This window comes from Telmatospirillum sp. J64-1, assembly GCF_006980715.1.
GTDB lineage: Bacteria > Pseudomonadota > Alphaproteobacteria > Rhodospirillales > Magnetospirillaceae > Oleiliquidispirillum > Oleiliquidispirillum nitrogeniifigens.
The window spans coordinates 57,278-158,702 of sequence record NZ_SBHN01000011.1; the positions used below are offsets into that span (position 1 = coordinate 57,278).

Below are 101,425 nucleotides of genomic sequence, written 5' to 3' on the forward strand. Positions count from 1 at the left end.
TGGCTTTCCGTCATGCCCCGGGACGGGTCGCGCGGCGGCGCCAGGGCCGTGGCGGCACGGCCTTTTATGATGGTTGCCAGGCGTCCGATCATCGCGCGCTACCCAAGGCCGGCGACTTGATGACGATCACGTCGCCTGCGGGAACGGGTTGCACAGGCGCCGGAACGGGAGCCGGGGCGGAATAGGCCGGCGGCTGCGGAGAATAGACCGGCGTGGGTTGCGGTACGGGCGCCGCCGGACGTGCAGGGGCGGCCACCGCGACGGGCGGTGCGGCCGGGGCCGGACGCGGAGCCGGAGCAGGTTTGGCGACGGCCTGGGCCGCCGGTTGGGTCTGCCGGGGCTGCTGCGGCGCCGGAGCCGTGGCGCGGGCCTGACGGGTTTCGGGCGCCTGGGCGGCGGGCGCGGGCTTGGGCGTGACCGGCTTCGGCGCCGCCAGGGACAGCGGCGCGGGCACGGGCTTTGGCGGCGGCACCGGCTTGTCGGATTCGTTGCGCGCCATCATGGCTTCCGGGATCTTTTCCGGACGCATCGGCAGGTCGGCGACGGCGGCCAACATATGGGTCGGCCCCAGGGGCTTCAGTCCCAGATGACGCTGGCTCAGTTCGCGCAGGCGCGCGGGATCGTTCAGGAAAGCCCATTCCGCGCGCAGCACGTGGATGGATTCCTGATGGGCGCGAATGTCGCGGTTCAGGCGGGCGAGATGGTCTTCCTGTTCCTGCACTTCATATTTCAGCATGAACAGGCCGACGCCCAGGACGACGGCAATGACCGCCCAAAGGAGAGTGATGCCACGGATCATCGGCGAACATCCTCTTCCTGACGGGGGGGAGCTTCGGTACGGATGGCGGCGCGCAGCTTGGCCGAGCGGGCGCGGGGATTGGCCCGGGCTTCGTCCTTGCCGGCGGTGACGGCCTTGCGGCCCAGCAATTCGAAGGTGGCGGCGGGGCCGGTCGCGGCGGCGACCGGCAGGTGGCGCGACGGACGGGCGCCGCTGCCGCTGCGGTCCTTCAGGAAGGCCTTGACCTCGCGGTCCTCCAGCGAATGGAAGGTGACGACGGCCAGACGGCCCTGGGGCTTCAGCGCCAGTTCGGCACCGGCCAAGCCCCGGCGCAATTCGCCCAATTCGTCATTCACATAGATGCGCAAGGCCTGGAAGGTGCGCGTGGCGGGGTCGATGCCGTCGCCCGAACGCGGCACCACCGAGCGCACGACCTCGGCCAGTTGGGCGGTGCGGGTGAAGGGTTCGGCCTTGCGCGCGGCGACGATGGCCCGCGCGATGCGGCGCGACAGGCGTTCCTCGCCATAGCGATAGATGATGTCGGCGAGGTCGCCTTCGTCCATGGCGTTGACCACGTCGGCGGCGCTTTCGCCGGACTGCTCCATGCGCATGTCCAAGGGACCGTCGCGCAGGAAGGAGAAGCCGCGTTCGGCCTCGTCGATCTGCATGGAGGACACGCCGATATCCAGGGCCACGCCGTCCAGCCCATCCAATCCCATGGATGCGGTGATGGCGGCGAGGTCGCCGTAGCGGCCTTCGATCACGGTCAGCCGGCCGGGGAATTCCTGTTCCATCTGCCGCCCGCGGGCAATGGCGTCGGGGTCGCGGTCCACGGCCACCACCTTGCAATCGGCGGCTTCCAGGATGGCACGGGTATAGCCGCCGGCGCCGAAGGTGCCGTCCAGGTAGACGCCACCGGAACGCGGGGAGAGCGCGTCCAGGACTTCGCGCAGGAGAACCGGGATATGGGGGGCGGGATTGGCGGCCATGGCTTATTGCCCTCCGGCGGGTGTACGGGGGCGCAGCGGCAAGGTGGGGCGTTTTTCCATGGCGCGGCGGCGGGCTTCCTCTTGGGAGGCCTTGAAAGCTTCCGGTTCCCAGACCTGGAAAGTGCGGCCCTTGCCGACGAAGGCGGCGGCGTCGGACAGGCCGGCATGTTCGATCAGGTCTTCGGGCAGGACGATACGTCCGCCGTCATCCCAGGCCAGTTGCCGGGCGTCGGCGAAGATCAGCGAGGTCAGGTCGTCCTGTTCGGCGGAGAAGACGTCGAACTGCTCGGTGCTTTCGGAGAGGCGTTCCATGAAATCCATGCCGCAGCCTTCGATGGCGGCGGTGGTGAAGGAGCGGTAGGCGATGATCCCGGCAAAGGCCTGATCGGACAAGGCGGCGCGAAAGGGAGCGGGCACGGAGACCCTCCCTTTCTTGTCGATCTTGTTCACGACTGTGCCCATGAAGAGCGGCATGCCGATCCGCCTAGTTGTTTCCGGCTATATCCCAATCCCTCTTAGCGCTAGAGCCGCCCCGCCCCCGGTCTGGTTCTAAGTGGGTTTTCATGGGATAGCATGGGCTAGTATGGGCGTCAATGGAATCAGCCTCCAAAACTATTGGATTAAGCTTTTCTATCTACGAATCCTGTTCTTCGCCCTAAAAAGGATTAAGGACGGTTTGTATGTTTTTGATTTTAAAAGAAAAATTTGCGTCAAGTTTTGACGTGAATTCGGCGTCCGTTCCAGCCGCGGTCATAGCCGCTGACACCGTATTGTCACGGATCGAAAGCCATAGGGCCCGGCGCGGGAATTCAAGGGAATGCGAGGAAGAGAGGCGTCAGAGGACCTGTAAGCCGGGTTCTGTTCCCAAGCCGAAAGACTTAGGAGATGACCATTCATCTGGGGCGCCCGTTGCCGGACGCCTCGGCGCAACCGACCCGGACGACGGCGCGAAAACCTCGCCTGGCCACGTCATCCCATGGTTTCCCATGACGGAGGACTGGCCCGGCCGTCCCTATTTGGTCTTGCTCCCGGTGGGGTTTACCATGCCGCCCCTGTTGCCAGGCGCGCGGTGCGCTCTTACCGCACCCTTTCACCCTTGCCCGTCGGCTTGCCGGGCCGAAGCCTGGAAGCGGGCGGGCGGTTTGCTTTCTGTGGCACTTTCCCTAGGGTCGCCCCCGCCGGACGTTATCCGGCACCGTGTTTCCGTGGAGCCCGGACTTTCCTCCCCTCCGGGACACCGGAAAGGGCGGTCATCCAGTCCTCTGACGCGGCGCTGAACATAGTGGGAAACAGGCCCAGGTCAAGCCTGCTATTGCCCGGCGGCAAAAGACGAACGGCAAGGAAAGACAAATAAGCAGTAAAATGATTATTTCTTCCGGCTGGGGCGGGGCAGGACGAAAGCCCGCCTTCCGGCCCCGCTTACATCAGCCTGGCTATGACCTTGAGCCTGTGCGCCGTCCCGGGATCGAGAAGGCCGTCGAGACGGCTGGGATAGAAGCGGCGCTGGAAGGCGAGCAGGGCCAGATGGCTCGCTTCGTCCCATTCCCCGGTCACCGGGCAATCATAGCCGATCCGCGCCAGCAGGGCCTGGGCCTGTTCCGGAGTCAGCGTGCTGCGGCCCTGTTCATCGCTCCACAGGCCGATCCCGTGGCGGGCCAGGCGCGGCCAGTCGAACAATTCGCCCGGGTCTTCCTTGCGCGCGGGCGCCACGTCGGAATGCCCCACCACGTTATGGGATGGGATGGGATGGCGCGCCAGGATGCCCTGGGCCAGTTCGATCAGCGCCGCCATCTGGGCCTCGGGGAAGGGGCGGTAGCCCCATTCATGGCCGGGATTGACCAACTCGATGCCGATGGAGCGGCTGTTGATGTCGCGCTGTCCTCGCCAGCAGGAGAGCCCGGCATGCCAGGCGCGGTATTCCTCGGGCACCAGCCGGACCACCCGACCGTCTTCGTGGATCATGTAATGGGCGCTGACCTTGGCCTGGGGGTCGCACATGCGTTCCAGCGCCATCTGGGCGGTCTGCATGCCGGTGTAGTGGAGCACCAGCATGTCGACCGCCTGACCCGGGGGGCGAGGTTCGTGATTGGGCGAAGGCGTTTCGATCATGTCGGCTGTCCCATGCGTTTCTGCGCCCGCTGGATCTCGCGGAGCTGGATGATCGTCACACCGAGGATGGTCAGGCCGCCGCCCACGGCCTTATGCCAGGTGAAGGGCTCGCCCAGCAACAGGACCCCCGAGATGATGCCGATGACCGGGGCCAGCAGCGTGAAGGGCACCACCTGGTTCACCGTGTATTTGGCCAGCAGGTAGTACCACAGCGTATAGGAAATCAGGGACGCCCCGACCACCGTATAGAGGATGGCGCCCCAGCCCGCCCAGCCGGCATTCAGCAGCGGGGTGACCGGGTCGCCCTCGACCAGCACCGACAGCAGCAGGACCTGGGGCGCGGCGAACAGGGCCATCCATCCGTTCAAGGTCAGGGGATTGATCTCGCCCACGCGCTTGATGACCACGTTGGACAGCGCCCAGGCCATGCCCGCGCCAATGATTAGCATCAGCGGCAGCAAAGCGGGCTGCTGCGGTTCCCCGGCCAGGAAGGCGACGCCGATGAAGGCCATGGACATGCCCAGCATGCGCCGCCAGCCCAGCTTGTCGCGGAAGAACAGCCAGGCCATCAGCGAACTGAAGGGAAGCTGCAACTGGATGGCGATGGCCGCCGTGGCGGCATCGACTCCCTTCATGCCGATGAACAGCACGCCGAAATGCAGCACGCCGAGCGTGAAGGACAGCAGCAGGATGGCCGGAAGCTGGCTGCGGCGCGGGCGCAGGAAAGGCACCGTCACCGCCGCGACGAGGGCGAAACGCACGCCCACCAGCAAAAGGGGCGGAATTTCTTCCACCCCTACCTTCACGGCGACGAAATTCAGGCCCCAGATGAGGACGGTGATACAGGCCGCCCCCAGGTCCAGCGGACTCATGATCCGGCTAACTCCTCGCGCAGCATCTCCAGCTCCAGCCAGCGTTCTTCCGCCGCCGCGAGTTCCTCATGCGCCTTCGTCATGCGCTCGGTGGCCTGGGCGAAGCGGTCGGGCTTGCGCTCGTACAAGGCGGGATCGGCAAGTTCCGCTTCCAGCTTGGCGATCTCGTCCTGCAGGGCCTTGATGCGGTCCGGCAGCTGGTCCAGCTCCCGCTGGTCCTTGTAGCTAAGCTTGGTCTGCGCCTTGGGCTTGACGGCGGGCTTGGGCGCGGCCTTGGCCGTCTCCTTGGGCTTGGAGAACGCCGCTTCCGGCGCGTCGGGGCGCTGGATCAGGTAATCGGAATAGCCGCCCGGATATTCCTGGATGTCGCCATTGCCCTCGACCGCGATGACGCTGGTCACCAGCCGGTCGAGGAAATCGCGGTCATGGCTGACCACCAGAAGGGTGCCGTCATATTCGGCCAGCATCTCTTCCAGCAGGTCCAGCGTGTCCATGTCCAGGTCGTTGGTCGGTTCGTCCAGGATCAGCAGGTTGGACGGCTTGGCCAAAAGCTTGGCCAGCAGCAGGCGGTTGCGCTCGCCCCCCGACAGCGCCTTGACCGGCGATTTGGCCTGGCGGTCGTCGAACAGGAAGTCGCGCATGTAGGAGACCACATGCTTGGGCTCGCCGCGCACGAAGACCTGGTCGCCGCGTCCGTCGGTCAGGGTGTCCCAAACGCTGGCCTCGGGGTCGAGCTGGGCGCGGCGCTGGTCGAAATAGGCGGGCTGGAGATTGGTGCCCAGCCGCACATTGCCCGAATCCGGCGGGATGTCACCGGTCAGGATGCGCAGCAGCGTGGTCTTGCCGGCGCCGTTGGGGCCGATGAAGCCGATGCGGTCGCCGCGCATGATGCGGGTGGAGAAGCCCTTGGCGACGATCTTGCTGCCCGCCGCGCTGTCGAAGCTCTTGTGGATGTTCTCGGCCTCGATGACCAGGGCGCCGGATTTCTCGCCCGATTCGACGCCCATATTGACCGAACGCGGCCCGGTCACCAGCTTGGCCCGGACCTGGCGCAGTTCCATCAGCTTGCGTAGGCGGCCCATGTTGCGCTTGCGCCGGGCGGTGACGCCGCGATGCAGCCAGTGGGTTTCGGCCTCGAGCTTCTTGTCCATACGGGCCAGTTCGGCTTCCTCGGCGGCGATCACTTCCTCGGACCAGCGCTCGAAATCGCTGAAGCCCTGCTCGTGACGGCGCACCACGCCCCGGTCCAGCCAGAGCGTCTGGCGCGAGACGGCATTCAGGAAGGCGCGGTCGTGGCTGATGACCACCAGGGCGCCCTTGAAGGCCAGCAATTCCTGCTCCAGCCACAGGATGGTGGGCAGGTCCATGTGGTTGGTCGGTTCGTCCAGCAGCAGCACATCGGGTTCGGAAACCAGCGTGCGGGCCAGGGCGGCGCGGCGGCCTTCGCCCCCGGACAGGGCGGAGGGATCGCGCCTGCCGTCGATCTTCAGATGTTCCAGCGCCGCATCGACGCGCCAAGTCTCGTGCTCGTGGCCCGGCGGCAGGCCCGAGGCGACGTAATCGGCGACGGTGGCGCCGTCGAGCACAGGGTCCTGGTGCAGATAGGCGACACGGGCGCCGGGCTGGACGAAGACCTCGCCGCTATCGGCCTCGATCAGTCCGGCCATCACCTTCAGCAAGGTGGACTTGCCCGAGCCGTTGCGGCCGACAAGGCAGGTCTTGTCGCCGCGTCCCACCTGGGCGGTGACGCCGCGGAACAGCGGCTCGCCGCCGAAGGTGATGCGCAAATCGCGCAAGGAAAGAAGGGGAGGCGGTGCCATCAGCCGATCCCCCGCTGGCGGGCGATGCTGTCATAGGCGGCGTTGATGGCGGCCATCTTGCGGGTGGCGACCTCGATGAATTCTTCAGGCATTCCTTGGGCGATCAGACTGTCAGGATGGTTTTCGCGGGTCAGTCGGCGCCACGCCGCCTTGATCTCGTCATTCGACGCCTGGGGCGAAAGCCCGAGAACCGTATAGGGATCGGGTTCGCCGGTATGGGCGGCGCGGACGCGGGCGTAATCGTGGTCCTCCAGACCGAAGATCCTGCCAACACGGTGCAGGAAGTCAAGCTGCGCGGGACGGGGCGGGCCGTCGGCCTTGGCGATTTCGAACAGCGCGTCCAGCAATTCCTCCAGAATGGCCGGATTGTCGCGGAACAGCATGGCCACCTGGCGGGCATAGATTTCATAGCCCGACGGGTCCTTCTTCGCCATGTCGAACAGCAGGCCGACATTGCGCATCTGTCCGGGCGGGATCCGGAAGATGCGCTTGAAGGTGTCGATCTCGGCCCGCGTGACCACGCCGTCGGCCTTGGCCATCTTGGCCGAGAGGGCGACGACGGCGGTGGTGAAGGCGGTCTGGCGCGCCGTCTCCTTCGCCTGGCCCAGCTTGTTGGTCAGGGCCTGGAGAAAGGGCGGCAACTCGCCATCGGCCCCGCGCTTCTTGTCGTAGACATGACCGGCGGTGGCGCCTAGCAGCGCGCCGATCGGCCCGCCCACCAGCAACCCGCCAAATCCGCCGACAACCTTACCCCAGATACTCATGGCCACCTCCGATTCCTGACCTTGCGTACAATGTAGGACCGAAAGGGTTCAAGCGAGTGTGGAAGTTAGGAATTGGCGAGCAGCTGTTGCCACAGATTGTCCAGCGAGGCGAGAAGATGGTCGGCGACGAGGCTGGCATTGTTGGGAACATGGCGGTTCAGTCTGGGGCGGCGCAGGTCGAGAAGGCCGAATTCCGCGCCCGGCATCTCGTTATGGAAATGGGACCGCAGCAGGTGGACGCCTGTTCCGGCGATATGCGGGCTCAATTCCGGCGTGGCGATATTCCAGAGCGCGACGACGTTGAGGACGCCCTTTTCGAGGAAGGCCAGTTCCGGCTCCAGCCTGACCGTGATGTCCCCGCGCGTGACACTTCCTTTCGGCGGCTCGACAAGCTCCAGCTTCCGCTTGCCAACCCAATGGGCCAGGGCGCGGATGCCGGCCAGGTTATGCTCCACTTCGGCGGGATTGCTGCAATTCTCGCGGACCTGCCGTTCCGCCTCCTCGACCGTAACCTCGCGGGTGGCGATGGACGGTGTCAGGCGGCGAAGTTCCCGGTAGAAGTTGTAGCCTCCCGGATGCAGGTATTGCTCCAGCTCCTGCACCTGTTCGTTCAGGGGAAGGCTGCTGATCTTGAGGAATCGGGTAAGGCCGAGCTTCGGCAAGGTTCACCTTATGCATGCTATCGCGATGGAACAGGCGTCAAGCACCGAAGAAGCGCAAGAGGCAGGCCATCCAGCGGCACCAGGACTGCGCCCGTATGTCCCGCGCCAAGCTCAGGTAATAGTCGATCTCTATGTTATCGTACTGACGCCGCAAAGGTCCTTCAGACGGCGTCATGGCGGTGCAAGTCCAGGACCAGCCTCTGTACCGGGGCCGGTACGCCCCAGCGGCTGTCATGCTGTGTCTCCACCTGCCGGAAGCCGGCTGCATCATAGAGGTGGCGCGCCGCCAGCAAGCCGTCAATGGTCCACAGGAAGAGGCTCTCATAGCCGACTTGGCGGGCGAAGCTTAAGGATTCGCCAAGCAGCTTGCGGCCCAGCCCCGCGCCCTGAGCCGACGGATCGACCATGAACCAGCGCAATTGTCCTCTGTTTTCGCCGGCATCGGCAAGAGCGATGCAGCCGATGGTTTCTTCCTGTCGGGCGGCTACCCAAAACCCATCCCGTTGGGGCCTGAAGGCGACCAGGAAGGCGGATAATTCCGTGGCGACTTCGGCCTCGAAGCTCAGTCCGAACCCCCATGCTTTGGCATAGTAGGTGCCAAGCATCCCGGTTATGGCGCCAATGTCGCCCGGCTGATATCCGCGGATCGTTGCTTCTTTCATGACTTTTCCTTCCAATGAAGGCTCTTTACTTGCGTGATTATCTGTCCTGTCATGACCATTGAAAATGCAGAATGGCGCAGGGGTAAAATGCAAATTCGCAGGAATAAGCCGGGATTGGGGGATTGGGACGATCTTCGGTTCTTCCTGGCCGTTGCCAGGGCCGGGCGCTACACCCATGCCGCAGTCCATATGAAGACCGACGCCACGACGATTGGCCGGCGGGTGCAGGGGTTGGAGCAGCGCCTTGGCGTCAAACTGTTCGACCGGATCGCCGGTGGCATGCGCCTGACGCCGGCCGGGCAGGATCTGCTGGTCCAAGCAGAACAGATGGAACAGGTGGCGCTGTCCATTGAGCGCCAATTGGCGGGGAGTGACCAGGAAATGTCCGGACGGGTGCGCGTTGCCGCCCCCGGCGGGTTGTCGGCCTTCTGGTTGACCCGCCATCTGGTCGCTTTCCAGGCTCAGTATCCGGCTATCCAGATCGAGACCCTGATCGGTACCACCCCGCCCAACCTGGCAGCGCGCGAGGCCGATATATCGGTCCAGGTGATCCGTCCGCAGGATCCGCGGGCGGTGGCGCGCAAGGCGGGCCTGTTACGCTGTGATCTGTTCGCGGCAGAAAGCTATGTCACCTCATGCGGATTGCCAGCAAGCCTGAACGAATTGCCGCAGCATCGTGTCGTCGATCATGTGGGATATCTCGGCCAACGCGATTTCGCCCCTTGGCAGCAAATCGTGGCGCGCCTCCCGCAGGTATCCTTCGTTTCCAATTCCTCGCGCACTTTTCTTGAAGCCATCCGTAGCGGCGCAGGTATGGGCCTTTTGCCCCGCTACTATCAGCGCTTCTATCCCGATCTGGTGCGGGTGCCGGTGGATGTGCCTTGTGTCGTGACTATCTGGCTGGTGTCGCATCGCGAGACGAACGGCAATGCACGTATCCAGGCGCTGTTGCGTTATCTTTGGGCTCGATTCGAGGAGGACCGGCAGGAATGGTTTTCATGAGCGAGCGTAAGATGGCGACGGAAGAGGACCTGATGGCCTTCCTGGCCGAACTGGGAATCGAAACCACCACCACCAACCATCCCCCGGCCTTCACGGTGGAACAGGGCAATGCGGTCTGGGGCGACATCCCGGGCGTGCATTGCAAGAACCTGTTCCTGAAGGACGCCAAGGGCAAGCTGTGGCTGGTGGTCGCGCCGGGCGAGCGCCGCATCGACCTGAAAGCCCTGCCCAAGCAGATCGGTTCGGCCCGGCTGTCCTTCGGTTCGGCGGATCTGCTGCGCGAGGTGCTGGGGGTGGAGCCGGGATCGGTCACGCCCTTCGCCTTGATCAACGACAGGGAAGGCCGCGTCAGCGTCGTGCTCGACGGCTGGATGATGCGCCAGGACCTGCTGAACTACCACCCCTTGCGCAACGACGCGACCACCACCATCGCGGCCGAGGATTTCCGCAAATTCCTGCGCGCCACCGGCCATGTCCCGGAAATCGTCGAGTTGTAAGGCGAATTATTTACTCTCCCGCTCGGTTAACCCTATTTCGTGTCAGGTTGAACGCAGGCCGCGCGATCATTATGGTCCGCCTCCGTGTTGGAAGGTCCGCCCGGCAGGTGCGGTCCATAGCCCTACTTGAAAAGTGGGATTTACCGGAGGGTTCGATGCGTTTTCTGCCTTATATCTTCGTCGTCGCGATGGTCGTGCCCCTCGGCATCTGGGTCGTCATCAACAATTTCGTGGTCAAGGGGACTTCGACCAGCTTCGGCGCCTTCGACTGGTATATGATCGGCCCGGGCGCCGTTTTCATGGTGGTGGCCCTGAGCCTGCTGGCCCGTTGGATGGACAAGATGATCCAGCGCACCGGCGGCGGGAAATAACTCGGACGAGTCTTTCTCCGGCAAGGGCTTGTGGATACGGCGGGGCTTCGGCTAAAGTCCCGCCGCTTTCGTTGGAGGGGTATCGATGACCGACCGGATTCTCATTATCGATTTCGGGTCCCAGGTGACCCAGCTCATCGCGCGCCGTGTGCGCGAAAGCGGCGTCTATTCCGAAATCCATCCCTTCAACAAGGTGACGGCGGAAAGCCTGGAAGCCTATGACCCCAAGGCCATCATCCTGTCGGGCGGCCCGGCCTCGGTGACCGGCGAGGATACGCCGCGCGCGCCGATGAAGGTGTTCGAGATGGGTGTGCCGGTGCTGGGCATCTGCTACGGCCAGCAGACCATGGTGGCGCAGCTTGGCGGCAAGGTGGAGCAGGGCGACCATCGCGAATTCGGCCGCGCCTGGGTCGATGTGGAGGACGATTGCGAACTCTTCCACGGCGTCTGGGAAAAGGGCGGGCGCGAGCAGGTGTGGATGAGCCACGGCGACCGCGTGATCTCGCTGCCCGAGGGCTTCCGTGTCGTCGGCAAGTCCGAAGGCGCGCCCTTCGCCGCCATCGCCAATGACGAGAAGCGTTTCTATGCCGTGCAGTTCCACCCCGAAGTGGTGCACACTCCGCACGGCGCCCAGCTTATTTCCAATTTCACCCATCGCGTCGCCGGCTGCGCGGGCGACTGGACCATGGCCGCCTTCCGCGGCCAGGCCATCGACGCCGTGCGCAAGCAGGTGGGCTCGGGCCGGGTGATCTGCGGCCTGTCGGGCGGGGTGGATTCCTCGGTCGTCGCCGCACTTCTGCATGAAGCCATCGGCGACCAGCTGACCTGCGTCTTCGTCGATACCGGCCTGCTGCGTGCGGGCGAGGCAGAGCAGGTGGTCCGCGTCTTCCGCGACCGCTTCAACATCAACCTCGTCCACAAGGATGCCTCGGACCTGTTCCTGGGCAAGCTGGCCGGCAAGACCGACCCCGAGGAAAAGCGCAAGATCATCGGCGCCACCTTCATCGACGTCTTCGACGAAGAAGCCAAGCGCGTCGGCGGCGCCGATTTCCTGGCCCAGGGCACGCTCTATCCCGACGTGATCGAATCGGTCAGCTTCATCGGCGGCCCCTCGGTGACGATCAAGAGCCACCACAATGTCGGCGGCCTACCTGAACGCATGAACATGAAGCTGGTCGAGCCCCTGCGCGAACTCTTCAAGGACGAAGTCCGCGAACTGGGCCGCGAACTGGGCCTGCCCGAGGAAATGGTCGGCCGCCATCCCTTCCCCGGACCGGGCCTGGCGATCCGCATCCCCGGCCAGGAAATCACCCGCGAACGCCTGGAAATCCTGAAGAAGGCCGATACGATCTATCTCGAGGAAATCCGCAATGCCGGCCTCTACGACAGCATCTGGCAGGCCTTCTGCGTGCTGCTGCCGGTCCGCACCGTCGGCGTGATGGGCGATTCCCGCTCCTACGACTACGCCTGCGCCCTGCGCGCCGTGACCTCGACCGACGGCATGACGGCGGATTTCTACCCCTTCGACATGTCCTTCCTGTCGCGCGTCAGCAACCGCATCATCAACGAGGTCAAGGGCATCAACCGCGTCACCTACGACATCACCAGCAAGCCGCCGGGCACGATCGAGTGGGAGTGATTTTTCAAGTGTTTGCTTGAGTTCTAGAGGCCCCTTCGGGGGCCTTTTTGCTGTCCGGGGCGATCCGTACCATCCTTGGTTTTGCGTGACTTTGTGAGCGGTTGCTTCCGTCGGCGGGGGCGAGGGAGCGCCTTAACCGCAGGAGTTCACAGGCAGGCCGTTGCGCGACATGAACACCTTGGTGCCAATTTGGTAAAGCGCCATAAACGGGCTGTACAACTTAATTAAAAGCCTCGTGCGCCGCACTCAGCTGTAACGGCATGGCTAATCTTTGTTCTGAAACGAGACAATGGATACTCTCCTCCTCATCAACCCATGCGTAAACCCCCAGCACCCATAGAAGGCGCTCGACGTGCTGGCTAAGTCGCACAAGGAACGCCATGTTTAGGCCATCAGCTTCGTTTTCGTGAATGGCCGCAAGGTCAGAGCCGAACAGTTCTATCCACTTATCCAAGCCCCTTGATTGGAGGCGTGCAGGCAAATCCTTGCCATTGAATGCTTCGCCATCAGGGAGCCCAGTCCTGTGGCCGAGCCAATCAGCAGCGTGCGTGAGTATGGTGGATACGCACTCGGACGCTCGACGCGTTACATTGGTGATGTCTCCAGTACGCCTACTGCTCTCAAGCTCTTTGGAGACCTCTAGTTCAGCGAACTCCAGAGCCTCGATGACGAGATCTGCATAGAAACCACCAAGGTGCGGTGCGACGAATGCGCTCTCTCGCGCGCTAAACCACCCACAGGGAGCGGTGGCGACAAGTGGATGAAGTTGCGCCGTAAGGGGGTCAGGCCTGAAGGTCGCGATAGCGTTCCTAGACAGAAGCGTCCAATACGCGACAGTTGCCAGCATCTTTACGAGGACATTGAGCGCTCCGGCTCTGGTTTCAGCGTCATCTGCGAACCATGAGTGTGCGAGTGAGGCGCTGATGACGATGTGCGTTTTCTGGACACCTTCACGCACTACGTTCACCGGCTTAGCTACACCAATGCCATAGCCAAGCGCGTCCGTCGTGGCGGAGGGGAGGTTTGCATCACCCCTGTCTAGCTCCATCAGCGCTTTTTTGTAGTCGGCTGCGATTGTTAAACCATCCAAGTCGTGCAGCGGCAGATGCCGTGCTAGCTCCCCGACGACGGATTGCACCACACTGCTGACCTCTTTGACGTGCTCATCATCGCCATAGTCAGCAAGATGCAGCGAGTAGGAAAAGTTCTTCCAGTCAAGAGCGCATGTCGCTGACTGCGAAACTGAAGGAGTTCGGCTGGAGCCACCCAATTCCGCACTTTTTACCGCGTCCTCGACCGCAGCTTGGATTGTGGCAGCCGGGCCGGTGCCAATCAGCCTCGTAAGCGTATCATCCTCAAGCGGGCGCGAACTGATGAAAAAGACCCGACATGCGGCAGCTGCATGCTCATTAAAGAGCTTAACATTGATGGCTTCGCAGCCGTCTCTTGTGCCTACAAGAACGAGGTTGCTGGAGATTGGCATCGCGACGGCGCGAACACTTTCCCCGTTAGTAAACAAGAGGGGCACTAAGCGTTCGCTTTCTTCGGTCGCGAGCACGACCGCATCAGGGAGGATGAGGTCGCAACCACTTTCAATGGCCCAACTGAAACCAGAGAGAGTTGCTATCCATCCGTTAGCCTCCGGCGATGTCGCGAGGATGCGGTTATGGGCGTTTCGAACCGTCTTAGCCAATCCTTCAAGAAGCATTGGGAAGAGCGGAGATAGAGTTGTTACCGCGTTGCGGATTAACTCATCCCTGTTCTCACGCGTGAGCACCGACAGCACTCTTTCCGTGAACGGAGGCGGTGCACCAGTTGGTGCAAATTCCAATGCTGCCTCGCGAATGACCTCCGCAACAGTCTGCGACAGCTCAGCATTATGGAGGCCAAACGCGTTTGCTAGTCGGGACGTGTCGGAGAATAATGTCTGGATTTCATCGGTGAGCTCCGTGAGGGCTTCGAGCATCACGCGACGAATGTGGTCCGTCCGCATTGCAAGGTGCACGACACACCGGGCAGCCACTCCAGGAGAAACAACTTCCCCAGGTTGCCTTGCCCGCATATCGTTTACCACTGCACTGAGATCACCTTCGAGTGCGGTGATTTCATCATCTAAAGTTGGCAGGCCATCAAGCGACTTCTCAGAGTAAAACCAGTCTCCGACGCCTACGTCTCGGATACCTACCAACTTCGGAGGGGTGTGGGGGCGATGAAGCCAAGTGCGCTCGGCTTTCTCCGCGGGGTCGTGCAGGAACCCGCGTTGTAACAAGCGCGGAACGTAGTGCTGCCGCTTGCCTGCCATGTGCCTCTCTCTTACTCAACCACAACCCCACTTTACAGACTAGCAGCTAACGCAAAGAACACGGTGAAAAACTGGTAGGTATGCGCAACTGGAGCAGCCGATGCAGCCTCGGTGACACCCGTAAGGCTGTGCGGTATGTCGCCTACTATCGGGTCTCCACGGACAGGCAAGGCCGCTCTGGTCCTGGCCTATATGTTTAGGCCCTGCATTGATGGTCCATGCTTATCCATGGACGTGAACCAATGCGCCTTGCGCTGAACGGCGAGGACGGCACTGTGCCGTGGTGATCGAAGCATAATCGCGCCCCTGTCGGAGCCGCTCAAGCGACGGCGGGGCGCTTCTTCTAGGATTTCAGGATGACGTTCCAGAGGGTGTGGAACGGCCTGTCGGCCAGGTGGAAAGCGCTTGTTCGGCCACAGCCTCCAGCTTTTCGCGGGTAAATCCGGCCTTGGCCTGCACCGCCATGCCGTGAGCGACGGCCATCACGAATGCCGCCAGGGCATCTGGTTTGGCCGACTGTGGCAAGTCGCCCTCCGTCTTTGCCCGTTCGAAGCGTTCGCGAAGCTGCGCCTCGCCAGCCGCGCGGAGATCGATCAATGCTTGCCGCACAGTTTCGGCTTCGTCCGATCCCGCCAGGGCGCCGTTGATATTGAGGCACCCTCTGTGATCGGGATATCGGATGTTGAGGTCGGCTGTACTGTACAGGATGTGGGCCGCAACCTCCCGCGCTGTCGGGAGCTGAAGCGCCACTGGAATGAAACTCACTCACCCGCACATGGTATTTTTAATGGTATAGAACTATTGGTAATATTCATCCAATTGAAAAATAATGATTTTTATTGGTTGTTTGTAATAGAGTGGAGTGATTCTGGCCTGTCCAAACGCCGCCGATTTTACGCTAGAGTTCGGCACACCATACTGAAATGTAGAAGTTTTTCGGCGGTGCCTATTGCTGGGCATAGTTTGCGTGTACCGTCACGGGAAATAGGGCTCGTGATGGTATTTTCTTGGCTTAAGCCTTTGTGAAAGCGCATGTTTCTTCGGCGCGGACCTCCCAAAGCCGCATGACGGCGCTTTTCCGGAGGTGACACGGCAATGCCGACGGACATCGTCATTCGCAATTAAGGCCCTGAAACCAGAAGGCGGAATATTCAAGATCGCGGATTGCGGCGGCATGTATGTCCGCATCATGCCGTCAGGAGCCATATCTTTCCGGCTGGACGACCGGCTGAACGGGTGACGCGAGACGGTCTATCTCGGTAAGGCAGCGGGATCAAGGCCGGTCATGGAAGCTGCTCATTGCGACGTTGTCGTCAGCAAACATGCCGGATGTCAGCAGGGCCTTCGTACAACAGGTATACCAACCTGATACGATGCAAGCCTCGTCGGACGCTAGAATCCTCTCTCATGTAGCAGCGCGGTCAGCGCGTCGTCCGACCAATCTGCTATCTCAAGCAGCGCCTGATAAGGGTTGCTTCCCTTGAGGTCGAGTGTCGCCGCGAATGCGGGTTCTGTTTTCATGCCGTCGTTTCGACGCTGCATAACGGCCGCGCGGAAGGAATTCCCGCCAATAGTCAGGAGCCTATGCTCCACCTGAAAATGCCTCCAGCCGTGCTGCTCGGACACGGGCAGAGCTTGGCCGAATAATTCGAAAGTCCAACCGGCTGCGGCAAACGAGGCAATGACCGGATTTTCTCTGCCGATCCATTGCCGGACACAAAATTCATCGTATTCGGCGTAGGCTTCCCAAACAGTCTGGGTGAACGCATGCGGGTCAGGCGCATGACAAAGGACGTCTATGTCGCTCGTGGGCAGGTCGAGACCCAAGGGCGGTGTACCCGCGACATGGGGATCGAACGGGGCCAAGATTTCTAGAACATTCGTGCGTTTCAGCGCTTCTGTATAATGAGGCTTGAGCATTCATTCATTTAATCAAGATAGGACTTTTTCTTAAAACACCCTTTAGACTGCTCGCACAACACAGTAAGGCAAGCGGCTCCCGCCAGCGTGCAAGATCGTACATCGGCGAGACGGCATCGTTAACCTTGAATTGACTGAATATGAGCCGAAGCATGTCGTTCAGGGCGGGACAGCGACGCCGGAAAACAAACATTTGCAGGGTCTTCGAGGACCGAGAGAAATGCTTGCGCAGAATCAATGTTCTTTGGTGTGGATTCGCGATAATGCGGTGAGAAAACCGCGAGAAGGTTGAACGATTGTGGCTGTTCCTGGAAACAAGGACGAGTTGCTGGCGGCGATAAACACGAACTTCGACAAGCTGATGGAAGACCTCCGTGCGGTTCCTCGGGCGATTGTCGATGAATGCACTATGGAGGGCCACGCCAAGGGCAAGATGATGAGCGTTGCGAACCTCGCCGCTTACCTGACCGGGTGGAATGAACTGGTGCTAAAGTGGCTTCATCACGATGCGACGGGAGAGGCGATCGACTTCCCCGAAACCGGTTTCAAGTGGAACGAACTCGGCCGCCTCGCCCAGAAATTCTATAGCGATTACGAGGCCGTTCCTTATCCGCAGCTTCTTGACCGGCTGGAAACGGCCAAAGCCAAAATTGTTTCCGAGATTGAGGATCGCGACAACGACGCTCTCTATGGACGACCCTGGTATGAGGGAAAATGGACGTTGGGCCGAATGATCCAGCTCAACACGTCTTCGCCATACGCTAACGCGCGCGGGCGTCTGCGAAAATGGATGAGGGCAAGGAGCATGTAGCCCGGTTCGTCGTTCGTGAAAGCTGGCTGACCGCTTCCTACCCCTGGTGGTCGCATCGCTCGGGGCGGCTCTCAATCCCCTTTCAGGCGTTCGTAACATACTTTGATACCTGAAAGCGGACCTTGCAGGTGCTGCTGCCAGTCTTCATAGCTGCTGCAGAAAGCAGACATCGAATTGCCGCTTTAATCGGGATTTCGGCGACATATAGCAAAGCAGGAATAGACTGCGTGAAAAATTGGGGGCGCATCAACTCGACCAGCGTTCGCAAGGTGCTGTCGTGCGCCGCGGAATTCGCTCTCGCTTAGGACCGTATTATCGCCGGAGGCTCCTTCGGCGGGCTAGGCCGACCCGGACTATCTTGCGACTCCCCCAACGGCTTTGTTCCTTACCTTAAAGATGATGATCTGGTCCTGTGGGAAACGAACGCTCTCGTTCGCTATCTCGTCGGACAATACGGATGCCGGCCTTTCACAGCGGCCGAGGCTGTGGCAGGGGCGTCCTTGTCCTGCGCTGGTTCCTTCCATGATCTATTCTGTTCAAAGGCCTCTTCGGGGCCTTCTGTATACCTGCGGCATGGAGGGGCAAACCCCACATATTGCTTTCCGCGGAAAACCCCGTACTCTTTGGGTGAAATGAGTGGAGGAAGGCAGATGGCCCGGAATATCCTTGTCGCGCTCGATCTTTCGCCATCCAGCCTGAATGTCCTGATCCAGGCCGGTCATATGATGGCGGGCGGGGAGGGGCGCCTGCATGCCGTTCATGCCCTGGCCGGGGATAGCGGCCACGAAGCCGCCCTGACGCAGCTTCTGCAGTTCAAGGGCCTGCTGCCCGGGGAATTGCAGGACAGGGTGGACATGGATGTCGTGACCGGCGGCGCGGCGGCGATTCTCGGCAAGGCTGCCGAACTTGCGGCCGATCTGCTGGTGGTCGGCCCGGCCTCGCGGCGGAGCTGGTTCGATCAGGTGACCAAGGGCAGCACGACCGTCCAGCTGATGCGGGCCGCGAAGGTGCCGATCCTGGTCGTGCGGAAAAGCGAGGCCGCGCATTACGCCATGGCCCTGGCGCCGGTCGATGTGGAAGCCGAGTTCCGGGACAATGTGCGGATGGCACGCGATGTCCTCGAGGACGTTCCGCTGGCCCTGCTGGCCGTCCTGGCCGACAGCACGCGCATGCAGATGATCGCCGCCGAGGCGCGGCCCGAGGCGGTGAAGAAGTTCGACGAGGATTCCCTGGCTCGGGCGCAAGGCGTCCTGGAACTCATCGCCGAGGAAGTCGCCACGCCGGACTGGCGGCCGAGCTGCTATGTCACCATCGGCGATCCGGTCGAGGCCGTGCAGAGCTGGCGCATGACCCTGGGGGCCGATGTCCTGGTCCTGCGCCCGAGCGGCAAGAGCCTGATCGAACGCCTGCTGTTCGGCAGCGTCAGCGAAGCCCTGGTCCAGGATGATGCGGAATGCGACGTTCTGGTCCTGCCGCCCCCGCAGGACTAGGGAAGGCCGTCACCGCGCCACCTGCGCAATCCATCGCCGCAAATCCTGCCCGCCCATGGCGCCGCTATGGCGGGCGATCTCGCGCCCGGTCTTGAACAGGATCAGGGTCGGGATGCTGCGGATGTGATAGCGGGTGGAGAGTTCGGGTTCGGCATCCGTGTTGATTTTGGCGAGGCGCAGGCGGGGCTGCATCTCGCGGGCGGCGGCCTCGAAGACCGGCGCCATGGCCTTGCAGGGGCCGCACCAGGGCGCCCAGAAATCCACCAGCAGGGGCAGTTCGGAGCGGATATGCCTGTCGAAGCGGGCGGTATCCAGCACGAGCGGCCGTCCGGTGAAGAGGGGGGATCCGCAGGCGCCGCATTTGCCGCCCTGGTCCAGGCGGCTCACCGGCAGGCGGTTCTGCCGGTCGCAATTGGGGCAGGGGAGGATGATGCTTTCCGTCATGCGTGTACCTGTCTTTTCGCCAGGATCCCCTGGGCGTTGCGGCTCTTTCAAGAAAGTGATGTAGGACACGGCTTTGGTCATGAAAGGGACGCCGCCTCCCCGGCCAATAGTCTGGATTCGTGAAGGGCTAACCCCAAAGAGTGCGGCGCAAAAGGATTAACCGCCCGCGCATCCTATTGTGGCAGGAAAATGGCTTTCCCATCCTCACCCCCGATGCGGTTTTGGCAGTCTTGGAGGGGTGTCATGAGGAAAGCTTGGGTGGTTCTGCCGCTGATCGCCTTGCTGGCGGCGTGCAGTAGCGGGGGCGGCGGTCATGCCTCCGGTGGCCCCGGAGGGGCGAATCCTCCGAGCAGCGGCGGTGGTGACGGCGGTGGTGGCGACGGGGGGAATGGTGATGGGGGCAATGGCGGCGGCGGCAATGACGGAGGAAATGGTGGCGGCGGCAGCGGCCCCGGCTATGCGACGCCGGATGACGATATCCGCGAGGACCTGAGCGGGGCTTCCGGCAAGGTCAACGAATTCCAGTCGGTGAGCGCTGGTGGGCAGGTGACGGCAGAGGGCCAGGTCGGTCCCCGTCCCTACACTCCCGAGGCCGCTAGAACCGCGACGCTGCCCAAGTATTCCTCGCTGACGATCAAGGAGAATGGCGACATCGAAGTGATGGCGGAATCGGGCCGCTATGTCTTCGAACGCGCTACCGCCACGCCGGATGGTAATGGCCGTCTCCGCTATGGCGGGAGCGATTACCAAGCCGTGGTGCAGAGCCTGGAATATGTCGCCTTCGGCATGTGGACCGGCACCAAGAACCCCGCCAGGACGGAATTCCACGCCTTCGCGGGCGGGTACGAAACCCAGGCCACAGCCATTCCCCAGACGGGCAGCGCGACCTATAGCGGTGATGTCATGGGCCTGGCGGTCGACGGCTCCAACCGTTACACCCTGAGCGGCGACGCCACGCTGACGGCCGATTTCAGCCGCCGCAACATCAGCGGCGGGTTCTCCAACATGCAGGCGACCAATACCGGCAACGGCGATGTCTCGAACTGGCGTGATGTCAATGTGAATGCGGGCTGGGCCGCAGGCAGCAATGCCTTCAGCGGCACCACCAGCATTGACGGCTCCTCCACTGCCGGCGGCAGCATCACGGGCAAGTTCTACGGCACGGCGGCCGAGGAAATCGGCGGGGCATGGAACCTGACGGATGGCAATATGACGGCCGTGGGGTCGTTCGGAGCCGCCAAGCCTTGAATCGAAGCAGAGTTCGGTCTGTAGCGGCGGCGCCTGACCGGCGCCGCCGGCATGTCTTTCGCTATTTTCCATGGATAACGCTGCTGGCATTCCTGCTGGCGATGGCCCCGGCCCGGGCGCAGGAGGCGCGCGAGATCACCGATCCCGCCGAGATCGAGGCGGTGGTGATGGCGGCTTCGGCGCGGATGCTGGTCGAGGGGCAGGCGGAGGAGGCCTATCGGCTGCTGAAAGCCACCGAGGGGGCCCTGACCTCGAAGGACGGTCGTTTCCAGCTGGGGCTGGCGGCATTGGAAACCGGGCGGCATGACGAGGCCGCCGCCATCTTCCGCCGCCTGCTGGCGGATGATCCCGGCTCCCCCCGGCTGCGTCTTGCCATGGCTCGCGCCCAGGCCATGGCGGGTGAGGAGCAGGCGGCCATGGCCTCGCTGCGCCGGGTGCTGATCGAGGATGTGCCCGACATGGTACGCGAGCGGGTGCGGCTGCATCTGGCCGAGATCAACCGGCGGCGCAGATGGTCGGCCGGTTTCGATTTCGCCCTGGTCGCCGACGACAACATCAACGGCGCCACCAATGTCGAGGAAATCTGGATCCACGGCGTCCCCTTCACCTTGTCCAAGGACGCGCGGCGGCGTCCCGGTACCGGCGTGGCGGCAACCCTCTACGGCCAGGTCTTCCACCCCTTGGGCGAGGATTGGCGCCTGCGTGCCGGGGGCAGCCTTCATCATGTCGATTACGAGGGGGGCTTCTTCGACGACACCACCTTGTCCGGTTTCGCCGGTCCGGCCTATTCCACGCCCAATGCCGAGGTCTCGCTAGTCGCCGCCGGCTATCGGCGCTGGTATGGCGGCACGCCCTACAGCCATGCCTTGGGGCCGCGTCTGGAAATAGGCGGAGTGCTGGGAGACCGCCTGCGTCTGGACGGGCGGGTCGAATATCTGCAGGTCACCCACCGCAATGCGGAATGGCTGGACGGGCCCGCCATGACAGCTCTGCTTGCCGCCACCTATGCTCTCGACCGTGGCCTCTTCCTGCGCGGCTTCGGGGGCGTGCGGCGCGAACAGGCGGAGGAGGAGCCCTATCGCAACACCACCCTTCGCGGTGGCGTGGCGCTTTATGCGGAACTGCCCTGGGGCATCAATGCGCAGGTGGAACAGGAGATCAGCACCCGCCGCTTCGACGCGCCGATCATGATCTTCGGGCCGGAACGCCGCAAGGATACGCGCTGGCTGTCACGCCTGTCGGTGGTGCTGCGCCATTTCGAATGGCAGGGCTTCCTACCCAAGCTGGGGGTGAGCTACGAAAAGCAGGATTCGACCATCGCGCTTTATGAATTCGACCGCACACAGCTGGAATTCGGCGTCACGCGGGAATTCTGAGTCTTTCTTCCCTTGGTCGAAACGTGAGCGGGGAGGCAGCGATCTGCCTCCCCGCTTCGTTTTGTCTTTCCGGGTTAACGCAGGCCAAGGAAAGACAAAATGGCAATGATCACGACAATTACGCCGATGATGTAAAAGATGTTCATGAACGCCTCCCCGCGGGCTGATGGATCAAAGTCAGGCATTGCATACCGGGACAACGCTCTTGCCCTATGGTTTGTTCCCACCGCTGCACTGGCTACGCCCCTTGCCCCATATTCATTTCCAGGCCGCCATCAATGGTAAAGCTCTGGCCGGTAATGTAATCGGCATCCTCGGAGGCCAGGAAAAGTGCCAGCTTGGCAACCTCCCAAGGCTCGCCCGCCCGTTTCCACGGAATGTTCTGGACCTGCCGGTCATAGGCTTCCCTGTCGTCGATGGCCGCCTGGTTCATCGGCGTCAGGATCATGCCGGGGGCCAGGTTGTTGACGTTGATCCGGTCGGGCGCCAGTTCCAGCGCCAGGGTGCGGGTCAGGTTGCGCAGGCCGCCCTTGGAACTGTCATAGGCGGCCGATCCCACGCGCGGGATTTCCTCGTGGACCGAGGTGACGTTGACGATCTTGCCGCCGCCGCCCTGCTTGCGGCGTTCCTGGATGAAGCGGCGGCAGCAGAAGAAGGGGCCGTAGAGATTGGTGCGGATCACCCGGTCCCAGTCATCGAGCGTCATCTCGGCCACCTGCGTGCCGGTGGCGTCGATGCCGGCATTGTTGACCAGGATATGGGGCGTGCCCAGCGTGGCGATGGTCTCGTCGAAGATCCGTTCGGCGGCCTTCTCGTCACGCAGATCGGCCTGGACGATGATAGCCCGCCGTCCGCAGGCCTCGACCCGCCGTTTTGTTTCCTGCGCGCCTTCCTCGTCGCGGAAATAGGTGATGGTGACATCGGCCCCGTTGCGCGCGAATTCCTCGGCCACGGCTTGGCCGATGCCGGAATCCGAGCCGGTGACGATGGCGATGCGGTCTTGCAGCTGGTTCGGCATTGACTCCTCCGGAAAGCTTTTGCAAGGCGAACAATCGCGGAGAAGGGCAGGTTCTGGCGCCGATCTTTTTCCGCCCGGTAGTAGCCCGCTGCTACCCGTTGCCGCCGCGTTTGGGTCATGCTGGCGGCCATCACGAACCAAGAAGCGGGAGGCATGAGCCATGAAACAGGGCAAGCTGTTGATGCTGGTCGGCGACTACGCCGAGGATTACGAGACCATGGTGCCGTTCCAGGCCCTGCAGATGCTGGGCTACACGGTCCATGCCGTCTGTCCGGGCCGGAAGGCGGGCGATATCGTCCGCACAGCCATCCATGATTTCGAAGGCGACCAGACCTATTCCGAGAAGCGCGGCCATAATTTCGCGCTGAATGCCGACTTCGCCGCTATCCGGCCCGAGGATTATGACGGGCTGGTGATTCCCGGCGGGCGGGCGCCGGAATATCTGCGCCTGGACGAAGGCGTGCTCGAGATCGTGCGCCACTTCGCCAATGCCGGCAAGCCGATCGCGGCCGTCTGCCATGGCGCGCAGATCCTGACGGCGGCCGATGTCATCCGCGGGCGGCGCATCTCCGCCTATCCGGCCTGCGCGCCGGAAGTCCGCGCCGCCGGAGCCGAATATGCCGAGGTGGCGCTGACCGAGGCGGTCACCGACGGCCCCTTCGTCACCGCCCCGGCCTGGCCCGCCCATCCGGCCTGGCTGGCGCAGTTCGTCGAGGTGCTGTCCGCGAAGGTGCAGCAGGCGGCCTAATACTTCCGCCAGCATCCCGAGTGTGGGGCTGGCCGACCGGCCGGAGCTGTTCTATGCTCTTGGCCTCGACCAGCCCAGCGGGAGAAGATGGATGTGCCGTCTTTATGCGAGCACCCCGGCGCGGGATTACGAAAGAATCACGCGGTCCGTTCGGTTGAACAGCTGTGTCACCAGCATCAGGCTCGAACGGCGTTTCTGGCAGACGCTCGAGGAACTGGCCCGCGAGGAGGAATTATCCCTCGGCCAGTTCCTGTCGCGGCTGCATGACGAAGTGCTGCTGGAACGGGGGGAAGTGGGCAATTTCGCCTCGCTTCTGCGTGTCGTCTGCCTGACCTTCCTGACCAGCCGGGCCGCCGTGAAGTTGCAAGGCGATTCCGTGCGGCCCGATATTCGGATTCCTTCCTGACCCTTATATAAAGGTGGAGAGGGAAGGAGAGAGGCCATGCTGATCAAGAGATGGGACCCGTCGGCGCCCAAGCCGTCGGAAATCACGCCCAAGGCGCTGTGGCTCGACCGGCGGCGCTTTTTGGCCATGTCTGCGGGAACGGTGGCGGCGGGCGCCCTGTTGGGGCCGTCCCAGGCCTGGGCGCGCAACTTGCCTGCCTATCGGGAAGGGGCGGTGACCCTGGACGAGGACCTGACCGACAGGGATTCGATCACCTCCTACAACAATTTCTATGAATTCGGGCCCGACAAGTCCGATCCGAAGCGCCATGCCGCTGGCTTGGTCACCGATCCCTGGACGGTGACAATCGAGGGCGAATGCGCCCGGCCGGGCGTGGTGGACGTGGACGCGCTGATGGCCCGCCATGACCTGGAAGAGCGCATCTACCGCCTGCGCTGCGTCGAGGCCTGGTCCATGGTCATTCCCTGGGTGGGGATGGAACTGGGGCCGGTGCTGAAGGCATTCGAGCCGACGGCCAATGCCAAATGGGTGGAATTCACCACCCTCTTCGACCCCGAGCAGATGCCCGGCCAGCGCCGCGACGTCCTGCCCTGGCCCTATGTCGAGGCCTTGCGCATGGACGAGGCGATGCATCCCCTGACCATGCTGGCCGTGGGCCTGTATGGGGAGGTCCTGCCGCCGCAGAACGGGGCGCCCCTGCGTCTGGTGGTGCCGTGGAAATACGGCTTCAAGAGCATCAAGTCGATCGTCAAGATCCGCTTCACCGAGGAGATGCCGCGCACCACCTGGAACATCCAGGCGCCCAGCGAATACGGCATTTTCGCCAATGTGAATCCTCGCGTCAGCCATCCTCGCTGGAGCCAGCGCCGGGAAAGGCGGATCGGCGAGTTCCAGCGCCGCGAAACGCTGATGTTCAACGGCTATGAGGAACAGGTCGCCGGTCTGTATGCCGGCATGGACCTGGCGAAGTGGTACTGAGGTCTTTCAAGCCGCTGGTCTTCACGCTGTGCCTGTTGCCCCTGGTCTGGCTGCTGTGGAAGTGGACGGGGGTATTGGGCCTGACCGGTGGCGGCGGCCTGGGCGCCAATCCGATCGAGGCGACCAACCGTTTCCTGGGCGATTGGGCCCTGCGTTTCCTGCTGATCGGCTTGGCCGTGACGCCGCTGCGCCTGCTGACGGGGCAGGCGCGGGTGATGCGCTATCGCCGCATGCTGGGCCTTTTCGCCTTTTTCTATGCCGGCCTGCATCTGGCGTCCTATGTGGTGCTTGACCAGTTCTTCGACTGGGCGGAGATCTGGGCCGATATCAGCGAGCGTCTTTACATCACGCTGGGCATGGCGGCTTTCCTGCTGCTTCTGCCCCTGGCGCTGACGTCCAGCGCGGGCATGATCAAGCGGCTGGGCGCGGCGCGGTGGAAACGGCTGCATCTGCTGGTCTATCCGGCGGCCGTGCTGGCCGTGATCCACTATTTCCTGATGATCAAGGCCGATTACACCCAGCCCCTGCTGTATGCCTGCATCCTGGCCCTGCTCTTTGGCCTGCGTGGCATTGGGAGGGGGCACCATGCCAGAGGGAGAGGGCATCCCTGACCACTGGACGGCTGGTATAGACGCCTGGCTTTTTGGCGCGTCCGCCCCTGCATGTTATGGTCCCTCCACAAAAAAACAGCGCCCTTCAGGGCGCGTCAGGAGGGAATGCCATGACTCACCAACACAAGATCAGGAACATCACGCATCTGCATCTGAAGACCACGGAAATCGATCGGCATATGCAGATGATGAACCGTCTCAAGGAATTGCTGGTCGCCGAGGGGCTCTTGTCGGAAAAGGCCGGGCCCTTGGAAACCCGGAAGGCGGTGATCCGCTGGATGGATATGCTGGCCGATGCCCAGCGGGAGGGAAGGGCGCGGCGGTCCGCATAAGGGACCGCCGCAACGGGGCTGACTGCTGCGCCTGTTACTGGCCGCCAGCCGGGGGCGTGGCGGGGTCCGGCTGATCGGCGGTGCCGCTGCCGGCACCGGTGCCGGGAGCCATGCCTTCCTGGGTGGTGCCGGTCGGCTGGTCCGCGGGCTGATCGGCCTGCTGGCCACCGGTGTCCTCGCCGCAAGCTGCCAGACCCAGGGGCAGAAGAATCGCGGACGCCAGAAGAAGTCCTTTACGCATATCTCGTCCTCCATCGGTTGCTTGCGCCAGTAAAATGGCTTGACTTGGCACAGGAACGCCGCTGCGACGCGAAAAGTTCCATTGATGTCGGATTGCGACGCTTCTAAGCCTTTCTTGCTTGGTCCCTGTCCGATCGCATAATCTGGACGGATAGGGACGAGAGAGGACCAACAGGATGCGCGCCGTCATCAGCTTGGCATTGGTTCTGGTCATGGCTGCTTCCGCGGCACAGGCACAGGGCAAGCCCAGGGGCTGCCTGACCAGGACCGAAGCAATTGCCGAGCGGGAAGTCCGGCATGGCCTGCGCCTGCGCGAAATGTCCGCCCGCTGCGATGCAGCGCGCTGGACCACCGGCGCGCAGGACAAATGGCTGCAGATCAACGAAACCTTCGGCCCGCGCTTCCTGGCGCAGACCCAGCGCCGCCAGCGGGCGCTGGAGCGAGAATATCCGCGCCAGCCGCCCCAGGCCTCCGTCGCCGCCTGGGATGGGCGCATCGTCACCGTCTTCCGCAGCCGTCCCGTTACTCCCGCCAGCTGCGACAGCATCGACAAGATGCTCGACGAGGTGCTGGCGCGCGGCTGGAACTCCTTCCGCCGTCAGGCGGAAAAAGCGCGGGACGAGATCAGCGGGGATTATCTGATCTGCCGATGAAAGGGGCGATGCGGGCATGCGGACAGGGCCGGCGCCGGGGGTCGCGCCGACCCTGTCTGGCTCGGGCCGCCTGATGCGGCCGTCGCTGGCAAGGCAGCGGAGTCCGGTGAAGAACTCCGTGCCGGTCAGTTGTCGCCGCGCCCCGCCCGCTGTTGAATGGGCTGGACGGCGTCGTTGGTCATGCGGCTGGACAATTGCAGCAGCTTGGCACTTTCCTGCAGCAGGTCGTCCACGCTTTCCTTCATGAAGTCCTGCTGGAGGGAAAGCATGTCCTCGACACTGCGGCATTCCATGAGCTCGTTGGCGCGCTTCAGGGATTTGCGCATGCTCTCTTGCGAGAACTGCATCATTTCCATGCTGATTTCCTGGAATCCCTTGGCGAGGCGGGCACTGGACTGGATCAGGGCTTCCATGTCGCCGCGTGAAAAACGGGCCATGTCGCTATAGCCGTTATTGGCCATGGCCAGCATGTTGCGGAACTGGTCGCTCTGCGAACGCCCGAGATCGGCCATCTGCTGCATGCCGCGCTGGCCGGCTTCGCTGGCCTTCTTGGCGGTCTCGGCGCTTTCGTCCATCATCTTCTTGCCGGACTCGGCAGCTTCTTCGCTCACCTTCTTGCCGGTCTCGGTGGCCTCTTCGCTCACCTTCTTGCCCGTTTCACCGGCTTCGCCAGCCATCTTCTTGCCGGTTTCAGCCGTTTCATTGGCGGCCTGTTGGCCCTTCTGAACCGCCTTGTCGTTCTGGTTCTGCGCCTTCTCGTCCTTTGCCATCTGTCCCTTCCTTCTGCTCAACCGGTAAAGGGGGCTTCCTTGGACCAAAGCTCCCGGCCATTTCTTGACGTGGCATTTTCGTGTCTCGGAGTTAACGCGCCCGGTCGCCGGCAAGTTCCGCAATGCAAGAGAACCGGGGCGGGGCGGAAGAGGGATAAGGGGGGTAAAAGTCTATCCCCAAGGGAGGGCCAGCGTATGTCATTCGCCTTGGAATGACGGGCAAGGCTGGTCAAGCCGGATGTGGCGTGAGACAAAGAAAGGACCCGTCGCCAAAGACGGGAGGGAGGAAAACGAGCCTGCGGAGGCCGCGTCCGGAAGGGGGCGGCACGGATCGGGCCAAGAAATATTGAGGTTTCACGTGTCCAGCTTCACCTTACTCAGCGGAAAGTCCCGTGCGCCGCGAACTGGCGAGCAGGCCAGGGCGCGGGTCAAGTGGTTCAATACCGACAAGGGATTCGGCTTCGTGGCGCCGATCGGTGGTGACGGCGATGCCTTCATTCACCTGTCGGCCTTGCAGCGGATCGGGCTGAGCAGTCTGCCCGAGGGCGTCGAGATCCTCTGCGAGATCGGTCAAGGGCCGAAAGGCGCCCAAGTGCTCCAGATCATCGAAATCGACAGCACCACACTGCCGCCGCCGGTCCCGCAGCCCGAGGGGCCGTCCCTGTTCGGCAATGTCAAATGGTTCGCCAGTGCCAAGGGCTTCGGCTTCATCAGCGCCGATGACGGCGGCAAGGACGTCTTCATCCACAAGACCGTCCTGCGCCGCTGCGGCCTGGGAGGCCTGGGCGAGGGGCAGCGGGTGCAGGTCGTCACCGCGCCGACGGAACGGGGCCGCGAAGCCACCTGGATCGCGCCGGTCTGAGCGGGGGAGCCCCAACAAAAAACGCCGGGAGGTTCCCCTCCCGGCGTTTTGCATTTCCGGAAAAACCGGACGGACCGTCAGTCGTCGTTGGCGACGCAGAGGACCGCGATGATGGCCAGCATCACGAAGGTCATGATCAGCGCGAAGTAGAACATGAAGTTCATGAAGCCGAAGCCTTCCCAGCCATTCACGTAGTGCAGATGGTGGCTGGCATAGGTAACCAGGTACACGACCAGGCCGACGAGCGCGATACCGATGGTACCGAAAGTCTTCAGGACAACGGACATGCTGAGCCTCCAAAAAGCATCACGGGAGCCGTCGGCCGCCCGTAGTAGAACCGTCATGGCGTCTAATACCTCATGCGTAGGGGGTTTGTCCACATTCTCTGGCGGGGAATTCTCAGGGGCGGTTTCGCTTCTTGCTCCGGGCAGGGGTTGAAACATGGCCCATCTGCGAAAAATCTAGCTGTACCGATAGGTTATCGGGCCGTCAGCGCCGCGCGCCGAAGAAGGTGCGCGCGGTGCAAGAGAGAGGTCCGCGACACGAAATGGGAGGTTGGCGTGGAGGGAGGACCCCGGATCTATGACCTTTTCCCGCTGCTGGTGGGAAAGGTCGAGGATTGGCGCGAGCATCTGCCGCGCATTGCCGCCATGGGATTCGATTGGGTCTACATCAATCCGTTCCACTATCCCGGCTTCTCGGGCAGCCTTTATGCGGTGAAGGATTATTATCGCCTCCATCCCTTGATGGGCGGAGGAGACGATCCCGCCCGCGCCCTGGCCGATTTCACCCATGCGGCCCGCGACAACGGGCTGAAGGTGATGATGGATCTGGTGGTCAATCACACCGCCAAGGACGCCCTGCTGGTCGAGGAGCATCCCGATTGGTACAAGCGCCGCGCCGACGGCTCGATCCTGTCGCCCGGCGCCGTCGATCCCAATGATCCCACCATCTTCACCGAATGGGGCGATCTGGCGGAAATCGATTACGACAGCCGGGAAAAGCGCCCCGAATTGGTGGATTACTGGGCCGAGGTGGCGCGTCATCATGCCGGATTGGGCTTTTCCGGCTTCCGCTGCGACGCCGCTTATAAGGTTCCCGCCGAGGTCTGGTCGGGCATCATCAAGGCGGCGCGGGAGGTCCGTCCCGATGCCGTCTTCGCCGCCGAGACCCTGGGCTGCCGCATCGAGGAAACCGAGGCCCTGGCGGCGGCGGGCTTCGATTACCTGTTCAACAGCTCGAAATGGTGGAACTTCCGCGAGCCCTGGCTGCTGGAACAGTATGAGCGGTCGCGCCGCATCGCTCCCTCCATCGCTTTTCCCGAAAGCCACGATACCCGCCGCCTCGCCAATGAAATTCCGCCGGGCGAGGATGTCGAAGGGCATTACCGCCTGCGCGCCCTGTTCGCGGCATTCTTCTCGGCCGGCTGGATGATGCCCATCGGCTATGAATTCGGCTTCCGGCGCGATCTGCATGTGGTCGAGACGAGGCCCGAGCATTGGGAGAAGCCGTCCTTCGACCTGCAAGGTTTCGTCACCGCCGTCAATGCCATGAAGGCGGCCATTCCGGCCCTGAACCAGGAAGGGCCAATGGAGGACCTGACGGGGCTGCACGGCCCGGTGCGGCTGATCCTGCGCAGCAGCGAGGACGGGACGAGCCGGGTTCTGGCGGCGATCAATCCCGATCCCCGTCACAGCCAATCGGTCGATCTGGCGGGACTGCTCAAGCGTTCCGGCCTGTCCCTGGGCGCTTTCGAGGATGCCACGCCGGGCCGGGCAGGCGGGCCGCTGCCCGCGCGCCTGACGCTCAAGCCGCTGGAGATGCGCGTGCTGCGCCATCCCCCGGCGCGCCGCGACCGCTCCCTCCCCGACGAGGGCAAGGGCATGTTCCAAGAGGGCGGCGCGATGGCCATGGACGACAGTGCCTCGGCACAGGGGGAACAAAGCGCTCTGCCCCCGGACTTGCCCGCCACCCGTTCGCAGGCCGTGTTGATCGAGGGCGTCTGGCCGGAACTCGACGATGGCCGCTTCCCGGTCAAGCGCGAGGTGGGCGACATGCTGGAGGTCTCGGCCGACATCTACAAGGACGGTCACGACCGGATTGCCGCCGTGGTGCTGTACAAGGAGAAAGGCACCGCCCGCTGGCATGAAGTGCCCATGCGCTTTCTCGACAACGACCGCTGGGTCGGCCGCTTCAAGCTGGAACGCAACACCCGCTATCTCTACACCATTGAAGCCTGGGCCGACCGTTTCGGTTCCTGGCGTTCCGAAGTGGCGAAGAAGCGCGAGGCCGGGCAGATCGTTTCGGTCGAATTGCTGGAAGGGCGCGCCATGGTCGAAGCCGCCATCGAACGGTGCGAGCCCGAGGATGCCGAGCGCCTGCGCCGGGTGCTTCACGACTTCGATGCCGCCGAGTCCGACGAAGACCGCTACCATCTGCTGGAATCGGTCATGGTCCACCAGATCATGAACCGTTATCCCGACCGTTCGCGCGCGGTGCGTTATGATCGCGTCCTGGAGGTCATCGTCGACCGGGTGCAGGCCCGTTTCGCCGCCTGGTACGAGATGTTCCACCGTTCCCAGGGCAAGGACCCGAACCGGGCGGCCACCTTCCGGGAATGCGAGGAACGCCTGCCCGACATCGCCGCCATGGGCTTCGACGTGGTCTATCTGCTGCCCATCCATCCCATCGGCAAGGTCCATCGCAAGGGGCCGAACAATACCCTGACGCCCAGTCCCAACGATCCCGGCAGCCCCTATGCCATCGGCTCGGACGAGGGCGGGCACAAGGCGGTCCATCCTGATTACGGCACCATCGAGGATTTCCGCCATTTCGTCGGGCGATGCCATGAACTGGGTATGGAGGTCGCACTGGATTTCGCCATCCAATGCGCCCCGGACCATCCCTATATCCGTGAACATCCGGAATGGTTCGAGTTCCGTCCCGACGGGACCATCAAATATGCCGAGAACCCGCCGAAGAAGTACCAGGACATCGTCAATGTGAACTTCTACGGCGAGGGAGCCGCGACCCTTTGGCAGGAATGGCTGGACGTGGTGCTGTATTGGGTGGACCAGGGCGTGAAGATCTTCCGGGTGGACAATCCCCACACCAAGCCCGTGCCGTTCTGGGAATGGCTGATCGGCAAGGTGCAGGAGAAGCATCCCGACGTGATCTTCCTCTCCGAGGCCTTCACCAAGCCGAAGATGATGAAGATGCTGGCCAAGGTGGGATTCACGCAGTCCTATACCTATTTCACTTGGCGCAACTTCAAGAACGAGCTGATCGAATACATGACGGAACTGGCCCAGTCGGAGCAGAAGGAATATTTCCGTCCCAACTTCTTCCCGACCACGCCCGACATCCTGCCGCCTTTCCTTCAGACGGGCGGGCGTCCGGCCTTCCGCATCCGCTTCATCCTGGCCGCCACCCTGTCCTCGGTCTACGGCATCTATAACGGATACGAGCTGTGCGAGAACGCGGCCATTCCGGGCAAGGAGGAATACCTCAATTCCGAGAAATACGAATACAAGGTCTGGGACTGGGACCGCCCGGGCAACATCAAGGACGAGATCCGCAAGGTCAACCTGATCCGGCGCGACAATCCGGCGCTGCACGAGTTCGAGAATACCCGTTTCTACCAAGCCGACGACGACAACATCCTGTTCTACGGCAAGATGACCCATGACCGCTCGAACATGATCTTCGTGGCGGTCAATCTCGATCCGTTCGACCCCCATGAAGCGGTGCTGCATTTCCCGCTCGAGGAAATGGGCGTGCCGCCGGGTGAGACCTTCGAGGTCGAGGAATTGCTGACCGGCCGCCGCCATCTCTGGCGCGGCGAGCGGCATCGCATCCGTCTCGACCCCGAAGAGAATCCGGCGGTGCTCTTCCGCATCACCGTCTGGAATTCGGTGGATTACCGGACGCCATGTTTCTGAGTTGAGAATTCAGCAGGCGGGGGCGCGGCCGTGCCTCCGCCCTATTTCACACAGGGCCGCCAGGCCCGGTATCTATTCACCTCGAAGAAAGTGCAGCCATGGCCGACGACCGCGATCCGTATTGGTACAAGGATGCCGTCATCTACCAACTCCATGTTAAATCCTATTACGATTCAGACGGCGACGGGGTGGGGGACTTCAAGGGGCTGACCCAGAAGCTGGATTACATCCAAAGCCTGGGCGTGGATACCTTGTGGATTCTGCCCTTCTATCCTTCCCCCTTGCGTGACGACGGCTATGACATCGCCGATTACCGCAATGTCAATCCGGCCTATGGCACCATGAAGGATTTCCGTACCTTCGTGCGCGAAGCCCATGCGCGGGGGCTGAGGGTCCTGACGGAACTGGTGGTCAACCATACCTCGGACCAGCATCCCTGGTTCCAGCGCGCCCGCCGCGCCAAGCCCGGCACCATCGCCCGCGATTACTACGTCTGGAGCCAGACCCATGAGAAATATGCGGGCACGCGCATCATCTTCACCGATACCGAGAAATCCAACTGGACGTGGGATGACGAGGCCCAGGCCTATTACTGGCACCGCTTCTTCCACCACCAGCCCGACCTGAATTTCGACAATCCGCGCGTGGTCGAGGAAGTCATCAAGGTCATGCGCTACTGGCTCGATGCCGGGGTGGACGGGATGCGGCTGGATGCCGTGCCCTATCTGTGCGAGCGCGAGGGGACCAACAACGAGAACCTGCCCGAGACCCATGCCGTCTTGAAGAAGCTGCGCGCCGCCCTGGATGAAAGCCATCCCGGCCGCATCTTCCTGGCCGAGGCCAATCAATGGCCCGAGGACGTGCTGCCCTATTTCGGCGATGGCGACGAATGCCACATGGCCTTCCACTTCCCGCTGATGCCGCGCATGTATATGGCGATCGCGCGCGAGGACCGGCATCCCATCACCGATATCATGCGTCAGACGCCCGATATCCCGGAGAATTGCCAATGGGCCATCTTCCTGCGCAATCACGATGAATTGACGCTGGAAATGGTCACCGACCGCGAGCGCGATTATCTGTGGTCCACCTATGCCGCCGACCAGCGTGCCCGGATCAATGTCGGCATCCGCCGCCGCCTGGCGCCCCTGATGGACAACGACCGGCGCAAGATCGAGCTGCTGAACAGCCTGCTCCTGTCCATGCCGGGTACGCCGATCCTCTATTACGGCGACGAATTGGGCATGGGCGACAACATCTATCTCGGCGACCGCAACAGCGTGCGGACCCCCATGCAATGGTCCGAGGACCGCAATGGCGGCTTCTCGCGCTGCGATCCGGCCCGGCTGTTCCTGCCGGTCATCATGGACCCGGTCTACGGCTACCGCTCGGTCAATGTCGAGGCCCAGCAGCGCAATTCGGGCTCGCTGCTCAACTGGACCCGCCGCCTTGTCCAGATCCGCCAGGGCCGCAAGACCTTCGGACGCGGCACCCTGCGTTTCCTCTATCCCTCCAACCGCAGCATCCTGGCCTATCTGCGGCAGTACAAGGAGGAGACCATCCTCTGTGTCTGCAACCTGTCGCGTTCGGCCCAGGGGGTCGAGCTGGACCTGTCGGAATTCAAGGGCCGCGTGCCGGTCGAGATGACGGGGCGCAGCGCTTTTCCGCCCATCGGCGACCTGCCTTATTTCCTGACCCTGCCGGGCTACGGCTTCTTCTGGTTCCAGCTTGCCGTGGCGGCCGAGGCCCCGGCCTGGCACGAGGCCTATGGGCAGCCGGCGCCGGAGATGATCACGCTGGTCATGCGCAAGGATTGGGGGGAATTGTCCGCCGGCACGGCGCGGCGTACCTTCCAGAAGGACATCCTGCCTTCCTTCCTGCCGGCGCAGCGTTGGTATGCCGAGAAGGACAGCACCATCGCCTCGACCGAATTGATGCACCACACCCAGATCAGCCGGGGAGACGAGAGCTTCCTGATGGCGCTGGTCAATGTGCGCCGCGCCGATGGCCACCAGCGGACCTATCAGGTGCCGCTGGCCATGGTCTGGGGGCGCGAGGCCGAGGACCTGCTCGCCGGGCATGTCGCCAGCGTGGTGGCGCGGTTGCGCTGGGGCCCCGAGACGGGGGCGATCTATGACGCTACCACCTCGGAGAATTTCGCCCTGGCCCTGTTCGAGGCGATCCGCCACGACCGCCGCTTCCCCGGCAGCGAATGGCAGATGGCGGCCTTCCACACCCGCGCGATCGAGGATGTGGAATGGCCCGAGGAACTGACCGTCCGCCGTTCCTCCGCCGAACAGTCCAACACCTCGCTCGTCATCGGCGAACGCGCGGTACTCAAGCTGATCCGCCGTCCCGAAAGCGGCCCCAATCCCGAACTGGAGATGGGACGCTTCCTGACCGAAGTGGGGCATTTCGCCAATACGCCGCCCTTGCTGGGCGGGATCGGGCTGGTGGACAGCGCCGGGCGCCAGACGGTGCTGGCGATGATGCATGCCTATGTGGCCAATCAGGGCGATGCCTGGGCCTATACCACCGGCTATGTGAACCGCTATCTCGACGATGCCTGCCTGCTGCCGCTGGAAGAGGCGATGGAACAGGTGGAAATGGGCGTCCATGCCGATTTCCTGGATTTCGTGCGGGTGATCGGTCAGCGTACCGCCGAGTTGCACCGCGCCCTGGCGACGCCCAGCGGCGATCCGGATTTCGAGCCGGAACCCATCACCAGCGACGATATCGATGCCTGGCGCCATCGCGCTCGGGAACAGGCCCAGGCGGCCATGCAGGCGATCAAGACCAGCGACCTGGCCGAGGCACGCTGGCTGCACGACCGCGCCGGACGGATCTACGAGCAATTGGACATGACCCTGCCCGAGAAGGTGGATGCCCTGCGCACGCGGCTGCATGGCGACTACCATCTGGGCCAGCTTCTGTTCGTCAAGAACGACGTCTACGTCATCGATTTCGAAGGTGAGCCGACGCGCAGCCTGGAAGGGCGGCGCGGCAAGGACAGCCCCTTGCGCGACGTTGCGGGCATTCTGCGATCCTTCAACTATGCCGCTTGGTACAGCCTGTTCCACCTGACCGACGAACGGCCAGAATTGCGGGAAACGCTGGAGCCGTTGGCCCATGAATGGGAGCGGCGGGTGAACGCGGCTTTCCTGTCCTCTTACGTGGACACCATGCGGGGCTGCCGTTCCTGCCCCGAGGACCGGGACCAGCTGCGGCGGCTATTGCATCTATTCCTGATCGAAAAGGCCTGCTACGAAATATCCTATGAGGCGGGCCACCGGCCAAGCTGGCTGGCGGTGCCGGTCAAGGGCCTCATCAAGCTGCTCAATGGCGAGGAGGCGGAGCCCCATGTCCAGACCGACTGATACTCTCTTGGCGCAGAGCCGGGATCACGACGCGGAAGAGGCTCTGCTGAGGGCCGACCATCCCGATCCCTTCGGCTTCCTCGGCATGCACCGGACCGAGGACGGTGTGGTGATCCGCAGCTTCCAGCCCCAGGCCGCGCGCGTCTGGCTGATCGAGTCCGAGACCGGCCGGGAACTGGGCGAGTTGCAGCGCGTGCGCGACGAGGGGCTGTTCATGGCCTATCTCGACCGGCCGCAGCCCTTCCGTTACCGGCTGCGCCTGGATTGCGACGGCCATCTGCAGGAGGTCGAGGATCCCTACCGGTTCTGGCCGGTCCTGGGCGAGATGGACATCCATCTGATGGCCGAGGGCATGCACAAGCAGCTTTACGAGCGGCTGGGTGCCCATTGCATGACGCTCGACGGGGTGGAGGGAGTCTATTTCGCCGTCTGGGCGCCCAATGCCAAGCGCGTTTCGGTGGTCGGCGACTTCAATTCCTGGGACGGACGGCGCCATCCCATGCGCCTGCATGGCGGCGCCGGGGTCTGGGAATTGTTCATTCCCGGAATCGGCCATGGCGCGATCTATAAATACGAGATCAAGTCCCGCTCGGGCGAGACCCTGCCGCTCAAGGCCGACCCCATGGGATTCTGGGCCGAGGTGCCGCCGGCCACGGCGTCGCGCGTCTACGACCTGAAATCCTATGACTGGAAGGACAAGGGCTGGATGGAGTGGCGGCAGAACGCCAATGCCCGCAACGCCCCCATCTCGATCTACGAGGTCCATCTGGAATCCTGGCGCCGCAAGGAGGACAACCAGCCGCTGACCTATCGGGAACTGGCCGAGCAGTTGGGCGATTATGTGATGGAGATGGGCTTCACCCATGTCGAATTGCTGCCCGTCCACGAACATCCCTTCTCGGGAAGCTGGGGCTATCAGCCGATCGGCCTCTATGCGCCCAGTTCGCGCTTCGGCACGCCCGACGATTTCCGTTTCATGGTCGAGCATCTGCACGAACGCGGCATCGGCGTCATCATCGACTGGGTGGCGGGGCATTTCCCCACCGATTCCCATGGCCTAGCCCAGTTTGACGGCACCCATCTCTACGAACATGCCGATCCGCGCCAGGGCATGCACAAGGACTGGAACACGCTGATCTTCAACTACGGCCGGAACGAGGTGAAGAACTACCTCTATTCCAACGCGCTGTACTGGCTGCACCATTATCACGTCGACGGGCTGCGCGTGGATGCCGTGGCCTCGATGCTCTATCTCGATTATTCGCGCCAGCCGGACGAATGGATCCCCAACAAGTTCGGCGGCAACGAGAATCTTGAAGCCATCGACTTCCTGCGCCACATGAACGAAGTTGTCTATGGCGACTATCCCGGTTCCATGACCATCGCCGAGGAATCGACGGCCTGGCCCATGGTCTCGCGCCCGGTCTATCTCGGCGGCTTGGGCTTCGGCTACAAGTGGAACATGGGCTGGATGCACGACACCTTGCGCTATATCGGCAAGGACCCCATCCATCGCCGCTACCATCACGACGACCTGACCTTCGGGCTGCTTTACGCCTTCCAGGAAAATTTCGTCCTGCCGCTGTCCCATGACGAGGTGGTCCACGGCAAGGGGTCGATCCTGGGCCGCATGCCGGGCGACGAATGGCAGCGTTTCGCCAATCTGCGCGCCTATTACGGCTTCATGTGGACCCATCCCGGCAAGAAGCTGCTGTTCATGGGCAGCGAGTTCGGCCAAGTGCGGGAATGGAACCACGACGGGGCCCTGGACTGGCACCTGCTGGATTACGACTTCCACAAGGGCGCCCAGCGCCTGGTGCGCGACCTGAACCGCCTCTACCGCGAGACCCCGGCCCTGCATCAGATGGATTGCGAGCCGCAGGGTTTCGCCTGGATCGACGCCAATGACCGCGACAACTCGGTCCTGTCCTATATGCGCAAGGGCGCCAATCCCGACGATCTGGTGGTGGTCGTCTGCAATTTCACGCCCCAGGTGCTCCACAATTACCGCATCGGCATGCCCTTCGGCGGCGCCTGGGGCGAGCGCCTGAATACCGATTCGACCGATTACGGCGGCTCGGGTGTGAGCAATGGCGGCGAGTTGATGGCCGAGGAGGTGCCCTGGCACGGCCAGCCGGTATCCCTCAGCCTGACGCTGCCGCCATTGGCGACCCTGGTCCTCCAGCCGCTTCACCGCTGACCGTCAGATGCGTCGGCGCGTCTGGCCAGGTCACCCATATCCGCTGGGCGCCACATGGGACGGGAAGGGGGTCAATTTCGCCCTTTTCTCGGCCCATGCCGAGCAGGTGGAACTGTGCCTTTTCGATCCGCGCGGACAGCGGGAGCAGGAACGCATCCTGCTGACCGAATATACCGACGAGGTCTGGCATTGCTATCTGCCCGACATCCGTCCAGGCCAGCTTTACGGCTATCGCGTCTATGGCCCCTGGGACCCGTTGCGCGGCCATCGCTTCAACCATCACAAGCTGCTGTTGGATCCCTATGCCAAGGCGCTGACGGGCGAGTTCAAGTGGCATGATGCCGTTTTCGGCTACCGCCCCAATTCCTCGCGCGCGGACCTGTCCTTCGACCGGCGCGATTCCGCGCGCTACATGCCCAAGGGAAGGGTGGTCGACACGGCCTTCACCTGGGCCGACGATAAACGCCCCGGCCATCCCTGGCCGTCCAGCGTGATCTATGAGGCCCATGTGAAGGGCCTGACCATGAACCATCCCGGCGTGCCTGCGGAATTGCGCGGCACTTTCCTGGGATTGAGTCAGCCGGCGGTGCTGGATCATCTGGTGTCGCTGGGGGTGACGGCCATCGAGCTTCTGCCCGTCCACGCCATGATCGACGAGCGCCCCCTGGTCGATCGCGGCTTGCGCAATTACTGGGGCTATAATTCCATCGGCTTCTTCGCCCCCGACCAGCGTTACCGCCAGGACAGTGCCCACCGCGAATTCAAGTCCATGGTCCAGCGCCTGCACGAAGCGGGTATTGAGGTCATTCTCGACGTGGTCTACAACCACACCGCGGAAGGCAACCATCTGGGGCCGTCGCTCAGCTTCAAGGGCATCGACAATGCCTCCTACTATCGCCTGGTGCCGGGCGACGAGCGCTATTACGACAATTATTCCGGCTGCGGCAATACGCTGAACCTGCGCCATCCCCGCGTGTTGCAGATGGTGATGGATTCACTGCGCTATTGGGTCGAGGAAATGCATGTGGACGGCTTCCGCTTCGATCTGGCGCCGGCCCTGGCGCGCGAACGCGACAGCTTCGACCCCGGCTCGGGCTTCTTCGATGCGGTGCGCCAGGACCCGGTCCTGTCGAAGGTCAAGCTGATCGCCGAACCCTGGGACCTGGGCAGCGACGGCTACCGCCTGGGCGGCTTTCCTCCCGGCTGGGCGGAATGGAACGGGCGCTATCGCGATACCCTGCGCCGTTTCTGGCGGGGCGAGGGCGGGCTGATCGGCGATCTCGCCTCGCGCTTCACCGGCTCGTCGGACATGTTCCATTGGGGCGGGCGGCGGCCTTGGGCCAGCATCAATTTCGTCACCGCCCATGACGGCTTCACCCTGCGCGATCTGGTCACCTACAACCAGAAGCACAACGAGGCCAATGGCGAGGAGAACCGCGACGGCGAACGCGAGAACCACAGCTGGAATTGCGGCACCGAAGGCCCGACCAAGGACCCGAAAATTCTTGCCCTGCGTGCCCGCCAGCAACGGAACCTGCTGGCCAGCCTGCTGTTGTCGCAGGGTGTGCCCATGCTGTTGGCCGGTGACGAGATCGGCAATAGCCAGCGTGGCAACAACAATGCCTATTGCCAGGACAACCAGATCGGCTGGATCAACTGGCAAGACGCGGACGAGGACCTGCTGGCCTTCACCCGTCGCCTGCTGAAGCTGCGCCACCGCCATCCGGTCTTCCGGCGGCCGCGTTTCTTCGAAGGGCGGCGCGTGGAACGGCTGGGCCTGAAGGACATCACCTGGGTGACGCCCGAAGGCCGGGAGATGCAGCATCAGGACTGGCTGATGCCTTTCGCCCGGTCGCTCGGATTCATCCTGGGGGGCGAAGCCTGCGAGTTTGACAGCGAAACCGGCGTTGAGACCATCGACGATAGTTTTCTGGTGTTGCTCAACGCCTATCACGAGACCATCGACTATCGCCTGCCGCCGGCGGAGCTTGGGCGGGCCTGGGAATTGGTGCTCGATACCCGCCATGCCGACGGGCTGGGCGAGGGCGGGCTTTTCCAGGCCGGCACGATCTTTCCGCTGGGGCCGCGCAGCTTGGTCCTTCTGGTCCGGCGCGGCGGTGTCGAGGGGCATCCCATCCCGCGCGGTAAAGGAGGCGCGACATCATGAAGCGGCGTCATCACATGCCTTTCGGCACCCGGATCGAACCTGACGGCGTGCGCTTTTATCTCTGGGCGCCCGATGCGCGGGAGATGGAGCTGTGCCTCTACGGCCCCCAGGGCAACCGCCTGCGCAAGATGGTCAAGCTGGCGGACGGTTTCTGGGAATGCCTGGCGGAAGAAGCCCATGCCGGTTGCCGCTACAGTTTCCGGGTGGACGGCGATCTGCATGTGCCCGATCCGGCCTCGCGCTGGCAGCCGGAAGACGTGCATGGCCCCAGCGAAATCATCGACCCCCAGGCCTTCGATTGGCAGGACGGGGAATGGAAGGGCCGTCCCTGGGAAGAGGCGGTGCTCTATGAATTGCATGTCGGCACCTTCACCGAGGAAGGCACCTTCGCCGCCATCGAGAAGAAGCTGGACTATCTTGCCGACCTCGGGGTGACGGCGGTCGAGCTGATGCCGGTGGCCGACTTTCCGGGCAGCCGCAACTGGGGTTATGACGGCGTGCTGCATTTCGCCCCCGATTCCCGCTATGGCCGTCCCGAGGACCTGAAGCGTCTGGTCCAGGCCTGCCACGCGCGGGGGCTGATGGCCTTTCTGGACGTGGTCTACAACCATTTCGGCCCGGACGGGAATTACCTTCACGTCTATGCCAAGAAGTTCTTCACCGACAAGCACCAGACGCCCTGGGGCGCCGGCATCAACTACGATGACGAGCATTCCGAGGTGGTGCGCGACTTCTTCGTCCACAACGCGCTTTACTGGCTGGAGGAATATCACTTCGACGGCCTGCGCTTCGATGCCGTCCATGCCATCAAGGACGACAGCGAGCGCCACTTCCTCTACGAGCTGGCCGAGCGGGTGCGCGAGGAATTCCAGGAACAGCGCGAGATCCATCTGGTGCTGGAGAATGACGACAATGCCGCGCGCTTCCTCGACCGCGACAAGGAAACCGGCCATGCCCGTCACTTCACGGCGCAGTGGAACGACGATATCCACCATGTCCTGCATACCATCGCCACAGGCGAGGACGGCGGCTATTACGCCGATTATGCCGACGACCCGCTGAACAAGCTGGGCCGTTGCCTGGCTCAGGGTTTCGCCTTCCAGGGCGAGGCCTCGCCCTATCGCCAGGGCGAGAAGCGGGGCGAGCCTTCGGCCCATCTGCCGCCGCTGTCCTTCGTTTCCTTCATCCAGAACCACGACCAGGTGGGCAACCGCGCCATGGGCGAGCGCATCACCGCCCTGGCCTCGCGCGAGCAGGTGCGGGCGGTGGCGGCACTTTACCTGATGGCCCCGTCGATCCCCATGCTGTTCATGGGCGAGGAATGGGCGGCGCGCGAACCCTTCTATTTCTTCTGCGATTTCGAAGGGGAATTGAGCGAGGCGGTGCGCGAGGGACGGCGCAAGGAATTCGCGGGTTTCCCGCAATTCGCCGACCCCAAGGCGCGCGAGGCCATTCCCGATCCCACCAGTCACGACACCTTCGCCGCCTGCATCCTCGACTGGACCGCCGCGACGGCGGAACAGCACGAGGAGATGCGCGACTTCTATCGCGAGGCGTTGAGGACGAGGCGGCGCGAGATCACCTGGCGCCTGGCCGGGATGCAGGGCGGCTCGGGCGGTTATGAATTGCTGGGCGGGCGCGTGCTGCAAGCGTCCTGGATGCTGGGCGATTCCTCGCGCCTGGAAGTCATCGCCAATCTGGGGCCGGAGCCGGCCCGCATTGAGGAGGAGCCCGAAGGCACCTTCCTCTTCGCCACCCATCCCGACGCGGCCGAGGATTTGCCGCCCTGGTCGGTGGCCTGGTATCTGCACGGGGGTGAGGGATCTTGAGCGACAAGCTGGACCGGCTGGCCCATCTGGCCGGCATCGAAGAGGGGTGGCACGATTTCTTCGGCAACTGGCGCCCCGTCTCGGCGGAGACCAAGCGGGCCTTTCTGGCGGCCATGGGCTTCGCGGTCGAAGACGACGAGGCGCTCGCCCGCAGCCTGGACGAATTCGAAAACCGTCCATGGCGGCGCTGGCTGGAGCCCGTCCAGGTGATCGTCCAGGGGCAGGGGGCGGCGGAAGTGACCGTGACCCTGCCAGCCGACCGGGACGATGTGGAATTCCGCTGGGAACTGGTTGAGGAACTGGATATCCGCCATGGCGGCACTTTCCGTCCGGCAACCCTGCCCATGCTGGAGGAAAGAGAGGTGGACGGGCGGCTGTGCCGCCGCCGCCTGCTGCGCCTGCCGGGCCTGCCGGGGCCGGGCTATCACGTTCTGCGCCTGACCCAGGGCGAGGACGAAGCCAGCATGGACTTCATCGTCGCCCCGCCCAGTGCCTATCTGCCCAAGGCCCTGGAAGAGGGCAGGGTCTGGGGCTTCGCCACCCAGCTTTATGCCCTGCGCTCGGAGCGCAACTGGGGCTGCGGCGACTATACCGATCTGGGCGACCTGATGCGGGTGGCCGGACGCCTTGGCGCGGCGGCCGTCGGGGTCAATCCGCTGCATGCCCTGTTCCCCAACCAGCCCCACCGTTTCAGCCCCTATGCGCCCAGTTCGCGGCTGTTCGTCAACATCGCCTATCTGGATGTCGAGGCCATCGAGGATTTCGCCGAATGCCAGAAGGCCAGGCGGCTGGTCGCCGCGCCGGCCTTCCAGGGTCGCCTGTCCGAGATGCGCAATGCCGAACTGGTCGACTATGTTGGCGTCGCCTCGCTGAAGCGTCCGGTGCTGGAAGCCCTGTGGGAGTCCTTCCGCGAGAAGCATGTCGCCCAGGACAGCCCGCGCGCCTTCGCCTTCGCCGAATACCAGCGCCAGGGCGGCTGGAAGATGGAGCAATTCGCCACCTTCGAGGCCTTGCAGGAACACTTTCTGGAGCAGGGGCCGGAAATGGGCTGGTGGCGCCGCTGGCCGCAGGAATTCCAGGACAGCCACTCCCAGGCGGTGGACGAGTTCCGCGAGTCTCATGCCGACAGGGTGGGCTTCTATCTTTATCTGCAATGGCAGGCCGATTTGCAACTGGCCGCCGCCCATGCCGCCTGCATGGAATACGACATGCCGGTCGGGCTGTACCGCGACCTGGGCGTGGGCATTGCCGATGACGGCGCCGAGGCGTGGTCGCAGCAGACCTTGCTGTCGCTGGGCGTGACCGTGGGGGCGCCGCCCGACCAGCTGAACCTGAAGGGACAGGATTGGGGGCTTGCGCCCTTCAATCCCATCGCCATGCGCGAGGATTGCTACCGCCCCTTCATCGCCGTGCTTCAGGCCAATATGCGCCATGCCGGGGCCATGCGCCTGGACCATGCCATGAGCCTGCAGCGGCTATACTGGATTCCACGCGGCTCTTCCGCCGATCAGGGCGCCTATGTGCGTTTCCCCGTCGCCGATCTTTTCGCCCTGGTGGCGCTGGAAAGCCGTCGCAACCGGTGCCTGGTGATCGGCGAGGACCTGGGCACCGTGCCGGAAGGCTTCCGCGAGCGGATGCAGGCGGCGCGGCTGCTGGCCTATCGCCTGCTCTATTTCGAGCGCAGGGACGACGCCACCTTCAAGGAGCCGGGGGAGTTTCCCGACCTGGCCCTGGTGGCGGTGGGCACCCATGACCTGCCGGCGCTAAAGGCTTGGTGGAACGATTATGATCTCGAATTGCGCGAGCGTCTCGACCTCTACCCCAAGCCGGAGATGGCGCCCGAGGAGCGCCGGGGCCGCCAGCAGGACCGCGAGCGCCTGGTCTGGGCCTTGCGCTGCCAGGGCCTGCTGCCCGACGACTTCCCCACCGGCCGGGACCTCGACGACGGGCAGATCCAGGCTTTGCAGCAGGCCGCCCATGCCTTCGTCGACCGCACGCCCAGCAAGCTGATGATGGTGCAGATCGAGGATGTGCTGGGGACCGAGATTCAGATGAACATGCCGGGCACCACCGACCAGCATCCCAACTGGCGGATACGCCTGCCGCTGACGGTGGAGGAGATCGGCCGCGACGAACGCTTCGCCGGGATGGCTCGGCGCTTGCTCGAGGGGCGCTGCCCGGCGCCTCAGCGCGACAAGGTGGCGTTGTCATGATCCGTGCGATCCCCGCCGCTTGACAGCGGCGGGGATCGTGAGACTTGTACCAATGAGAAACGGAGAGGGGACGCGGCGCAATGTGGCGAAATGACTCCAGCACCGGAACCAAGGCCAGCGATGCCGAGGTTGCCACCATCCGCAAGAGCCTGGTCAACCACCTGACCTATTCCGTGGGCAAGGACCCCAAGAGCGCGACCACCCGCGACTGGTTCCTGGCGACGGCCTATACGGTGCGCGACCACATGGTCGAACGCTGGATGCAGACCCGGCGCGCCTATGAAGAGGCCGATGCCAAGCGCGTCTATTACCTCTCCATGGAATTTCTGATGGGGCGCACCCTCGTCAATGCCATGATCAATCTCGGCATCTACGACGCCACCTGCCGGGCTGTGGCGGAACTGGGCTGCGACCTTGAGGAACTTCAGGGGTGGGAAGTGGAGGCCGCGCTGGGCAATGGCGGCCTGGGACGCCTCGCCGCCTGTCTGCTGGATTCCCTGGCGACGCTGGACATGCCGGGCTTCGGCTACGGCATCCGTTACGAATACGGCATGTTCACCCAGCATCTGGAAAAGGGCTGGCAGGTCGAGGCACCCGAGAACTGGCTGCGCTACGGCAATCCCTGGGAATTTCCCCGTCCGGGGGTGATCTATCCGGTGCGGTTCGGCGGCCGCGTCGTCCATTACAAGGATCATGAGGGACATTGGCGCCATCAATGGACCGATGCCGAGGAGGTCATGGCCATGGCTTTCGACCTGCCGGTGCCGGGCTATGGCGGCCGCACGGTCAACAATCTGCGCCTGTGGTCGGCCCGTTCCACCCGCGAGTTCAACCTGAAATACTTCAATGCCGGAAATTACATCGAGGCGGTGAAGGACAAGACGGAATCGGAAAACCTGTCCAAGGTCCTCTATCCCAGCGATTCCACCGCGCGCGGCAAGGAATTGCGTTTCCGGCAGGAATATTTCTTCGTCTCGGCCTCGATCCAGGACATTTTGGCGCGCTACCGCAAGACCCATTCCTCGCTGGACAGGCTGCACGAACATGTCGCCATCCAGCTCAACGACACTCATCCGGCCATGACCGTGGCCGAGTTGCAGCGCGTGCTGGTCGACGATTACGGCTATGGCTGGGACAAGGCCTGGGAGATCACGCGGAACACCTGCGCCTATACCAACCACACCCTGCTGCCCGAGGCGCTGGAAACCTGGCCGGTCCATATCTTCGAGCGCCTGCTGCCGCGCCATCTGGAAATCATCTACGAGATCAATCACCGCTTCCTGGAGCAGGTGCGCCACCGCTGGCCGGGCGATACCGAGATCATGCGCCGTATGTCGCTGGTGGACGAGAGCGGCGAGCGGCGGGTGCGTATGGCCCATCTGTCCATCGTCGGTAGCCACAAGGTCAACGGTGTCGCGGAAATCCATACGCAGTTGATGAAAAGCACCATCTTCTCGGATTTCGACCGCTTCGAGCCGGGCAAGATCAACTGCAAGACCAACGGCATCACGCCGCGCCGCTGGCTGGTCGCGGCCAATCCGGCCCTGTCGCAATTGATCACCGAGCGCATCGGCGACGGTTGGGAACGCGAGTTGGACCGTCTCGACGGGCTGCTCCCGGCCGCCGACGATCCGGAATTCCGCGCCCGCTTCGCCGCCATCAAGAAAGCCAACAAGGAACGCCTGGCCCAGCTCATCGCCCAGCGCCTGGGCGTGGACCTGCGCGTCGATTCCCTGTTCGACGTGATGGTCAAGCGCATCCACGAATACAAGCGCCAACTGCTCAACGTCCTGCACGTCATCACGCGCTACAACCGTATCCGCGCCAATCCCGGTGCCGACATCGTGCCGCGTACGGTGATCATCGCCGGTAAGGCGGCGCCGGGATACGCCATGGCCAAGCTGGTCATCAAGCTGATCAATGACGTGGCCGACGTGGTCAATAACGACCCGGTGCTGGGCGACCGCCTGAAGCTGGTTTTCGTGCCCAATTACAATGTCTCGACGGCCGAGGTGATCATGCCCGCCGCCGACCTGTCCGAACAGATTTCCACCGCCGGCACCGAGGCTTCCGGCACCGGCAACATGAAGCTGTCGCTGAACGGGGCGCTGACCATCGGCACCTGGGACGGCGCCAATGTGGAGATCTGCGAGGAGGTGGGCGAGGAACATATGTTCCTGTTCGGCCTGAAGGCCCATGACGTGGCGCGTCTGCGGCGGGACGGCTGGGACCCGCAGGCGGCGATCCGTTCCAACGGCGAACTGGCCCGGGCCATCGAGATGATCGCCAGCGGCTATTTCTCGCCCGACCAGCCCGACCGTTTCCATCCCATCATCGACAGCCTGACCATCGGCGGCGATTTCTATCTGCTGACCGCCGATTATGCCCCTTATGTGCTGGCCCAGGAACGGGTGGATGAATTGTACCGCCATCCCCAGGAATGGCAGCGCAAGACGGTCCTGAACGTGGCGCGCATGGGCAAGTTCTCCAGCGACCGCACGGTGCGGGAATATGCAGCCGAAATCTGGAACATCCATTCCCGCCCGCCGGAGAAGTGACGGAAGGGCTACGGTCCTGTTTCTGGGGCAATCGCCCTAGACGAATAGTGCAATTCCCCGAAATCGTGTATCGTCCTGGAGCTGCCGCATCAGCGGTGGCTCCTTTTTTCTTTGTTTTGTCGAGGCCTGCCTGACTCCTTTGAGTGTCATATTGCTGGACCTGGCCCGTACGGCTTTGCTGGCTGCACTGACGCTGTGGTTGTGGCGTCTGGGACGGAGCGGCAGGCAAAGGCGCCCGACCGGTTTTCGCACCCTGACGGCGGGGCTGGCGCTGATCACGCTGGGCTCGTCGGCGGAACTGGCCGGGCCGTTGTCCAATGCTGCCCTGGCGCCGGCCATGTTGCTGGTATCCTGGATCGGCTGGCTGGGCGGGTTGATGCTTGGCGGCTGGGGGCTCGTCCGCTGGCTGGCCGCCTCGCGCCACCTGAACGAGGCCGAGCAGCGCCTTACCGCCGTGACCCAGTCCCTGCCGGGCGTGATCTACCGCCTGGAACGCGAGCCTGACGGCCGCGTGACCATTCCTTGGTTGGGCGGCGATGTCCGGGACATCCTGAACTGCGACGCGGCCGAGGCCATGGCCGACCCGAAGATCCTGTTCGACCGCATCCATCCCGACGACTTGAACATCCTGTTGGGCGTGGGCCATGACGGCCGGGCGCCATTGAGCGGGGAAATCCGCCTGTTGCGGGACCCCGCCGGCCGCAGGGATCAGCGCTGGCTGCGCTGTGTCGCCCGTCCCGGGCGGCAGCCCGGGGGGCAGATGGTATGGGACGGCCTGCTGCTCGACATCACCGACCGCAAGGCCGCCAACGAGCGCGCGGCCCGCGCCGAGGCGCTGCTGCTCGACGCCTTGGAAAGCATGCCCCAGGGCTTTGCCGTCTATGGCCCGGACGACCGGCTGCTGCTGTGCAATGGCCAATATTGCGACCTGCACGGGACGGTGGGCGCTGCGGTGCGCCTGGGCGATACTTTCGAGGAGATCCTGCGCCGTCAGGTGGCCAATGGCGGCTATCCCCTGGCCGTCGGGCGGGAAGAAGCCTTCATCTCCGAGCGCATGGCGGCTCATGGCCGGACCAGCGAGGTGCTGGAACAGCAGCTTGCCGATGGACGCTGGCTGCGTCTTTCGGAACGCCGCACCGGTGACGGGGGCATCGTCGCCATCATCGCCGATGTGACCGAACAGAAGCGCCACGAGCGGGAACTGGCCGAGAGTTCTGCGCAATTGCGCAGCATCTTCGAACATATGTCCGACGGCATCACCATGTTCGACTGCGACCTGCGGCTGATGATCGCCAACAGCCATTTCCGCGACCTCTACGATCTCCCCGAGGAGATGGTGCTGTCGGGGCTGCATTTCGCCGATTTCATCCGTTTCCTGGCCGAGCGTGGCGAATATGGCGTGTGTTCGGTGGAAGAGATGGTGGTGCAGCGCGTCGCTCTGGCGAGCAGCCGGCGTCCCTATGCCTTCGAACGGGTGCGCCCGAACGGTATGGTGCTGGAAATCCGCAGCAATCCCCTGCCCGGCGGGGGACTCGTCACCACCTATACCGATATTACCGAGCGCAAGCGCAATGAAGCGGCGCTGCGCGAGGCCAAGGAACAGGCCGAAAGCGCCACACGCGCCAAATCCGACTTCCTGGCCAATATGAGCCACGAACTGCGCACGCCGCTCAATGCCATCATCGGTTTTTCCGACATGGTGCGTTCCGAAGTCTTTGGCCCGGTGGGCGACGCCCGCTATCAGGACTACATGGACAACATCAACCAGTCGGGCCGCCATCTGCTGTCATTGATCAACGACATCCTGGACCTTTCCAAGGTCGAGGCTGGCAAGATGGAACTCGACGAGGACGTCCTGGAACTGGCGGATGCCGTGAGCGGCTGTGTCAGGATGCTGGCTGACCGGGCCCGCGAAAAAGGCTGCCTGTTGTCCGCGGAACTGGAAGAGGATCTGCCGCGTCTGCGGGGCGACCTGCGCCGCGTGCGCCAGATCCTGCTGAACCTGCTGTCCAATGCGGTCAAATTCACCCCCGAAGGGGGAAGGATCACCGTCACCGCCGGGCTGGCGGCGGAGGGCGGATTGGCGGTGACTGTCTCGGACACCGGATGCGGCATCGCCGCCGAGGACATTCCCCGCGTCCTGGAGGATTTCGGCCAGGCACGCAGCGACATTACCCGCGCCAGCGAAGGGACGGGCCTCGGTCTGCCGCTGGCCCGCCGCATGATGACCCTGCACGGGGGGCGCCTCGACCTGTCCAGCCGTCTGGGAGCCGGGACCACCGTTACCATCTGGTTCCCGCCGGAACGGGTGGTCCGGGCGGACGCCGAGGTGCTGACGAAATAGGGAAGGGTCTCTTCGAACCGTCAGATATTTAAGGAGCGGGCAGGGGCCCGCTCCTTGGCGGTCGAAAGCATCACTGCGCGCCGGGGACCGTGCTCTGCTCGCTGCCTTCGGCTGCGGGAGCCTGCGACAGCTCCACGATGCGCTGATGCAGTTCCGGATTGTGCAGGGCATCGACCAGGATGTTGTTGTACTGGTCGACCGTTAGCCCGCGATCCTCGATCACCTGGGTCAGCTGCTGGTTGGCTTCGTTGCGGACCTGTTCGGCCTGTTCCGGAGTCTCGGCGCCTTCGAGCTGGGGCTCGTACTGCTCGATGACCTCATAGACTTCCTGGGCGGCGGCGGCGAACTGTTCCAGCGTGGCGTCGTCATACTGGGCCTGCGGCTGGATCTGCTCTTCAGGGCCGGGAGCGGGGGCGGCTTCGGGCGTGGCTTCCTGGGCCAGGGCCGGAAGCGGGGAAAGCACGGCGGCGATGGCAGCCGCGCCGATCATATTGCGGATCGTGGGAAACATCTGCTCTCCTATCGTCGGTTGCGGCCCTGTGACGGCGGGCCTGCGATGCGGGTTTGGGAGAGAGACGCCGGGCGAGGGGGAAAAGTTCCATGCACTGCACGGGAGGGCCGGGAAACAGGCCCTCCGGCAGGGCGGTCAGGCTCCCACGATGACCCGGTTGAAGGCGCGCACGGCCTCGGCGGGGCCTTGCGGATGCTGCCAGACGCCGTTGCAGACGGCGAGGAAGTCGGCTCCGGCCTCGACCAGCGGGCGGCAATTGTCCACGGTGATGCCGCCGATAGCCACGCAAGGCACGGTCATCATCTCGGCCCACCAGGCCAGAAGCTCGGTCTCGGCCTTGGTCTTGGCCTCCTTGGTCGTGGTGGGGAAGAAGGCGCCGAAGGCCACGTAATCAGCCCCGGCCTCACCGGCTTCCATCGCCAGATGGCGCGAATCGTGGCAGGTCACGCCGACGATCGCATCCGCTCCGACGATGCGCCGCGCCTCGCGATAGGGGGTATCGTCCTGGCCCACATGCACTCCGTCGCAGCCCGATTGGGCAGCAAGGTCGGGGCGGTCGTTGAGGATGAAGGCCACCTCGCGTTCCTGGGCGATGGGGCGCAGGATGTCGATGGCGCGCAGCACCAGATCATCGGGCGCGTCCTTCAGGCGCAGCTGCACGCAGGCCACGTCGCAGGCATCCAGGGCGGCCTTGAGGTCGTTCGCGAAGGCCGCTGCGTCCAAGCGTGGCGGCGTCACGAGATAGAGTCGACAATCGCTTATTTTACTGTTTCCCTGCAAGAATCTGAATGATCGTGTCGAGCAGCTGCAACGCCTCCTCGCGCGGGCGCTGGAAGGTGTTGCGGCCGATGATCGACCCGTTGCCCCCGCCGTCGCGGATGGCGCGGGTATCGACGTAGACCGCGTTCGGGTCTTTCGATGCCCCGCCCGAGAATACCACGATCCGCCTGCCGTTGAAGCATGTCTGCATGATATGCGCAACACGTTGCGTCAAGGTGCCGGTCTCGATCTTCTGCTGCTCGTAGACCTTGCGCGCCTCGTCCTGCTCCAAATGGTCGGTGGGCAGCTTGACCTTGATGATATGGGCGCCCATCAGCGCGGCCATATGCGCACCATAGGCGTCGATGTCGAGGGCCGTTTCCCCTTCTTTCGACAGGCTGCCGCCGCGCGGATAGGACCATACCACCACCGCCAGGCCATAGGCCTTAGCCTCGGCGGTCAGTTCGCGCAGGTCCTCGTACATCGCATAGGCGTTGTCCGAGCCGGGATAGATGGTGTAGCCGATGGCGCCGCAGCCCAGCCGCAGCGCATCCTGCACCGTGGCGGTGATGGCCTGGGTGGCGCCCTGCTTGTCGCGGGCCAGGCTGTTGGCGCTGTTGACCTTCAGGATCAGGGGAATGGAACCGGCGAAGGTATCCGCCCCGGCCTCGATCATGCCCAGCGGCGCGGCATAGGCGTTGAGACCGGCATCGATGGCCAACTGGAAATGGTAATGGGGATCATAGGCCGGAGGATTGGGCGCGAAGCTGCGCGCCGGGCCGTGCTCGAAGCCCTGGTCCACCGGCAGAATGACCATCCTTCCGGTACCGCCCAGGCGGCCATGCATCAGCATCCGCGCCAGATTGGCCTTGGTGCCGGGATTGTCGCTTTCGTAGAAGGACAGGATCTTCTTGACGCGCTGGCTTACCTTCATCTTCCGCTCCCGAGGTTATTGGTCCGAAAGGACGGCAATTTCCAGATGCAGGCCGCGGCGCCGCAATTCAATAAGCGAAAGCGGTCAGAATCTCCCTTCCGGGGCCAGCCACAGCAGGCAGGCGCGCAGCGGGTCGCTCTCTCCCAGAAGATCCAGCGCCGGTTCCTCGGCATCGTCCAGCCGGGCTCCGCATTGGGCGGCGATGTCCGCGATGCGGGTCCGCATCGCGGGCGCGGCGTCCAGGCGCAGGGTCTTGCAGCCGCGCCGCAAGGCGGCCAGCGCCATGCCGGGCAGGGGGCCGCAATCCAGGACGTCGGAGATTTTCGCCCGGGGCTGTGCGGCACGGGCTTCGGCGATTACATGAAGCCACCATGCCGGCCCGCCATTGGCGGCGGCGGCGGGCGCGCTTTGCAGCACCACCGCGACGTCATGGGCGACGGCGGCTGCGGCGGCGGCCTGGGCATGGGACAGGGAGTGGACGATCACGCGACGGGGTTGGCTCATGACGCTAGTGGAGCAGCCTGAAGGAAGGCTGTAAAGTCCCCCGGCTTTGATTGACGCCTCAGCGCCGCCCGCCTATTCTTCGGCCTTGTCTTCGAGAAAGAAAGCGATGAATTCCCCCCATCTGGACCTTCCACGCACACGCACCGCCTTGGCCCGCCTCGAAGCGGCCTTGGGGCGTCTTGAGGCGGCTTCCATCCAGGCCGGCAAGGTCGAGGACGGGCTGGTCGCCGAATTGGCGCAGGCGCGCGAGCAATATGCCGCGCTCCAGGAATTGACCGAGACGGTTTCCGACCGTCTGGATGCTGCCATCGATCAGCTTCAGACCGTTCTGGAGGAGGAATGACATGGCGGCTCTGACCATTTCCATCGCCGGGCGCGATTATGTGGTCGCTTGCCCGGACGGACAGGAGGACCATGTCCGCGAATTGTCGCGCGAAGTGGACGAACGCGCCCAGAAGCTGACCCAGCAGGTCGGCCCGACCGCCGATACCCGCCTGCTGGTCATGGTGGCCTTGCTGATGGCCGACGAAATGCGGGAAATCCAGAAGAATGCCAGCGGCGGCCTGACCGAGCGCCTGGGCGAACTGGACGAATCCTTCGCCTCCGGCATCGATGCCCTGGCCGGACGCATCGACGCCATTGCACAGGCGCTTCAGAAGTCCTAGATTTGTCTTCGGGCGGTCCTGCTGTGCGGTTCGTCAGGCTGCTTTAATGTCCCGGGGCCAATGTACATCCTCTGGGAGCTGTCCCTGCCGGGATCGTGGTCTCGGTATATGGCGCCCACCTGCTTACGCAGGTTCCGGAGGACAAAGCACCATGCCAACGGCCGTGGCGGCGCCGCCCACCTTCTTTTCCTCCCGCCGGATCATCGCCGACGGCCCATGAACGATATCTCCCAGATCAAGCAGGCCTTGCGGGCCGAGGCCGTGGCGCGTCGGCGCGCGGCGCATCTGGCAGGCCAAGGGCAGGGCGGGCTGCGGCTGCGGGATGTCTTCACGAAGCATGATTCCCTTGCCGCCCTGGTGCCGCCCGGCCTTTCCGTTGCCGCCTATTGGCCCATGGGCGACGAGATCGATCCCCGTCCGCTGATGGAATGGCTGCATGGGCGCGGCTGCGTCGTGGCGCTGCCGGTGGTCGAGGCGCGGGGGCAGCCCCTGGAATTCCGACTATGGCGGCCGGGCGACCTGCTGGAAGCGGGCAATCACGGCACGCAGCATCCCTCGGGGGCCATGCCTTCGGTCACGCCGTCCCTGCTGCTGGTGCCCCTGCTGGCCTTCGACCGCCAGGGTTGGCGGCTGGGCTATGGCGGCGGTTATTACGACCGCACCATCGCCGCCTTGCGGGACAGGGATGTCCCGCTCAGGACCGTCGGAATCGCCTATGCGGCGCAGGAGGTGGAGGCGGTGCCCGTCGATGGCTACGACCAGCGGCTGGATGCGGTGGTGACGGACGAAACGGTGATATTGACGACAGGAATTGGTGGATGAGGATTCTGTATCTTGGCGATGTGGTCGGGCGCAGCGGGCGCGACGCGGTGATTGCCGCTTTGCCGGGCCTGCGCGAGCGGCTGAAGCTCGATTTCGTCATCGTCAACGGCGAGAATTCCGCCCATGGCTTCGGCATCACCGCGCGCATCTGCGAGGACTTCTTTGAAGCCGGAGTGGATGTGCTGACCACGGGCAACCATGCCTGGGACCAGCGCGAGATCCTGTCCTATATCGACAGCGAGCCGCGCCTGCTGCGCCCGGCCAATTATCCCCCCGGCACGCCGGGCCGGGGTTCCGGCATCTATGCCGCCCCGCGCGGCAAGAAGGTCATGGTCGTGCAGGTCATGGGACGGCTGTTCATGGATGCGCTGGACGATCCTTTCCAGGCCATCGAGGCGGAATTTGCTCGCCAGCGCCTGGGCGCGACGGTGGATGCCCTGATCGTCGACATCCATGGCGAGGCCACCAGCGAAAAGATGTCCATGGGGCATTTCTGCGACGGCCGCGCCTCGCTGGTGGTGGGCACCCATTCCCATATTCCGACGGCCGATGCCCAGGTCCTGCCCAATGGCACCGCCTATCAGACCGATGCCGGCATGTGCGGCGATTACGATTCGGTGATCGGCATGCGCAAGGAACCGGCCATCGCCCGCTTCGTCCGCAAGGTCCCCGGCGAACGCCTCAGCCCCGCCGAAGGCGAAGCGACCATCTGCGGCATCTTCGTCGAGACCGACAATACGACCGGCCTTGCCAAACGTGCCGAGCCGGTGCGCCTGGGCGGACGCCTGCACGAATATCTGCCGGACGTGTAGGGCAGGGAGAGTCCCCTTGGTGTCTTTGTGTCTTGGTGGCCTCCTGCGGTATGAAGAAATCACCAAGGAACCAAGGACACCAAGACGCCGTTTCGAGGCTCCGGCCCGCATTTCTTTAGGGGCAGCGTCTTGAAGAACCCTGCGGGCTCCCGAGGAGAGCCCGCAGGGTTTTCGTTTATCCCTGCCGGATATTGTCCAGGAAGCCCTGGAGCTGGGTGCGCAGGCTTTCGGCTTGGCGGGCCAGTTCGCTCGAGGCGGCGAGGACCTGATCGGCGGCTTCGCCGGTTTCGCCTGCGGCCTGGGTGACACCGGCGATGTTGAGGCTGACATCCTGGGTGCCGCTGGAGGCCTGCTGGACGTTGCGGGCGATTTCCTGCGTGGCGGCGCCCTGTTCCTCGACCGCCGAGGCGATGGCGCTGGCGATTTCGCTGATATGGTCGATGGTCTGGCCGATGCTGCGGATGGCACCCACCGTTTCTTGCGACGAGGCCTGAACGGCGCCGATCTGGGCGGCGATCTCCTCGGTCGCCTTGGAGGTCTGGTTGGCCAGCGATTTCACTTCGTTGGCGACAACGGCGAAGCCTTTCCCGGCCTCGCCCGCGCGGGCTGCCTCGATGGTGGCGTTCAGCGCCAGCAGGTTGGTCTGGTTGGCGATGTCGTTGATCAGGTTGACCACCTCGCCGATCTTCTGGGCGGAATTGGCGAGCCCCTGGACCATGTCGTCGGCGCGCCGGGCCTCGTCCACGGCGGCAGAGGTGATGGTGGTGGATTGCGCCACCTGGCGGGCGATCTCGTGGATCGAGGCGGACAATTCCTCGGCCGCGGCGGCCACGGTCTGGACATTGGCCGAGGCTTCCTCGGCCGAGGAGGCCACGGAATTGGCCTGGGCCTCGGTATGTTCGGCGGTGGCCGACATGGCCCCGGCGGTGGCCTGCATTTCCGTGGCGGCGGAGGAGACCCCGTCGACCACGCTGCGGACCTGATGCTCGAACTCGTCGGCCATCTTGTGCATGAGGCGGCGGCGTTCCTCCTCGGCGTGGCGCTTCATGTCCTCCTGTTCTGCCCGCATGCGTTCCATGGCGAGGGCATTGTCCTTGAAGACCTGCACCGCCTTGGCCATCTCCCCGATCTCGTCGCCCCGGTCGCGGGCCGGAATCTCGATGTGGTGGTCGCCCGCCGCCAGACGGTTCATGGCCCGGGTCATGCGGGTGACGGGGACGGAGAGGCCGCGGGCGAAGGTGAGGCCGATCACGGCCACCAGGGCCAGCACCACCACCGTGGCGCCCATCATGAAATTGCGCATTTCATGGACCGGGGTCAGGATCTCGTCCAGTTCGACCTCGGTCACCAATGCCCAATTGGTGCCCATGAAGGGAACCGGGCCGAAGGCCGCCGCCGCCTGATGCCCCTCATGGTTGATGATTTCCGTGACCGCCGTGGTGCCGACCAGCGCCTCGCGCACCGCCAGCGTGTCGATGCGGCGGCTCAGGACGGTATTCTCGGTGGTCAGGCGCGACTGGGTACGCATCAGGTTGTCCGTACCCACCAGATAGGTGTCGCCGCTGTTGCCCATGCCGGCCGACAGCTTCAGGATGCCGGTCAGCAGCTCGGCGGGGATGCGCAGGACGAGGGCGCCGACGAATTCCTCGTTGCTGAAGACGGGCGAGGCCAGGAAGGCGGCGGGCGCGTTGGCGGCCGGGCCATAGGCTGTGAAGTCGGCGAAGACCGCATCGCCCGGGCGGGGATCGTCAAGAAGCTGGGCGAACAGGGCCGCGGGTGCGGTATCGGCCATCAGCTCGTCTGTCAGCGGCCGGGCGAAATCGTCGCTCTTGGCCACGCTGTAGACGACGCGGCCCGCCGTGTCGATCAGGAACAGGTCCTCATAGCCGCGCCGGACCATGAAGTCGCGGAACCAGGGGTGATAGCGGCTGTGGATGTCGCCGTAATCCGAGCCGTCGTCGACGGTATCCAGCGCCATGCGGTTGCCGGGTTCGGGATTCTCCAGAACGTACTGGCGGCGCAGGGCGGCGGGGCCGCCGTCCACGGCGTCGTAGCCGTAATTGAATTCCACCAGGGCATCGCCCACCGTCCGCACGCCGGCCATGATCACCGTGTCCTGGCGGATGCCGTCCAGGGTGCGTTGCAGTTCAGCCTTGCGGGCCTCCATGAGGGCGGTCAGTTTCTCCTCGGCGGCGACGGTCATCTCGGTGGAGGATTTGACGTAAGCGAGAATGCCGGTGACAGAAGCCGAAAGAGCGGCCAGAGCCATCAGCACAACCGGCAGTTTGCGGGATATGCGGATGTTGGCGAGAATCATGGTGGTGGGGACTCCCAGCATTGAGAAAGAGCGACCGGGATGGTCTGTGCGGAAAGAAAATCCACAATGATTATGCGCCTATATCGCTTTTTTGGCAAACTGGAAGCGGGAAACGAAGCGGACGGATTGACCGCTTCCTGTCCGCAAGGAAACTTGCCATATATCTGGCTGCGGACGGGCGGCTGTCGCAGCCGCTAGGATCGCATCGCGGCCTATGGTATAGGCTTTCGACTTTACGGTAGAGATAGGGCTGCTGGGAGCATGGCTGGTCATTCCCAATTTAAGAACATCATGCATCGCAAGGGCGCGCAGGACGCCAAGCGCGCGAAGGTCTTCACCAAGCTGATCCGTGAATTGACGGTCGCGGCGCGGTCGGGCCTGCCTGACCCCGCGATGAATCCGCGTCTGCGCGCCGCCATCGCCGCCGCGCGCGCGGCCAATATGCCCAAGGATACGATGGAACGCGCCATCGCCCGCGGTTCGGGCGGCGAGGACGGCGCCAATTACGAGGAGGTGCGCTACGAAGGCTACGGCCCGGGCAGCGTCGCCATCATCGTCGAGGCGCTGACCGACAACCGCAACCGCACCGCTTCGGAAGTGCGTTCGGCCTTCAGCAAGCATGGCGGCAATATGGGCGAGACCAACTCGGTCAGCTTCATGTTCGATCGCATCGGCGCCATCCGCTATCCCGCCGACGTGGCCGGGGCGGAGGAAATGTTCGAGGCCGCCCTGGAAGCCGGGGCCGAGAATGTCGAGACGACCGAGGACGGCCACGACATCACCTGCGCCCCCGACGATCTGAGCAGCGTCCGCGACGCCCTGGAAGGCAAGTTCGGCGCTCCCGAATACGCCCGCCTGGACTGGCGTGCCCAGACCACCGTGCCGGTGACCGACGAGCAGGCGGCGCAGACCCTGCTGAAGCTGCTCGACGTGCTCGAAGACAATGACGACGTGCAGCGTGTTTCGGCCAATTTCGATATTGCCGAAGACATCATGGAGCGTTTGAGCGCCTGACGCTCAATTCCTTTTGCCGATGAGCCCTAGCCGATGAGACTCTTGGGTCTGGACCCCGGACTGCGTAACACCGGCTGGGGCGTCATCGACCTCGTGGACAACCGCCTGCGCCATGTGGCCGACGGGGTGGTGCGTTCCGATGACCGCCTCAGCCTGGCCGAGCGCCTGGTGCAGCTGCATCAGGGCGTGGCTCAGGTCATTGCCGATTTCTCGCCCGGCGAGGCGGCGATCGAGGAAACCTTCGTCAACCGCAATCCGGCGTCGACCCTGAAGCTGGGGCAGGCGCGCGGCGCGGTGATGCTGACCGCCTCGCTGGCCGGGCTGCCGGTGGCCGAATATGCCCCGAACCTGATCAAGAAGGCGGTGGTCGGCGGCGGCCATGCCGCCAAGGAGCAGGTCGGCATGATGGTGCGCGTGCTGCTGCCGGGCTGCCTGCCCGACACGCCCGATGCCGCCGATGCCCTGGCCGTGGCGATCTGCCACGCTCACCACCGCGCGACCTTCCACAAGCTGGCCCAGGCCGGAGGCCGCAGATGACAGGCCAAGTAGGTTCAAGATGATTGCCAAACTGAAGGGAATCGTCGATTCCACGGCCGAGGACTATGCCGTCATCGATGTCGGCGGGGTCGGCTATCTCGTCTTCTGCTCGTCGCGCACGCTGGGCCGCATGATTGTGGGCGAGGCGGTGCAGGTGCATGTGGAGACCCATGTGCGCGAGGACGCCATCCAGCTTTACGGCTTCCTCGAAACCGCCGAACGCGAATGGTTCCGCCTGTTGACCACCGTCCAGGGCGTGGGCAGCCGCGTCGGGCTGGCGATCCTGTCGGTGGCCGCGCCGGACCAGCTGGCCCAGGGCATCGCCGCCCAGGACAAGACGGTGCTGACGCGGGCCAGCGGGGTTGGGCCGAAGCTGGCCGCGCGCATCTTAAGCGAATTGAAAGAGAAGGCGGGCAAGATAGCCCTCGGCAGCTTTGCTCCGGCAGGCGGAGCCCCGGCCGCGGCCCTGGCCCCCATCGGCGCCTCGGGCGCAGTCAGCGATGCCGTCTCGGCCTTGGTCAATCTCGGCTATCGTCAGGTCGATGCCTTCGGCGCCGTCGCCCGCGCGGCCCAGGAGATGGGCGAGGATGCCGACGTTTCCGCCCTCATTCGCGCCGGGCTGAAGGAACTCGGCCCCAAGGATTTTTGACATGAGTGCTGCCGAGGCTGAACGATGAGCAAGGACCGCATCCTTTCGCCCGAGTCCGTGCCGGGCGATGCCGAGGCCAGCCTGCGTCCGCTGAGCCTGGACGATTTCACCGGCCAGCGTCAGGTCTGCGAGAATCTGCGCGTCTTCATCACCGCCGCCCGCGCGCGCGGCGATGCCCTCGACCACATCCTGCTGTTCGGCCCGCCCGGCCTGGGCAAGACGACCCTGGCGCAGATCGTGGCGCGCGAATTGGGCGTGGGCTTCCGGGCCACTTCGGGCCCGATCATCGCCAAGGCGGGGGACCTCGCGGCCCTGCTGACCAATCTTCAACCGCGTGACGTGTTGTTCATCGACGAAATCCACCGCCTTAATCCTGCCATAGAGGAAGTGCTTTATCCGGCGATGGAGGACTTCCAGCTCGATCTGATGATCGGCGAAGGACCGGCCGCACGTTCGGTGCGGATCGATCTGCCGCCCTTCACCCTGGTCGGGGCCACCACGCGCTCGGGCTTGTTGACCACGCCGCTGCGCGAACGCTTCGGGATCCCGTTGCGCCTGGCCTTCTACGAGCCGGAAGAACTGCAACTGATCGTCAGCCGGGGGGCGCGGGTATTGGGGATGGAATTGACGCCTGAAGGAGCAGCCGAGATCGCACGCCGCTCGCGCGGGACGCCGCGCGTGGCCGGGCGCCTGCTGCGTCGGGTGCGCGATTTCGCCGCCGTGGCCGGGCGCTCGCCGGTCGACGCTTTCACCGCCGATGCCGCGCTGAACCGCCTGGAGGTCGACAAGATCGGCCTGGATTCCAACGATATCCGTTACATGCGCTGCATCGCCGAGAATTACGGCGGCGGCCCGGTCGGCGTCGAGACCGTCGCGGCGGCCCTGTCGGAACAGCGCGACACGCTGGAAGAGGTGATCGAGCCCTATCTGCTGCAGCAGGGCCTGCTGCAGCGCACGCCGCGCGGCCGCATGCTGACGGCGAACGGTTTCCGGCATATGGGCCTGACGCCGCCGGCGCGGCCCGAAGGCGCGCAGTTCGACCTGCTGGACGGCGTGGAAGGGGACGGGGATGAGTGAGTCCTTCGCCCCGTCGGGCCGTCTGGACGGGCGCCTGCACCGCTATCCGATCCGGGTCTATATCGAAGATACCGACCTGGGTGGCATCGTCTATCACAGCAATTATCTTCGCTACGCCGAGCGGGCGCGCACCGAGATGCTGCGCCTGCTGGGCGTTTCCCATGCGCAGATGATGGAGACGGACGGCTTGTTCTTCGCCGTGCGCTGGTGCGAGATGGATTTCCTGCGTCCGGCCCGCCTGGATGACGAGGTCGAGGTGCGCACGCGCATCCTGAAGGTCGGCGGCGCTTCGGTGCTGGCCGAGCAGGTGCTGGCGCGGGCCGCGGACGGGCTCGATCTGGTACGGATTCAAATCAAGCTGGCCGCAATGGGGCGCGACCTGGCCCCGGCGCGGCTTTCGGCGCCGTTGCGGGCGCTTCTGACAGACTTCATTTCTCAAGAGAGAGACTAGAATGGAACCAGTGCAGACGGTCGCTTTGACCGCCCAGGCGGCCCATGACATGTCCATGTGGGGCCTCTTCATGCAGGCGGGTCTGGTGGTCAAGCTGGTGATGATCGGCCTGCTCCTGGCCTCGATCTGGAGCTGGGCCATCATTTTCGAGAAGGCTGCGCGCCTGCGCAAGCTGCAGAGCCGGGCCGATCAGTTCGAGGAATCCTTCTGGTCCGGCGGCTCGCTGGAAGAATTGTACGATCGCATGGGCGGCCGTCCGGCCGACCCGATGTCGGCGGTGTTCGCGGCGGCCATGCGCGAATGGCGCCGTTCCGCGACCAAGGGCGACCGCAGCGTCGTCCGGGCCCGTCTGCCCGACCGCCTGGACCGCGTCATGCAGGTGACCTTGGGCCGCGAGATGGAAACGCTGGAAAAGCGCGTCGGCGTCCTCGCCACCGTTGGTTCGACCGCGCCCTTCATCGGCCTGTTCGGCACGGTCTGGGGCATCATGACCGCCTTCCAGGCCATCGCCGGCAGCAATGAGACCAGCCTGGCCGTGGTTGCCCCGGGCATCGCCGAGGCGCTGTTCGCCACCGCCCTGGGCCTGCTCGCCGCCATCCCGGCCGTCATCGCCTATAACAAGATCTCCAGCGACCTGGATCGCTACGCCCAGCGCCTGGAAAACTTCGCCGGCGAATTCGCCGCCATTCTTTCCCGCCAGCTCGAAGAAAGGGGCTAGGGAGAGATGGGCGCTTCGCTTGGTGGGGGTGGAGGCCGCCGGTCCCGTTCGGGTCGGCGCTCCCATAGGCCGATGAGCGAGATCAACGTTACGCCTTTCGTGGACGTGATGCTGGTGCTGCTTATCATTTTCATGGTCACCGCGCCGCTGCTGACGGCGGGGATCCAGATCGAATTGCCGAAGACCAGCGCGGCGCCGCTGCCTGGAAACGACGCGCCGCTGTCGGTCTCGGTGGACCAGCAGGGACGCCTGTTCATCCAGGAAACCGAAGTCGCCCTGGAAGAACTGGGACCCAAGCTGATCGCCATCACCAATGCCAAATCCGATACCCGCGTCTTCGTGCGCGGCGACCAGTCCGTCAATTACGGCCGGGTGATGGAGGTGATGGGCGAGCTATCGGCGTCCGGCTTCACCAATCTGGCCTTCGTCACCGAAAGCAAGCCTGCGGCGCAGGGGGGGCGTTAGACCGCCATGTCCTCGGAGAACGGCTCGTCCTCACTGCGCAAGCCGCTGATGATTTCGGCGGGCTTGCATCTGGCCGTGGCGGTGGCGGCGGTCGTCGGCCTGCCGCAGCTGCGCCAGACAGCGCCGCAGCTGGACAGACCCATCGTCGTCGAGGTGGTGAATGTCTCGAGCATCACCAACCCGCCGCCGCGTCAGGTCGAGCAGAAAAAGCCGGAACCGCCGAAGCCGGAACCCGTCCAGGCTCCGCCGAAGCCCGAGCCCCCCAAACCCGAGCCGCAGCCCAAGCCCGAGCCGCCGAAGCCGCAGCCCCAGCCTCAGCCTCAGCCTAGGCCGGAACCTCAGCCGCAACCGAAGCCCGAGCCCAAGCCGGAACCCAAACCGGAGCCGAAGCCGGAGCCCAAGCCTGAGCCGAAACCGGAACCGAAGCCGGAACCCAAACCCGAGCCGAAGCCGGAACCCAAGCCGCAACCGAAGCCCGAGCCCAAACCGGAACCCAAGCCGCAGCCGAAGCCTGAGGCGAAGAAGCCTGAGCCCAAGCCGCAGGACGATTTCGATTCGCTGCTGAAGACGGTCGAACAGTTCGAGCAGCCGAGGCCGCGTCAGGCCGAGACGCCTGCGCCCGCACCGCCCCAGCAGGCGGCGGGGGCCCATCCGCGCGGTTCGGACATGCATAACCCGAATCTGAGGCTTTCCATGAGCGAGGAAGACTTCATTCGGGCGCAGATCGAGCGGCATTGGAATGTGCCGGCCGGGGCGCGGGATGCGGAGAATCTGGTCATTCCGATCCGCGTGCGTCTCAATCCCGATGGCACCGTGATCAGTGCCACGGTCGAGGAGAGCATGCGCGCGGCGACCGATAGCTTCTATCGGGCCGCGGCGGAAAGTGCCCGGCGCGCGGTCCTGCTGGCCAGCCCGCTGCAATTGCCGCCGGGCAAGTATGAGCTGTTTCAGAACTTCGTTTTGGTCTTCAACCCCCAGGATATGATTGGAAGATGAGCGTGTCTCGCGTTCTCCAACACTTCTCCGCGCTGTTCTTCGCGGCGGTGACGCTGGTGGCCATGGCGCTGCCTGCGGCTGCCGAACTGCGCATCGACATCACGCGCGGCAACATGCAGCCGATGCCCATCGCCATCACCGATTTTACCGGCGGGTCGGGAAGGGAAGCCCAATACGGCGCCGATATTTCCCGGGTGATTTCGGCGAATCTGGAACGGTCCGGCCTGTTCCAGCCCATCGATCCGCGCGCCTTCATCCAATCGGCGGCTTCGCTCGAAGTGCAGCCCCGCTTCGCCGATTGGAAGCTGATCAATGCCCAGGCATTGGTCAACGGCCGTGTGGAAATGCTGTCCGACGGGCGGCTGCGGGTGGAATTCCGCCTGTGGGACGTGACCGCCGAGCAGCAGATGATTGGTCAGGCCTTCACCGCCACGGCCGAGGGCTGGCGGCGCATCGCCCACATCATCTCGGATGCCATCTACAAGCGCATCACGGGTGAGTCGGGCTATTTCGACACCCAGATCGTCTATGTCGCCGAAACCGGTCCCGCTGACAGGCGCGTCAAGCGCCTGGCGATCATGGACCAGGACGGTGAGAATCATAAGTTCCTGACGGACGGTTCGGATCTGGTGCTGACCCCGCGCTTCTCGCCGACGGCGCGCGAGATCACCTATCTGTCCTATTATCAGGGCAATCCGCGCGTCTACGTACTGCAGATCGATACCGCCCGCCGCGAGGTTCTGGGCGACTTCCCCGGCATGACCTTCGCCCCGCGCTTCTCGCCCGACGGCAACAAGGTGATCATGAGCCTGGCGAAGGACGGCAGGACCGACATCTACGAGATGGACCTGCGGACGCGGCGGTCGGTGCAGCTGACCAATCACCCGGCCATCGATACCTCGCCGTCCTATTCTCCCGACGGCACCCAGATCACCTTCAACTCCGACCGGGGCGGGGCGCAGCAGATCTATGTGATGAATGCCGACGGCTCGAACGTCCGGCGCATCAGCTTCGGTGACGGCCGTTATGCGACGCCGGTGTGGTCGCCGCGCGGCGACCTGATCGCCTTCACCAAGATGAAGGGCGGCGAGTTCTTCGTCGGCGTCATGCGTCCCGACGGCTCGGGCGAGCGCCTGCTGACCCAGGGCTACCTGGTCGAAGGTCCTACCTGGGCTCCCAATGGTCGTGTCCTGTCCTTCTTCCGTCAGACCAGGGCCGATGCCCAGGGGCGTGGCGGTTCGACCAGGCTTTATACCATCGACCTGACCGGTTTTAACGAACGTCAGCTGGTTACGCCGGTGGAAGGCTCCGATCCGGCATGGAGCCCCTTGATTCCATGATGTTTCGGCACTATAGTCCGTCGCCGTGAGAAATACGCCGACGACTACGGATCCGAAGACGTCGTGTACTGAGCCGCCGGTTCTCAAGACTTGGGCCGGCGGCAACTCATAGATACAGCAATTCCCATTTTCATATCCTCATCTGCGAGGGGGAGTTCACTTACATGAAGGTCCGTTTTCTGAGCGTTGTCGCCGCCGCCGCCCTGCTGGCTGCCTGCGAAACCGCCCCGACCACCACCGCCACCACCACCGACGCGGGCCGTGTCGAGACCGCTCAGCCGCAGGTCGCTCCGGGCCCGCAGCCGGGTTCGCAGGCTGACCTGGTTGCCACTGCTGGCGACCGCGTCTTCTTCGGCTTCGATCGCTACGATCTGTCGCCGGAGGCCCGCGCCATCCTCGACCGTCAGGCTGCCTGGCTGCGTCAATACCCCAACGTCAACATCGTGATCGAAGGTCACGCTGACGAACGCGGTACCCGCGAATACAACCTCGCCCTGGGCGAGCGTCGCGCCAACTCCGTCCGTGACTATCTCGTGGCTGCCGGCATCCCCGCCAACCGCATCCGCGTGATCTCCTATGGCAAGGAACGTCCGGTCGCTCTCGGCTCGAACGAAGCGGCTTGGTCGCAGAACCGCCGTGGCGTGACCGTCGTCCAGTAATTCCGGACGCCGCACACCGGCTTGAAAAAGGCGCCTGCCTGTTCCGTCGCAATATCGGCGGAGTGGGCGGCGCCTTATTTCTGCCTGGATATCAATCCATCCTGAAGGCTATATTTGTTTCCGACGACGGCCTGTTTGGCAGAGAAACCATGGGCAGCAGACCAGCGAGGATGACGTGAAGAGCAAGGCGTTCTGTGACGGCTTTAACCGAGGCGGCAGTCTCCGTCGGCGGCTGCAGGGCGTGGCGCTCGGCATTCTGGTCGGCGGCACGTCGCTGTTCGGCCTGACCTTGCCGCATGCCGCCCAGTCCCAGCAGATCGAGGCCCAGGCCCTCTACAACCGCCTGGACCGCATGGAACGCGATCTCCAGACCCTGCAAAGGCAGGTCTATCGCGGCCAACCCGCGCCCGCCGCTTCGGCCGGTGCGCCCGCTCCCCTGGCGGCGGAGATGCCCGAGGGTGTGGCGACCAGGCTGCATGTGCGGATCGAACAGCTGGAACAGCAGATCCGGGTGCTGACCGGCCAGGTCGAGGAAGTTTCCTTCAACATGGCCCAGGTTTCCAGCCGCCTGGACAAGGCGCTGGCCGATATCGACCTGCGCCTGACCGAGATCGAGCAGGGACGGACCCTGGCCCAGGGGCCGGACGCCGAGGGACAGGAAGGCACGACGCCGCCTGCCGCGGCCAATGCCGATGCCCCCGCCGTCGCCCCGGCCGCGCCGCCGGGCCAGCTGGCTCTGCCCAGCAACAATGCCGCCGCCGGATCCCAGGCTGCCGCCGCGCCTGCGGGCCTGACCAGCGGCACGCCCCAGGAAAAATACGACTACGCCTTCAGCCTGCTGCGCCAGGCCGATTATTCCGGCGCTGAGCAGGCCCTGCGCGGTTTCCTGGAAGCCCATCCCGATGATGCGCTGGCCGGGAATGCCCAATACTGGCTGGGCGAGACGCATTACGTGCGCGGCGAATACGAACAGGCCGCGGTGCTTTTCCTCCAGGGCTACCAGAAATACGGCAATGGCGGGAAGGCTCCGGACAGCCTGCTCAAGCTGGGCCTGTCGCTGAGCCATCTGGGTAAGTCCAAGGAAGCCTGTGCCGCCCTGGGGCGCCTGGACAGGGAATTCCCGCAAGCTTCCGACGCGATCAAGCGTCGCGCCGTCGTCGAGCGTCAGAAACTCGCCTGCAGCTAAGGTGTGAGTCCGAGCCGTCGGGGCCACGCCCTTTCCGATCGTTTTTTCGCCGTCATGGAAAGGCTGGGACCTTTCGAGTCCCGGCCGATCCTCGCCGTCGCCGTTTCCGGCGGCGCCGACAGCCTGGCACTGTGCCTGCTGGCCGATGACTGGGCCCGCCGCCGCGGCGGTTCCGTGCTGGCGCTGACCGTGGATCATCGCCTGCGCGCCGAATCCGGCGCCGAGGCCGCCCGTGTCGGCGAATGGCTGGCGGGCCGGGCCATTGCCCATCGCATTCTCCGCTGGGACGATCCCAAACCCCGGACGGGCCTGCAGGCCGCCGCCCGCGAGGCGCGTTACGCCCTGCTGGAAGAGGCCTGCGCCGAAAGCGGCATCCTGCATCTTCTGTTGGCCCATCACCGCGCCGACCAGGCCGAGACCGTGCTGCTGCGCCAGCAGCGGGGCAGCGGCATGGATGGCTTGGCGGGGATGTCGGCCATCGTCGAGCGTCCCTCCCTGCGTCTGCTGCGCCCGTTGCTCGCCTGTCGGCCTGAGGATCTGCGCGGATTCCTGAGGGAACAGGGGCAGGACTGGATCGAGGACCCCAGCAACGGCAATCCCGCCTTCGCGCGGGTACGACTGCGCATGCGCCTAGCGGAGGACGGGGGCGAAACGGAACGGTTGCTGTCCATGTCCCGCCGGGCGGGGCAGGAGAGGGCGGCGCTGGAAGAGGCCGTGGCGCAGGCGGCGGCCCGTTCGGTCCTGATCCATCCCGTCGGCTATGCCCTGTGGCGGGTGGAGGATCTGGGACGCCTGCCGGAAGAGGTGGGACTGCGGCTGCTGTCGCGGCTGGTGTGCTGCATGGGCGGACGCGCCTATCCGCCCCGGGCGGAGCGGTTGCGGGGCATCTATGACCAGTTGCGGTCGGGGCGGCGCGATCTAACTTTGGGAGGATGCCTGCTGGCGGCCCGACGCGACGGGCTGCTGGTTTGCCGCGAACCCGGGCGCCTGACGGCGCTTACGGAGTTGCGGCCGGACAAAGTCGTATTATGGGATGGCAGATATCGTATGTTTTTGTCGCCGGAGAAAAACGAGGCCGTTTCCCCGCCGGGCGCCGCCAAGGTGGCCGCCCTGGGGGCGCAAGGCTGGCGGGACATCCGCTCCCATCTCGCCGGAGAGGCGGGAATGGCGCTGCCCGAGCCGGTGCGGCTGGGGCTTCCGGCGATCTATGACGAGCATGGTATATCGGCCGTGCCGCAGCTGGGGTATAAGCGAGAGGGAGGTCGCACCACCGATGCGCGGGTTCCTTCCGTCTTATTCGCTCCACGCATCACGGTTACTGGCGCGGGGCATTGCCTTGTTTGGTGATTCCGCCGCATTATCTACAGAGGCACTGGCTTGCCGTCGATCCGCGAGACGCGGGCCTCGGACGAACGCTTCCGTATATTTGGGAAGGGCTGAAACTTGAACTTTAGCAAGAACCTGGCGCTCTGGGTCATCATCGCCCTGCTGCTGGTGGCGCTCTTCAATCTTTTCGAGCCGCAGCAGACGACCAGGGGCGCGACCTATCCGTTCTCGGATTTCATCTCCGAAGTCGAGCGCGGAAACGTGCGCGACGTCGTCATCCAGGGCGAGTCCATCACCGGCACCTTCGCCGATGGGCGGGCCTTCACCACTTACGCGCCCCAGGATCCGCAGCTGGTTCCGACCCTGCGCGAGCATGGCGTACGCATTTCGGCGCAGCCGCGCGCAGACGACAGCCCGACCTTCTGGGGAATTCTGATCTCCTGGTTCCCGATGCTTCTGCTCATCGGCGTGTGGATCTTCTTCATGCGTCAGATGCAGGGCGGCGGCGGCAAGGCCATGGGCTTCGGCAAGTCCCGTGCCCGCATGCTGACCGAGAAGACCGGCCGCGTGACCTTCGAGGACGTGGCGGGCATCGACGAGGCCAAACAGGAACTGGAAGAGATCGTGGACTTCCTGCGCGACCCGCAGAAGTTCCAGCGCCTGGGCGGCAAGATTCCGAAAGGCTGCTTGCTGGTCGGTCCGCCCGGTACCGGTAAGACGCTGCTGGCCCGCGCCATCGCCGGCGAGGCCAATGTGCCGTTCTTCACCATCTCGGGCTCGGACTTCGTCGAAATGTTCGTCGGCGTGGGTGCCTCGCGTGTCCGCGACATGTTCGAGCAGGGCAAGAAGAACGCGCCGTGCATCATCTTCATCGATGAAATCGACGCCGTCGGCCGCCATCGTGGTGCCGGCCTGGGCGGCGGCAATGACGAGCGCGAGCAGACCCTGAACCAGTTGCTGGTCGAGATGGACGGCTTCGAGGCCAATGAAGGCGTCATCCTGATCGCCGCCACCAACCGTCCCGACGTCCTGGACCCGGCGCTGCTGCGTCCAGGCCGCTTCGACCGTCAGGTGGTGGTGCCCAATCCGGATGTGCTGGGCCGCGAGAAGATCCTGAAGGTGCATATGCGCAAGGTGCCGCTGGCTCCCGACGTGGATGCCCGCATCATCGCGCGCGGCACGCCGGGCTTCTCGGGCGCCGATCTGTCCAACCTGGTGAACGAGGCCGCCCTGATCGCCGCCCGTGCCGGCAAGCGCGTCGTCACCATGTTCGACTTCGAATCCGCCAAGGACAAGGTCATGATGGGCGCGGAACGCCGCTCCATGGTCATGACCGAGAACGAGAAGAAGCTGACCGCCTATCACGAGGCCGGCCACGCCATCGTCGCCCTGCACGAGCCTGAGTCCGATCCCATCCACAAGGCCACCATCATCCCGCGCGGCCGTGCGCTGGGCATGGTGATGCGCCTGCCGGAAGGCGACCGCATCTCGGTCTCGCGCGCCAAGCTGAAGGCCGACCTGGCCGTCGCCATGGGTGGACGTATCGCCGAGGAACTGATCTTCGGTCCGGAAAAGATCACCACCGGTGCGTCCTCGGACATCAAGATGGCGACCGACATTTCCCGCCGCATGGTCACGGAATGGGGCATGAGCGAGAAGCTTGGTCCGCTGACCTATGGCGAGAACGACCAGGAAGTCTTCCTGGGGCATTCCGTGGCGACCCACAAGAACGTCTCGGAAGCCACCGCCAACCTGATCGATGCCGAGGTCAAGAGGGTGGTCCAGGAGGCTTACGACCGGGCCAAGTCCTGCCTGATCGAGCATCGTGACCAGTTGGAAACCCTGGCGAAGGGCCTGCTGGAATACGAAACCCTGAGCGGCGACGAAATCCGCGCGCTGCTCAATGGCGAGCCCATCCACCGCAATGCCGGGAGCGACGACCATCGCCCCCGCGACACCGGCCGCCGTGCCTCGGTGCCCACCACGTCGGGCAATCGCGGCAGCGAGCAGCCGGGCGGAGGCCTCGGTCCCGAACCGCAGCCGGGGGCCTGATGCCGGAAACGGTGTCAGCCTCCCCGCTGGCCCTGCGCATAAGCCCCGCTTTACCGCGGGGCTTTTCGCATGATGGCCGGCCCTTGTGGGAAGAGGCGCCGGAGGGGCGCCTGTATCTTCAACCTTGCGGCATCGTCTCGGGCGCGGCGGCTTCGGCGGCCGTGGCGACGGGGCAGGGTTGGTCTCTTGCCGGCGGCCCTCTGGCCTTCACCGCCTGCACCCTCTATCTGCGCGACGGCGCCAATGTGGTAGTGTCCCACGGCTCCTTCGCCGAGATCCTCGACTGGTCGGCCAATGAGGGCGAGCCGGTCGCTGGCTATGTCTCGCGCCTGCTGCACCGCATCGGCGCCGAGCGTCCGGCCTATGCCGGACTGGCGATGGACCGGCCGTGCATCATGGGCATCATCAACGCCACTCCCGACAGCTTCTCGGACGGCGGCGACCATTACGCCGCCGGGAATGCCGTTGCCAGTGCCCTGGCGATGCTGGAAGCCGGTGCCGAGATCATCGATGTCGGCGGCGAATCCACCCGTCCCGGCTCGGCCCCCGTCTCGCCCGAGGAGGAAATCCGCCGTGTCGTGCCGGTGATCCGCGAACTGGCGAACCGGGGGGCGGTGGTTTCCGTCGATACCCGCCATGCCGCCGTCATGGGGGCGGCCCTGGACGCCGGGGCGGCGATCCTCAACGACATCACTGCCCTTGAAGGCGATCCGGATTCCCTGCCGGTCGCCGCGCGGGCCCAGGTGCCGGTGATGCTGATGCACATGCAGGGCGAGCCCGGCACGATGCAGCAGAATCCGCGCTACGGCTTCGCGCCGTTGGATGTCTACGATTATCTGGCCGGGCGCGTCGCTGCCTGCCGCGCGGCGGGCATCCCTCCGGAACTGATCTGCATCGATCCCGGCATCGGCTTCGGCAAGACGGTGGATCACAACCTCGAGATCATGGCCCGGCTGAGCCTGTTCCATGGGTTGGGCTGCCCGATCCTGCTGGGCACCTCGCGCAAGAGCTTCATCGGCCGCTTGTCGAAGGGCGAGGCGCCGAAGGACCGCTTGGCCGGATCGCTGGCTACCGGACTGGCCGGGCTGGGGCAGGGGGTGCAGATGCTGCGCGTCCACGACGTGGCCGAAACCGCCCAGGCCGTGGCGGTCTGGCGCGCCATGGTGGCGGTCGCCTGAGAAACAGGACATTTTTTACATTTCGTTTACGCGCCGCATGGGCTAATTCCACCCCTTCCGTTGCCGTGCCGCACGGGAGCATGGCAAGATGGCGTGAGTGAGGAAGTGGGAGTGGAGATGACCCGCAAGTTGTTCGGAACCGATGGCGTGCGCGGCTTGGCGAATATCGAGCCGATGACCGCCGAGACTGCAATGAAGCTGGGCATGGCCGCCGGCCGCTATTTCACCCGCGGCGAACACCGTCACACCGTCGTCATCGGCAAGGATACGCGCCTGTCGGGCTACATGCTGGAGCCCGCCCTGACGGCGGGCTTCATTTCCGTGGGCATGGACGTGGTGCTGCTGGGGCCGCTGCCGACCCCGGCGGTGGCCATGCTGACCCGCTCCATGCGGGCCGATCTCGGCGTCATGATCTCGGCCTCGCACAATCCCTACGAGGACAACGGCATCAAGCTGTTCGGCCCCGACGGCTTCAAGCTGTCGGACGAGGCGGAACTGGCGATCGAGGAAAGCATGGCCAACGGCCTGTCCAGCTATCTCGTGCCCTCGGGCAAGCTGGGCAAGGCGCGGCGGCTGGATGACGCGGTAGGCCGCTATATCGAATTCGCCAAGCATTCCTTCCCGCGCGGCCAGCGCCTGGACGGGCTGAAGATCGTCGTCGATTGCGCCAACGGTGCGGCCTACAAGGTGGCACCCACGGTGCTGTGGGAACTCGGCGCCACGGTCATCCCCATCGGCGTCACGCCGGACGGCACCAATATCAACAAGGATTGCGGCTCGCTGCATACCGGGGCCATGCAGTCCCAGGTGGTGGCCCATGGCGCCCATCTCGGCATCGCGCTGGACGGCGATGCCGACCGTCTGGTGATGTGCGACGAGAAGGGCCAGATCATCGACGGCGACCAGTTGATGGCCCTGATTGGCCTGACCTGGGGGCGGTCGGGCCAGCTCAAGGGCGGCGGCATCGTCGCTACGGTCATGTCCAATCTGGGCCTGGAACTGTTCCTGAAGGAGCAGGGGCTGAAGCTGCTGCGTACGGCGGTGGGCGACCGTTATGTGGTCGAGGCGATGCGCCGCGACGGCTTCAATGTCGGCGGCGAGCAATCGGGCCATATCGTCCTGACCGATCATTGCACCACCGGTGACGGCCTGCTGGCGGCCCTGCAGGTGCTGTCGGGCATCGTCGAGTCGGGCAAGCCGGTCAGCGAGGTCACCCGCCTGTTCCAGCCCTTGCCGCAGATCCTGAAGAATGTGCGCGTGGACCGGGCCAAGAACGGCACCGTCCTCGACGCTTCGACGGTGAAGAAGGCCATCAGCGACGGCGAAATCCGTCTGGGCGAGACGGGCCGCGTGCTGATCCGCAAATCGGGTACGGAACCGGTGATCCGCGTCATGGCCGAGGGCCAAGACGAGACCCTGGTGAACAGCGTGGTGGCCGAGATCGCCGAGGCCATCCAGAAGGCGGCGGACTGAAGATGCAGGGACGTGTCCTGATCATTGCGGGATCGGATAGCGGCGGCGGCGCCGGTATCCAGGCCGACATCAAGGCGGTGATGGCCCTGGACGGCTATGCCGCCACCGCCATCACCGCCCTGACGGCCCAGAATACCCTGGGGGTCTTCGGCGTCCATCCCGTGCCGCTGGACTTTCTGGCCCAGCAGATGACGCTGGTGCTCGACGATATCGGCGCCGATTGCGTCAAGACCGGCATGCTCGCTTCCGCCGCCGTCATCGAGACGGTGATGGACGTGCTGGAGCGTTATCCGGGGCTGAAGCTGGTCTGCGACCCGGTGATGATCGCCAAGGGCGGCGCGCCCTTGCTCGATCCCGATGCCGTGGCGACCATGAAGAACCGCATGCTGCCGCGCGCCAGCTTGATCACGCCGAACCTGCCCGAAGCCGAGGCCTTGTCGGGCCGCCGCATCGCCACGCCCGAAGACATGCGCCAAGCCGGGCCGGACTTGCTGGCCCTGGGCCCCCAGGCGGTGCTGCTGAAGGGTGGCCATCTGGAAGGCGACACGGTCGTGGACATGCTGTTCACCGCCGAGGGTGTCCGAGAATATTCTCATCCGCGTATCCTCACCGCCAATACCCACGGCACCGGCTGCACCCTGGCTTCGGCCATCGCCGCCGGTATCGCCCAGGGAATGCCCCTGGCGGCGGCGGTGGAGCGGGGGCGGGATTACGTGCGCAAGGCCATCGAGACCGCGCCCAATTTGGGCAAGGGCCATGGGCCGTTGAACCATGCCCATACTGTGCGGCCTTTCGGATTGAAGGAATAGGCCGGTCATGACGATTTCCTATGCCGCCGAGCCGGGCCTCGATCCGGATGAATTCATCGACGTCCTGAACCGTTCCGGTTTGGGCAAGAGGCGGCCGGTGCGCGATCCCCATCGCATCGCCCGCATGATCGCGCAGGCCGACCTGGTGCTGACCGCACGCGACGAGACGGGGCTTCTGGTCGGGGTGGCCCGTTCGGTCACCGATTTCAGCTATTGCTGCTACCTCTCCGATCTGGCGGTGGACGAGGCCTTCCAGCGCCGGGGCATCGGGCGCGAGTTGATCCGCCGCACGCAGGAGGCGGCGGGTTCGGAGACCAGCCTGTTCCTGATCGCGGCTCCGGATGCCGCCGCCTATTACCCGCATATCGGCCTGGAAAAGGTCGAGCGGGCGTGGATGGTGCCGCGCCAGCGATGAGGGCTGGCGGGGAAGGGCGCCGCCGACCTTTCTGATGACGGCGCTGTTCATCTTGGTCGCTTCCTGCCATGGGGAGTTTAAAGGTCAACAGGCCGATTGACGGCGGCAGGGGGCGCGCCTACTCTCCTGGCGGGCCACGGCCTCCCAACGGGCCGCGTCCTTCTGCAAGGGAAGGAATTTCAAAGTCATGACCGTTCCGAATCGGCCGGATGTCCGGCCTGCCAATCCGAATTTCTCTTCCGGCCCCTGTGCCAAGCGCCCCGGTTGGAGCTTCGATGCACTCGCCGATGCCTGTCTGGGCCGGTCGCACCGCTCGAAGCTGGGCAAGGCCAAGCTGGAAGAAACCATCGCCCTGACCCGCGAGGTGCTGGGCGTGCCCGCCGATTACCGCATCGGCATCGTGCCGGCCTCCGATACCGGGGCCGTCGAGATGGCGCTGTGGTCGCTGCTGGGCGCGCGCGGCATCGACATGCTGGCCTGGGAAAGCTTCGGCGAAGGCTGGGTGACCGATGTCACCAAGCAGCTGAAGCTGACGGACCTGCGCGTCTTCCGCGCCGATTACGGTCAGCTTCCCGATCTGTCGCAGGTCGATTGCGACCGCGACGTGGTCTTCACCTGGAACGGCACGACTTCGGGCGTCCGCGTCCCCGATGGCGACTGGATCAAGGCCGACCGCAAGGGCCTGACGATCTGCGACGCCACCTCGGCGGTCTTCGCCATGGAACTGCCCTGGGACAAGCTCGACGTCGTCACCTATTCCTGGCAGAAGGTGTTGGGCGGCGAGGGCGCCCATGGCGTGCTGATCCTCAGCCCGCGCGCCGTCGAACGCCTGGAAAGCTATACGCCGCCGTGGCCCCTGCCCAAGATCTTCCGCATGACCAAGGGCGGCAAGCTGATCGAGGGCATCTTCAAGGGCGATACCATCAACACGCCTTCGATGATGGTCGTCGAGGATGCCATCGACGCCATGAAATGGGCCAAGTCGGTGGGCGGGCTGTCCGGCCTGATCCAGCGCTCCAATGCCAATCTCAAGGTGCTGGAGGACTGGGTTGCGGCCAGCGACTGGGCGGCCTTCCTGGCCGAGGACAAGGCCATCCGTTCCAACACCTCGATCTGCTTGGTGATCAAGGCCGGTTTCTTTGCCCGCCTGTCCGCCGAGGAGCAGACGGCGGCGGCCAAGAAGATCGCCTCGCTGCTGGAGAAGGAGAAGGTGGCCTACGATATCGGCTCCTACCGCGATGCCCCCTTGGGGCTGCGCATATGGGGCGGTGCTACCGTCGAGGCCTCCGACCTTCAAGCCCTTACCGCGTGGCTGGATTGGGCATTCGCCCAGGTGGCCGCAGATTACGCTGACAAGACCTGATTCCCCAAGGAGCCGCCATGCCTAAGGTTCTCATTAGCGACAAGCTCAGCCCCGCCGCCGTCCAGATCTTCCTGGATCGCGGCATCGAGGCCGATGTCAGGACGGGCCTGCGTCCCGAGGAACTGAAGGCGATCATCGCTGATTACGACGGCCTTGCCATCCGCTCGGCCACCAAGGTCAGCGCCGATATCCTGGCGGCTGCGACCAAGCTGAAGGTGGTGGGCCGGGCCGGCATCGGTGTCGACAACATCGATTTGGCCGCCGCCACCCAGCGCGGCGTCGTGGTGATGAACACGCCTTTCGGCAATTCCATCACCACCGCCGAACACGCCATCGCCCTGATGTTCTCGCTGGCCCGCCAGATTCCGCAGGCCAACGCCCTGACCCATGCGGGCCAATGGGAAAAGAACCGCTTCCTGGGAACCGAACTGACCGGCAAGACCCTGGGCGTGGTGGGCTGCGGCAATATCGGCGCCATCGTCTGCGACCGGGCCTTGGGGCTGAAGATGCGGGTGGTGGCCTATGACCCCTTCCTGTCCTTCGAGCGTGCTGCCGACCTGGGGGTGGAGAAGGTGGACCTGGACGAATTGTTCGCCCGCGCCGACTTCATCACCCTGCACACGCCGCTGACCGACGCGACCCGCGACCTGATCAACGCCAAGTCCATCGCCAAGATGAAGAAGGGCGTGCGCATCATCAATTGCGCCCGTGGCGGTCTGGTGGTCGAGGCCGACCTGAAGGCGGCCATCGAAAGCGGCCATGTCGCCGGGGTGGCGCTGGACGTCTTCAAGAATGAACCGCCCGTCGGCAATCCGCTGTTCGGCATGGAACAGGTGGTCTGTACCCCGCATCTCGGCGCCTCGACCAGCGAGGCACAGGAGAATGTCGCCTTGCAGATCGCCGAGCAGATGGTGGACTACCTGTTGACCGGCGCCGTCACCAATGCCCTGAACATGCCCTCCGTCTCGGCCGAGGATGCGCCCAAGCTGCGGCCCTATATGAGCCTCGCCAAGCAATTGGGCAGCTTCGCCGGGCAGTTGACCGAACATGCGCTGAAGTCGGTGCGCATCGACTTCCAGGGCCATGTGGCGGAACTCAACACCAAGCCGCTGACGGCGATCCTGCTGCAAGGGCTGCTCAGCCCGCTGCTGGAAAACGTCAACATGGTCAACGCGCCGCTGGTTGCCCGCGAGCGTGACATAGACATCACCGAAAGCACCAACGAGCAGGTCAGCGACTACCAGACCCTGATCCGCCTGACGGTGACCACGGATGTCCGCAAGCGCAGCGTCGCCGGAACCCTGTTCGGCGGCGACAAGCCCCGCATCGTCGAGATCAAGGACATTCCCATCGAGGCCGAACTCGGCCCCTACATGCTTTATGTCAGCAATACCGACAAGCCGGGCTTCATCGGCAATCTGGGCAGCACCCTGGGGGCCGAGGGCATCAATATCGCCACCTTCCATCTGGGCCGCAACGCCGCCGGCGGCGATGCCATCGCCCTGATCCAGGTGGACCAGCCCATTTCCGATAGCCTGCTGGAGAAGGTGCGGGCCATTCCCAACGTTCTCCAGGCCAAGGCGCTGCGGTTCTAGGTTCTGTTTTCGACCCGCCAAGGGCCGCAAGGCCCTTGGGCCCTTTCTCTTCTTGAAATTTCAGGAATTCCCGGAGGCTCGCCTCTTGGAGAGGCGGGGCCAAGCCCCGCCGTTCTTTCGTCTGGTCAAAATCCCTTACCGGGAAAAAGGCTATTTGCTATCACTGGCAGTGTGTGAATTTTTAAAGGGATGGCAGCATGAATATGGATCCGGTGTTCACCGAACGTGATCAGGCTTTGGCGGAGGCCATCGACCACCTGCTGGCGGGCCGCTATCTGTCGGTGCCGGAAGGGAGCTGCCTGCTGACGCGCAAGCTGCACGAGCTTGCCCAGGTGCTGGAAGGCCGCGCACGGGAGACGCTGAGCTTCGGCGTCGACATCTCGGCCATCAACAATGAAGCGGTGACGTCCGCCGCCGCCATGATGCGCCATGTGCGCGAGATGGATGGGCGCAGCCAGTCCATCGCCGCCGCGGCCGAGGAGATGGTGGCTTCGGTGGGCGAGATTTCGCGCAATGCCGATGCCGCCGCCCAGGATGCGCAGAATGCGCGCGAAGCGGCCGCCGAGGGACAGAATGCCGCCGATGCCGCCGTGCGGACGATGGAAAGCATCGCCCGGGCGGTCGAGGATGCCGCCGCCAAGGTGGACGGCCTGGCCGAGGCCTCGGCGCAGATCGGCGGCATCGTCAACCAGATTGAGGCCATCGCCAAGCAGACCAACCTGCTGGCGCTGAACGCCACCATCGAAGCGGCCCGTGCCGGCGAGGCGGGCAAGGGCTTCGCCGTGGTGGCGTCCGAGGTCAAGAACCTCGCCAACCAGACGGCCAAGGCCACGGTGGACATCCGCAACCGCATCGAGAACCTGCGGGCGGAGATGTCGGCCATCGTCGATTCCATGCAGGAAGGCGCCGAGGCGGTGCAATCGGGCCAGGAGGTCATCGCCGCCACCGGCCAAGGTATGCGCGACGTGACCGAGCAGATCCACAACGTCTCGGCCAAGATCGAGGAGATTTCCGGCATCCTGGGCCAGCAGGCGCAGGCCACGGCCGAAGTGTCGGAAGGCATCGCCGTCATTGCCCGCATGTCGGGCGAAAGCGTCGAGGGCATCGGCGGGCTGATGGACGGCATGGACAAGGGCGAGGCGGTCGTCACCGAAGCCCTGGCCGCACTCGGCAAGCTGGAGATCCGCGACTTCCCGCTGCATGTGGCGAAGTCCGATCACATGGTCTGGCGCAAGCGTCTGGCCCAGATGATGGCGGGCCGTGTCCAACTCAGCGCGGAGGAACTGGCCGACCATCATTCCTGCCAGCTGGGCAAATGGTATGAAGAGGCCAAGGATGCCGGGCTGAGCAGCCATCCCGCCTGGCAGGCGCTGGAGGCGCCCCATCGCGAGCTCCATGCCAAGGGTGTCCAGGCCGCCCGCCTTCTGTCCCAGGGCAATCTGGAAGGCGCTCTGGCCTGCCTGCACGAGGTCGACAGGGCATCGGCCCAGGTGATGCAGCATCTGGAAGAATTGCTGGCACGCCAGGGCGCGTGACGGCCGAAGCTGAACGGCAGATGGCTTTTCCGTTTGCCGTTCAGCGTCAAAAGCGCTAAATCGGCGGATGCCCTGTGTCGGTTTCCCGGCTCGGGGTGATTCGGCCCGTCCGAGGCAACCTGCCTTGAGGCGCGCCAAGCAAGGGCATGACGAAAACGCCGCAATGAACGATTACGCCAACAGGGCCCTCCTGCCCGCCGGGCTGCGCGACATCCTGCCGCCGGACGCCGCTTTCGAGGCCGAGATCGTCCAGCGTCTGATGGGCTACTTTGCCGCCCAGGGCTACGAGCGCGTCAAGCCGCCGCTCATCGAATTCGAGGAAAGCCTGCTGACCGGCGTCGGCGCCGGCATGGCCGGGCAGACCTTCCGCATCATGGACCCGGTGTCGCAGCGCATGATGGGCGTGCGCGCCGACATGACCTTGCAGGTGGCGCGCATCGCCACCACCCGCCTGGGCAATGCGCCGCGCCCCCTGCGCCTCAGCTATGCCGGGCAGGTGCTGCGGGTCAAGGGCAGCCAGCTGCGTCCCGAGCGCCAGTTCGGCCAGGCCGGGCTCGAACTGATCGGCTCCGACTCGCCCGCCGCCGATGCCGAGGTGGTGGTACTGGCCGCCGAGGCCCTGGCGGAGTTGGGCCTGAGCGACGTCTCGGTGGACCTGACCCTGCCGACGCTGGTTCCGGCGCTGTGCGCCGACCTCGACCTGGACGAGGCGACGATCGGTCGCCTGCGCGGGGCGCTGGATCACAAGGATGCCGCCCTGGTGGCCGCGATCCTGCCCGCGGCGGCGGCGAAAAGCTTCTGCGACCTGCTGCAGGCGGCGGGGCCCGCCGATCAGGCGCTGGCCGCCCTGCGCAGCATGTCCCTGCCGCGCGCGGCGGCGCATGAGCGCGACCGGCTGGCCGTGGTGGTCGAACTGGTGCGCAGCCACGCCCCCGGCCTCGCCCTGACGGTCGACCCGGTGGAGAACCGGGGCTATGAATATCATTCGGGCGTGTCCTTCACGATTTTCTCGCGCCGGGCCATCGCCGAACTGGGGCGAGGCGGGCGCTATCTCGCCGATGGCGACGAACCCGCCACCGGGGTGACGCTGTTCATGGATACGGTGCAGGCGGTTCTGCCCGCGCCGGCGGCCGAGCGCCGCGTCTTCCTGCCTTTCGGTACCGCGCGCGAGGTTTCGGCCCGCCTGCGCGGCGAAGGCTGGGTGACGGTGGCCGGGCTGGAAGAGGTGGCCGATCCGCGCGCCGAGGCGCGGCGGCTGAATTGCGGCCATCTGGTGATGGCCGATCGGGTGATTGAGACGGAATAGGCTGGAGTCCGGGAAAAGATGGCGAATGTTGCGGTAGTGGGCTCCCAGTGGGGCGACGAAGGCAAGGGCAAGGTCGTCGATTGGCTCTCCGAAAGGGCCGACGTGGTGGTGCGCTTCCAGGGCGGCCATAATGCCGGCCATACCCTGGTCATCAACGGCGTCACCTACAAGCTGAGCCTGCTGCCTTCGGGCGTGGTGCGCGGCAAGCTGTCGATCATCGGCAATGGCGTGGTCATCGACCCCTGGGCGCTGCTCAAGGAGATCGAGTCGATCCGCGAAAAGGGCGTGGACATCACCCCCGAGACGCTGAAGATTGCCGAGAACGCGGCGCTGATCCTGCCGCTGCACGGCCATCTGGACCGTGCCCGCGAGGAAGCCAGCGGCGCCGGCAAGATCGGCACCACCGGCCGCGGCATCGGCCCGGCCTACGAGGACAAGGTGGGCCGCCGCGCCATCCGCATCTGCGACCTCGCCGATGAGGGCGTGATGGAGATGAAGCTCGAGCGCATGCTCGCCCATCACAACGCGCTGCTGCGCGGCCTGGGCGCGCCGGAAGCCGATGGCGAAGAGATCATGCGCTCGCTGAAGGAGATCGCGCCCAAGATCCTGCCCTTCGCCGACGTGGTGTGGAAGCGCCTGGAAGAGGTGCGCCGCGACAACAAGCGCATCCTGTTCGAGGGTGCCCAGGGCGCCATGCTGGACGTCGATCACGGCACCTATCCCTTCGTCACCTCGTCCAACACCGTCTCGGGCGCGGCCGCATCCGGTTCGGGCGTCGGTCCGGGGCAGGTGGGCTATGTGCTGGGCATCACCAAGGCCTATACCACCCGCGTCGGTTCCGGGCCGTTCCCGACCGAGCTGCATGACGAGGTGGGCCGGGGCCTGGGCGAGCGCGGCCATGAATTCGGCACCGTGACGGGCCGTGCCCGCCGCTGTGGCTGGTTCGACGCCGTGCTGGTGCGGCAGACCGTCAAGGTCGGCGGCATCCAGGGCATCGCCTTGACCAAGCTGGACGTGCTGGACGGCATGGACGAGTTGAAGATCTGCACCGGCTATCGTTGCGGCGACAAGGTCTATGACCATCTTCCGGCATCGATGGCCGCCCAGGCCGCCATCGAGCCGATCTATGAAAGCATGGAAGGCTGGAAGGAAAGCACCCGCGGGGCGCGTTCCTGGGTCGATCTGCCGGCCACCGCCATCAAGTATATCCGCCGTGTCGAGGAATTGATCGAGGCCCCGGTGGCGCTGCTCTCCACCAGCCCCGAGCGCGAGGACACCATCCTGGTCCACGATCCTTTCGCCAATTGAGCGAGTGGTCTTCATCTTTAACGGGCGGTGGCGGTGCTTGTAAGCAAAGCCACCGCCCGTTAGAGTGCTAAAAGGTTAGTCGTGGCGCAGAAGGCGCTGCAAAGAAAACGGCGAGGGGTATGGCAGAACTCGCTTCGGCGCCGATGCAGGAAGACGCAAATGCTGGTGGAACGGTCGTTCTGCGCGACCGCTATTACATCCATGCCGGTTCGCCGCTTCCCGATCTGGATACACCCAGTGCGCAGGCTTTCGTCGTCGAAGACCGGCGCGATTCCGCGCGTCTGCTCTATGCCCTGATTTGCCGCCCCGATCTGCCGCCGCGCGTCAACGTGATGCGGGCCTTGAAAGGGGTGCAGAATCCCGGTCTCCAGACCCTGGTGGAATGGGGCGTGGTGCCCTGGGCACCGGTCGGCCGTAATTGCATGGCCGTGGTCTATGAACGCCCCATGGGCGGCCGGGTGATGACCAGCCTCACCGCCGAAATCAAGCGGGTCGAGGAACACGAAGTGACTCGGCGCATGCTGACGCCGATCATCGGCGCCTTGCGCGAACTGAATTCCCGTGCGGTGACCCATCGGGCCATCCGCCCGACCAACATGTATTACATGGATGCCGACCGCGAGCGTATCGTGCTCGGCGATTGCGTCACTGCACCGCCCGCCTATGACCAGCCGCTGCTGTTCGAGCCGGTGGAATCGGGGATGTCGCTGCCTTTCGGCCGGGGCAGCGGCAATTACGGCGACGATCTCTACGCCCTGGGGGCCTCGCTGGTCCTGCTGCTGCTGGGGCGCAACCCGGTCGCCCATCTGACAGACGAGCAACTGCTCAAGCAGAAGATCGTCTATGGCAGCTATGTCGCCCTGGTCGGCGACCAGCGCCTGCCCATCAGCATGATCGAGCTTCTGCGCGGCGTGTTGTGCGACGATCCGCATGAACGCTGGAAGCTGGATTCGCTGGATCTGTGGCTCAGCGGGCGGCGTCTCAGCCCCCTCCAGACCAAGCTGGAGAAGCGCACCCAGCGTGCCTTCGTCTTCAACGGCAAGGAATACAGCACCTCGCGGGAACTGGCGATGGCCTTCGTCCGCCGCTGGGACGACGCCATTCCGCTGGTCCTCGAGGGCAAGCTGGAAATCTGGATGCGCCGCGCCATCGAGGACAAGGAACGCGCCGACCAGATCGCCGCCGCCGTGCGCAATGCCGCCGGTTCGCCCGGCGACCGTCGCATCGCCCTGGACGTGATGCTGGCCCGCGTCTGCATCCTGCTCGATCCCCTGGCGCCGATCCGCTACAAGGGGCTGGCGATGATGCCCGACGGCTTCGGCTCGGCGCTTGCCGTGCTGATGAGCCAGCAATCATCGGATATCCGCCTGTTCACCGAGATGATCCAGCGGGAAATCCCCAAGCTGTGGTTCGAGACCCGTGCGGCCTACGATCCCGATCATTCGGTGATGCAGAGCAGCTTCCGCGACCTCAAGGAGCAATTGGTCCGGCCCGGCCTCGGCTTCGGCCTGGAACGTTGCCTGTACGAGATGAACGAGGCGCTGGCCTGCCAGAGCCCGTTGATCGCCCAGGATTACGTGGTGGAAATCCGCGACCTGCTGCCGGCGCTCAACAATGCCGCCAAGCGGGCCGACGGCAAGACGCTGCCGGTGGACCGCCATGTGGCGGCCTTCATCGTCGCCCGTTTCAAGTACGACCTGGAGAAGGCTCTGACCGTCCTCAACGAGGACACGCCGGACCGGCAGCTGGTCGGCATGCTCAGCCTGCTGGCCCTGCTGCAATGGCGGCTGGGGCCCGAGACGCTGTTCGGCCTGACCAGCTGGATCGGCGGGCTGACAGGGCCGATCATCGCCAGCTTCCACAGCCGCGAGACGCGGCGCATGCTGGAGCGGGAAATTCCCCGCCTGGTGCGCAAGGGCAGCCTGATCGAGTTGTTCCGCCTGTTGGACAACACCGAAGAGCGCCAGAAGGATGAATACGGTTTCCAGCAGGCCCGCGCGCAATATGCCGCCGCCAGCGCCGAGATCTCTGAACTGGATTCCAGCGGTGAAGAGCGTGATGCCTTTGCCCTGCGCGTTGGACAACAGACGGCGGCATTGACCAGTGTGCTGATCGCATTGGCCACGATGTCGATCCTGGTCATCATGAAGGTGTGGTGAAGATGGCGGCCAAGCAGCAGGCAAAGGCGCGCGGCGGGCAACAGCGCACGCAGGGCGGGGGAATGCGCTGGATCATGATGCTGGCCGTGACGGCGGCCGTGCCCTTTTCCCTGCCGACCATCCTGCTGCTGTTCGTCGGCCTGCTGCCGACCCTGGTTGCGGCCCTGGTCGATCGCGGTCCCAACCGCTATGCCTGGCTGTGCGTGGGCGGGTTGAACCTGTCGGGCGTCGCGCCCTTCCTGTTCGGCCTGTGGTTCTCGGGACACAGCATGTCGGCGGCCCTCGACATCCTGTTCGACGTCTTTCCGCTGATCGTCATGTACGGCTCGGCCGCCATCGGCTGGCTGCTCTACAGGGCCATGCCGCCGGTGGTGGGGGCCCTGCTGGCCTTGCGGGCGCAACGCCGCGTGACGGTGCTGCGCAACGAACAGCGCCGTCTGGTCGAGGCCTGGGGCGAGGACGTGGCCGAGGAAGAGGTGGGCTGACCGTCCCTTGCAGGATGGTGAAAAGGAAAATGGCCGGCACTTGGGAGTGCCGGCCTTTTTTTATGTTCCCTGGGATAACGGGATCAGGCCGGAGTGGTGCTGTTCTGGCGGAAGAAGCTGCGGTTGGCGGCGATGGCCGCCTGGGTGCGGTTGTTGACCCCCAGCTTCTTCATGATGGATTTCACATGCACCTTCACCGTGCCTTCCAGCATGCCCAGTGAGCGGGCGATCTCCTTGTTGGAATAGCCCAGTGTCAGAAGTTTCAGCACCTGCGTTTCACGCGGGGTGAGTGACTTGAAGTCGGGATTGAAATCGCTGCTTTCTTCCAGTGGCGAACCTTCGTATTCCGCTTCCAGTTCCTCGGCCGCGACGGCCTGGGCCGGGATGTAGAGCTCCCCGGACAGGACCAGCGGCAGGACATGCTTCAGGATCTCGCCGTTGGAGGATTTGAGGATGAAGCCACGTGCGCCGGCATCGATGGCCGCACGAATGGTGGAACGCTGCCGTGACCCGGAAACAATGACAACCGGCACGTCAGGCAGGGTATCGATATACTGCTTCAACTCGCTGATACCGTTCAGGCCGGGCATCTGCAGGTCAAGCAGGATAAGGTCAAGACCCTCCGTCTCATGGGCTAGCTTACGGGCTTCGTCCGCGCCGCTCGCCTGGATGATGGTGACGTCGTTGTAAAGACTTTCTAGAGCCAGCTTGATTCCGTAACGGAACAACGCATGGTCATCGGCTATCAGGACTACCACAGGACTTGCCTCGTATTCGCTCGTGCCGCCAGACGGATATACCGTGGAATGCAGCGATAATTTAATCCATCTTTTGGACTCTAACGCTGAAGGTATACCAAGTTCGAAAGGACTGCTCTTCCGCTATACCAAGCCGGGGGGAGCTTCGATGCGTCCTATCAATCAAGGTTTCCCGTCTTCCTCGGCGTCATTTGGTATCTTTCGGCTGCAAATCAATCGCTGGAGAGAGAGCCCGAAAGGTCTTACCCGTTCGCGCGGGGGCCTTACTACGGCAGTTATAGAGTATTTTTCTCGGGTATATGGCTCCAACGGACATCGGCGCGGATCGGAAGATGATCCGAAGCGAGTCGCGATAAAGGTGTGGAATAGGCACTCAAACGAAGTAGGCCATGGGCCGGCCAGATCCACATGCGGTCCAGCGGCAGCATCGGAAAGCGTGACGGAAAGGTGCGGGGCGCCAGGGCCCGGCCGAAGCGCCGGTTGAGGCTGCGCAAGGCCCCGCCCGTGGGCCGCCATTCGTTGAAATCTCCAAGGATTACCATGGGCATGGCCTCTCCTTGCTCTTCCACGTGATGGATCAGGCGGCGTACCTGGAGACGCCGTTCCGCCGCCCGCAGGCCGAGATGCGTGACGATGACGCGCACGGTGCGGTTGCCCGCATCCAGCTCGACATCCAGCAGGCCCCGGGGCTCGAAATTGCGCACGCTTAGGTCGCCTCGCCGAATCTTCCGGATGGGCAGGCGGGTGAGAAGGGCATTGCCCATGCTTCCGCGATGATCGTGGAGGTTGGGGCTCGACACTGCCCTCATGCCTAGGCTTTCTGCCAAGAAGTCTAGTTGGGAATAACCGTCTACGGTCAGATGGGTGTCGACTTCTTGCAGCCCCACCACGTCGCAATCCAAAGCGCGAAGAACCTCCGCGACACGCTCGGGACGGTATTTGCGGTCGGTGCCCCAGCAGCGATGGATGTTGTAGCTGCCGAAGGAAAGGTGGGGCGCGCTTGCCGCTTCCGTCATGCCTCTATCTGCTCCTGGCGCCGCCGCCGCCGACTCAAATGATGGCCGATCCACCACCCGGCGCCGAACAAGGCGGCCACCACGACGGCCAAAAGCCCCAGATTGTCCCAGCTCGGTTCCTGCAAGGCCGCCGCGAGGCGGTCACCGAAGACACTCAATCCTATCATGCCCGGCAGCATACCCAGCGCGCTGCCCAGAACAAAATCCCGAAATCGCAGATGGGAGGCCCCGGCCACCAGATTGAAGACGGTGAAGGGGGCGATGGGCACCATGCGCAGCAGCGCCACCGCCAGGATGCCGTGACGGGCGAGGTTGCGCCCGATGCCTTTGACCCGCGGCCCGACCACCCGGGCCAGCGTCTCGCGGCCGAAGCGGCAGCCCAGCCAGTAGCTGAGGCTGGCGCTTGCCAGGGCGCCGAGCAGGGAACCGGCAAGCCCCACCCAGGGGCCGAACAGCATGCCCGCCAGCGGCACCATCAGCGTGACCGGAAAGGCGATGAAGCCGCCCAGGACGAAGCTCAGCACCACCAGGGGCAGGGCCAGCAGCGAGCCGTCTAGGACGCGCAGGGTATCGATGAACGGGGCGACCTGGGGCAGGAATTCGCCGGGACTGAGGCTCCAGAAGGCCGCCATTACCGCCGAGATGGCGATGATGACCGCCAGGATGCCGAGACGGCGCGAGACCGGTGGAACGGGATTTTCTTCGCTGTCGAGCAGGATCTCTTCCATGGGCCGTTCAGGATCGACCAGCAGGCTTGCCGCACCGAGATCCACCGCCGAGGGCGGCGGCGTGTTCTCCAGGGGCACCAGCCGCCGTTCTTCATGCCCCAGCGCACCGATGGCGCCCCGCAGCCCGCCCTTCCGTTCGATGGCCTGGGCGACCTCCTGGGGGCTTGCGCCCAGATGCTCGCCGAGCAGGCGGTGCAGCAATCCGGCTACGCTTTTTTCGATGCGGCCATCGCCGCAGGATTCGATCATCAGGTCGCATTCCGTGTCCACGCCCATGGAACGGTTGTTGAGATTGGCCGAGCCGATGCGCACCATGGCATTGTCCACGATCATCAGCTTGGAATGCACATGCAGCGCCCGGCCGGCCACTTCCGGCCACAGGACGCGCAGCCGGTCATGACGGTCGAGGCGCTTCAGGCGCTGGCACAGGCGGATGCGTTCCAGCCCCATGGCCGTCTGTTCCACTAGGTTTTCCTGGCGTCGCGGCGTGACGATCACCACTTCCGGCGGATCGTCCTCCCACAGCCGCCGGGCGATGGCCTTGCCGATCTTGCGCGAGACGAAATACTGGTTCTCGATATAGATGAAACGCCGCGCCGCCTTGATCATGTCCAGATACAGCGCCTCGACATCGCGGATTTCCTCGTTGCCGTCCCAGGCCGGCGAGGTGAGGGCGATGGCGACCTGAACCGCCCGCAGGTCGGCGGCCACCTTCTCGTCCGGCCAGGGGCTGGGGCAATCGGCCGGGACGGGCGGCGGAGTCTCGCCGCTGGCGCGCTGCCAGCGCTGCCGGGCGATCTTTCCCAGTTCGGCGGCGACGGGGCCTTCGACCATCATCATCAGGTCGTGGAAGGGCGGATAATTGGGATGGCCGGGATCGGAACGCCGGCGATCGTCGGGTCGGTGCTCGGGACAATCCCAGCGCCGGGCCGTGATGTCGATGCCGCCGCAGAAGGCCACCTTGTCGTCCACCACCACCAGTTTCTGGTGATGCGAGGCGACCAGGGGATGGTCGCTGTCCAGGCGGAAGCGCAGATGGGGATGGGTCAGCCAGTCCAGCTTGATCTCGGGCAGGAATTCCCGGTCCAGCGAATAGAGCAGCGGCGAATCCCAGATCAGCATGCGGCAGTCCAGCCCCGGGCGATTGCGCACCAGGCTGTCGAGCAGCAGGCCGATCTCCGTGCCGTCGGCCTCGGTCGAGCGGTCCAGCCGGGTGCGGCTGTCGATCTCCCAGCCGATGATGACCACCGAATGGCGCGCGCGCTCCAGCGTATGGCGCAAGGCGGCGAAATAGGCGGCGCCATCGACCAGGAAGGCCACGCGGTCGGCCCAGGTACGACAGCGGCAGTTCAACCCCGGGACGGCGACCGGCAGGGCGGAACGGGGTGGAGATTTCAGATCATATGGCATGGTTCTAGACCACAGATGGTGCCTCTCTGGTGGCGGATCAAAACCTCTCCCGAAGGAGGAGGGGCCTCTCCCCTGGGCGGCGGATTGCCCAAGAGGTCCGCCTTGCCCACCTGTTCGACGAAGCGTCCGTCTTCCATTGCCTCCGCATAAACCGGATGAGGACGCCCCGAAGGAGGAAGCTCGCCATGCAGGTCCATCAGATCATGACCCCCAACATCGTCGTCATTCCGCCAGATCTGTCCTTGCGCGATGTCGCCCGGAAAATGCGCGAGTTGGATATCGGGGCCTTGCCGGTGGGCGCCCATGACCGGCTGGTCGGCATGGTTACCGACCGGGACATCACCATCCGCGCCGTGGCCGAAGGGCGCAATGCCGACGACACCCCGGTCAAGGAGGTGATGTCGCCCGACATCATCTATTGCTATGACGACCAGGAGGTCGAAGAGGCCGCCGCGGTGATGGAGCGCGAACAGGTGCGTCGCCTGCCGGTGATCAACCGCGACAAGCGGTTGGTCGGCATCCTGTCCATGGGCGACGTCTCGACGCGCACCGGCGATCTGGGGCTCGCCGGCGAGGTCGCCAAGGAGGTGTCGCAGCCGAGCTGATCTCCCTTTCCCGCCCGCTAGCGCTGCAATCCGGCCCGTTGCGGCGCCATGACCGGTGGCTGGGCGAAGCGCATATGGTTGAGCAGATCCTCGCTGGCCTGGCCGGTGACCGGCAGGCCGGCGGTGGCCTCGTAGTCCCGGATGGCTTCGCGCGTGCGCAGGTCCATGCGGCCGTCGGGATTGCCGCTGAGGAAGCCGCGCATCCGCAATTCCGCCTGGATGCTGGCGACATAGGCCTGCAGGCGACCGCCCTGCTGGAGGAATTGCTCCTGCGGGGTCAACTGGACCTGGGGCTGCGGCTGGCTGGATTGCTGCAGGTCGGCAAGCAGCCCCTGCGAGATCTGGCCGTCCACGCTCAGGCCCCGGTCGCGCTGGTATTGGCGCACCGCCTGGCGGGTCTGCGGACCGACCAGTCCATCCACCGGCCCCACCGGATAATCCGCGTCGCGCAAGTGGCGCTGTACCTCGCGCACCACCTGGGGCAACTGGCCGGTACGCCGCAGATAATCTTCCGGCCCCTCGAACTGTTGGGGCGCGGAGGCCTGCTGCGGGGCGTCATCACTCCCGCCAGCGGACGGACCGCCCGCCACCTGGTGCAGTTGCGAGGTCAGTTCGGGGGTGACCCTGCCCGAGGGCGGCAGGCCCATGTCGCGTTCATAGGCGAGCACCGCCTGGCGGGTCTGTGCGCCGACCCGCCCGTCGATGGGACCGGCCTCGTAACCCAGGGCGCCGAGCGTGCGCTGAACCGTCTGGACTTCTTCCGGCGTCGGCGGGCGGCTGGCCGGGGCTTCCGCCGCCGGTTGCTGCCGCCCTTGCGCTTCGGCCAACTGCCGGGTCAGCTGCCGGGCCATTTCCTCGGCACGGGAACGTTCGCCCTCGGGCAGGGCCTCGCCCAGTTCGTCGCGCACCAGGACGGCATCCCGCAGGCCGTTCTGGGCGGCCAGGTGATACCAGGCATAGGCGCGGACCAGGTCCTGCTCGGTACCCGTTCCCAAGGCGTAGAGGCGGCCCAGCATGAACTGCGATTCCGGGTCGCCCTGGGCGGCGGCCGTGCTGAATTCCGAATAGGCCTGGCCGTAATCGGCGCGGTTGAAGGCGGAGAGTCCCTCACGATATCCGGCATGGGCCGGCAATGCGGCAGGGAGCGCGATCAAGGCGGTCAGGATGGCCGCTGCGGCCATCCTTCTGAAGGGCTGGCCGGCCTGGGCACGTCCCCGGATGACGGCGCGTTTCATCTGCGCTTCCTCCTCTCTGCGTAACTCTTGGTTCATGTCAGAGATTTGAGGTGGGCAGGCCGAACCGGGAGGGGCGCTGCTCCGTCCTGTCACCACTTTTGTCCCTTTGATCCTGCCTCTAGCCCGTTCTAGGCTTGCGGGGCTGCTCCCATTTGATGTTCGGGCGCCCTACTTAGTCCATTGTTGCAACGCATTTTTCTAAGACAGGAACGCAATGCCTCCGCCATGTGTTAAGCCTCGAAAAGTGGGAGGAACGGGAGTGGCTTTACCGCTCGATTCGTCTCTCGCCCCCATGGAGGCGCGGCTGGTAGACGCGGTGCCCGAGGGCGAGGGATGGCTGTATGAGCCGAAATGGGATGGTTTTCGCTGCCTGTGCTTCCGGGACGGCGACCGGATCGATATGCGCTCGAAGGCTCATCGTCCCCTGGCCGCCAACTTCCCGGAAATCGCCGAAGCCTTGCTGTCGCTGGAGGCCAAGCGTTTCGTGCTGGACGGCGAGATCGTGGTGCCGGAAGGGGAAGGGGTGTCCTTCGAGCATCTGCAGCAGCGGCTGCATCCTGGGGCGCGGCCCATCTCGCAGCTTTCTCGCGACCACCCGGCATTGCTGATCGTCTTCGACATGCTGGTTGATAGCGAGGGCATGTCGCTGGTGGACCTGCCCTTGGCCGAGCGCCATCTGCGGCTGGTGGATTTCGCGCGGCGCTATCTGACCTGCGAAGGCATCTGCCTGTCGCCTTCCACCACCGATCCGGGCGATGCACAGCGCTGGTTCGACGAGACGGCGGGCAGCCTGGACGGCATCGTCGCCAAGCGCCTAGACCTGCCCTATCTGCCGGGCGAGCGGACCGGCATGGAGAAATACAAGCGCATCCGCACCGCCGATTGCGTCATCGACGGCTTCCGCTGGGACCAGAACGGGCGGGAGGTCGGGGCCCTGCGGCTGGGCCTCTATGATTCCCAGGAACGGCTGCGCCATGTCGGCTTCACCGCCGCCATCGAGGAAACCCAGCGCCGCCAGTTGACGCCGCTGCTGGTGCCCTTGCTCCAGGCCAGCCCCGTCTCCGCCGCCCAGTCCGGCGACTGGCTGCCGGTGCGGCCCGAAGTGGTGGTGGAGGTCGGCTACGGCCATGTTTCGGGCACGCGTTTCCGCAACGGCGCCCATGTCGTCCGCTGGCGGCCGGACAAGCTGCCCCAGCAATGCCGCCTCGAACAGATCGCCATGCCTTCGGGCGCGGCCCTGAGGCTGCTCTAGCCTTTTCCCTACCGCAGATCGACCAGTTCGATGGCTTCGCTGTCCAAGCTCCAAGGCAGGAAGGTGGCGGCGACGCGGGCGAAGCGGCCGGGTGCGTCGGTGGCGAGATAGCGCAGGCGGCCCGGCCGCTCATGCGTTCCCGCCAGATCGTGGGTGGACAGGGCGGCGGCGACGCTTTCTGCGGTGGTGCTGGCGGAATCGACTAGGATGATGCCGGGACCGGCAACTTTCGCCAGGGTCGTCGCCATGGCCGGGAAATGAGTGCAGCCGAGGACTAGGCAATCGGGGCGGTCGGGACGGTCCGGCGCGAGCAGCGGGTCGAGATAATGGCGCGCCACCGCTTCGGCGATCTCGCCTTCGGTCAGTCCTTCCTCGGCCAGAGAGACGAAGAGCGGGCAGGGACGGGATGCGACGCGGGCATCGGGGCGCAGGCGGCGGATGGCCTGGTCATAGGCGCCGGCCTGGACGGTGCTTTCGGTGGCGATGACCAGGATGCGCCCGCTGAGCGAGGCCGCGCAGGCCGCCGATGCCCCCGGTTCGACCACGCCGATGACCGGCAGATGGGGGAATTCCGCTCGCAAGGCTTCCAGCGCATGGGCCGAGGCGGTGTTGCAGGCCACGACCAGCATCTTGACGTTCCGCTCGACCAGCAGCCTTGCCGCCTGGACGGCGTAGTTTCTGACGGTTTCGGGGCTCTTGGTGCCATAGGGCAGGCGGGCGGTGTCGCCCAGATAGATCAGGTCTTCATGGGGCAGGCGGCGGCGCAGGGCGCGCAGGACCGTCAAGCCGCCGACGCCGGAATCGAAGATGCCGATGGGATGGCTGGGGCTGGGCAGGCGCATGTCGGGGTCCGGAAGGGTTCGAGCGGAGGGAGGCCCGCATCATCGGCAAGCCGCAAGGAAATGCAAGCACTCCAAAAGAGCCTCACGGGCGGATAGCGGAACCTTCCTCCTGCGCGACTGTTTTCCTGTTGAGATGGCGCCGATAGGGCGCCCCCGCTGATTCCGCAACATAAGGCGACAACGCGATGGAGGGTGCAAATGGGTGTACGCGATAGCTCGGGCCAGAAGAGCAGGGCGTCGGAAGCTCTGGACTCGACCAGCGATATCCTGCGCGAAGGCGGCGGGCGTGCGTTCGACCAAGCCATAGGCCGGGTCCGGGGCATGGCCGACGACCAGAAGAAAATTGCGGCCTCGCGCCTGGGCCAGGTGGCCCATGCCCTGCACGAGGCCGCGCGCGACCTGGAAAAGGAAAAGCAGGACATGACCGCCCATTACGCCGATCTGGCCGCCGATCAGATCGAGCGCGTGGCGGAGACCCTGCGTGAGAAGGAGTGGCGTGAACTGGCCGAGGATGTGGAAGCCCTCGCCCGGCGCCAGCCTGCCTTGTTCATCGGCGGTGCCATGGTCGCCGGCTTCCTGCTCGGCCGTTTCCTGCGCAGCAGCGGCAACAGCAGCTACGACAATAACTACGCCTACGGCGAATCCGAGCCCTATGACTATAGCGGCGATTTCTCCTCTTCCGGGAACCGGGAGGAAGAGACCCGGATGAGCGGAGAAATCTGATGCCCAACGGCGTGAGAGACGAGCGGTCGCTGGGCGCGCTCTTCTCGGACCTGACGCGCGAGACGACGACCCTGTTCCGCAAGGAAGTGGATTTGGCCAAGGCCGAGATGTCCGAGACGCTCTCCCGGGCCAGTTCAGGCTTGATCGGCTTGGTGGCGGGCGGGCTGATCGCCTTCATCGGGATCCAGGTGCTGGTCGCCGCGGCGGTGCTGGGCCTTGCCCTGTTCATGCCTTGGTGGGTGGCGGCGCTGGTGGTCGGGCTGGCCGTCCTGGCGATCGGCGGCATCGTCCTCGCGGTTGGGCTGTCGAATCTGCGGGCACGCAAGCTGGTGCCCAAACGCACGATCACCACGATGCGCGACACCACCAGTTGGGCGAAGCAGCAATTGCGCTGAGAGCGGGACCCTCCAACGTTCAGCACAGAAAGAAGGGATGGATTCCATGAACGAGAAGATGCAGGACTATCAGGAAAGAGCCCGCCATTATATCGACGAGGCCCGCGAAAACATGCGCAACTCCGATATGATGCACGGCCGGGCCGCCGAGACGGTTCGGGACAATTCTATCCCGCTGGCCTTGCTGGGCGTTGGTGCCGGCTGGCTGATCTACTCGGCCATGAAGCGTTCGGGCGGCAGCGACGAAAGCAGGATCGAGCGGGGCTCCACCGGGGCGCAAGGCCGCTATAGCCAGCAATCCGGCTACGGCGCCTATGGCCGCCGGAGCACCCAATATGGCGGGCAGGGCGGCGGCTCGGATTACGGTTACAGCCGTCCCTCCGCCTCGGGCTTCCAGGATTATGCCGAGCCCTGGGATGCGCCCTCGTCCAGCGGGATGAGCGAGCATTACAGCGGTTCGGGCGAGCGTTACGGCCAGGGCCGCGAGTCGCAGCATTATGGGGAAGAGATGGGGGAACGCGGCGGGCAATACGGCGAGAAGATGCGGCATCATGCCTCGCATTACGCCGACGAGGCCCGTCACTATGCCGAGGACATGCGTGGCCGCGTCAGCCATTTCGGCGAGAATGCCCGCCGCCGCCTGTCGGAATGGCGCGGCAGCATGCGCGGCTCGTCCTCCAATTACATGGAACGTTCCTCCCAGGCCTTCCGTGAATATCCGCTGGCCATGGGCGCGCTGGCCCTGCTCGCCGGGGCGGCGGTCGCGGCGGCCTTGCCGCGCACCTATCGGGAAGACCAGATCCTGGGCCGCAAGCGCGACGAGATGATGCGCAACGCGCGCGGCAGCAGCCAGGATATGGTGGGCCGGGCCAAGGAAGCGGTGGCCGCCGCCGGTGAAACCTTGACCGACGAGGCCGAAGGCTTGATGAAACATGCCGAAAGCGCCGTCGAACATGCCGCCGAGGCGGCCAAGGACACTATGACCGAAGGCAAGGGCACCGAAGCCGGCAAGAGCGGCAAGAAGGAAGGGGGCAACTCTTCGAGCGGCAATCGTCCCCACTGACGGGACGCCGAAGGAAGCTGCTTCAAAAGCAAAGCCGGGACGGCATTGCCGTCCCGGCTTTTGTGCTTATTCCTCGATCCAGGCGACGCGCAGGATGTTGGTCGTGCCGGGTGTGCCGAAGGGGACGCCGGCGGTGATGACGATGCGTTCGCCCGGCTTGGCGAAGCCTTCGGTCTGGGCCTTCAGCACCGCGCAGGCGACCATCTGGGCGAAGCTGTTGACCTCTTGCGTCACCGAGGAATGGGCGCCCCAGACCAGCGAGAGCTGACGCGCCACCTTCAGGTCCGAGGTCAGGCTGAGCATGCGCACGTCGGGCCGTTCGCGGGCGGCGCGCAAGGTGGTCGAGCCGGACGAGGTGAAGGTGACGATGGCCGCCGCCGACAGGGTATGGGCGACCTGGCGGGCGGCGGCGCTGATGGCGTCGCGGGTGGTGCTTTCCGGTTCGCCGCGCGCGGCATCCATGGTGGCGTGGTAGAGGTCGTCCTTTTCCACGCGGTCGATGATCCGGTCCATGATGGTGACGGCATCGATGGGATATTCCCCCGCCGCCGTTTCGGCCGACAGCATCACCGCATCGGCGCCGTCATAGATGGCGGTGGCAACGTCCGAGGCCTCGGCGCGGGTCGGCGCGGCGGCATGGACCATGGATTCCAGCATCTGGGTCGCCACCACCACCGGCTTTCCGGCGCGGCGGCAGGCGCGCACGATGCGCTTCTGCAGGATCGGCACATTCTCCGGCGGCACCTCGACGCCCAGGTCGCCGCGCGCCACCATCACGGCGTCGGAGAGGTCCACGATCTCTTCCAGGAAGTCGATGGCCGAGGGCTTTTCCAGCTTGGACAGGACCATGGCCCGGCCGCCCACCAGCTTGCGGGCCTCGGCCACGTCATCCGGGCGCTGGACGAAGGACAGGGCCACCCAATCCACCCCCATGTCGAGGGCGAAGTCCAGGTCGCGGCGGTCCTTCTCGGTCAGGGGCGAGATGGGCAGCACCACATTGGGGATGTTCAGGCCCTTGTTGTTGGACAATTCGCCGCCGGTGATGACCACGGTCTCGGCGAAATCCAGGCCGTGATGTTCGACGCGCAGCCGGATGCGGCCGTCATCGAGCAGCAATTCGGTGCCGGCGCCGATGGCGGCGAAGATTTCCGGATGGAGCAGGGGAGCCCGCTGGTGGTCGCCCAATTCCTCGGATAGGTCCAGGCGAAAGGACTGGCCGGCATTCAGGCGGACGCGGCCCTCGGTGAATTTCCCCACGCGCAGCTTCGGTCCCTGCAAGTCGGCCAGGATGCCGATGGGGCGCCCGGCCTTCTTTTCCAGTGTACGGATGATCTCGATGCGCTCGCGGTGGTCGTCATGGCTGCCGTGGCTGAAATTGAGCCGAAAGACATCGGCCCCGGCAGTGTAAAGCGCTTCGATGACCTGAGGGGTGGCACTGGCCGGTCCCAAGGTGGCAATGATTTTGGCGGCGCGGTTCCTCATGCGGACGTGACCCTTCTCGATTGGGAGTCTGTACCAAAAGTTATCTCAGCACACCTATTCGTCTAGGAGAATAGGTCGTAAGTCATTGAGATCGGTGCAAGCGCCGCGGCCGTCCAGCAGGAGCCCGGCCCGCTTGCCCAGGGGCGGCGGGGGAAGGTCGGGGCTGGCGGCGGGGGGCAGGCTTGCGATCTTTACCCGGTCTCCCTCGAAGGAGCGGGCGGCTGTCATGATGCCGGTGACTCGGGCGCAGCGGCGCGCCGGGCGCGGCGTTCGGCGTAATGGGCGCAGACCCAGTCCAGGTGGCGGTCCATGGCGGCGGTGGCGGCCACCGGCGCGCGGTCGCGGATCGCGGCCAGGATGGCGCGGTGCTGGTCCAGCGTCATGCGGTCGTCGGCCGGTGAGGGAAAGAGTTCGTAGCGATGATAGTCGAGCATGCGTGCCAGGGCATCGCGGATGACGCCGACGATATGCATGTAGACGGCGCTGCCCGTGGCCCGGGCGATGGCCAGGTGGAAGCGCACGTCGTCCTCGGCCTTGTGCTGGCCCCGGCGGGAATTGCGCTCCATGTCCCGGAGGATGGCCTCCAATTCGTTCAATTGCTCGGGCGTGGCATTGGCGGCGGCGCGTCCGGCGGCCCAGCTTTCCAGGACACGGCGGATTTCCGCCAAGTCGTGCAGGTTTTCCAGGTTGGCTTCGCCCAGCTGGGCCAAGGGAGGGGAAAGATTTTCATCGGTCAGGACGACGCGGGTGCCGCCGCCCTGGACGGCGGCCAGCAGGCCGCGGGTCTTCAAGGCCTGCAAGGCGGCGCGCACCGAGACACGGCTGACGCCCATGCTCTCGGCCAATTGACGTTCGCCCGGCAGGCGCTGGCCGGGGGCCAGCTCGCCGGTGGCGATCATGCGCAATATCTCGTCCTCGACCCGGTCGGAAACCCGTTCGCCGGACATTTCCCGCCTGACATGTTCTTGTGTGGTCATACCAGTGATCGTGTCTGCGGGCGTCTCTTCCGTCAAGCCCTCCCGCGTAACTTTTCCCTGCGCTGTAACTTTGCCAAGTCGTTGCTATATTGAGGTCACGATGACCAAACTCAGTCCTTCTTCTTCATATCCGACGCTGCTCGGCCCCGACGAGGCCCCGGCCGTTTCCGTCTTCAACGAGCAAGCCTCGACGCCGCTTCTGCTCATCTGCGACCATGCCAGCAATGCCATCCCCCGCAAGCTGGGCACTTTGGGCCTGGATCGCGAGGTGCTGGACCGGCATGTCGGCTACGATATCGGTGCCGCCGCCGTGACCAGGGGATTGGCCGAGCGGCTGGATTGCATCGCCATCATGACCAATTATTCGCGGCTGGTGATCGACTGCAACCGCCAGCCGGGCGACCCCACCTCGATCCCCGAGATCAGCGACGGCATCGCCGTGCCGGGCAATCTGGGGCTGGATGCCGATGCGGCGGCCGAGCGCGTGGCGACCTTCTTCACGCCCTATCACGACACCATCACCCAGGCCATCGCCCGGCTGTGGCATCATCACAGCGCGGCACCGGCCCTGATGTCGGTGCATTCCTTCACGCCGATGCTGATGGATTGCCAGCCGCGCCCCTGGCATATCGGCGTGTTGTGGAACCGCGACCCGCGCATCGCGGTGCCCATGCTGCGCGCGCTGAACGGCTATGCCGATCTCTGCGTGGGGGATAACGAACCCTATTCGGGCCGTCAGATGGGTTATTCCGTCGATACCCATGCCGGTGCGGCGGGGCTGCCCCATGTATCAGTGGAAATTCGCCAGGACCTGATCTCGGACGAAGCCGGAACCAAACGCTGGGCCGAACTCCTGGCCGAGGTCCTGGGGCCGATCCTGGCGGAACCCGGCCTTCACCGCGCGCAGCTCTACTGACATGGCAGAACCGTCCTTCACCATCGGCATCGAAGAGGAATACCATCTGGTCTCGCTGGAGACCCGCGAACTTTGCGTCACGCCGCCGCCCGAGATGCTGCCCGCCTGCGAGGAATTGCTGACCGGGCGGGTCAGTCCCGAATTCATGCGCTCGCAGATCGAGGTGGGGACAGGCGTCTGTTCCAGCATCGGCGAGGTGCGCAACGACCTTGCACAATTGCGCCGGACAGTGGCCGACGTGGCGAGGCGGCACGGCTTGGCGCCCATCGCCGCCTCCACCCATCCCTTCGCCGAATGGGACGTGCAGCGTTTCACCGAGAAGGAGCGCTATTCCGTGCTGGCGCGCGATCTCCAGGGGGTGGGGCGGCGGCTGGTGATCTGCGGCATGCATGTGCATGTGGCGGTGGAGGACGACGAGCTGCGCATCGACCTGATGAACCAGGTGACGTATTTCCTGCCGCACCTGCTGGCGCTGTCGACTTCCTCGCCCTTCTGGCGGGGGCATGATTCCGGCCTGAAATCCTATCGCATGAGCGTCTTCAACGGCCTGCCGCGCACCGGCCTGCCGGAATATTTCGCGTCCTTCAGTGAATACCGCCGCCATGTCTCCTGGCTGGTGGGGGCGGGGCTGATCGAGGATGCGACCAAGCTGTGGTGGGATGTTCGGCCCTCCGACCGCTTTCCCACGCTGGAAATGCGCATCACCGATGTCTGCACCCGGCTGGACGACGCCATCGCCATTGCCGCCCTCTACCGCTGCCTGCTGCGCATGCTGTGGCGGCTGCGGCGCAACAACCAGCGCTGGCGCATCTATGCCCGCATGCTGGTGGACGAGAACCGCTGGCGGGCGCAGCGCTACGGCCTGGATGCCGGGCTGGTGGATTTCGGCAAGGGGCAGATCGTGCCCTGCGCCGACCTGCTGGAGGAACTGATCGCGCTGACGGAGGAGGATGCGCTTTTCTTCGGCTGCACGCAGGAGATCGGCCATCTGCGCACCATCCTGCAGCGGGGCACCAGCGCCCAGCGTCAGCTGGAAGTCCATGCCCGCGCCCTGATGGACGGCATGACCCCGGAAGAGGCATTGCGCCGCGTGGTGGACATGCTGGTGGCCGAGACGGTGGACGGGCTTTAGCCCCGGCCCCACATAAGCGGGGTCAACGGCTGATGGAGGCCCGCCATGGACGACGCCCAACGCCAACGCCTGGAAGCCGCCGCCTTCCGCCGATTGGTGACCCTGCTGCGCAGCCGCACGGACCTGTCGGACGAGATGCTGTACGACAATGTGGGCTTTTCCCGTGACAGCCTGATCCATTGGTACGCCGAGGCCGCCCGCGCCTATGGCATGCATGTCACCGACGAGGAGGTGGCCCGCTGGATCTATGGCGAATCCTGGGAGGACTGGAAAATACGCATGAACAATGAGGACGAAGCCCACTGAGGCCGGGCCTTAGTCCGGCATCTTCCCCACATTGCTCATGGCTGAAGGCGGAGCGTTGCTCGTGGTGCCGATGACATTGAAGCTGCCATCGGTTTCCAGGACCACGGCTTTGACCTGTTCGAGGCTTTGATAACCGCTGGCCCGCGCGGCCGCCATGATCTCCTCCGGTGCCACGCGCTGCTCTTTCATGACTTCGGGAAGCATCTTCCCTTCGAAGAACAGCAGGGTCGGTTCGGCCTTGATGAATTGCCGGAAACGCGCGGAATGTGCTGATCCCCACGCTACTGCCCATTGCAGGAAGATCAGCAGCGCGAAGGCAAGGACGCCCTCGGCCAAGGCTACGTCGCGCGACATTATCACCGTGGCCAGTGTCGAGCCCAGGGCCACGGTGACGATCAGGTCGAAGGCATTCATCTTCGACAGGGTCCGCTTGCCCGTAACCCGCAGCAGGATCACGATGGCGGCATAGGCCGGAATGCCGACCATCAGGATCCGTAGCAATCCTGTCCAATCATTGAAGAACACCGTGTCTCCTCCCATCCGTCGCTTTTGAGGACAACAGCGGCAGGCGGAAAGGGGTTCGCTACGAGGACCTGCTTGCACCAGAGGACGGGGTAGCGGTATTGTCCCTCGGCGTTACGACTTAGGTAAAAGTCCGCCCCGTTTCACCAGCCGAGAATCAGTGGGTCCATGAACGACGAGAATCATTCCGAGATCGGTGGCATTGCGGCCGAAGCCCTGCGCCAGTTCATCGAGCGCATCGAACGCCTTGAGGAAGAAAAAGGCGCCATCGCCAGCGATATCAAGGACGTCTATTCCCAGGCCAAGGGCCAGGGCTTCGACACCAAGATCATCCGTCAGATCATCCGCCTGCGGAAGATGGAAGATCAGGAGCGCGAAGAAATCGACCAGCTGCTCGAACTCTACAAGGCCGCCGTCGGCATGACCTGACGCAGGCGGCAGAGACGATAAAGCCGGCCCTTTCAAGGGCCGGTTTTTTTATGCCTTTTCCTGGCCGGAGCAAATGGCGGGGAACCTTCATCCGTTTGGAGCGTTGGGACAAAAGGTTCACCTTCCCGAAAGGAGCTCTCGGATGAATGGGATGCGCGCGATCGTGGTGATTTCAGGGCTTCTCCTGTTGGCAGCCTGCGGCCCCGTGACGGGCGCCGGGGCCGGTGCCGCGGGCGGAGCCGTCGTGGGCGGACCGGTGGGGGCCGGTGTCGGCGGCCTGGGCGGGGCCGCGGTGGGCGCCGAAACGAACTGACGGCTGTGAAGACCGTGCGGCACATCGTGCCATCCGGTGCCGCCGGTCTTTGTTGACTCCTCTTTCTAGAATGGACATTCTATTTGCGGATGCCCAAGGCCGGGCGTCCGTGATGCGACTTGCAGGAATGTCCATGGTCAGAACAGCCAAATTCCAGCCCGAGGTCTTCGTCGAGGCGGCCATCGATCTCATCGCCGAGGGAGGCCCCTCCGCGGCGACGATGGTGGCGATCGCCCGCAAGGCGGGGGCGCCCACGGGATCGATCTATCACCGTTTCACGTCCCGCAGCTGCGTGGTGGCGACGGCATGGCTGGCGGTCCATGCCTCCCTGAGTACGCGGCTTCTGCCGTTGCTGAGGGCGGGAAAGGGGATGGAAACCGCCTTGGCCCTGACGTCCTGGGCCCGCGAGTCCCTGCGCGAGGCGCGTTTCCTTCTGCTCAACGAGACGGATGACCTCTTCGAGGACACGCCGCCCGAGACCCTGCGCCGCGAGATGCAGCGGCAGCAGGAAGAGCTGGATGAAGCCTTCTTCGCCTTCCTGAAGCAGGAGCAGGGGGAAGAGGCCCTGGCGCGGGCGAAGTTCGCCCTTTTCGATGGCCCGGTGGCGCTGCTGCGGCCCCATCTCCTAGCCGGTGGTCCCGTTCCTTCTTATGTGGACCGCATGGTCATGGACCTGCATCAGGCGGTGGCGGCATGACCCGGACCTCGACGCAGAAAGATGACACCGGCCGTTCCATTCCCCTGTACGGTCCGGAAGGCTTCGCCGGCATGGCGGCAGCGGGCAAGGTGGCGGCGCGATGCCTGGACTTCATTACCGATTACATCCGGCCGGGCGTCTCGACTGCCGAGCTTGACCGTCTGTGCGAAGACTTCATGCGCCAGGCGGGGGCGGTTCCCGCCACCATCGGCTATCACGGCTATCGCCACGCGACCTGCATTTCCGTCAACCATGTCGTCACCCACGGCATCCCCGACGAGAAGAAGATCCTGGTCCCCGGCGACATCCTGAATATCGACGTGACGCCGCGCCTGGACGGCTGGCACGGCGATTCCAGCCGGATGTATGTGGTGGGCGAGACGAGCGTGAAGGCGCGTCGCCTGATCGCGGCGACTCATGAAGCGCTGATGGCGGGCATAGCGGCCGTGCGGCCCGGCGCGACGCTGGGGGATGTTGGTTGGGCGATCCAGCAGGTGGCGCAGCGCGAGCGTTTTTCCATCGTCCGGGATTTCTGCGGTCATGGCGTCGGCAAGGTCTTTCATGACGCGCCGCAGGTCCTGCATTACGGCCGTCCGGGCACCGGGATCGTGCTGGAACCCGGCATGATCTTCACCATCGAGCCCATGTTCAATGCCGGTCGTCCGGAGGTGAAGGTGCTGGCCGACGGCTGGACGGCGGTGACCCGCGACCGCTCGCTCTCGGCGCAGTTCGAACACAGTATCGGCGTGACGGAAAACGGCGTGGAGATTTTCACGCTTTCGGCCTAGGCCCATGAAAAAGGAAGGGGCTCCGAAGAGCCCCTTCCCGCGATATCCGGCCCGATATCTTAGAAGTCCATGTCGCCCATGCCGCCGGGCATGGCGGGAGCAGCCTTCTTTTCGGGCTTCTCGGCGATCATGGCTTCGGTGGTGATCAGCAGGCCGGCCACCGAGGCGGCATCCTGCAGGGCGGTGCGCACGACCTTGGTGGGGTCGATGATACCGGCCTTCACCATGTCGCAGAACTCGCCCTTCTGGGCGTCGTAACCCCAGTTGGTGTCGGTCGAGTCCAGCAGCTTGCCGGCCACGATGGCGCCGTCCTGTCCGGCATTCTCGGCGATCTGACGCACCGGGGCCTGGAGGGCGCGGCGGACGATCTCGATGCCGACCTTCTGGTCCTCGTTGGCGGGCTGCAGCTTGTCCAGCGCCTTGATGGCGTAGATCAGGGCCGAGCCGCCACCGGCGACGATGCCTTCCTCGACCGCAGCGCGGGTAGCGTGCAGGGCGTCATCGACGCGGTCCTTGCGCTCCTTCACCTCGATCTCGCTGGCGCCGCCGACCTTGATCACGGCCACGCCGCCGGCCAGCTTGGCCAGGCGTTCCTGCAGCTTCTCGCGGTCGTAATCCGAGGTGGTTTCCTCGATCTGCGCGCGGATCTGCTTGCAGCGGCCTTCGATGTCGGCCTTGTTGCCGGCACCGTCGACGACGGTGGTGTTTTCCTTGGTGATCACCACCTTCTTGGCGGTACCCAGCATGTCGATGCTGACGCTTTCGAGCTTGATGCCGAGGTCTTCCGAGATCACCTGGCCGCCGGTCAGGATGGCGATGTCTTCCATCATGGCCTTGCGGCGGTCGCCGAAGCCGGGAGCCTTGACGGCAGCGACCTTCAGGCCGCCGCGCAGCTTGTTGACCACCAGCGTGGCCAGGGCTTCGCCTTCGACGTCTTCAGCGATGATCAGCAGCGGACGGCCCGACTGCACCACCTGCTCGAGGACGGGCAGCAGCGGCTGCAGGCCGGCCAGCTTCTTCTCGTGCAGCAGGATGAAGGGGTTGTCCAGCTCGACGGTCATCTTGTCGGCATTGGTGACGAAGTAGGGCGAGGTGTAGCCGCGGTCGAACTGCATGCCCTCGACCACGTCCAGCTCGGTGGTCAGGCCCTTGGCTTCCTCGACGGTGATGACACCCTCGTTGCCGACCTTTTCCATCGCCTTGGCGATCATCTCGCCGATCTCACGCTCGCCATTGGCCGAAATGGTGCCGACCTGGGCGATCTCGGCATTGGTCTCGACCTTGCGCGAACGGTTCTTGACGTCGGCGATGACGGCTTCGACGGCGAGGTCGATGCCGCGCTTCAGGTCCATCGGGTTCATGCCGGCGGCGACGGCCTTGGCGCCTTCGCGCACGATGGCCTGGGCCAGCACG

At 64.5% G+C, this 101,425-nt stretch carries 95 protein-coding genes and 2 other RNA genes (1 of these 97 only partly in view); 64 read left to right on the forward strand and 33 right to left on the reverse strand.

Annotated elements, in window-relative coordinates:
- The 11 genes from EPD66_RS11905 to EPD66_RS11955 form a co-directional block, all read right to left on the reverse strand.
- On the reverse strand, positions 1-92 hold the start of the coding sequence (locus tag EPD66_RS11905) for a penicillin-binding protein 2 (RefSeq protein ID WP_255448459.1). It extends 1,687 nt beyond the left edge of the window; 92 of the gene's 1,779 nt are visible here — the first part of the coding sequence; its start codon is at positions 90-92; its stop codon lies off the left edge, out of view.
- A complete protein-coding gene (locus EPD66_RS24055; protein ID WP_185961383.1) occupies positions 89-799 on the reverse strand; it encodes a hypothetical protein in 711 nt (236 codons plus the stop codon). The genes EPD66_RS11905 and EPD66_RS24055 overlap by 4 nt, the downstream gene beginning before the upstream one ends.
- Positions 796-1,767 carry a 16S rRNA (cytosine(1402)-N(4))-methyltransferase RsmH gene (rsmH, locus tag EPD66_RS11915; RefSeq protein WP_142848736.1) on the reverse strand — a complete coding sequence of 324 codons (972 nt, stop codon included), beginning with the start codon at positions 1,765-1,767 and terminating at the stop codon, positions 796-798. Before rsmH ends, EPD66_RS24055 begins: the two co-directional genes overlap by 4 nt.
- A gap of 3 nt (positions 1,768-1,770) precedes the next feature.
- The gene (mraZ, locus tag EPD66_RS11920) at positions 1,771-2,241 is read right to left on the reverse strand and encodes a division/cell wall cluster transcriptional repressor MraZ (protein ID WP_142848737.1); all 471 of its coding nucleotides are present in this window, start codon (positions 2,239-2,241) and stop codon (positions 1,771-1,773) included.
- A gap of 357 nt (positions 2,242-2,598) precedes the next feature.
- Positions 2,599-3,033, reverse strand: an RNA gene (gene rnpB / locus EPD66_RS11925) — RNase P RNA component class A.
- 153 nt (positions 3,034-3,186) lie between these two features.
- Positions 3,187-3,876: an N-acetylmuramoyl-L-alanine amidase gene (locus tag EPD66_RS11930; RefSeq protein WP_142848738.1), complete on the reverse strand. Its 690-nt coding sequence runs from the start codon at positions 3,874-3,876 to the stop codon at positions 3,187-3,189.
- Entirely contained in the window at positions 3,873-4,748 is an 876-nt protein-coding gene (locus tag EPD66_RS11935) for a DMT family transporter (protein WP_142848739.1), read from the reverse strand. The genes EPD66_RS11930 and EPD66_RS11935 overlap by 4 nt, the downstream gene beginning before the upstream one ends.
- Positions 4,745-6,568, reverse strand: coding sequence for an ABC-F family ATP-binding cassette domain-containing protein (locus EPD66_RS11940; protein ID WP_142848740.1), 1,824 nt, complete (start codon positions 6,566-6,568; stop codon positions 4,745-4,747). The genes EPD66_RS11935 and EPD66_RS11940 overlap by 4 nt, the downstream gene beginning before the upstream one ends.
- The gene (locus EPD66_RS11945) at positions 6,568-7,332 is read right to left on the reverse strand and encodes a TerB family tellurite resistance protein (protein ID WP_142848741.1); all 765 of its coding nucleotides are present in this window, start codon (positions 7,330-7,332) and stop codon (positions 6,568-6,570) included. Before EPD66_RS11945 ends, EPD66_RS11940 begins: the two co-directional genes overlap by 1 nt.
- Positions 7,333-7,397: 65 nt before the next feature.
- Entirely contained in the window at positions 7,398-7,994 is a 597-nt protein-coding gene (locus EPD66_RS11950) for a hypothetical protein (protein ID WP_142848742.1), read from the reverse strand.
- 161 nt (positions 7,995-8,155) lie between these two features.
- The gene (locus tag EPD66_RS11955; RefSeq protein ID WP_221930965.1) at positions 8,156-8,656 is read right to left on the reverse strand and encodes a GNAT family N-acetyltransferase; all 501 of its coding nucleotides are present in this window, start codon (positions 8,654-8,656) and stop codon (positions 8,156-8,158) included.
- Between the two features lie 51 nt (positions 8,657-8,707).
- Here EPD66_RS11955 and EPD66_RS11960 point away from each other — a divergent pair, with 51 nt between their 5' ends.
- The 4 genes from EPD66_RS11960 (at position 8,708) to guaA (ending at position 12,165) form a co-directional block, all read left to right on the forward strand.
- Positions 8,708-9,658 (forward strand): LysR family transcriptional regulator, encoded by a 951-nt coding sequence (locus EPD66_RS11960; protein WP_142848744.1) that lies wholly within the window; start codon positions 8,708-8,710, stop codon positions 9,656-9,658.
- Positions 9,655-10,155 carry a prolyl-tRNA synthetase associated domain-containing protein gene (locus EPD66_RS11965; protein WP_255448460.1) on the forward strand — a complete coding sequence of 167 codons (501 nt, stop codon included), beginning with the start codon at positions 9,655-9,657 and terminating at the stop codon, positions 10,153-10,155. The genes EPD66_RS11960 and EPD66_RS11965 overlap by 4 nt, the downstream gene beginning before the upstream one ends.
- A gap of 155 nt (positions 10,156-10,310) precedes the next feature.
- The gene (locus EPD66_RS11970) at positions 10,311-10,526 is read left to right on the forward strand and encodes a hypothetical protein (protein ID WP_142848745.1); all 216 of its coding nucleotides are present in this window, start codon (positions 10,311-10,313) and stop codon (positions 10,524-10,526) included.
- Positions 10,527-10,611: 85 nt separating this feature from the next.
- Positions 10,612-12,165: a glutamine-hydrolyzing GMP synthase gene (guaA, locus tag EPD66_RS11975; protein WP_142848746.1), complete on the forward strand. Its 1,554-nt coding sequence runs from the start codon at positions 10,612-10,614 to the stop codon at positions 12,163-12,165.
- Between the two features lie 220 nt (positions 12,166-12,385).
- On the opposite strand, the gene EPD66_RS11980 is transcribed toward guaA, so the two are convergent.
- The 3 genes from EPD66_RS11980 to EPD66_RS11995 all read right to left on the reverse strand — a co-directional run bounded on the left by EPD66_RS11980 (position 12,386) and on the right by EPD66_RS11995 (position 16,387).
- Positions 12,386-14,467, reverse strand: a complete 2,082-nt coding sequence (locus tag EPD66_RS11980; protein WP_142848747.1) for a DUF4238 domain-containing protein — start codon at positions 14,465-14,467, stop codon at positions 12,386-12,388.
- A gap of 351 nt (positions 14,468-14,818) precedes the next feature.
- Positions 14,819-15,217: a hypothetical protein gene (locus EPD66_RS11985; RefSeq protein WP_221930966.1), complete on the reverse strand. Its 399-nt coding sequence runs from the start codon at positions 15,215-15,217 to the stop codon at positions 14,819-14,821.
- Between the two features lie 642 nt (positions 15,218-15,859).
- Positions 15,860-16,387, reverse strand: a complete 528-nt coding sequence (locus EPD66_RS11995) for a DUF4269 domain-containing protein (protein ID WP_142848748.1) — start codon at positions 16,385-16,387, stop codon at positions 15,860-15,862.
- A gap of 298 nt (positions 16,388-16,685) precedes the next feature.
- Here EPD66_RS11995 and EPD66_RS12005 point away from each other — a divergent pair, with 298 nt between their 5' ends.
- Both EPD66_RS12005 and EPD66_RS12010 read left to right on the forward strand, forming a co-directional pair.
- Entirely contained in the window at positions 16,686-17,198 is a 513-nt protein-coding gene (locus tag EPD66_RS12005) for a ClbS/DfsB family four-helix bundle protein (RefSeq protein WP_142848749.1), read from the forward strand.
- Positions 17,199-17,848: 650 nt separating this feature from the next.
- Positions 17,849-18,688, forward strand: a complete 840-nt coding sequence (locus tag EPD66_RS12010; protein WP_185961385.1) for a universal stress protein — start codon at positions 17,849-17,851, stop codon at positions 18,686-18,688.
- 9 nt (positions 18,689-18,697) lie between these two features.
- Here the strand turns inward: EPD66_RS12010 and trxC are convergent, their stop codons facing one another.
- On the reverse strand, positions 18,698-19,132 hold the full coding sequence (gene trxC, locus EPD66_RS12015) for a thioredoxin TrxC (RefSeq protein WP_142848751.1): 435 nt from the start codon (positions 19,130-19,132) through the stop codon (positions 18,698-18,700).
- A gap of 243 nt (positions 19,133-19,375) precedes the next feature.
- On the opposite strand from trxC, the gene EPD66_RS12020 reads away from it, so the two are divergent.
- On the forward strand, positions 19,376-20,380 hold the full coding sequence (locus EPD66_RS12020; protein WP_142848752.1) for a transferrin-binding protein-like solute binding protein: 1,005 nt from the start codon (positions 19,376-19,378) through the stop codon (positions 20,378-20,380).
- 101 nt (positions 20,381-20,481) lie between these two features.
- Entirely contained in the window at positions 20,482-21,756 is a 1,275-nt protein-coding gene (locus EPD66_RS12025) for a surface lipoprotein assembly modifier (protein WP_185961386.1), read from the forward strand.
- A gap of 238 nt (positions 21,757-21,994) precedes the next feature.
- On the opposite strand, the gene EPD66_RS12030 is transcribed toward EPD66_RS12025, so the two are convergent.
- A complete protein-coding gene (locus EPD66_RS12030) occupies positions 21,995-22,774 on the reverse strand; it encodes an SDR family oxidoreductase (protein WP_142848754.1) in 780 nt (259 codons plus the stop codon).
- A gap of 160 nt (positions 22,775-22,934) precedes the next feature.
- Here EPD66_RS12030 and EPD66_RS12035 point away from each other — a divergent pair, with 160 nt between their 5' ends.
- From EPD66_RS12035 to EPD66_RS12055, 5 genes are all read left to right on the forward strand, one after another.
- Positions 22,935-23,522, forward strand: a complete 588-nt coding sequence (locus EPD66_RS12035) for a DJ-1/PfpI family protein (RefSeq protein ID WP_142848755.1) — start codon at positions 22,935-22,937, stop codon at positions 23,520-23,522.
- 91 nt (positions 23,523-23,613) lie between these two features.
- Positions 23,614-23,928 (forward strand): ribbon-helix-helix domain-containing protein, encoded by a 315-nt coding sequence (locus tag EPD66_RS12040; RefSeq protein ID WP_142848756.1) that lies wholly within the window; start codon positions 23,614-23,616, stop codon positions 23,926-23,928.
- 36 nt (positions 23,929-23,964) lie between these two features.
- The gene (gene msrP, locus EPD66_RS12045) at positions 23,965-24,906 is read left to right on the forward strand and encodes a protein-methionine-sulfoxide reductase catalytic subunit MsrP (protein ID WP_142848757.1); all 942 of its coding nucleotides are present in this window, start codon (positions 23,965-23,967) and stop codon (positions 24,904-24,906) included.
- A complete protein-coding gene (locus EPD66_RS12050) occupies positions 24,897-25,517 on the forward strand; it encodes a protein-methionine-sulfoxide reductase heme-binding subunit MsrQ (protein ID WP_142848758.1) in 621 nt (206 codons plus the stop codon). Before msrP ends, EPD66_RS12050 begins: the two co-directional genes overlap by 10 nt.
- Positions 25,518-25,627: 110 nt before the next feature.
- Entirely contained in the window at positions 25,628-25,849 is a 222-nt protein-coding gene (locus tag EPD66_RS12055; RefSeq protein ID WP_142848759.1) for a hypothetical protein, read from the forward strand.
- A gap of 34 nt (positions 25,850-25,883) precedes the next feature.
- On the opposite strand, the gene EPD66_RS12060 is transcribed toward EPD66_RS12055, so the two are convergent.
- The gene (locus EPD66_RS12060; RefSeq protein ID WP_142848760.1) at positions 25,884-26,090 is read right to left on the reverse strand and encodes a hypothetical protein; all 207 of its coding nucleotides are present in this window, start codon (positions 26,088-26,090) and stop codon (positions 25,884-25,886) included.
- A 175-nt stretch (positions 26,091-26,265) separates the two neighbouring features.
- On the opposite strand from EPD66_RS12060, the gene EPD66_RS12065 reads away from it, so the two are divergent.
- The gene (locus tag EPD66_RS12065; protein WP_142848761.1) at positions 26,266-26,742 is read left to right on the forward strand and encodes a hypothetical protein; all 477 of its coding nucleotides are present in this window, start codon (positions 26,266-26,268) and stop codon (positions 26,740-26,742) included.
- Between the two features lie 125 nt (positions 26,743-26,867).
- Here EPD66_RS12065 and EPD66_RS12070 read toward each other — a convergent pair whose 3' ends face one another.
- On the reverse strand, positions 26,868-27,512 hold the full coding sequence (locus EPD66_RS12070) for a phasin family protein (RefSeq protein WP_142848762.1): 645 nt from the start codon (positions 27,510-27,512) through the stop codon (positions 26,868-26,870).
- 358 nt (positions 27,513-27,870) lie between these two features.
- Here EPD66_RS12070 and EPD66_RS24755 point away from each other — a divergent pair, with 358 nt between their 5' ends.
- Complete coding sequence (locus EPD66_RS24755) at positions 27,871-28,374, forward strand: cold-shock protein (protein WP_304650059.1); 504 nt, start codon at positions 27,871-27,873, stop codon at positions 28,372-28,374.
- Between the two features lie 77 nt (positions 28,375-28,451).
- On the opposite strand, the gene EPD66_RS12080 is transcribed toward EPD66_RS24755, so the two are convergent.
- Positions 28,452-28,661, reverse strand: coding sequence for a hypothetical protein (locus EPD66_RS12080; RefSeq protein ID WP_142848764.1), 210 nt, complete (start codon positions 28,659-28,661; stop codon positions 28,452-28,454).
- Between the two features lie 273 nt (positions 28,662-28,934).
- On the opposite strand from EPD66_RS12080, the gene EPD66_RS12085 reads away from it, so the two are divergent.
- From EPD66_RS12085 to EPD66_RS12120, 8 genes are all read left to right on the forward strand, one after another.
- A complete protein-coding gene (locus EPD66_RS12085) occupies positions 28,935-32,315 on the forward strand; it encodes a maltotransferase domain-containing protein (RefSeq protein WP_255448461.1) in 3,381 nt (1,126 codons plus the stop codon).
- Between the two features lie 98 nt (positions 32,316-32,413).
- The gene (gene treS, locus EPD66_RS12090; protein ID WP_142848766.1) at positions 32,414-35,692 is read left to right on the forward strand and encodes a maltose alpha-D-glucosyltransferase; all 3,279 of its coding nucleotides are present in this window, start codon (positions 32,414-32,416) and stop codon (positions 35,690-35,692) included.
- Positions 35,676-37,892 carry a 1,4-alpha-glucan branching protein GlgB gene (gene glgB, locus EPD66_RS12095; protein WP_142848767.1) on the forward strand — a complete coding sequence of 739 codons (2,217 nt, stop codon included), beginning with the start codon at positions 35,676-35,678 and terminating at the stop codon, positions 37,890-37,892. Before treS ends, glgB begins: the two co-directional genes overlap by 17 nt.
- A gap of 7 nt (positions 37,893-37,899) precedes the next feature.
- Positions 37,900-40,059 carry a glycogen debranching protein GlgX gene (gene glgX, locus EPD66_RS12100; RefSeq protein WP_142848768.1) on the forward strand — a complete coding sequence of 720 codons (2,160 nt, stop codon included), beginning with the start codon at positions 37,900-37,902 and terminating at the stop codon, positions 40,057-40,059.
- Complete coding sequence (treZ, locus tag EPD66_RS12105) at positions 40,056-41,888, forward strand: malto-oligosyltrehalose trehalohydrolase (RefSeq protein ID WP_221930967.1); 1,833 nt, start codon at positions 40,056-40,058, stop codon at positions 41,886-41,888. Before glgX ends, treZ begins: the two co-directional genes overlap by 4 nt.
- Positions 41,885-44,101: a 4-alpha-glucanotransferase gene (gene malQ / locus EPD66_RS12110; RefSeq protein ID WP_142848769.1), complete on the forward strand. Its 2,217-nt coding sequence runs from the start codon at positions 41,885-41,887 to the stop codon at positions 44,099-44,101. Before treZ ends, malQ begins: the two co-directional genes overlap by 4 nt.
- Before the next feature lie 80 nt (positions 44,102-44,181).
- Positions 44,182-46,659 carry a glycogen/starch/alpha-glucan phosphorylase gene (locus EPD66_RS12115; RefSeq protein ID WP_142848770.1) on the forward strand — a complete coding sequence of 826 codons (2,478 nt, stop codon included), beginning with the start codon at positions 44,182-44,184 and terminating at the stop codon, positions 46,657-46,659.
- A gap of 139 nt (positions 46,660-46,798) precedes the next feature.
- A complete protein-coding gene (locus EPD66_RS12120; RefSeq protein ID WP_142848771.1) occupies positions 46,799-49,003 on the forward strand; it encodes a PAS-domain containing protein in 2,205 nt (734 codons plus the stop codon).
- A 70-nt stretch (positions 49,004-49,073) separates the two neighbouring features.
- Here EPD66_RS12120 and EPD66_RS12125 read toward each other — a convergent pair whose 3' ends face one another.
- The 4 genes from EPD66_RS12125 to EPD66_RS12140 form a co-directional block, all read right to left on the reverse strand.
- On the reverse strand, positions 49,074-49,514 hold the full coding sequence (locus EPD66_RS12125) for a DUF4168 domain-containing protein (protein WP_142848772.1): 441 nt from the start codon (positions 49,512-49,514) through the stop codon (positions 49,074-49,076).
- 135 nt (positions 49,515-49,649) lie between these two features.
- Positions 49,650-50,276: a thiamine phosphate synthase gene (gene thiE, locus EPD66_RS12130; protein WP_142848830.1), complete on the reverse strand. Its 627-nt coding sequence runs from the start codon at positions 50,274-50,276 to the stop codon at positions 49,650-49,652.
- 1 nt (position 50,277) lies between these two features.
- Positions 50,278-51,207, reverse strand: coding sequence for a class I fructose-bisphosphate aldolase (locus EPD66_RS12135; RefSeq protein ID WP_142848773.1), 930 nt, complete (start codon positions 51,205-51,207; stop codon positions 50,278-50,280).
- Between the two features lie 84 nt (positions 51,208-51,291).
- Complete coding sequence (locus tag EPD66_RS12140) at positions 51,292-51,711, reverse strand: hypothetical protein (protein WP_142848774.1); 420 nt, start codon at positions 51,709-51,711, stop codon at positions 51,292-51,294.
- A gap of 106 nt (positions 51,712-51,817) precedes the next feature.
- Here EPD66_RS12140 and EPD66_RS12145 point away from each other — a divergent pair, with 106 nt between their 5' ends.
- From EPD66_RS12145 to EPD66_RS12165, 5 genes are all read left to right on the forward strand, one after another.
- Positions 51,818-52,054: a hypothetical protein gene (locus tag EPD66_RS12145; protein WP_142848775.1), complete on the forward strand. Its 237-nt coding sequence runs from the start codon at positions 51,818-51,820 to the stop codon at positions 52,052-52,054.
- Between the two features lies 1 nt (position 52,055).
- On the forward strand, positions 52,056-52,376 hold the full coding sequence (locus EPD66_RS12150) for a cell division protein ZapA (RefSeq protein WP_185961387.1): 321 nt from the start codon (positions 52,056-52,058) through the stop codon (positions 52,374-52,376).
- Between the two features lie 15 nt (positions 52,377-52,391).
- Positions 52,392-52,553: non-coding RNA, 6S RNA (gene ssrS, locus EPD66_RS12155), on the forward strand.
- A 39-nt stretch (positions 52,554-52,592) separates the two neighbouring features.
- Positions 52,593-53,198: a 5-formyltetrahydrofolate cyclo-ligase gene (locus tag EPD66_RS12160; RefSeq protein ID WP_142848777.1), complete on the forward strand. Its 606-nt coding sequence runs from the start codon at positions 52,593-52,595 to the stop codon at positions 53,196-53,198.
- Positions 53,195-54,010, forward strand: coding sequence for a TIGR00282 family metallophosphoesterase (locus tag EPD66_RS12165; protein WP_142848778.1), 816 nt, complete (start codon positions 53,195-53,197; stop codon positions 54,008-54,010). Before EPD66_RS12160 ends, EPD66_RS12165 begins: the two co-directional genes overlap by 4 nt.
- A 175-nt stretch (positions 54,011-54,185) precedes the next feature.
- Here the strand turns inward: EPD66_RS12165 and EPD66_RS24060 are convergent, their stop codons facing one another.
- Entirely contained in the window at positions 54,186-56,327 is a 2,142-nt protein-coding gene (locus EPD66_RS24060) for a methyl-accepting chemotaxis protein (RefSeq protein WP_185961388.1), read from the reverse strand.
- Positions 56,328-56,588: 261 nt separating this feature from the next.
- On the opposite strand from EPD66_RS24060, the gene EPD66_RS12175 reads away from it, so the two are divergent.
- The 24 genes from EPD66_RS12175 (at position 56,589) to EPD66_RS12290 (ending at position 82,423) form a co-directional block, all read left to right on the forward strand.
- The gene (locus EPD66_RS12175) at positions 56,589-57,341 is read left to right on the forward strand and encodes a YebC/PmpR family DNA-binding transcriptional regulator (RefSeq protein ID WP_142848779.1); all 753 of its coding nucleotides are present in this window, start codon (positions 56,589-56,591) and stop codon (positions 57,339-57,341) included.
- 33 nt (positions 57,342-57,374) lie between these two features.
- Positions 57,375-57,878, forward strand: coding sequence for a crossover junction endodeoxyribonuclease RuvC (gene ruvC, locus EPD66_RS12180; protein WP_142848780.1), 504 nt, complete (start codon positions 57,375-57,377; stop codon positions 57,876-57,878).
- A 19-nt stretch (positions 57,879-57,897) separates the two neighbouring features.
- Positions 57,898-58,527: a Holliday junction branch migration protein RuvA gene (gene ruvA / locus EPD66_RS12185; protein WP_142848781.1), complete on the forward strand. Its 630-nt coding sequence runs from the start codon at positions 57,898-57,900 to the stop codon at positions 58,525-58,527.
- 24 nt (positions 58,528-58,551) lie between these two features.
- Entirely contained in the window at positions 58,552-59,604 is a 1,053-nt protein-coding gene (gene ruvB / locus EPD66_RS12190) for a Holliday junction branch migration DNA helicase RuvB (RefSeq protein ID WP_142848782.1), read from the forward strand.
- A complete protein-coding gene (locus EPD66_RS12195; RefSeq protein ID WP_142848783.1) occupies positions 59,597-60,055 on the forward strand; it encodes a YbgC/FadM family acyl-CoA thioesterase in 459 nt (152 codons plus the stop codon). The genes ruvB and EPD66_RS12195 overlap by 8 nt, the downstream gene beginning before the upstream one ends.
- Before the next feature lies 1 nt (position 60,056).
- Positions 60,057-60,773 (forward strand): protein TolQ, encoded by a 717-nt coding sequence (tolQ, locus tag EPD66_RS12200; RefSeq protein ID WP_142848784.1) that lies wholly within the window; start codon positions 60,057-60,059, stop codon positions 60,771-60,773.
- Between the two features lie 72 nt (positions 60,774-60,845).
- On the forward strand, positions 60,846-61,238 hold the full coding sequence (gene tolR, locus EPD66_RS12205; RefSeq protein WP_370511879.1) for a protein TolR: 393 nt from the start codon (positions 60,846-60,848) through the stop codon (positions 61,236-61,238).
- Between the two features lie 6 nt (positions 61,239-61,244).
- Positions 61,245-62,234, forward strand: coding sequence for a cell envelope integrity protein TolA (locus EPD66_RS12210; protein WP_142848786.1), 990 nt, complete (start codon positions 61,245-61,247; stop codon positions 62,232-62,234).
- On the forward strand, positions 62,231-63,574 hold the full coding sequence (tolB, locus tag EPD66_RS12215; RefSeq protein WP_142848787.1) for a Tol-Pal system beta propeller repeat protein TolB: 1,344 nt from the start codon (positions 62,231-62,233) through the stop codon (positions 63,572-63,574). Before EPD66_RS12210 ends, tolB begins: the two co-directional genes overlap by 4 nt.
- Before the next feature lie 164 nt (positions 63,575-63,738).
- Positions 63,739-64,233: a peptidoglycan-associated lipoprotein Pal gene (gene pal / locus EPD66_RS12220; protein WP_142848788.1), complete on the forward strand. Its 495-nt coding sequence runs from the start codon at positions 63,739-63,741 to the stop codon at positions 64,231-64,233.
- Between the two features lie 175 nt (positions 64,234-64,408).
- Positions 64,409-65,419 carry a tol-pal system protein YbgF gene (ybgF, locus tag EPD66_RS12225; RefSeq protein ID WP_142848789.1) on the forward strand — a complete coding sequence of 337 codons (1,011 nt, stop codon included), beginning with the start codon at positions 64,409-64,411 and terminating at the stop codon, positions 65,417-65,419.
- 54 nt (positions 65,420-65,473) lie between these two features.
- Positions 65,474-66,766 carry a tRNA lysidine(34) synthetase TilS gene (tilS, locus tag EPD66_RS12230; protein ID WP_142848790.1) on the forward strand — a complete coding sequence of 431 codons (1,293 nt, stop codon included), beginning with the start codon at positions 65,474-65,476 and terminating at the stop codon, positions 66,764-66,766.
- A 96-nt stretch (positions 66,767-66,862) separates the two neighbouring features.
- The gene (ftsH, locus tag EPD66_RS12235) at positions 66,863-68,797 is read left to right on the forward strand and encodes an ATP-dependent zinc metalloprotease FtsH (protein ID WP_142848791.1); all 1,935 of its coding nucleotides are present in this window, start codon (positions 66,863-66,865) and stop codon (positions 68,795-68,797) included.
- Between the two features lie 83 nt (positions 68,798-68,880).
- Complete coding sequence (gene folP / locus EPD66_RS12240; protein ID WP_255448462.1) at positions 68,881-69,975, forward strand: dihydropteroate synthase; 1,095 nt, start codon at positions 68,881-68,883, stop codon at positions 69,973-69,975.
- A gap of 117 nt (positions 69,976-70,092) precedes the next feature.
- Complete coding sequence (gene glmM, locus EPD66_RS12245; RefSeq protein WP_142848793.1) at positions 70,093-71,448, forward strand: phosphoglucosamine mutase; 1,356 nt, start codon at positions 70,093-70,095, stop codon at positions 71,446-71,448.
- Positions 71,449-71,450: 2 nt separating this feature from the next.
- Complete coding sequence (thiD, locus tag EPD66_RS12250; RefSeq protein WP_142848794.1) at positions 71,451-72,257, forward strand: bifunctional hydroxymethylpyrimidine kinase/phosphomethylpyrimidine kinase; 807 nt, start codon at positions 71,451-71,453, stop codon at positions 72,255-72,257.
- Positions 72,258-72,264: 7 nt separating this feature from the next.
- Positions 72,265-72,672 (forward strand): GNAT family N-acetyltransferase, encoded by a 408-nt coding sequence (locus tag EPD66_RS12255; RefSeq protein WP_142848795.1) that lies wholly within the window; start codon positions 72,265-72,267, stop codon positions 72,670-72,672.
- Positions 72,673-72,859: 187 nt separating this feature from the next.
- Positions 72,860-74,035, forward strand: a complete 1,176-nt coding sequence (locus tag EPD66_RS12260) for a phosphoserine transaminase (RefSeq protein WP_142848796.1) — start codon at positions 72,860-72,862, stop codon at positions 74,033-74,035.
- 17 nt (positions 74,036-74,052) lie between these two features.
- Positions 74,053-75,630 carry a phosphoglycerate dehydrogenase gene (gene serA / locus EPD66_RS12265; RefSeq protein ID WP_142848797.1) on the forward strand — a complete coding sequence of 526 codons (1,578 nt, stop codon included), beginning with the start codon at positions 74,053-74,055 and terminating at the stop codon, positions 75,628-75,630.
- A gap of 197 nt (positions 75,631-75,827) precedes the next feature.
- Positions 75,828-77,165 (forward strand): methyl-accepting chemotaxis protein, encoded by a 1,338-nt coding sequence (locus EPD66_RS12270; RefSeq protein ID WP_142848798.1) that lies wholly within the window; start codon positions 75,828-75,830, stop codon positions 77,163-77,165.
- A gap of 163 nt (positions 77,166-77,328) precedes the next feature.
- The gene (locus EPD66_RS12275) at positions 77,329-78,471 is read left to right on the forward strand and encodes an ATP phosphoribosyltransferase regulatory subunit (RefSeq protein WP_142848799.1); all 1,143 of its coding nucleotides are present in this window, start codon (positions 77,329-77,331) and stop codon (positions 78,469-78,471) included.
- 18 nt (positions 78,472-78,489) lie between these two features.
- Positions 78,490-79,779, forward strand: a complete 1,290-nt coding sequence (locus tag EPD66_RS12280) for an adenylosuccinate synthase (RefSeq protein ID WP_142848800.1) — start codon at positions 78,490-78,492, stop codon at positions 79,777-79,779.
- A gap of 119 nt (positions 79,780-79,898) precedes the next feature.
- Positions 79,899-81,938, forward strand: coding sequence for a hypothetical protein (locus EPD66_RS12285; RefSeq protein ID WP_142848801.1), 2,040 nt, complete (start codon positions 79,899-79,901; stop codon positions 81,936-81,938).
- 2 nt (positions 81,939-81,940) lie between these two features.
- A complete protein-coding gene (locus EPD66_RS12290) occupies positions 81,941-82,423 on the forward strand; it encodes an acyl-CoA synthetase (protein WP_142848802.1) in 483 nt (160 codons plus the stop codon).
- Between the two features lie 83 nt (positions 82,424-82,506).
- On the opposite strand, the gene EPD66_RS12295 is transcribed toward EPD66_RS12290, so the two are convergent.
- The 3 genes from EPD66_RS12295 to EPD66_RS12305 form a co-directional block, all read right to left on the reverse strand.
- Complete coding sequence (locus EPD66_RS12295) at positions 82,507-83,181, reverse strand: response regulator transcription factor (protein ID WP_142848803.1); 675 nt, start codon at positions 83,179-83,181, stop codon at positions 82,507-82,509.
- Positions 83,182-83,456: 275 nt separating this feature from the next.
- Positions 83,457-84,197 (reverse strand): endonuclease/exonuclease/phosphatase family protein, encoded by a 741-nt coding sequence (locus tag EPD66_RS12300; protein WP_142848804.1) that lies wholly within the window; start codon positions 84,195-84,197, stop codon positions 83,457-83,459.
- Positions 84,194-86,335, reverse strand: a complete 2,142-nt coding sequence (locus EPD66_RS12305; protein WP_142848805.1) for a VTT domain-containing protein — start codon at positions 86,333-86,335, stop codon at positions 84,194-84,196. The genes EPD66_RS12300 and EPD66_RS12305 overlap by 4 nt, the downstream gene beginning before the upstream one ends.
- 185 nt (positions 86,336-86,520) lie before the next feature.
- Here EPD66_RS12305 and EPD66_RS12310 point away from each other — a divergent pair, with 185 nt between their 5' ends.
- Positions 86,521-86,940, forward strand: coding sequence for a CBS domain-containing protein (locus tag EPD66_RS12310; protein WP_142848806.1), 420 nt, complete (start codon positions 86,521-86,523; stop codon positions 86,938-86,940).
- A gap of 17 nt (positions 86,941-86,957) precedes the next feature.
- Here the strand turns inward: EPD66_RS12310 and EPD66_RS12315 are convergent, their stop codons facing one another.
- Positions 86,958-88,175 carry a peptidoglycan-binding protein gene (locus tag EPD66_RS12315; RefSeq protein WP_185961390.1) on the reverse strand — a complete coding sequence of 406 codons (1,218 nt, stop codon included), beginning with the start codon at positions 88,173-88,175 and terminating at the stop codon, positions 86,958-86,960.
- Positions 88,176-88,434: 259 nt separating this feature from the next.
- Between EPD66_RS12315 and EPD66_RS12320 the strand changes: the two genes are divergently transcribed.
- Positions 88,435-89,427 (forward strand): ATP-dependent DNA ligase, encoded by a 993-nt coding sequence (locus tag EPD66_RS12320; RefSeq protein WP_221930968.1) that lies wholly within the window; start codon positions 88,435-88,437, stop codon positions 89,425-89,427.
- 8 nt (positions 89,428-89,435) lie between these two features.
- Here the strand turns inward: EPD66_RS12320 and murI are convergent, their stop codons facing one another.
- Positions 89,436-90,269, reverse strand: a complete 834-nt coding sequence (murI, locus tag EPD66_RS12325; RefSeq protein WP_142848809.1) for a glutamate racemase — start codon at positions 90,267-90,269, stop codon at positions 89,436-89,438.
- A 198-nt stretch (positions 90,270-90,467) separates the two neighbouring features.
- Here murI and EPD66_RS12330 point away from each other — a divergent pair, with 198 nt between their 5' ends.
- Genes EPD66_RS12330 through EPD66_RS12340 form a run of 3 tightly spaced genes read left to right on the forward strand, consistent with a single transcriptional unit; the run spans position 90,468 to position 92,450 of the window.
- Positions 90,468-90,992 (forward strand): hypothetical protein, encoded by a 525-nt coding sequence (locus EPD66_RS12330; protein ID WP_142848810.1) that lies wholly within the window; start codon positions 90,468-90,470, stop codon positions 90,990-90,992.
- Positions 90,992-91,387 carry a phage holin family protein gene (locus tag EPD66_RS12335; protein ID WP_142848811.1) on the forward strand — a complete coding sequence of 132 codons (396 nt, stop codon included), beginning with the start codon at positions 90,992-90,994 and terminating at the stop codon, positions 91,385-91,387. The genes EPD66_RS12330 and EPD66_RS12335 overlap by 1 nt, the downstream gene beginning before the upstream one ends.
- 46 nt (positions 91,388-91,433) lie before the next feature.
- A complete protein-coding gene (locus EPD66_RS12340) occupies positions 91,434-92,450 on the forward strand; it encodes a hypothetical protein (RefSeq protein ID WP_142848812.1) in 1,017 nt (338 codons plus the stop codon).
- A 66-nt stretch (positions 92,451-92,516) separates the two neighbouring features.
- Here the strand turns inward: EPD66_RS12340 and pyk are convergent, their stop codons facing one another.
- The gene (pyk, locus tag EPD66_RS12345) at positions 92,517-93,932 is read right to left on the reverse strand and encodes a pyruvate kinase (protein ID WP_142848813.1); all 1,416 of its coding nucleotides are present in this window, start codon (positions 93,930-93,932) and stop codon (positions 92,517-92,519) included.
- Positions 93,933-94,156: 224 nt separating this feature from the next.
- Entirely contained in the window at positions 94,157-94,909 is a 753-nt protein-coding gene (locus tag EPD66_RS12350; RefSeq protein ID WP_142848814.1) for a FadR/GntR family transcriptional regulator, read from the reverse strand.
- 100 nt (positions 94,910-95,009) lie between these two features.
- Here EPD66_RS12350 and EPD66_RS12355 point away from each other — a divergent pair, with 100 nt between their 5' ends.
- From EPD66_RS12355 to EPD66_RS12365, 3 genes are read left to right on the forward strand one after another with little or no spacing between them, the layout of a single operon-like run.
- Positions 95,010-95,825: an N-formylglutamate amidohydrolase gene (locus EPD66_RS12355; protein WP_142848815.1), complete on the forward strand. Its 816-nt coding sequence runs from the start codon at positions 95,010-95,012 to the stop codon at positions 95,823-95,825.
- A 1-nt stretch (position 95,826) separates the two neighbouring features.
- On the forward strand, positions 95,827-96,957 hold the full coding sequence (locus EPD66_RS12360; protein WP_142848816.1) for a carboxylate-amine ligase: 1,131 nt from the start codon (positions 95,827-95,829) through the stop codon (positions 96,955-96,957).
- 45 nt (positions 96,958-97,002) lie between these two features.
- The gene (locus EPD66_RS12365; RefSeq protein ID WP_142848817.1) at positions 97,003-97,263 is read left to right on the forward strand and encodes a DUF1244 domain-containing protein; all 261 of its coding nucleotides are present in this window, start codon (positions 97,003-97,005) and stop codon (positions 97,261-97,263) included.
- Between the two features lie 9 nt (positions 97,264-97,272).
- Here EPD66_RS12365 and EPD66_RS12370 read toward each other — a convergent pair whose 3' ends face one another.
- Positions 97,273-97,788: a DUF421 domain-containing protein gene (locus EPD66_RS12370; RefSeq protein ID WP_142848818.1), complete on the reverse strand. Its 516-nt coding sequence runs from the start codon at positions 97,786-97,788 to the stop codon at positions 97,273-97,275.
- 165 nt (positions 97,789-97,953) lie between these two features.
- Between EPD66_RS12370 and EPD66_RS12375 the strand changes: the two genes are divergently transcribed.
- The 4 genes from EPD66_RS12375 to map all read left to right on the forward strand — a co-directional run bounded on the left by EPD66_RS12375 (position 97,954) and on the right by map (position 100,012).
- Positions 97,954-98,214, forward strand: coding sequence for a DUF2312 domain-containing protein (locus EPD66_RS12375; protein ID WP_142848819.1), 261 nt, complete (start codon positions 97,954-97,956; stop codon positions 98,212-98,214).
- A 163-nt stretch (positions 98,215-98,377) separates the two neighbouring features.
- Complete coding sequence (locus EPD66_RS24065; RefSeq protein ID WP_185961391.1) at positions 98,378-98,527, forward strand: hypothetical protein; 150 nt, start codon at positions 98,378-98,380, stop codon at positions 98,525-98,527.
- A gap of 133 nt (positions 98,528-98,660) precedes the next feature.
- Positions 98,661-99,224 carry a TetR/AcrR family transcriptional regulator gene (locus EPD66_RS12380; protein ID WP_185961392.1) on the forward strand — a complete coding sequence of 188 codons (564 nt, stop codon included), beginning with the start codon at positions 98,661-98,663 and terminating at the stop codon, positions 99,222-99,224.
- Complete coding sequence (gene map / locus EPD66_RS12385; RefSeq protein WP_142848821.1) at positions 99,221-100,012, forward strand: type I methionyl aminopeptidase; 792 nt, start codon at positions 99,221-99,223, stop codon at positions 100,010-100,012. The genes EPD66_RS12380 and map overlap by 4 nt, the downstream gene beginning before the upstream one ends.
- Before the next feature lie 59 nt (positions 100,013-100,071).
- Here the strand turns inward: map and groL are convergent.
- Positions 100,072-101,425, reverse strand: a 1,354-nt coding sequence (groL, locus tag EPD66_RS12390) for a chaperonin GroEL (RefSeq protein ID WP_142848822.1), incomplete at its 5' end; no start/stop codon positions are given.

Bases quoted from the DNA above. Each gene is read 5' to 3' on its own strand.
- EPD66_RS24055 (WP_185961383.1), bottom strand. From the start codon at position 799: ATGATCCGTGGCATCACTCTCCTTTGGGCGGTCATTGCCGTCGTCCTG.
- rsmH (WP_142848736.1), bottom strand. From the start codon at position 1,767: ATGGCCGCCAATCCCGCCCCCCATATCCCGGTTCTCCTGCGCGAAGTC.
- mraZ (WP_142848737.1), bottom strand. From the start codon at position 2,241: ATGCCGCTCTTCATGGGCACAGTCGTGAACAAGATCGACAAGAAAGGG.
- EPD66_RS11930 (WP_142848738.1), bottom strand. From the start codon at position 3,876: ATGATCGAAACGCCTTCGCCCAATCACGAACCTCGCCCCCCGGGTCAG.
- EPD66_RS11935 (WP_142848739.1), bottom strand. From the start codon at position 4,748: ATGAGTCCGCTGGACCTGGGGGCGGCCTGTATCACCGTCCTCATCTGG.
- EPD66_RS11940 (WP_142848740.1), bottom strand. From the start codon at position 6,568: ATGGCACCGCCTCCCCTTCTTTCCTTGCGCGATTTGCGCATCACCTTC.
- EPD66_RS11945 (WP_142848741.1), bottom strand. From the start codon at position 7,332: ATGAGTATCTGGGGTAAGGTTGTCGGCGGATTTGGCGGGTTGCTGGTG.
- EPD66_RS11955 (WP_221930965.1), bottom strand. From the start codon at position 8,656: ATGAAAGAAGCAACGATCCGCGGATATCAGCCGGGCGACATTGGCGCC.
- EPD66_RS11960 (WP_142848744.1), top strand. From the start codon at position 8,708: ATGACCATTGAAAATGCAGAATGGCGCAGGGGTAAAATGCAAATTCGC.
- EPD66_RS11965 (WP_255448460.1), top strand. From the start codon at position 9,655: ATGAGCGAGCGTAAGATGGCGACGGAAGAGGACCTGATGGCCTTCCTG.
- EPD66_RS11970 (WP_142848745.1), top strand. From the start codon at position 10,311: ATGCGTTTTCTGCCTTATATCTTCGTCGTCGCGATGGTCGTGCCCCTC.
- guaA (WP_142848746.1), top strand. From the start codon at position 10,612: ATGACCGACCGGATTCTCATTATCGATTTCGGGTCCCAGGTGACCCAG.
- EPD66_RS11980 (WP_142848747.1), bottom strand. From the start codon at position 14,467: ATGGCAGGCAAGCGGCAGCACTACGTTCCGCGCTTGTTACAACGCGGG.
- EPD66_RS11995 (WP_142848748.1), bottom strand. From the start codon at position 16,387: ATGCTCAAGCCTCATTATACAGAAGCGCTGAAACGCACGAATGTTCTA.
- EPD66_RS12010 (WP_185961385.1), top strand. From the start codon at position 17,849: ATGGCCCGGAATATCCTTGTCGCGCTCGATCTTTCGCCATCCAGCCTG.
- trxC (WP_142848751.1), bottom strand. From the start codon at position 19,132: ATGACGGAAAGCATCATCCTCCCCTGCCCCAATTGCGACCGGCAGAAC.
- EPD66_RS12020 (WP_142848752.1), top strand. From the start codon at position 19,376: ATGAGGAAAGCTTGGGTGGTTCTGCCGCTGATCGCCTTGCTGGCGGCG.
- EPD66_RS12025 (WP_185961386.1), top strand. From the start codon at position 20,482: ATGGCCCCGGCCCGGGCGCAGGAGGCGCGCGAGATCACCGATCCCGCC.
- EPD66_RS12030 (WP_142848754.1), bottom strand. From the start codon at position 22,774: ATGCCGAACCAGCTGCAAGACCGCATCGCCATCGTCACCGGCTCGGAT.
- EPD66_RS12035 (WP_142848755.1), top strand. From the start codon at position 22,935: ATGAAACAGGGCAAGCTGTTGATGCTGGTCGGCGACTACGCCGAGGAT.
- EPD66_RS12040 (WP_142848756.1), top strand. From the start codon at position 23,614: ATGTGCCGTCTTTATGCGAGCACCCCGGCGCGGGATTACGAAAGAATC.
- msrP (WP_142848757.1), top strand. From the start codon at position 23,965: ATGCTGATCAAGAGATGGGACCCGTCGGCGCCCAAGCCGTCGGAAATC.
- EPD66_RS12055 (WP_142848759.1), top strand. From the start codon at position 25,628: ATGACTCACCAACACAAGATCAGGAACATCACGCATCTGCATCTGAAG.
- EPD66_RS12060 (WP_142848760.1), bottom strand. From the start codon at position 26,090: ATGCGTAAAGGACTTCTTCTGGCGTCCGCGATTCTTCTGCCCCTGGGT.
- EPD66_RS12065 (WP_142848761.1), top strand. From the start codon at position 26,266: ATGCGCGCCGTCATCAGCTTGGCATTGGTTCTGGTCATGGCTGCTTCC.
- EPD66_RS12070 (WP_142848762.1), bottom strand. From the start codon at position 27,512: ATGGCAAAGGACGAGAAGGCGCAGAACCAGAACGACAAGGCGGTTCAG.
- EPD66_RS12080 (WP_142848764.1), bottom strand. From the start codon at position 28,661: ATGTCCGTTGTCCTGAAGACTTTCGGTACCATCGGTATCGCGCTCGTC.
- treS (WP_142848766.1), top strand. From the start codon at position 32,414: ATGGCCGACGACCGCGATCCGTATTGGTACAAGGATGCCGTCATCTAC.
- glgB (WP_142848767.1), top strand. From the start codon at position 35,676: ATGTCCAGACCGACTGATACTCTCTTGGCGCAGAGCCGGGATCACGAC.
- glgX (WP_142848768.1), top strand. From the start codon at position 37,900: ATGCGTCGGCGCGTCTGGCCAGGTCACCCATATCCGCTGGGCGCCACA.
- treZ (WP_221930967.1), top strand. From the start codon at position 40,056: ATGAAGCGGCGTCATCACATGCCTTTCGGCACCCGGATCGAACCTGAC.
- EPD66_RS12115 (WP_142848770.1), top strand. From the start codon at position 44,182: ATGTGGCGAAATGACTCCAGCACCGGAACCAAGGCCAGCGATGCCGAG.
- EPD66_RS12125 (WP_142848772.1), bottom strand. From the start codon at position 49,514: ATGTTTCCCACGATCCGCAATATGATCGGCGCGGCTGCCATCGCCGCC.
- EPD66_RS12135 (WP_142848773.1), bottom strand. From the start codon at position 51,207: ATGAAGGTAAGCCAGCGCGTCAAGAAGATCCTGTCCTTCTACGAAAGC.
- EPD66_RS12140 (WP_142848774.1), bottom strand. From the start codon at position 51,711: ATGAGCCAACCCCGTCGCGTGATCGTCCACTCCCTGTCCCATGCCCAG.
- EPD66_RS12145 (WP_142848775.1), top strand. From the start codon at position 51,818: ATGAATTCCCCCCATCTGGACCTTCCACGCACACGCACCGCCTTGGCC.
- EPD66_RS12150 (WP_185961387.1), top strand. From the start codon at position 52,056: ATGGCGGCTCTGACCATTTCCATCGCCGGGCGCGATTATGTGGTCGCT.
- EPD66_RS12160 (WP_142848777.1), top strand. From the start codon at position 52,593: ATGAACGATATCTCCCAGATCAAGCAGGCCTTGCGGGCCGAGGCCGTG.
- EPD66_RS12165 (WP_142848778.1), top strand. From the start codon at position 53,195: ATGAGGATTCTGTATCTTGGCGATGTGGTCGGGCGCAGCGGGCGCGAC.
- EPD66_RS24060 (WP_185961388.1), bottom strand. From the start codon at position 56,327: ATGATTCTCGCCAACATCCGCATATCCCGCAAACTGCCGGTTGTGCTG.
- EPD66_RS12175 (WP_142848779.1), top strand. From the start codon at position 56,589: ATGGCTGGTCATTCCCAATTTAAGAACATCATGCATCGCAAGGGCGCG.
- ruvC (WP_142848780.1), top strand. From the start codon at position 57,375: ATGAGACTCTTGGGTCTGGACCCCGGACTGCGTAACACCGGCTGGGGC.
- ruvA (WP_142848781.1), top strand. From the start codon at position 57,898: ATGATTGCCAAACTGAAGGGAATCGTCGATTCCACGGCCGAGGACTAT.
- ruvB (WP_142848782.1), top strand. From the start codon at position 58,552: ATGAGCAAGGACCGCATCCTTTCGCCCGAGTCCGTGCCGGGCGATGCC.
- EPD66_RS12195 (WP_142848783.1), top strand. From the start codon at position 59,597: ATGAGTGAGTCCTTCGCCCCGTCGGGCCGTCTGGACGGGCGCCTGCAC.
- tolQ (WP_142848784.1), top strand. From the start codon at position 60,057: ATGGAACCAGTGCAGACGGTCGCTTTGACCGCCCAGGCGGCCCATGAC.
- tolR (WP_370511879.1), top strand. From the start codon at position 60,846: ATGAGCGAGATCAACGTTACGCCTTTCGTGGACGTGATGCTGGTGCTG.
- EPD66_RS12210 (WP_142848786.1), top strand. From the start codon at position 61,245: ATGTCCTCGGAGAACGGCTCGTCCTCACTGCGCAAGCCGCTGATGATT.
- tolB (WP_142848787.1), top strand. From the start codon at position 62,231: ATGAGCGTGTCTCGCGTTCTCCAACACTTCTCCGCGCTGTTCTTCGCG.
- pal (WP_142848788.1), top strand. From the start codon at position 63,739: ATGAAGGTCCGTTTTCTGAGCGTTGTCGCCGCCGCCGCCCTGCTGGCT.
- tilS (WP_142848790.1), top strand. From the start codon at position 65,474: ATGGAAAGGCTGGGACCTTTCGAGTCCCGGCCGATCCTCGCCGTCGCC.
- glmM (WP_142848793.1), top strand. From the start codon at position 70,093: ATGACCCGCAAGTTGTTCGGAACCGATGGCGTGCGCGGCTTGGCGAAT.
- thiD (WP_142848794.1), top strand. From the start codon at position 71,451: ATGCAGGGACGTGTCCTGATCATTGCGGGATCGGATAGCGGCGGCGGC.
- EPD66_RS12255 (WP_142848795.1), top strand. From the start codon at position 72,265: ATGACGATTTCCTATGCCGCCGAGCCGGGCCTCGATCCGGATGAATTC.
- EPD66_RS12260 (WP_142848796.1), top strand. From the start codon at position 72,860: ATGACCGTTCCGAATCGGCCGGATGTCCGGCCTGCCAATCCGAATTTC.
- serA (WP_142848797.1), top strand. From the start codon at position 74,053: ATGCCTAAGGTTCTCATTAGCGACAAGCTCAGCCCCGCCGCCGTCCAG.
- EPD66_RS12270 (WP_142848798.1), top strand. From the start codon at position 75,828: ATGAATATGGATCCGGTGTTCACCGAACGTGATCAGGCTTTGGCGGAG.
- EPD66_RS12275 (WP_142848799.1), top strand. From the start codon at position 77,329: ATGAACGATTACGCCAACAGGGCCCTCCTGCCCGCCGGGCTGCGCGAC.
- EPD66_RS12280 (WP_142848800.1), top strand. From the start codon at position 78,490: ATGGCGAATGTTGCGGTAGTGGGCTCCCAGTGGGGCGACGAAGGCAAG.
- EPD66_RS12285 (WP_142848801.1), top strand. From the start codon at position 79,899: ATGGCAGAACTCGCTTCGGCGCCGATGCAGGAAGACGCAAATGCTGGT.
- EPD66_RS12290 (WP_142848802.1), top strand. From the start codon at position 81,941: ATGGCGGCCAAGCAGCAGGCAAAGGCGCGCGGCGGGCAACAGCGCACG.
- EPD66_RS12300 (WP_142848804.1), bottom strand. From the start codon at position 84,197: ATGACGGAAGCGGCAAGCGCGCCCCACCTTTCCTTCGGCAGCTACAAC.
- EPD66_RS12305 (WP_142848805.1), bottom strand. From the start codon at position 86,335: ATGCCATATGATCTGAAATCTCCACCCCGTTCCGCCCTGCCGGTCGCC.
- EPD66_RS12310 (WP_142848806.1), top strand. From the start codon at position 86,521: ATGCAGGTCCATCAGATCATGACCCCCAACATCGTCGTCATTCCGCCA.
- EPD66_RS12315 (WP_185961390.1), bottom strand. From the start codon at position 88,175: ATGAAACGCGCCGTCATCCGGGGACGTGCCCAGGCCGGCCAGCCCTTC.
- murI (WP_142848809.1), bottom strand. From the start codon at position 90,269: ATGCGCCTGCCCAGCCCCAGCCATCCCATCGGCATCTTCGATTCCGGC.
- EPD66_RS12330 (WP_142848810.1), top strand. From the start codon at position 90,468: ATGGGTGTACGCGATAGCTCGGGCCAGAAGAGCAGGGCGTCGGAAGCT.
- EPD66_RS12335 (WP_142848811.1), top strand. From the start codon at position 90,992: ATGCCCAACGGCGTGAGAGACGAGCGGTCGCTGGGCGCGCTCTTCTCG.
- EPD66_RS12340 (WP_142848812.1), top strand. From the start codon at position 91,434: ATGAACGAGAAGATGCAGGACTATCAGGAAAGAGCCCGCCATTATATC.
- pyk (WP_142848813.1), bottom strand. From the start codon at position 93,932: ATGAGGAACCGCGCCGCCAAAATCATTGCCACCTTGGGACCGGCCAGT.
- EPD66_RS12350 (WP_142848814.1), bottom strand. From the start codon at position 94,909: ATGACCACACAAGAACATGTCAGGCGGGAAATGTCCGGCGAACGGGTT.
- EPD66_RS12355 (WP_142848815.1), top strand. From the start codon at position 95,010: ATGACCAAACTCAGTCCTTCTTCTTCATATCCGACGCTGCTCGGCCCC.
- EPD66_RS12360 (WP_142848816.1), top strand. From the start codon at position 95,827: ATGGCAGAACCGTCCTTCACCATCGGCATCGAAGAGGAATACCATCTG.
- EPD66_RS12365 (WP_142848817.1), top strand. From the start codon at position 97,003: ATGGACGACGCCCAACGCCAACGCCTGGAAGCCGCCGCCTTCCGCCGA.
- EPD66_RS12375 (WP_142848819.1), top strand. From the start codon at position 97,954: ATGAACGACGAGAATCATTCCGAGATCGGTGGCATTGCGGCCGAAGCC.
- EPD66_RS12380 (WP_185961392.1), top strand. From the start codon at position 98,661: ATGGTCAGAACAGCCAAATTCCAGCCCGAGGTCTTCGTCGAGGCGGCC.
- map (WP_142848821.1), top strand. From the start codon at position 99,221: ATGACCCGGACCTCGACGCAGAAAGATGACACCGGCCGTTCCATTCCC.